This window comes from Streptomyces venezuelae ATCC 10712 (assembly GCF_008639165.1).
Taxonomy (GTDB): domain Bacteria; phylum Actinomycetota; class Actinomycetes; order Streptomycetales; family Streptomycetaceae; genus Streptomyces; species Streptomyces venezuelae.
Genome location: NZ_CP029197.1, coordinates 5,166,548 through 5,279,969, shown reverse-complemented (window position 1 = coordinate 5,279,969; position 113,422 = coordinate 5,166,548). Strand labels below are relative to the sequence as shown.

100 protein-coding genes, 2 tRNA genes and 1 riboswitch (2 of these 103 cut by a window edge) are annotated in these 113,422 nt (G+C 73.0%); of the genes, 45 read left to right on the top strand and 57 right to left on the bottom strand.

The window, feature by feature from the left end; genetic code table 11:
- A protein-coding gene (gene nagB, locus DEJ43_RS24570; protein ID WP_015036087.1) for a glucosamine-6-phosphate deaminase crosses the window boundary here: on the top strand, positions 1-588 show its 3' portion. Its footprint begins 198 nt before the window's first position; 588 of the gene's 786 nt are visible here — the last part of the coding sequence; its start codon lies beyond the left edge, outside the window; the stop codon is at positions 586-588.
- Between the two features lie 66 nt (positions 589-654).
- On the opposite strand, the gene DEJ43_RS24565 is transcribed toward nagB, so the two are convergent.
- The 4 genes from DEJ43_RS24565 to DEJ43_RS24550 all read right to left on the bottom strand — a co-directional run bounded on the left by DEJ43_RS24565 (position 655) and on the right by DEJ43_RS24550 (position 5,499).
- A complete protein-coding gene (locus tag DEJ43_RS24565) occupies positions 655-2,178 on the bottom strand; it encodes a glycoside hydrolase family 3 protein (protein ID WP_015036086.1) in 1,524 nt (507 codons plus the stop codon).
- 9 nt (positions 2,179-2,187) lie between these two features.
- Complete coding sequence (locus tag DEJ43_RS24560) at positions 2,188-3,054, bottom strand: carbohydrate ABC transporter permease (protein WP_015036085.1); 867 nt, start codon at positions 3,052-3,054, stop codon at positions 2,188-2,190.
- Positions 3,051-4,073, bottom strand: a complete 1,023-nt coding sequence (locus DEJ43_RS24555; RefSeq protein ID WP_051025931.1) for a carbohydrate ABC transporter permease — start codon at positions 4,071-4,073, stop codon at positions 3,051-3,053. The genes DEJ43_RS24560 and DEJ43_RS24555 overlap by 4 nt, the downstream gene beginning before the upstream one ends.
- A 130-nt stretch (positions 4,074-4,203) precedes the next feature.
- Positions 4,204-5,499: an extracellular solute-binding protein gene (locus DEJ43_RS24550; protein WP_015036083.1), complete on the bottom strand. Its 1,296-nt coding sequence runs from the start codon at positions 5,497-5,499 to the stop codon at positions 4,204-4,206.
- Positions 5,500-5,784: 285 nt separating this feature from the next.
- Between DEJ43_RS24550 and DEJ43_RS24545 the strand changes: the two genes are divergently transcribed.
- Complete coding sequence (locus tag DEJ43_RS24545; protein ID WP_015036082.1) at positions 5,785-6,549, top strand: GntR family transcriptional regulator; 765 nt, start codon at positions 5,785-5,787, stop codon at positions 6,547-6,549.
- Between the two features lie 82 nt (positions 6,550-6,631).
- On the opposite strand, the gene DEJ43_RS24540 is transcribed toward DEJ43_RS24545, so the two are convergent.
- Together DEJ43_RS24540 and DEJ43_RS37840 are read right to left on the bottom strand one after the other, a co-directional pair.
- Positions 6,632-9,493 carry a M56 family metallopeptidase gene (locus DEJ43_RS24540; RefSeq protein ID WP_158506268.1) on the bottom strand — a complete coding sequence of 954 codons (2,862 nt, stop codon included), beginning with the start codon at positions 9,491-9,493 and terminating at the stop codon, positions 6,632-6,634.
- Between the two features lie 11 nt (positions 9,494-9,504).
- Positions 9,505-10,260 (bottom strand): hypothetical protein, encoded by a 756-nt coding sequence (locus tag DEJ43_RS37840; RefSeq protein WP_015036080.1) that lies wholly within the window; start codon positions 10,258-10,260, stop codon positions 9,505-9,507.
- Positions 10,261-10,650: 390 nt separating this feature from the next.
- On the opposite strand from DEJ43_RS37840, the gene DEJ43_RS24530 reads away from it, so the two are divergent.
- The 18 genes from DEJ43_RS24530 (at position 10,651) to DEJ43_RS24445 (ending at position 30,404) form a co-directional block, all read left to right on the top strand.
- Positions 10,651-10,857 (top strand): hypothetical protein, encoded by a 207-nt coding sequence (locus DEJ43_RS24530; protein ID WP_015036079.1) that lies wholly within the window; start codon positions 10,651-10,653, stop codon positions 10,855-10,857.
- Positions 10,858-10,883: 26 nt separating this feature from the next.
- Positions 10,884-11,162 (top strand): hypothetical protein, encoded by a 279-nt coding sequence (locus DEJ43_RS24525; RefSeq protein WP_015036078.1) that lies wholly within the window; start codon positions 10,884-10,886, stop codon positions 11,160-11,162.
- A gap of 143 nt (positions 11,163-11,305) precedes the next feature.
- On the top strand, positions 11,306-12,373 hold the full coding sequence (locus DEJ43_RS38595; protein ID WP_015036077.1) for a glycosyltransferase family 2 protein: 1,068 nt from the start codon (positions 11,306-11,308) through the stop codon (positions 12,371-12,373).
- Between the two features lie 43 nt (positions 12,374-12,416).
- Positions 12,417-13,379, top strand: coding sequence for a UbiA prenyltransferase family protein (locus DEJ43_RS24515; protein WP_015036076.1), 963 nt, complete (start codon positions 12,417-12,419; stop codon positions 13,377-13,379).
- A complete protein-coding gene (locus DEJ43_RS24510; protein WP_015036075.1) occupies positions 13,376-14,353 on the top strand; it encodes a lysylphosphatidylglycerol synthase domain-containing protein in 978 nt (325 codons plus the stop codon). Before DEJ43_RS24515 ends, DEJ43_RS24510 begins: the two co-directional genes overlap by 4 nt.
- On the top strand, positions 14,350-15,780 hold the full coding sequence (locus DEJ43_RS24505; RefSeq protein ID WP_015036074.1) for an aspartate aminotransferase family protein: 1,431 nt from the start codon (positions 14,350-14,352) through the stop codon (positions 15,778-15,780). The genes DEJ43_RS24510 and DEJ43_RS24505 overlap by 4 nt, the downstream gene beginning before the upstream one ends.
- A complete protein-coding gene (locus tag DEJ43_RS24500) occupies positions 15,774-16,820 on the top strand; it encodes an NAD-dependent epimerase/dehydratase family protein (RefSeq protein WP_015036073.1) in 1,047 nt (348 codons plus the stop codon). Before DEJ43_RS24505 ends, DEJ43_RS24500 begins: the two co-directional genes overlap by 7 nt.
- 12 nt (positions 16,821-16,832) lie before the next feature.
- Positions 16,833-17,876, top strand: a complete 1,044-nt coding sequence (locus DEJ43_RS24495) for a glycosyltransferase family 2 protein (RefSeq protein ID WP_015036072.1) — start codon at positions 16,833-16,835, stop codon at positions 17,874-17,876.
- Positions 17,869-18,987 carry an endonuclease/exonuclease/phosphatase family protein gene (locus DEJ43_RS24490; protein WP_015036071.1) on the top strand — a complete coding sequence of 373 codons (1,119 nt, stop codon included), beginning with the start codon at positions 17,869-17,871 and terminating at the stop codon, positions 18,985-18,987. Before DEJ43_RS24495 ends, DEJ43_RS24490 begins: the two co-directional genes overlap by 8 nt.
- A complete protein-coding gene (locus tag DEJ43_RS24485) occupies positions 18,984-19,982 on the top strand; it encodes an endonuclease/exonuclease/phosphatase family protein (protein WP_015036070.1) in 999 nt (332 codons plus the stop codon). The genes DEJ43_RS24490 and DEJ43_RS24485 overlap by 4 nt, the downstream gene beginning before the upstream one ends.
- Positions 19,982-20,947: an aldo/keto reductase gene (locus DEJ43_RS24480; protein ID WP_015036069.1), complete on the top strand. Its 966-nt coding sequence runs from the start codon at positions 19,982-19,984 to the stop codon at positions 20,945-20,947. The genes DEJ43_RS24485 and DEJ43_RS24480 overlap by 1 nt, the downstream gene beginning before the upstream one ends.
- A complete protein-coding gene (locus DEJ43_RS24475; RefSeq protein ID WP_015036068.1) occupies positions 20,937-23,033 on the top strand; it encodes an MMPL family transporter in 2,097 nt (698 codons plus the stop codon). Before DEJ43_RS24480 ends, DEJ43_RS24475 begins: the two co-directional genes overlap by 11 nt.
- Positions 23,034-23,123: 90 nt before the next feature.
- Positions 23,124-24,107 carry a helix-turn-helix transcriptional regulator gene (locus DEJ43_RS24470; RefSeq protein ID WP_015036067.1) on the top strand — a complete coding sequence of 328 codons (984 nt, stop codon included), beginning with the start codon at positions 23,124-23,126 and terminating at the stop codon, positions 24,105-24,107.
- A gap of 114 nt (positions 24,108-24,221) precedes the next feature.
- Complete coding sequence (locus DEJ43_RS24465; protein ID WP_150161828.1) at positions 24,222-24,485, top strand: DUF3311 domain-containing protein; 264 nt, start codon at positions 24,222-24,224, stop codon at positions 24,483-24,485.
- Positions 24,482-26,104, top strand: a complete 1,623-nt coding sequence (gene mctP, locus DEJ43_RS24460) for a monocarboxylate uptake permease MctP (protein WP_015036065.1) — start codon at positions 24,482-24,484, stop codon at positions 26,102-26,104. The genes DEJ43_RS24465 and mctP overlap by 4 nt, the downstream gene beginning before the upstream one ends.
- A gap of 84 nt (positions 26,105-26,188) precedes the next feature.
- Positions 26,189-26,689 (top strand): GNAT family N-acetyltransferase, encoded by a 501-nt coding sequence (locus DEJ43_RS24455; RefSeq protein WP_041662854.1) that lies wholly within the window; start codon positions 26,189-26,191, stop codon positions 26,687-26,689.
- Positions 26,690-26,743: 54 nt separating this feature from the next.
- Positions 26,744-26,875, top strand: a riboswitch (cobalamin riboswitch).
- 134 nt (positions 26,876-27,009) lie between these two features.
- Positions 27,010-29,388, top strand: coding sequence for a ribonucleoside-diphosphate reductase subunit alpha (locus DEJ43_RS24450; protein WP_015036063.1), 2,379 nt, complete (start codon positions 27,010-27,012; stop codon positions 29,386-29,388).
- On the top strand, positions 29,388-30,404 hold the full coding sequence (locus tag DEJ43_RS24445) for a ribonucleotide-diphosphate reductase subunit beta (RefSeq protein WP_015036062.1): 1,017 nt from the start codon (positions 29,388-29,390) through the stop codon (positions 30,402-30,404). Before DEJ43_RS24450 ends, DEJ43_RS24445 begins: the two co-directional genes overlap by 1 nt.
- A 64-nt stretch (positions 30,405-30,468) precedes the next feature.
- On the opposite strand, the gene def is transcribed toward DEJ43_RS24445, so the two are convergent.
- The 8 genes from def to DEJ43_RS24405 form a co-directional block, all read right to left on the bottom strand.
- On the bottom strand, positions 30,469-31,101 hold the full coding sequence (def, locus tag DEJ43_RS24440) for a peptide deformylase (protein ID WP_015036061.1): 633 nt from the start codon (positions 31,099-31,101) through the stop codon (positions 30,469-30,471).
- A gap of 67 nt (positions 31,102-31,168) precedes the next feature.
- Positions 31,169-32,149 carry a tetratricopeptide repeat protein gene (locus DEJ43_RS24435; protein ID WP_015036060.1) on the bottom strand — a complete coding sequence of 327 codons (981 nt, stop codon included), beginning with the start codon at positions 32,147-32,149 and terminating at the stop codon, positions 31,169-31,171.
- Between the two features lie 79 nt (positions 32,150-32,228).
- Positions 32,229-33,521, bottom strand: a complete 1,293-nt coding sequence (locus DEJ43_RS24430; protein ID WP_015036059.1) for an HD-GYP domain-containing protein — start codon at positions 33,519-33,521, stop codon at positions 32,229-32,231.
- Positions 33,518-34,930 carry an HD-GYP domain-containing protein gene (locus tag DEJ43_RS24425; RefSeq protein ID WP_233448078.1) on the bottom strand — a complete coding sequence of 471 codons (1,413 nt, stop codon included), beginning with the start codon at positions 34,928-34,930 and terminating at the stop codon, positions 33,518-33,520. The genes DEJ43_RS24430 and DEJ43_RS24425 overlap by 4 nt, the downstream gene beginning before the upstream one ends.
- Positions 34,931-35,080: 150 nt before the next feature.
- Positions 35,081-35,398 (bottom strand): mycothiol system anti-sigma-R factor, encoded by a 318-nt coding sequence (gene rsrA, locus DEJ43_RS24420; protein WP_015036057.1) that lies wholly within the window; start codon positions 35,396-35,398, stop codon positions 35,081-35,083.
- Positions 35,395-36,051, bottom strand: coding sequence for a sigma-70 family RNA polymerase sigma factor (locus DEJ43_RS24415; RefSeq protein ID WP_015036056.1), 657 nt, complete (start codon positions 36,049-36,051; stop codon positions 35,395-35,397). Before DEJ43_RS24415 ends, rsrA begins: the two co-directional genes overlap by 4 nt.
- Before the next feature lie 242 nt (positions 36,052-36,293).
- Positions 36,294-36,926 (bottom strand): alpha/beta hydrolase family protein, encoded by a 633-nt coding sequence (locus DEJ43_RS24410; protein ID WP_015036055.1) that lies wholly within the window; start codon positions 36,924-36,926, stop codon positions 36,294-36,296.
- A 46-nt stretch (positions 36,927-36,972) separates the two neighbouring features.
- A complete protein-coding gene (locus DEJ43_RS24405; RefSeq protein WP_015036054.1) occupies positions 36,973-37,788 on the bottom strand; it encodes an SOS response-associated peptidase in 816 nt (271 codons plus the stop codon).
- A 49-nt stretch (positions 37,789-37,837) separates the two neighbouring features.
- On the opposite strand from DEJ43_RS24405, the gene DEJ43_RS24400 reads away from it, so the two are divergent.
- From DEJ43_RS24400 to DEJ43_RS24385, 4 genes are all read left to right on the top strand, one after another.
- A complete protein-coding gene (locus DEJ43_RS24400; protein WP_015036053.1) occupies positions 37,838-38,533 on the top strand; it encodes a M50 family metallopeptidase in 696 nt (231 codons plus the stop codon).
- Between the two features lie 20 nt (positions 38,534-38,553).
- The gene (gene aroA / locus DEJ43_RS24395; protein ID WP_015036052.1) at positions 38,554-39,888 is read left to right on the top strand and encodes a 3-phosphoshikimate 1-carboxyvinyltransferase; all 1,335 of its coding nucleotides are present in this window, start codon (positions 38,554-38,556) and stop codon (positions 39,886-39,888) included.
- A 3-nt stretch (positions 39,889-39,891) separates the two neighbouring features.
- The gene (gene rsgA, locus DEJ43_RS24390) at positions 39,892-40,905 is read left to right on the top strand and encodes a ribosome small subunit-dependent GTPase A (RefSeq protein ID WP_015036051.1); all 1,014 of its coding nucleotides are present in this window, start codon (positions 39,892-39,894) and stop codon (positions 40,903-40,905) included.
- 92 nt (positions 40,906-40,997) lie between these two features.
- Positions 40,998-41,321 carry a DMT family transporter gene (locus tag DEJ43_RS24385; RefSeq protein ID WP_015036050.1) on the top strand — a complete coding sequence of 108 codons (324 nt, stop codon included), beginning with the start codon at positions 40,998-41,000 and terminating at the stop codon, positions 41,319-41,321.
- Here the strand turns inward: DEJ43_RS24385 and DEJ43_RS24380 are convergent.
- Entirely contained in the window at positions 41,213-41,866 is a 654-nt protein-coding gene (locus DEJ43_RS24380) for a TetR/AcrR family transcriptional regulator (protein WP_015036049.1), read from the bottom strand. The two genes, DEJ43_RS24385 and DEJ43_RS24380, sit on opposite strands and share 109 nt — an antisense overlap.
- A gap of 177 nt (positions 41,867-42,043) precedes the next feature.
- On the opposite strand from DEJ43_RS24380, the gene hisN reads away from it, so the two are divergent.
- The gene (gene hisN, locus DEJ43_RS24375) at positions 42,044-42,853 is read left to right on the top strand and encodes a histidinol-phosphatase (protein ID WP_015036048.1); all 810 of its coding nucleotides are present in this window, start codon (positions 42,044-42,046) and stop codon (positions 42,851-42,853) included.
- A gap of 161 nt (positions 42,854-43,014) precedes the next feature.
- Positions 43,015-43,404, top strand: coding sequence for a CBS domain-containing protein (locus DEJ43_RS24370; RefSeq protein WP_015036047.1), 390 nt, complete (start codon positions 43,015-43,017; stop codon positions 43,402-43,404).
- Positions 43,405-43,488: 84 nt separating this feature from the next.
- Here DEJ43_RS24370 and DEJ43_RS24365 read toward each other — a convergent pair whose 3' ends face one another.
- On the bottom strand, positions 43,489-44,940 hold the full coding sequence (locus DEJ43_RS24365) for a catalase (protein ID WP_015036046.1): 1,452 nt from the start codon (positions 44,938-44,940) through the stop codon (positions 43,489-43,491).
- Between the two features lie 126 nt (positions 44,941-45,066).
- Here DEJ43_RS24365 and DEJ43_RS24360 point away from each other — a divergent pair, with 126 nt between their 5' ends.
- Complete coding sequence (locus tag DEJ43_RS24360; protein ID WP_015036045.1) at positions 45,067-45,486, top strand: Fur family transcriptional regulator; 420 nt, start codon at positions 45,067-45,069, stop codon at positions 45,484-45,486.
- 119 nt (positions 45,487-45,605) lie between these two features.
- Here the strand turns inward: DEJ43_RS24360 and DEJ43_RS24355 are convergent.
- From DEJ43_RS24355 to DEJ43_RS24340, 4 genes are all read right to left on the bottom strand, one after another.
- Positions 45,606-45,682: transfer RNA gene (locus DEJ43_RS24355), tRNA-Met, on the bottom strand.
- 85 nt (positions 45,683-45,767) lie between these two features.
- Positions 45,768-47,744: a tetratricopeptide repeat protein gene (locus DEJ43_RS24350; protein ID WP_015036044.1), complete on the bottom strand. Its 1,977-nt coding sequence runs from the start codon at positions 47,742-47,744 to the stop codon at positions 45,768-45,770.
- A 204-nt stretch (positions 47,745-47,948) separates the two neighbouring features.
- Positions 47,949-48,022, bottom strand: a tRNA-Met gene (locus DEJ43_RS24345).
- A 45-nt stretch (positions 48,023-48,067) separates the two neighbouring features.
- On the bottom strand, positions 48,068-50,971 hold the full coding sequence (locus DEJ43_RS24340) for a UPF0182 family membrane protein (RefSeq protein WP_015036043.1): 2,904 nt from the start codon (positions 50,969-50,971) through the stop codon (positions 48,068-48,070).
- 135 nt (positions 50,972-51,106) lie between these two features.
- Between DEJ43_RS24340 and DEJ43_RS24335 the strand changes: the two genes are divergently transcribed.
- Complete coding sequence (locus tag DEJ43_RS24335) at positions 51,107-51,658, top strand: PPA1309 family protein (protein WP_015036042.1); 552 nt, start codon at positions 51,107-51,109, stop codon at positions 51,656-51,658.
- Between the two features lie 108 nt (positions 51,659-51,766).
- On the opposite strand, the gene DEJ43_RS24330 is transcribed toward DEJ43_RS24335, so the two are convergent.
- The 4 genes from DEJ43_RS24330 to DEJ43_RS24315 all read right to left on the bottom strand — a co-directional run bounded on the left by DEJ43_RS24330 (position 51,767) and on the right by DEJ43_RS24315 (position 55,050).
- A complete protein-coding gene (locus DEJ43_RS24330; protein ID WP_015036041.1) occupies positions 51,767-52,855 on the bottom strand; it encodes a YlbL family protein in 1,089 nt (362 codons plus the stop codon).
- 66 nt (positions 52,856-52,921) lie between these two features.
- A complete protein-coding gene (locus DEJ43_RS38590) occupies positions 52,922-53,056 on the bottom strand; it encodes a hypothetical protein (RefSeq protein WP_257788032.1) in 135 nt (44 codons plus the stop codon).
- Positions 53,057-53,366: 310 nt separating this feature from the next.
- Positions 53,367-53,828: a molybdenum cofactor biosynthesis protein MoaE gene (locus DEJ43_RS24320; RefSeq protein ID WP_015036040.1), complete on the bottom strand. Its 462-nt coding sequence runs from the start codon at positions 53,826-53,828 to the stop codon at positions 53,367-53,369.
- A 112-nt stretch (positions 53,829-53,940) separates the two neighbouring features.
- The gene (locus tag DEJ43_RS24315; RefSeq protein ID WP_015036039.1) at positions 53,941-55,050 is read right to left on the bottom strand and encodes an SDR family oxidoreductase; all 1,110 of its coding nucleotides are present in this window, start codon (positions 55,048-55,050) and stop codon (positions 53,941-53,943) included.
- Positions 55,051-55,264: 214 nt separating this feature from the next.
- Between DEJ43_RS24315 and DEJ43_RS24310 the strand changes: the two genes are divergently transcribed.
- Together DEJ43_RS24310 and DEJ43_RS24305 are read left to right on the top strand one after the other, a co-directional pair.
- The gene (locus tag DEJ43_RS24310) at positions 55,265-56,698 is read left to right on the top strand and encodes a zinc-dependent metalloprotease (RefSeq protein ID WP_041662852.1); all 1,434 of its coding nucleotides are present in this window, start codon (positions 55,265-55,267) and stop codon (positions 56,696-56,698) included.
- Entirely contained in the window at positions 56,695-57,216 is a 522-nt protein-coding gene (locus DEJ43_RS24305; RefSeq protein ID WP_015036037.1) for an NUDIX hydrolase, read from the top strand. The genes DEJ43_RS24310 and DEJ43_RS24305 overlap by 4 nt, the downstream gene beginning before the upstream one ends.
- A gap of 60 nt (positions 57,217-57,276) precedes the next feature.
- On the opposite strand, the gene DEJ43_RS24300 is transcribed toward DEJ43_RS24305, so the two are convergent.
- The 4 genes from DEJ43_RS24300 to DEJ43_RS24285 form a co-directional block, all read right to left on the bottom strand.
- On the bottom strand, positions 57,277-58,032 hold the full coding sequence (locus tag DEJ43_RS24300) for an AIM24 family protein (RefSeq protein ID WP_015036036.1): 756 nt from the start codon (positions 58,030-58,032) through the stop codon (positions 57,277-57,279).
- Between the two features lie 19 nt (positions 58,033-58,051).
- Entirely contained in the window at positions 58,052-58,732 is a 681-nt protein-coding gene (locus DEJ43_RS24295; RefSeq protein WP_015036035.1) for an AIM24 family protein, read from the bottom strand.
- Positions 58,733-58,746: 14 nt separating this feature from the next.
- The gene (locus DEJ43_RS24290; protein WP_015036034.1) at positions 58,747-60,417 is read right to left on the bottom strand and encodes a TerD family protein; all 1,671 of its coding nucleotides are present in this window, start codon (positions 60,415-60,417) and stop codon (positions 58,747-58,749) included.
- A 134-nt stretch (positions 60,418-60,551) separates the two neighbouring features.
- Positions 60,552-61,127 (bottom strand): M48 metallopeptidase family protein, encoded by a 576-nt coding sequence (locus DEJ43_RS24285; RefSeq protein WP_015036033.1) that lies wholly within the window; start codon positions 61,125-61,127, stop codon positions 60,552-60,554.
- 242 nt (positions 61,128-61,369) lie between these two features.
- Between DEJ43_RS24285 and DEJ43_RS24280 the strand changes: the two genes are divergently transcribed.
- Together DEJ43_RS24280 and DEJ43_RS24275 are read left to right on the top strand one after the other, a co-directional pair.
- Positions 61,370-62,509: a TOMM precursor leader peptide-binding protein gene (locus DEJ43_RS24280; RefSeq protein WP_015036032.1), complete on the top strand. Its 1,140-nt coding sequence runs from the start codon at positions 61,370-61,372 to the stop codon at positions 62,507-62,509.
- A gap of 41 nt (positions 62,510-62,550) precedes the next feature.
- Positions 62,551-63,900: an ABC1 kinase family protein gene (locus tag DEJ43_RS24275; RefSeq protein ID WP_015036031.1), complete on the top strand. Its 1,350-nt coding sequence runs from the start codon at positions 62,551-62,553 to the stop codon at positions 63,898-63,900.
- 34 nt (positions 63,901-63,934) lie between these two features.
- Here the strand turns inward: DEJ43_RS24275 and DEJ43_RS24270 are convergent, their stop codons facing one another.
- The 5 genes from DEJ43_RS24270 to DEJ43_RS24250 form a co-directional block, all read right to left on the bottom strand.
- On the bottom strand, positions 63,935-64,117 hold the full coding sequence (locus DEJ43_RS24270) for a hypothetical protein (RefSeq protein ID WP_015036030.1): 183 nt from the start codon (positions 64,115-64,117) through the stop codon (positions 63,935-63,937).
- Positions 64,118-64,246: 129 nt separating this feature from the next.
- The gene (locus DEJ43_RS24265; protein ID WP_015036029.1) at positions 64,247-64,573 is read right to left on the bottom strand and encodes a hypothetical protein; all 327 of its coding nucleotides are present in this window, start codon (positions 64,571-64,573) and stop codon (positions 64,247-64,249) included.
- Entirely contained in the window at positions 64,570-64,938 is a 369-nt protein-coding gene (locus tag DEJ43_RS24260; protein WP_015036028.1) for a WhiB family transcriptional regulator, read from the bottom strand. The genes DEJ43_RS24265 and DEJ43_RS24260 overlap by 4 nt, the downstream gene beginning before the upstream one ends.
- Before the next feature lie 172 nt (positions 64,939-65,110).
- A complete protein-coding gene (locus DEJ43_RS24255; protein WP_015036027.1) occupies positions 65,111-65,464 on the bottom strand; it encodes a hypothetical protein in 354 nt (117 codons plus the stop codon).
- A gap of 173 nt (positions 65,465-65,637) precedes the next feature.
- Positions 65,638-67,818 (bottom strand): ATP-dependent DNA helicase UvrD2, encoded by a 2,181-nt coding sequence (locus DEJ43_RS24250; RefSeq protein WP_015036026.1) that lies wholly within the window; start codon positions 67,816-67,818, stop codon positions 65,638-65,640.
- Between the two features lie 148 nt (positions 67,819-67,966).
- On the opposite strand from DEJ43_RS24250, the gene DEJ43_RS24245 reads away from it, so the two are divergent.
- A complete protein-coding gene (locus tag DEJ43_RS24245) occupies positions 67,967-68,209 on the top strand; it encodes a mycoredoxin (RefSeq protein WP_015036025.1) in 243 nt (80 codons plus the stop codon).
- 100 nt (positions 68,210-68,309) lie between these two features.
- On the opposite strand, the gene nudC is transcribed toward DEJ43_RS24245, so the two are convergent.
- The 6 genes from nudC to DEJ43_RS24215 form a co-directional block, all read right to left on the bottom strand.
- A complete protein-coding gene (nudC, locus tag DEJ43_RS24240) occupies positions 68,310-69,257 on the bottom strand; it encodes an NAD(+) diphosphatase (protein ID WP_015036024.1) in 948 nt (315 codons plus the stop codon).
- Between the two features lie 35 nt (positions 69,258-69,292).
- Positions 69,293-70,711, bottom strand: a complete 1,419-nt coding sequence (locus DEJ43_RS24235; RefSeq protein WP_015036023.1) for a dipeptidase — start codon at positions 70,709-70,711, stop codon at positions 69,293-69,295.
- Positions 70,712-70,721: 10 nt separating this feature from the next.
- Positions 70,722-74,177: an ATP-dependent helicase gene (locus DEJ43_RS24230; protein ID WP_071891484.1), complete on the bottom strand. Its 3,456-nt coding sequence runs from the start codon at positions 74,175-74,177 to the stop codon at positions 70,722-70,724.
- Between the two features lie 69 nt (positions 74,178-74,246).
- The gene (locus DEJ43_RS24225; RefSeq protein WP_015036020.1) at positions 74,247-75,080 is read right to left on the bottom strand and encodes a hypothetical protein; all 834 of its coding nucleotides are present in this window, start codon (positions 75,078-75,080) and stop codon (positions 74,247-74,249) included.
- A gap of 76 nt (positions 75,081-75,156) precedes the next feature.
- Positions 75,157-78,540 carry an ATP-dependent helicase gene (locus tag DEJ43_RS24220; protein WP_041662850.1) on the bottom strand — a complete coding sequence of 1,128 codons (3,384 nt, stop codon included), beginning with the start codon at positions 78,538-78,540 and terminating at the stop codon, positions 75,157-75,159.
- A 245-nt stretch (positions 78,541-78,785) separates the two neighbouring features.
- Positions 78,786-79,151 (bottom strand): MGMT family protein, encoded by a 366-nt coding sequence (locus DEJ43_RS24215; protein ID WP_015036018.1) that lies wholly within the window; start codon positions 79,149-79,151, stop codon positions 78,786-78,788.
- Positions 79,152-79,343: 192 nt separating this feature from the next.
- Here DEJ43_RS24215 and DEJ43_RS24210 point away from each other — a divergent pair, with 192 nt between their 5' ends.
- The 3 genes from DEJ43_RS24210 to DEJ43_RS24200 all read left to right on the top strand — a co-directional run bounded on the left by DEJ43_RS24210 (position 79,344) and on the right by DEJ43_RS24200 (position 85,325).
- Positions 79,344-81,995 (top strand): lysylphosphatidylglycerol synthase transmembrane domain-containing protein, encoded by a 2,652-nt coding sequence (locus DEJ43_RS24210; RefSeq protein WP_015036017.1) that lies wholly within the window; start codon positions 79,344-79,346, stop codon positions 81,993-81,995.
- A gap of 140 nt (positions 81,996-82,135) precedes the next feature.
- Positions 82,136-83,710, top strand: coding sequence for an alpha/beta hydrolase (locus tag DEJ43_RS24205; RefSeq protein WP_041662849.1), 1,575 nt, complete (start codon positions 82,136-82,138; stop codon positions 83,708-83,710).
- A gap of 52 nt (positions 83,711-83,762) precedes the next feature.
- On the top strand, positions 83,763-85,325 hold the full coding sequence (locus DEJ43_RS24200) for an alpha/beta hydrolase (RefSeq protein WP_015036015.1): 1,563 nt from the start codon (positions 83,763-83,765) through the stop codon (positions 85,323-85,325).
- Positions 85,326-85,387: 62 nt separating this feature from the next.
- Here the strand turns inward: DEJ43_RS24200 and moeZ are convergent, their stop codons facing one another.
- The 12 genes from moeZ to DEJ43_RS24145 form a co-directional block, all read right to left on the bottom strand.
- A complete protein-coding gene (gene moeZ / locus DEJ43_RS24195) occupies positions 85,388-86,566 on the bottom strand; it encodes an adenylyltransferase/sulfurtransferase MoeZ (RefSeq protein WP_015036014.1) in 1,179 nt (392 codons plus the stop codon).
- Between the two features lie 63 nt (positions 86,567-86,629).
- Positions 86,630-87,367 (bottom strand): spherulation-specific family 4 protein, encoded by a 738-nt coding sequence (locus DEJ43_RS24190; RefSeq protein WP_015036013.1) that lies wholly within the window; start codon positions 87,365-87,367, stop codon positions 86,630-86,632.
- Positions 87,355-88,326 (bottom strand): NAD-dependent epimerase/dehydratase family protein, encoded by a 972-nt coding sequence (locus DEJ43_RS24185; protein ID WP_015036012.1) that lies wholly within the window; start codon positions 88,324-88,326, stop codon positions 87,355-87,357. Before DEJ43_RS24185 ends, DEJ43_RS24190 begins: the two co-directional genes overlap by 13 nt.
- Positions 88,327-88,528: 202 nt before the next feature.
- Positions 88,529-89,857: a hypothetical protein gene (locus DEJ43_RS24180; RefSeq protein WP_015036011.1), complete on the bottom strand. Its 1,329-nt coding sequence runs from the start codon at positions 89,855-89,857 to the stop codon at positions 88,529-88,531.
- Between the two features lie 13 nt (positions 89,858-89,870).
- Entirely contained in the window at positions 89,871-91,565 is a 1,695-nt protein-coding gene (locus tag DEJ43_RS24175) for a glycosyltransferase (protein WP_015036010.1), read from the bottom strand.
- A gap of 190 nt (positions 91,566-91,755) precedes the next feature.
- Entirely contained in the window at positions 91,756-93,423 is a 1,668-nt protein-coding gene (locus tag DEJ43_RS24170; protein ID WP_015036009.1) for a dipeptide ABC transporter ATP-binding protein, read from the bottom strand.
- Positions 93,420-94,409, bottom strand: coding sequence for an ABC transporter permease (locus DEJ43_RS24165; RefSeq protein ID WP_015036008.1), 990 nt, complete (start codon positions 94,407-94,409; stop codon positions 93,420-93,422). Before DEJ43_RS24165 ends, DEJ43_RS24170 begins: the two co-directional genes overlap by 4 nt.
- The gene (locus tag DEJ43_RS24160; protein WP_015036007.1) at positions 94,409-95,383 is read right to left on the bottom strand and encodes an ABC transporter permease; all 975 of its coding nucleotides are present in this window, start codon (positions 95,381-95,383) and stop codon (positions 94,409-94,411) included. The genes DEJ43_RS24165 and DEJ43_RS24160 overlap by 1 nt, the downstream gene beginning before the upstream one ends.
- Positions 95,380-97,110, bottom strand: coding sequence for an ABC transporter substrate-binding protein (locus DEJ43_RS24155; protein WP_015036006.1), 1,731 nt, complete (start codon positions 97,108-97,110; stop codon positions 95,380-95,382). Before DEJ43_RS24155 ends, DEJ43_RS24160 begins: the two co-directional genes overlap by 4 nt.
- A 198-nt stretch (positions 97,111-97,308) precedes the next feature.
- Positions 97,309-97,404, bottom strand: a complete 96-nt coding sequence (locus DEJ43_RS38700; RefSeq protein ID WP_317851059.1) for an Ms4533A family Cys-rich leader peptide — start codon at positions 97,402-97,404, stop codon at positions 97,309-97,311.
- Between the two features lie 100 nt (positions 97,405-97,504).
- On the bottom strand, positions 97,505-98,893 hold the full coding sequence (locus DEJ43_RS24150) for a DUF3152 domain-containing protein (protein WP_015036005.1): 1,389 nt from the start codon (positions 98,891-98,893) through the stop codon (positions 97,505-97,507).
- A gap of 8 nt (positions 98,894-98,901) precedes the next feature.
- Entirely contained in the window at positions 98,902-99,870 is a 969-nt protein-coding gene (locus tag DEJ43_RS24145; RefSeq protein WP_041662848.1) for an alpha/beta fold hydrolase, read from the bottom strand.
- A 140-nt stretch (positions 99,871-100,010) separates the two neighbouring features.
- Here DEJ43_RS24145 and DEJ43_RS24140 point away from each other — a divergent pair, with 140 nt between their 5' ends.
- The 4 genes from DEJ43_RS24140 to DEJ43_RS24125 all read left to right on the top strand — a co-directional run bounded on the left by DEJ43_RS24140 (position 100,011) and on the right by DEJ43_RS24125 (position 101,821).
- Positions 100,011-100,226 (top strand): hypothetical protein, encoded by a 216-nt coding sequence (locus tag DEJ43_RS24140; protein ID WP_041662846.1) that lies wholly within the window; start codon positions 100,011-100,013, stop codon positions 100,224-100,226.
- Positions 100,227-100,371: 145 nt separating this feature from the next.
- Positions 100,372-101,031, top strand: coding sequence for a TetR/AcrR family transcriptional regulator (locus DEJ43_RS24135; protein ID WP_015036002.1), 660 nt, complete (start codon positions 100,372-100,374; stop codon positions 101,029-101,031).
- Positions 101,032-101,157: 126 nt separating this feature from the next.
- Entirely contained in the window at positions 101,158-101,385 is a 228-nt protein-coding gene (locus tag DEJ43_RS24130; protein ID WP_015036001.1) for a DUF3107 domain-containing protein, read from the top strand.
- Positions 101,386-101,551: 166 nt separating this feature from the next.
- Complete coding sequence (locus DEJ43_RS24125; RefSeq protein WP_015036000.1) at positions 101,552-101,821, top strand: hypothetical protein; 270 nt, start codon at positions 101,552-101,554, stop codon at positions 101,819-101,821.
- A gap of 42 nt (positions 101,822-101,863) precedes the next feature.
- Here the strand turns inward: DEJ43_RS24125 and DEJ43_RS24120 are convergent, their stop codons facing one another.
- Positions 101,864-102,586, bottom strand: a complete 723-nt coding sequence (locus DEJ43_RS24120; RefSeq protein WP_015035999.1) for a ferritin-like fold-containing protein — start codon at positions 102,584-102,586, stop codon at positions 101,864-101,866.
- Between the two features lie 484 nt (positions 102,587-103,070).
- Here DEJ43_RS24120 and DEJ43_RS24115 point away from each other — a divergent pair, with 484 nt between their 5' ends.
- On the top strand, positions 103,071-105,695 hold the full coding sequence (locus DEJ43_RS24115) for a DEAD/DEAH box helicase (RefSeq protein WP_015035998.1): 2,625 nt from the start codon (positions 103,071-103,073) through the stop codon (positions 105,693-105,695).
- Positions 105,696-105,783: 88 nt separating this feature from the next.
- Positions 105,784-106,671: an alpha/beta fold hydrolase gene (locus DEJ43_RS24110; RefSeq protein WP_041662845.1), complete on the top strand. Its 888-nt coding sequence runs from the start codon at positions 105,784-105,786 to the stop codon at positions 106,669-106,671.
- Between the two features lie 19 nt (positions 106,672-106,690).
- On the opposite strand, the gene DEJ43_RS24105 is transcribed toward DEJ43_RS24110, so the two are convergent.
- The gene (locus DEJ43_RS24105) at positions 106,691-107,620 is read right to left on the bottom strand and encodes an NYN domain-containing protein (protein ID WP_041662844.1); all 930 of its coding nucleotides are present in this window, start codon (positions 107,618-107,620) and stop codon (positions 106,691-106,693) included.
- 174 nt (positions 107,621-107,794) lie between these two features.
- Between DEJ43_RS24105 and DEJ43_RS24100 the strand changes: the two genes are divergently transcribed.
- Positions 107,795-107,947, top strand: a complete 153-nt coding sequence (locus DEJ43_RS24100) for a hypothetical protein (RefSeq protein WP_086024648.1) — start codon at positions 107,795-107,797, stop codon at positions 107,945-107,947.
- Between the two features lie 101 nt (positions 107,948-108,048).
- Here DEJ43_RS24100 and DEJ43_RS24095 read toward each other — a convergent pair whose 3' ends face one another.
- From DEJ43_RS24095 to DEJ43_RS24085, 3 genes are all read right to left on the bottom strand, one after another.
- Entirely contained in the window at positions 108,049-108,654 is a 606-nt protein-coding gene (locus DEJ43_RS24095) for a MarC family protein (RefSeq protein ID WP_015035994.1), read from the bottom strand.
- A 514-nt stretch (positions 108,655-109,168) separates the two neighbouring features.
- Positions 109,169-110,035: a PHP domain-containing protein gene (locus DEJ43_RS24090; protein WP_041664167.1), complete on the bottom strand. Its 867-nt coding sequence runs from the start codon at positions 110,033-110,035 to the stop codon at positions 109,169-109,171.
- A gap of 190 nt (positions 110,036-110,225) precedes the next feature.
- Complete coding sequence (locus DEJ43_RS24085) at positions 110,226-110,864, bottom strand: DUF6758 family protein (RefSeq protein ID WP_015035992.1); 639 nt, start codon at positions 110,862-110,864, stop codon at positions 110,226-110,228.
- Positions 110,865-111,084: 220 nt separating this feature from the next.
- Between DEJ43_RS24085 and DEJ43_RS24080 the strand changes: the two genes are divergently transcribed.
- Complete coding sequence (locus tag DEJ43_RS24080) at positions 111,085-111,327, top strand: hypothetical protein (protein WP_223831089.1); 243 nt, start codon at positions 111,085-111,087, stop codon at positions 111,325-111,327.
- 89 nt (positions 111,328-111,416) lie between these two features.
- On the opposite strand, the gene DEJ43_RS24075 is transcribed toward DEJ43_RS24080, so the two are convergent.
- On the bottom strand, positions 111,417-112,001 hold the full coding sequence (locus tag DEJ43_RS24075) for a suppressor of fused domain protein (RefSeq protein WP_015035990.1): 585 nt from the start codon (positions 111,999-112,001) through the stop codon (positions 111,417-111,419).
- 429 nt (positions 112,002-112,430) lie between these two features.
- Here DEJ43_RS24075 and DEJ43_RS24065 point away from each other — a divergent pair, with 429 nt between their 5' ends.
- Positions 112,431-113,422: the 5' portion of a magnesium and cobalt transport protein CorA gene (locus tag DEJ43_RS24065; RefSeq protein WP_041662843.1), read on the top strand. Its footprint extends 136 nt past the window's final position; the window shows 992 of its 1,128 coding nt (coding positions 1-992); the start codon lies at positions 112,431-112,433; its stop codon lies beyond the right edge, outside the window.

The window sequence follows — 113,422 nt, the reverse complement described above, 5'->3', positions numbered from 1 at the left end:
GACGAGTACGTGGGCCTGCCCTCGGGTCACCCCGAGTCGTACCGCTCCACCGTGCTGCGCCAGGTCGTCGAGCCGCTCGGGCTCTCCCCGGAGGCCTTCATGGGCCCCGACGGCTCCGCCGAGGACGTCCTGGCGGCCTGCGAGGCCTACGACCGGGCGCTGTCCGAGGCCGGCGGCGTGGACCTCCAGATCCTCGGCATCGGCACCGACGGGCACATCGGCTTCAACGAGCCGTGCTCCTCGCTCGCCTCCCGCACCCGGATCAAGACGCTCACCGAGCAGACCCGCGTGGACAACGCCCGCTTCTTCGACAACGACATCGAGCAGGTGCCGCACCACGTCATCACCCAGGGCATCGGCACCATCCTGGAGGCCCGTCACCTGGTGCTGCTCGCCACCGGCGAGGGCAAGGCCGAGGCCGTGGCGCAGACCGTCGAGGGTCCCGTCGCGGCGCTCGTGCCGGCCTCCGCGCTCCAGCTGCACCCGCACGCCACGGTCGTGGTGGACGAGGCCGCCGCCTCCAAGCTGAAGCTCGCGGACTACTTCCGCCACACCTTCGCCAACAAGCCCGCCTGGCAGGGCATCTAGGACCGGACGCGAGAAAAGGGGCCCGGCACCTGGATCAGGTGCCGGGCCCCTTCCTCGTACGGGCGCTCAGGCGCCGGTGCCGACCACGGCCTCGGCGGCCGCGCGGCCGCAGACCCGGGCCGCGCCGTGCGTGGCGACGTGCAGGGCCCCGCGGGGCTCCGCCTCGTTGAGGCCCATCTCGACCACGACCGTGTCGGGGCGGGCCGCGACCAGGCCGTCCAGCGCCTCGGTCATCCACGGGTGCCGGTGGAGGTCCCGTACGACCGCCACGATCCGCCGCTCCCCCGCGGCGGCCAGGACGGCCTCCGTCGAGGCGTCGGCGAAGGAGCCGGTCTCCGTGCCGGGCAGCAGCCGCTCCAGCTCGGCGGCGATGCCCCAGGGGGTCTCGTCGCCGACCGCGAAGTTCGCGACGGGGGTGAAGGCGGCCACGTAGGGGGCGCCGGTCATCGGCGTGTACGGGCGCTCCCCGCGGGTCACCTTCAGGGCCCTGCGGGCGGCGACGAGTCCGATGTCGGCGCCGGGCGCGGTCCCCTCCTGCACTGCCGCGCCCGGCACCGATCCAGCCCCCCTGACCCGGTGCGCCTGGGTCCAGGACGCCAGGGCGCGCACGCGCGCCGCGGCGTCGGCCAGCCGCTCCTCGGGCAGTTCACCGGTCCGTACCGCGGTCACGAGCGCGTCGCGCAGCCGCAGCACGGTGTCCTCGTCGCACAGCCCGCCGCCGACGCAGATGGCGTCGGCGCCCGCGGCGATGGCGAGGACGGATCCGCGCTCGATGCCGTACGTCGCCGCGACGGCCTGCATCTCCATGCCGTCCGTGACGATGAGCCCCTCGAAGCCCAGTTCCTGGCGGAGCAGACCGGTGAGGATCTGCGGGCTCAGGGTGGCCGGGCGGTGGGGGTCGAGCGCGGAGAGCAGGATATGCGCGCTCATCACCGCTTTGGTACCCGCGGCGACGGCCGCGCGGAAAGGCACCAGCTCACGGGCGTGCAGTGTGGCGAGGTCCACATCGATCCGGGGCAGCGCGTCGTGGGAGTCGACGTTGGTGTCGCCGTGTCCGGGGAAGTGCTTGGTGCAGGCCGCGACCCCGACGCCCTGGAGGCCGTCGACGTACGCCACGGTGTGCCGGGCGACCAGGTCCGGGTCCGCCCCGAAGGAGCGGACGCCGATGACCGGGTTCTCGGCGTTGGAGTTGACGTCGGCGGAGGGCGCCCAGTTGAGGTCGACTCCGCAGGCGGCGAGCCGGCGGCCGAGCTCGCGGGCCACGGCCCGGGTGAGCTCGACGTCGTCGACGCTGCCCAGCGCGTAGTTGCCGGGGAAGGACGAACCCTGCTTGACCTCCAGGCGGGTGACGTCGCCGCCCTCCTCGTCGATGGCGACGAGGACGTCGTCCCGCTCGGCCCTCAGCTGCGCGGTGAGCGCGGTGAGCTGCTCGGGGCTGACGATGTTCCGGCCGAAGAGACCGACCGACGACAGGCCCTCGCCGATGCGGCGGAGCAGCCAGTCGGGCGCGGTGGTGCCGACGAAGCCGGGCTGGAGCACCGTGAGCGCGTCACGGGTCAGGGTGTCCGTGCCGTGTACGAGTGTGGTCATGGGGAGCCCTTATCCCTTCACCGCGCCGGCGGTCATGCCGCCGACGGCCTTGCGCTGGAGGAAGAGGAAGACGACGAGCACGGGGAGAGCGAAGAGCGTGGAGGCGGCCATGGTGGCGCCCCAGTCGCTGCCGAACGCGGTCTGGAACTGGGTCAGCCAGAGCGTCAGGGTCTGCGACTCCTTCTCCTTGTTCAGCATGAGGATCATGGCGAACTCGTTCCAGGCGGTGATGAAGCCGAAGAGCGAGGTCGACATCAGGCCGGGGGCGAGCAGCGGGAAGATCACCTTGCGGAACGCCTGGCCCCGGGTGCAGCCGTCGATCTGCGCGGCCTCCTCCAGCTCGACCGGGACGGCGGCGATGAAGCCGCGCAGGGTCCAGATCGTGAAGGGGAGGACCATCACGAAGTAGATGAGCGTGAGCGTCGGGATGCTGTTCAGCAGGTCGTTCTCACGGGAGATCATGTACATCGCGATGACCATGACCTCCCAGGGGGCCATCTGCGCCATCATCACGACGAGGACGATGCCCTTGCGGCCCTTGAACTTCATCCGGGCGATCGCGAAGCTCGCGGCCAGCGCGACGAGCAGGGCGAGCAGCACGGCGCCGATGGTCACCATGAGGCTGTTGGTGACATAGGTCCAGAACAGGTCGACCCCGGTGGCGGTCGTGTAGTTCTCGAACGTCGGGGTGAAGACGAAGACGGGGTCCTTCGTCATGATCTCGTGCTGCGGCTTCAGCGAGGACGAGAACATCCAGTACACGGGGAAGACGAACACGACCGCGAGCACGAGGGCGGTGAGGTTCTTGGCGACGACGCCGACCGAGAGCGGCTTCCTGGTGCGCAGCTTCTGCGGAGTCTGGGTGGTGGCGCTCACAGCTCCTCCTCCTGCTTCAGGATCAGGCGGAAGTAGAAGGACATGACCGCGATGAGCATCACGATCGTCAGGATGGAGATGGCGGCGGCGACACCGTAGTGGAACTGGCCGACGCCCTCGATGTAGGCGAAGACGGGGAGCGTCTCGGAGCCGCGGTCGGGGCCGCCCTGGTTCATGGCGTACACCTGGGCGAACGCCTTGAAGATCCAGATGATCTCCAGGAACGTGGTGATCATGAAGAAGGACTTCAGGTTCGGGAAGACCACGGCCCAGAAGGTGCGCCAGCCGCTGGCGCCGTCCATCTTCGCGGCCTCGTACAGCTCGGACCCGATGGTGGTCAGGGCGGCGTACATGTTGAGGGCGACGAACGGGATGGAGCCCCAGACGAGCAGGATCATGATGATGACCAGGGTGGAGAACCCGGTCTCGAACCAGTTGTGCTGCTCGTAGCCCTCGAAGCCGAGGGTGCGCATCAGCCAGTTCACGACGCCGAACTGCTCGTCGAAGAGCCAGCGGAAGACCGTGACGGAGGCGACGATCGGCATGGCCCAGGCGAACATCAGGGCCAGCGAGAGGACCAGCCGCATCTTCTTGCCCAGGCGGTTGAGCAGCAGGCCGATGCCCGTGCCGATGGCCATGATGAGGGCGACGTTGACGGCCGTGAAGACGATGCTCCGGACGACGACGGACCAGAAGTCCGGGTCACCGAGGAGCTCGGTGTAGTTGTCGAAACCGATCCAGACGGTCTCGCGGGTGATGAATTCCTTCCGGTTGAGCTGCTGGAAGGAGAGGATCACATTGCGGACCAGCGGGTAGAGCAGCAGCACCGCCATGGAAAGGAGGGCCGGCGCCACGAGCAGGTACGGCAGCCAGCCGCTGGGCAGGGAACGTCTGCCGCGCGAAGGCTGAAGGACTTCCTTCGGGCCCGAAGAAGGTGGCGGAGTCTGAGACTTCCCTGCCGCCCTCCCGGGCGCGTCCTGAGGACCGGCGGTCGCCGTCCCCTGGGAGTCCACGGTCATGGTCTTATTCCTCGCGGTTCTGGGGCTCCCGCGCCCACCGGGGCGCGGCCCGGGGGAGCGGGCCGCTGATCACTCGTGAAGCGCCGGTGGTGCGGCCGGTGCGCTACCGGCCGCACCACCGGGCTACGGATTACTGCTGGTTGATGCGCTCGTTGATGACCTTGTCGGCGGCCTCGCCGGCCGTCTTGGCGTCCTCGCCCTTCAGGACCTTGGTCATGTAGTCCTTGATCGGGTTCGGGGCGGTCTCGACGTTCGCCCAGCCCGGGGTGACCGGGGTGACCTTGCCGGAGGCGGAGGAGGCGGCCATGGCCTCGGCGAAGGAACCGGCGGCCGGCTTGAACTGCGCCGCGTCGGAGTTCGGAAGCAGCGCGCCCTCGGTGGCGGCCGCGTACTTCGTCATGAACTCCTTGCCGGCGGCGAGCGCCAGCCACTCCTTCGCGAGGTCCTTGTTCTTGGAGCGCTCGGCGATGGCGAGGTTCGAGCCGCCGAGGAAGACGGAGCCCGGCTTGTCGGCGGTCTTGCCCGGGATCGGGAAGTAGCCGAAGTCGGCGGTCTTGCCGGCCTTCTTCATGGCGTCGATCGCGCCGCCGGCCTCCCAGCCGAGGCCGATCCAGGACGCCACGCCGCCCTTGGGGACGATGTCGGTCGACTGCTGCGGGGTCGCCTCGTCCTTGTCCTTCGGAGCGGTGGAGTAGGACGCCAGCTCCTTGTAGAAGTTCATGGCGTTGGCGGCCTCGGGGGAGGACAGGTTGCCCTTCCACTTGTCGCCGTCCTTGACCGCGAGGTCGCTGCCCTCGTCCCAGATGAGGCCGGCGAGCACGTACCAGGACTGGCCGGGCAGGTAGATCGCCTGCGACTTCGGGTCGGAGGCCTTGAGCTTCTTCAGGCCCTCGATCCACTCGGCGCGGGTCTTCGGCGGGGTGACGCCGGCCTTCTTGAAGGCGGCCTTGTCGTAGACGACGACGCGGTTGGCCGCGTACCAGGGGGCCGAGTAGAGCTTGCCGTCGAGCTCGTTGGACGCGACCATGCCCTTGTTCCAGGCGTCGTAGCCCAGGGTGGCCTTGTCGCCGCTCAGGTCGGCGAGTCCGCCGGTGACGGCGTAGCCCGCGGTCTGCGTGTTGCCGAGCTCCAGGACGTCCGGCGGGGTGTCCTCGGAGAGGGCGGTGGTGACCTTCTCCTGGATGCCGTTCCAGATCTGCTTCTCGACCTTGACCTTGACGCCCGGGTGCTTGGCCTCGAAGGCCTTGTTCACCTCGGCCATCCAGGCGTCCGGCGCGGAGCCGTCCATCACCCAGACCGTCAGCGTCTTGTCGCCCCCGGCCGACGCCTTGGCGCCGTCCTTACCCTTGTCACTGTCGGAACCGCACGCAGCGATAGAGACCATCATGCCTGCGACGCCGATCGCCGCGATGAGCTTGCGCTTCACGCCACCCTCCTCAGGGATGCCTGCAACCCCTGCCCACCGCGCGAAGACATACGTCAGGTAGTGCTCGTGGGGCTGGGACCTGGTCTTTAATGGTTTAGACCAGTACCCGGAGCTTGGCCTAGACCTTTAGGGGTGTCAAGGGTGTATAAGAAGGGCAGTCGCGTCCGTTATCGGACCGACACCTGAGGGAGGGCGACGACCCGTGACCGGTCCGTGCCACCATGTGAGCCGCGACAGACGGAGGAGCCGGTGACGGCAGCAGCACAGGAGTCGGGAAGGCAGGCCATGGCCACGGACGCGGGCAGCGCGGAGACGGAGAGTGGGGCGCCCACCCGTACCGCGCGCGTGCCCAAGTACTACCGACTGAAGCGGCATTTGCTCGACATGACGGAGACCCTGCCGCCCGGCACACCGGTCCCGCCCGAGCGCACCCTCGCCGCCGAGTTCGACACCTCGCGCACCACCGTGCGCCAGGCCCTCCAGGAGCTCGTCGTCGAGGGACGCCTGGAGCGCATCCAGGGCAAGGGCACCTTCGTGGCCAAGCCCAAGGTCTCCCAGGCCCTGCAACTCACCTCGTACACCGAGGACATGCGCGCCCAGGGCCTCGAGCCCACCTCGCAGCTCCTTGACATCGGGTACGTCACCGCCGACGACACGCTCGCCGGACTGCTCGACATCTCGGCCGGCGGACGGGTCCTGCGCATCGAGCGCCTGCGGCTCGCGAGCGGCGAACCGATGGCGATCGAAACCACCCATCTCTCCGCGAAGCGCTTCCCCGCGCTGCGCCGCTCCCTTGTGAAGTACACCTCCTTGTACACCGCGCTCGCCGAGGTGTACGACGTGCACCTCGCCGAGGCCGAGGAGACCATCGAGACCTCCCTCGCCACCCCGCGCGAGGCAGGACTGCTCGGTACGGACGTGGGCCTGCCGATGCTGATGCTCTCCCGCCACTCCCTGGACGCCCAGGGCGAGCCGGTCGAGTGGGTACGGTCGGTCTACCGCGGCGACCGGTACAAGTTCGTCGCGCGCCTCCAGCGCCCCAACGGCTGAAAACCGACGCCCCCACCGCACGGCCGACCGCACGGCCGCACCCCTCCGGGTGCGGCCGTGCGGCGTCTCCGGGCGCCGCGCCTCACCCGGCCTTCCCGTCGAGGAACAGCGCCGGCCAGTAGCGCGGCCCGTCCGTGCCGATCCGCTCCACCAGGGGGCGCAGCGCGGCGGCGGTCTCCCCGTACCCCTCGTAGAGACCGGCGAGCACGGCGTCGGCCTCGGCAGGCCGCACCTCTCCGCTCCGGTCCATCAGCGCGACACAGGCCCGTGCGGCGCCCTGGCCCCGCCGCAGCGCGTCCCGCCACGGCCTCCCAAGACCCGCGTCGGGAACGGCGAGGTGCCCCAGGGCCGTCGTGGTGGCGCGGTCGAGCGCCGAACAGATCGAGCGCATGCGCGGCACGTCGAGGGCGACGGTGCCACCGGAACCGTCCGGCGCCCGCCCCGCCAGCCGGTCGATCTCCGTACTGAAGTCCTCGTACGCGTCCGTCACCGCGGCGATGTCCGCCTTGCCCGCCACGCCGAACCACATCACGATCTGGAAGACCCGCACCCGCTCGGAACGCGCGTCCGGCGGCCTGCCGAAGGTCAGCGCGCTGCTCGTGCCCCCGCCCGCCGGGAGGGACAGCAGCGCCGCCGGCCCCAGCAGGACCGCGGCCGCGCACCCCAGGGCCAGGGCCGCCGCTCCGGCCCGTCCGCGCGCGGACGGGCGGCCGGCGTCCGCCGCCACCGGCCGCTCCGAAGCACCGCCGGCCCCTCGGCCACGGGACCGCCGCAGCAGCGCCGTGCAGACCGCGCCCGCGAGCGCCGCCGCCATCGCCGCCCCGAACAGGGCGGGCAGGACCGGACCGGCCAGCACCGAAAGCAGCGGCCAGCTGCCGGCGGGCACCCAGTGGCAGCCGTCCGCCATCGTCCGCAAGGGCCCCAGGCATCCGTCCACCGCCCCGAGGAGGAACTGCGCCGCCAGGGCAAGGGCCTGGGCGGAACCCGCCGCCACCAGCGCCCGGGCCAGCCAGAGCCGTTCGCGGCGGACCACCCCCACGACGGCCGTGACGACCGCCGTGACCACGCCTCCCGCCCAGACCGCGACGGTCAGCCACCACACGTACAGCAGGGCGAAACCCTGCCCCCGCAGCCCGTACCCCGGCCGCTGCCCGTACAGTCCCGCCTTCACCAGCAACAGCCCGGCCGTGCACAGGGCGCCGCCCGCGAGCCCGTGGAGCAGCGACCGGCGCAGCCCCGCCCGGGCCCCCGGCGGGCCGACCGCCCACAACAGGGCGGGCACCGCCCACAGCGCCGCGCCCGCGGCGACGAACACGAGCGAGTTGCCGTCCACCCCGAGCCGGGGCAGCACCGCCGCGATCCAGTCCAGCTCCGCCCCGTGCGCCGACCACTCCCCCGGAAACATCTCCGTCAGCAGCCGCCGCACCCCGTGCCGGCCGAACGAGTCACCCGCCGCGTAGAGGTTCCCGCCGCCCAGCCACCAGGTCATGCCCGCCACCGCCACCAGGACGGCCGCGGCCGCGCAGCCCGCCGCGGCGGCGTTCCGCCCGGTCCCGCCCCGCGCCGACCGCCACCCCAGCCGGGCACACTGCACGAGCCACGGCGTGAAGGCCAGGGCGCCGCACACCGGCACCAGCAGCACCCAGGGATGCTCCGGCAGCCAGCCGGTACCACCGGTGATGCCGGCGAGGAGGTCGCCCACCGCGAGCCCGGCACCGAGCGCCGCCCCCGCCCGCAGACCGCCGGAACCGGCCCCGCCGCGGTGCTCCGCGTACGCCACCGACCGCCAGGCCGCGAGGGCCAGCAGCAACGCCGTGGGCGCGGCGGCGAGCCACGTCGCCACCGTGCTGTCCAGGACCGCGCCCAGCTGGTGGCCCGTCGTCATGGCGGCCGCGCCGAGCAGGGCCACCTGAAGCGGTGCCAGCGAGAAGAGCAGCAGGGGGTCGTCGAGCGAGCGCCGCCGTTGCGACCAGGTCGGATGGGCGGCCCACAGCCCGCCGGCGCCTCTCGCGGTACGGCCCCGGGCGTCCCGCGCCCCGGTCCAGACCCGCCGGTCCGCCCCCAGGCCCACCGCGTCGGCGTCCGCGTGCAGTTCGCGGTGACGCAGGGTGTCGGCGCGGGCCAGCGCCACGAGTACGGCGAGACCCACGGCGCCGATCACCGCCCGCACCATGGGAGCCCGCTGCGCCGGCCAGAACACGGCGTCCGCCCCCACGAACAGGCCGAACTCGGCGGCGACCAGCGAACCGCCGTACACGAGCAGGAACGGCAGCGTCACCAGGACGCAGAAGACCCGCCAGAGGGCCGTCACCGCGTAGCCCAGCTCCACGTCCCGGTTGCGGATGTGGGCGAGCTCGTGCAGGACCACCGCCTCGAACATGGCCGGATCTTTTTCCCGGGCCACCAGGAGACCGGCGTACAGACACACCGTGCGGCGGCGCGCGTGGCCGAGGACGACGGCCCCGGCGCTCAGCCGTCCCGGGTCCACGGCGAAGTCGGGGACGCTGCGAAGCCCCGCCCGCCGGACCAGCCGGTCGAGGTCGAGGCGCAGACCGCCCGTCGGGTCCAGCCGCTCCGGCGAGAGGAGCCGGCGGCGGCGGGCGGCCCGCCGGGGCAGCCACAGGTAGAGGGCGAGCGCGCTGACGAGCAGGACGGTCATGGCGAGCGGCACCGGCCACCACCGGGGTGGGGCGGAGGCGCTCAGGCAGGCCTGGAGCGCCGCCTCCGCGTCACGGCCGACGCCGAGTTGTTCGAGGACCGTGCCCTCGGGGTCGAGGCCCGCCGCGAACCAGCAGGCCTGACGGGCGTCGTCCTCCGCCCACGCGCCGAGCATCACGTCCAGCATGTGATGACTGGCGGCGATCATGGCGAGCACCATCAGGGCGAAGCGCAGGGTCGTCCCGACGGGCAGGATCCGCGGGTCGAGCTCCCCGCGCCCGGCCACCTGGGACATGGTCAGGCCCGCCGCCCTTCCTGAGCCTCGCCTGAGGCCGCCTCGCCGGCGGCGCCTGAGGCCGCCTCGCCGGCGCCGCCTGACGCCGGCTCCCCGGCCACGCCCGCCGGACGTTCCGCCGCCCCGGTCACCGCCTCCCCGGCGCCTGCCGCCGCGCCTACCTCCGAGCCCTCAGCCGGACCTTCCGCCGCCCCGCCCGACGAACCATCCGCCGAGCCTTCCACCGGACCCTCCGCGGCCCCGCCCGACGAACCATCCGCCGAGCCCTCCGCCGGACCCCCCGCCCCCTCCCCCGTCGGCCCCTCCATCGCCAAGCGGGCCACCACGGCGTCCGCCAGGGCTTCGGCCGCCGTCGTGTCGAGGCCTCGGCCCAGCGCGCCCTCCTTGATCCGGGCGTGCACCGCGCTCAGCTGGGCCGCGTCCAGGGACGGCACGGCGAGCTCCGCGGCGGGTTCGGGGCGGCGCAGCACACGGCGCAGTCCGCGGCGCAGCGGCCCGCCGAGCCCGGCGGCGCTCCGCTCGACGGCGGCGCCGACCGCGGACCGGCAGGCCTCGTCGACGACCAGCCACACCAGGGGGGTGACCACGGCCGCGGCCTCCGCCAGGCCGAAGCCGAGGTCCTCGGGCCCGTCGGGTCGCCGCAGCGCGGCGAGCGCCTCGTCGGCTTCGAGCGCGGCGAGCCCCTGGAGCAGCGGAAGTTCGTGGGGCGCCTGCCGCGCGACCACATCCGCCACGACGTCCCGCACCGTCCCGCCCATGCCCCGCTCCCCCCGCTGACGCCACCTCCAACGATCGTGATTCCAGGGCGAGTTGGTAAGCCCAGTTCCGGACGGTCGGACCGTCGGGCGACCCCGGAGCCGTACGGGAAGGTCCCGGGCCCACGAGGAGGGGCCGGTAGTCCGCGGCACCTTCCGCCTGGCAGGAACGTGACGCCTCCCCCGAAGTCCCTGGTGGGCGGCGCGCGGCGGCCGCCGGGGGGCGCTGGCCACTCGCGGCCACGCGCTTGGCGCCACCCTGATCCCGGTGACAGGGCCGCCCCGGCCGGGCCAGTCTTGGACCCGTCGGAGCCGCCCGGGACAGTCCGGGAGCGGCGCCGGGAGTCCCGGCCCCGACGTTCCCCGCCCGCACGCCAGGAAGGCAGTTCCGCCATGCTCAGCAGCGCCCGTTACGCCGCTTTCGTCCGCGTTCAGGTCCGCCCGGTCCTCGCCCTGCTCGTCCCCGCCGCGGCCGCGCTGACCCTGGTCCTCTCCGCCCAGCCCGCCCCCGCCGGAGCGTCGGCCGTTGTCGCCGACGGAGGGCCGGCCGCGACCGCGCAGCCCACCACCGACGGCGGCGACGGCTTCTCCTGGGGCTGATCGTCATCTACCTCGTCGGCATCTCGATGAGGGCACCGGACGACGATCCCGCCCCGGACACCGACCCCCCACCGGCCCCGTCCGCCGCACTCCTCGTCGAGGCGCTGCACCGCGTCGCCCGTCCGCAGGACCGTTTCGAGTCCGCACGGGCGCTGGTTCTCGACCGGTCGGTCCGCCTGGCCCTGTACATCGGGGGCCCGGACGAGATCGAGGCCGTCGGTCACGCGCTGCAGCTCTGCCGGCGCCTCCTCGGCCACTCCCCCGAGCTCTCCCACCACCGCATCGCGGACTTCCGGCTCCTCTGAAGCGCCCCACACGCCACCCTGCGCCCCGCACGCCTCCCCGCGCCCCACACGCCTCCCCCGCGCTCGCACGCCTCCCCTCGCGTCTCCCGCACGCTTCCCCGCGCCCCCGCCCGTCCCCTGTCCGCCCCTTCCAAGGAACCCCCATGCCCAGGGCCCGTCCCAGCGTGTCCGTCATCATCCCCAACTACAACTACGAGAAGACCCTGCACGCCTGTCTGACCTCGGTCTTCGCCCAGACCCACGCCCCGCTCGACGTGATCGTCGTCGACGACGCCAGCACCGACGGGTCCCGGGACGTCGCCCGGGAGTTCGACGTCGTCCTGATCGCCAACCCCCACAACAGCGGGGTGTCCGCCGCCCGGAACCTCGGCGCGGCCGCCGCCCGCGGCGAGGTCCTCTTCTTCCTCGACTCCGACACGGCGCTCCACCCCGAGGCCCTCGCGAACGCCGTCGACCTGCTCGCCGACGACCCCGGTCTCGGCTGTGTCCACGGGGTGCTCGACCCCGAACCGCTCTTCGACGACGGGCCGGTGGAGCGCTATCACGCCCTGCACGCGCACTTCTGGCGCCGCCGCGCCGCCGGCGAGGTCAGGACCGCCTTCTTCGCCCTCGGCGCGATCCGCAAGGAGGTCTTCGAGGCCACCGGTCCCTTCGACGAGAACCTCCGGGACTCGGAGGACGTCGAGTACAGCGGCCGGCTGATCAGGACCCACCGGATCGTGATGACGGAGGCGATCCGCGGCCGGCACGACGACGTCGACCGGCTCGGGGCGATGCTCCGGGAGCAGTACCGGCGCTCGCAGCTGCTCATCGCGGCGCTCGGGCAGCTGCGTGAGGGCGGTCTCACCGCCAACCGGCCGCTCGGGGTGCTCGCCGCCGCGCTCACCCTCCCCGCCCTCCTGCTCGGCCTGCTCACCCCGTGGCTGCTCCTCGTCCCCGCGGTGTGCGCGCTGGTCTTCGCCTGCGCCGATCCGGGGCTGAGCCGCTGCGCGCTGCGGGCCCGTGGCCCGGGCTTCCTCCTGTACTTCACCGCCGTCCACTTCGTGCTGCACCAGGCGATCGTGCTCGGCGCGGCGCGCGGCACCGTGCGCTGGCTCACCGACCCGGACTTCGGGCCGAGCGTGCGCCGCCCCGCGACCGCCTCCGCCCCCTCCGCCACCACCGCCGCCTCCACCACCGCCGCCTCCGCCGCCACCACCACCACCGGATGACCGCCGCCCTTCCTCGTACGACCCTCCCCACAGGAGTCCGTTCATGGCCACGCCCACGCTCACCGGCCGCCAGGCGCCCCCCACGCGTCCGCCGGCCTCCCGCCCTCCCAGTCGTCTCACCGACCTCGTCTCCCTCGTCCGGCCCCACCAGTGGACGAAGAACCTGGTGGTCGTGCCCCTCGGGCTGCTCGGCGCACCCCGCCTCGACGGTGCCGCGCTCGGCGGCGCGGCCGCCGGAATCGGTGTCTTCACGCTCGCCTCCGCCCTGATCTACCTGGTCAACGACGTCGGCGACCGGGACAGGGACCGGCGGCACCCGGAGAAGCGGCACCGGCCGATCGCCGCCGGGCGGATCGGTCTCGCGACCGCCGTCTCGTTCGCCGCCGCCCTCGCCGTCCTCCTCGCGGGGACGGTCGGTCTGACGGTGCTCACCGGCACGGCCTCGCTCGTGGACTGGTGGCCGGTCGGCGCGTACGTCACGCTCAACGCCGCGTACAGCAAGGGGCTCAAGCACGTCCCGCTGCTCGACGTCTTCATCGTCGCCCTCGGTTTCGTGCTGCGGCTCGCGCAGGGCTGCCTGGCCTCGGGGAACCCGGTGCCGAGCTGGCTCGCGCTCTGTGTCTTCTCCCTCTGCCTGCTGCTGATCCTCGGCAAGCGCCGCCACGAGATGGCGGTCGGCGGGGTGCTGCACCGCCCGGCGCTGCGCGGCTACACGCTCGGCTTCCTCGACCAGCTGCTCGCCTTCACCGCGGTGCTCACGGCCGTCAGCTACGTCCTGCACGTGCGGGACAGCCCGGTCTTCGGGTCGCACGGCCCGCTGGTCGCCGTGCTCACCGCCCCGTTCGCGCTGTTCGGGCTCGCCCGCTACCTCCAGCTCCTGGTGGTAGACGCGGGGGGCGGAAATCCCTCGCGGGCCCTGTTCAGCGACCGGATGACGGTCTCCAACGCCCTGCTCTGGTCGGCGCTGCTCGCCGGCGCGTGGCCGCTCAGCCACCTCGGGTCATGACCGCGACGACCGTCGCGCCGCCCGCCGCGGCCGAGACGCCGCCGGTCCGGCGCGGGCCGCTGCGCCGCGCCCTGCCCGTGCTGTTCCCGGTCGCCGTCGTCGCCGGCATCGGTTTCGCCCTGCACGGGCGGGCCGGTGAGCTCGCCGCCCTCGTCCTGCGCCCGGGCGCCGTCCCGTACCTCCTCGCGGCCCTCGCCGCCAACGCCCTGGCCGTGCTCTGCTCGATGGCGACCTGGCGGACCCTGCTCGCCGACCTCGGTCCCGGCGTGCCCGGCCGGACCGCGACCCGGATCTACTTCACCTCCTACCTCGGCAAGTACGTGCCGGGTGCCGTCTGGGGCGTCCTCGCCCAGCTGCGGATGGGCGGTGCGGCGGGGGTGTCCGCGCCGGTGGTGCTCGCCGTCTTCCTGCTCAATCTGATCGTGGCCGTCCTCACCGGTCTCGCCGTCGGCCCCATCGCCGCGCCCTGGACGATCGGCGCCGAGGCCTGGTGGCTGGTGCTTCCGGGCGCGGTCACCCTCGTCCTGGCGGTACGGCCCGGGCTGCTGCACCGGCTTGCCGCGGCCGCCGCCCGGCTGGCCCGGCGGCCGGCGCCCGCCGCCCGGGCGAGCGACCGGGGCGTGCGGCGGGCCCTCGCGGCCGCCACCGCCTCCTGGGCGGCCGGCGGACTGCACCTGTGGGCGCTGGCCGTGATGCTCGGCGCCCCGCCGCTGACCGCGCTGCCGGTCTGCGTGGGCGGCTTCGCCCTTGCCACCGCCGCCGCCAGCCTCGTGGTGGTGCTGCCGGACGGCTGGGGTGCCCGCGAGGCCCTGCTGCTCCTGGCGCTGACCGCCGTACTGCCCTGGCAGGAGGCGACCGCCGTCGCCGTGGCGAGCCGGGTGGTCTGCACGCTCAGCGAGGTCCTCACCGGAGGCGCCGCCCTCCTCCTCACCCTGCCCCGTCGCTCCCCCACCGACCCGAAGGAACGGACATGACCGCCCTCTACTCCGTCGACGACTGCGAGTCGCTGACGACCAAGCAGGTCCACGGCCTGTACAAGGACCACGTCAACAAGAGCCAGGTCTCCCTGATGACCTCCTTCGGCTTCGGCCAGGAGCTCGTCGAGAGCGCCGAGGGCGTCTGGATCACCCAGCGCGACGGCCGCCGCGTGCTCGACTTCACCGGTGGTGTCGGGGTCCTCAACCACGGCCACAACCACCCCCGGATCCTCGCCGCGCGGCAGCGCTTCCAGGAGCGCAAGAGCATGGAGGTCCACAAGACGTACTTCTCGCCGTACGTCGCGGCCCTCGGCCACAACCTCGCGGAGCTGCTGCCCGGCGACCTGAACATGTCGTTCTTCCCGAACTCCGGCGCGGAGGCGGTCGAGGGCGCGGTCAAGCTGGCGTACAAGTACCACGGCGGCCGGCGCTCCCGGGTGCTGCGGTCCGACATCTCGTTCCACGGCAAGCTGCTCGGCTCGGGCAGTCTGACCGGCCAGAACCAGTCCGGGTTCCAGTTCCCGGGCATCCCTGGCGTGGAGATCTTCCGGTACGGGGACCTGGACTCGGTCCGCACGCTGGTCGCCGGGCTCCGCACCGGCAAGGGCGAGTCGGACGTGTACGCGATCCTGATCGAGCCGCTGTCGGCGTCCACGATGAACGAGTGCTCGGAGGAGTTCCTGCGCGGGCTGCGGGAGTTGTGCACCGCCGAGGACATCGTGCTGCTCTTCGACGAGATCTACACCGGCTGGGGCAAGACGGGCACCCTCTTCCACTTCATGCGGTACGAGGGTCTGGTCCCCGACATCCTCACCACCTCGAAGTCCTTCGGCGGCGGCAAGTCCTCCATCTCCGCCTTCGTGGCCCGCGAGCCGGTCTTCCGCACGGCGTACGACAACCTCACGGACGCCCTGCTCCAGTCGACGTCCACCACCTACTACGGCTTCGGCGAGGAGGCGGTCACCGCGATCGAGGCGGTCAACGTGGCCGTCGAGGACGACTATCCGGCCCGGGCCCGGGACATCGAGCGGATCCTCGCGCCGGGTCTCGCGCGGATCGCCAAGGAGTACCCGGACGTGGTCGCCGAGGTCCGCGGCCACGGCGCCCTGCACGGGGTGTTCCTGCACAAGGGCCCGAAGGTCCTGGAGCTGGTCACGAAGCTGGTGCCGGGCGCGATGACGAAGGACCCGCGCTTCCGCACCAAGCTCATCACCTCGTCGGTGGTCAACGCCCTCTACCGGGACCACGGCGTCTACACGTACTACACGCTCAACGGCGAGAACCCGCTGATGGTCGCCCCCTCGCTGGTCGCCGAGCCGCACGAGGTCGAGTTCTTCCTGGACTGCCTCGACAAGACCCTCGCGCAGGGTCTGCCCCGTCTGCTCACCCGTTTCGTCAAGGAGAAGGTGTCGTCGCTGTGGTAGAGCGCATCGTGGTGACCGGCGGTGCCGGCATGCTCGGATCGACCCTGATCGACCGGCTCCTCGGGGACGGCCGCCAGGTGCACTGCGTGGACCTGCGGGCGCCGCGCACGGAGCACGCGAACCTGACGCACACCGTCTCGGACGTCCGGGACGCGGTGACGATGAAGCGGGTGACGGCGGACGCGGACGTGGTGGTGCACTGCGCGGCCGCGCTGCCCAGCTACCCGGCCGACATGATCCGCTCGGTGATCGTCGGCGGGACGGAGGCGGTCCTGACGGCCGCCGAGGCGAACGCCGTGCCCCGGGTCGTGCACATCTCCTCGACCGCCGTGTACGGGCTGCCGAAGGTGGTGCCCACGCCGGAGGAGCATCCGCGCGAGCCCGTCGACACGTACAGCGCGGCGAAGGCGGAGGCCGAGGAGGTCGCCGAGCGGTTCCGCGGCCGGGGGACGTGCGTGCCGATCCTGCGGCCCAAGACCTTCCTCGGGCCGGGCCGGATGGGCCTGTTCGCGATGCTCTTCGAGTGGGCCGAGGAGGGCCGGAACTTCCCCGTCCTGGGCCGGGGCGACGTCCGCATCCAGATGTTCGACGTGGCCGACCTCGTCGACGCGGTGGTGACCGCGATGGACGCCCCCGCCGGGACCGCCGACGACACCTTCAACCTGGGGGCGACCGAGTTCGGCACGATTCGGGAGGACTTCCAGGCCGTCCTGGACGCCGCCGGACACGGCAAGCGGGTCCGCTCGCTGCCCGCGAAGCCGGCGCTCGCCGCGCTCAGCCTGCTCCAGCGCTCCAGGCTCTCCCCGGTCTACGGGCGGCTGCTGCACAAGCTCCTCGACGACAGCTTCGTCTCCACCGACAAGGCGAGGGACGTCCTCGGCTTCCGGCCGAAGCACTCCAACCAGGACGCGATCCTGCGGACCTTCGCCTGGTGGCGGGGGCAGCAGCGGACCGCCCGCCCCGCGAAGAAGGGCGAGGGCGTCACCAGTGTCGAACCGTGGCGGCAGGGGGCCCTCTCCCTCGCCAAGGTCCTCTTCTAGGAGAACCCGATCATGTCCCTTCCCCTGGTCTCCGTCATCGTCCCCAACTACAACTACGGCCGTTCGATCGGCCTCTGCGTCGAGGCCGCCCTCGCCCAGACGTACCCGAACGTCGAGGTGATCATCGTCGACGACTGCTCCACCGACGACTCGGCGGCGGTCGCCGCCGCGGCCGGCGCGCGGGTGGTCTCCACCGGCGTCAACAGCGGGGTCGCGGTCGCCCGCAACCTCGGCGCGGAACTGTCCTCCGGCGAGATCCTGGTCTTCCTCGACTCCGACGTGGCCATGCACCCGGACGCCGTCGCCAGATCCGTCGAACTGCTCGGCTCCGGGCAGGGGTACGGGGCGATCTGCGGCACCTACGAGCCCGAGCCGCTGATCCGGGACAGCCTGATCGAGGAGTACCGCTCGCTCCAGCAGTACTACCTGCTGCTCAAGTCCGAGGGGGTCATCGACACCGTCCACACCGCGATCCTGGCGATCCCCCGGCGGGTCTTCGACGAGGTGGGCCCGTTCAACCCGATCCTGCGGCACACCGAGGACCAGGACTACGGGCGGCGCATCTCCGAGCGGTACACGGTGCTCAGCTCCCTGGAGGTGCGTGGCCGGCACGACCACGACGACACCGTGCGGATCGTCCTGCGCAAGGTCTTCGCCCGCGCCCGGCTCGCCGTCCCGCTCATCCTCGGCCGGCGGCACCTCCAAGGCGGTTTCGTCACCGGCCCCCGGGCGGGCGCCAGCCTCGCCGCGCCGCTGACGGTCGCCGCGCTGGCCGCGCCGGTGCTGTGGGGGGCGGCGTGGGCACTGCTGCCGCTCGCCCTGTTCGTCCTCGGCGTCTGGGGCGACCTGGACATGTACCGGGAGGTGCGGCGGCACCGGGGGCGGGTCTTCCTCGGGTACTTCGTGGCCGTCAACTTCCTGGTGAACCTGACGGTGTTCGCGGCGATCGGGGTCGCGGGCGTGCAGTGGCTGTGCTCGAAGCGGTTCCGGCACCTGTACGACCCGCGGCCCCGCCCCGAGGCCGCGCGGGTGACCGTGGGTGCCTCCCGTGACTGACACCCTCGCCCCCGTCGACGCCCCGGCCGTACGGGTCTCCCCCGGCCGGCGCCGCGGGGACCGGATCGTGCCGGCCGCCGCCCTCGGCTGGCTCGTGCTGCTGCTGGCCGAGTGGGCGGCGGACGGCCGGATCTGGCTCGGGCACCTGGTGGGCATCGTCCCGCCGGCCGCGTTCGTGCTGGTCCCGCTGCTGCTCGCGGCCCTCGCCCCGCTCGCCCGGGGGGCCGCCCGGTGGCGGAGCCTCGCGGCCGCCGCGCTCGCCCTGGCCGTGGGCTACGGGCAGTCGGGCCTCGACCCGGCGGCGCTGTGGCGGGCGGAGCCGCGGCCGGGTCCTGAGTCGGTGCGGGTCTTCGCCTGGAACACCAACTCGTGGAACCAGCTGCTCGGCACCCAGGACCACTTCTACGCCTTCCTGAAGGCGAAGGACGCGGACGTCTACCTGCTGCACGAGTACCAGCACGTGACCGCCGACCGGAAGGGCCGGCTGCCGATCGACGACCTGGCCCGGCTGCGCCGGGAGTTCCCCGGCCACCAGGTCGTCGTCCGGGGCGAGCTGGTGACGCTCTCCCGCTTCCCGGTCCTGCGGCAGCCCGCCGTGGGGCCGGCCGGGCGGCTGCCGCCGGGCGCGGACTGGCAGGCGGAGTACCGGGAGAGCAAGGTGCTGCGGACGGACGTGCTGGTCAGGGGCAGGACGGTGTCGTTCTACAACGTGCACATGCCGGTGTGGAACAGCATGCCTGACGGGTTGCTTTCGGCCGACTTCTACCGCCACATGCGGGAGCGGTCCGGCCCGCGCCGGGCCCAGTACGCCGGCCTGGAGGCCGACCTGGCGGCCAACCGCAACCCGGTCGTGGTGGCCGGCGACTTCAACGCGACGGCCGCGATGTCCGACCTCGACCCGCTGCGGGAGCGCCTCGCCGACGCGGCGGAGGTGAGCACCGACCCGTACCCGACGAGCTGGGAGGAGGGCGGCTGGAAGCCCTTCTGGCGGACCGACTGGGCGTTCACCGGGAACGGCGCGAAGGCCGAGCGGTACGAGTTCAACCCGCCGGAGAAGCTGTCGGACCACGCGGTGCAGGACCTGTGGGTGTCACTGCCGGGGAACGGATGACGGCGATGGTCCTGTACTGCGCCCTCGCCTGGGCGGTGTTCCTGGCCCTGCACCTCGCGCTCAACGGCCGCTGGTGGCCGTGGCTCGCGGTCTCGCTGCTGCCGCCGGTCGCGCTCGCGCTGGTCCCGCTGGCGCTGCTGGCCGCCGCGGCGGTCACCGGCGGTGGCCTCGCGGCGGTACTCGCCGCGGGCTGCCTCCTGGTGGCCTGGCCACAGAACGGGGTCAACCTCCGCGGGCTCGGACGGCGCGCGGAGGCACCGGGGGGACTGCGGCTGGTGTCCTGGAACACCCAGCACTGGAACCAGGGCGGCGACCCCGACCGCTTCTACGCCTTCCTGCGCTCGCTCGCGGCCGACGTCCTCGTCCTCCAGGAGTACCTGAACGGCTTCGAGGGCGGCGAGGTCTGGGACATCGACGACGAGGAGCGGATCCGGGCCGCGTTCCCCGGCCACCACCTGGCCGTGGCCAACAACGCGGTGACGCTGTCCCGGTTCCCGCCCGCCGGCCCGCCCGTCCCGGTCGGCGCCTGCTCGCTCCGGGTGGACCTGCGGATCGGGGACGGCGTCCTGTCCACGTACAACGTGCACATCCCGGTGCAGCTCACGGTGATGAACCCGCTGCGGCCGGCGTTCCTCCGGGACATGCGGCGCCGGGCGGCGGCCCGCGACCGGGAGTACGCGGCGCTCGTCGCCGACCTGCGGGACAACCCGCACCCGGTCCTGGTGACCGGCGACTTCAACACCAGCGCGGCCATCGGGGACATCCGCCGGATGCCCGGGACCCTGCGCGACGCGATCGGCGCCTGCCGCTCGCTCTGCCCGGCCAGCTGGAACGCCCGGTCGAGGCTGCGGCTGTGGCGGATCGACTGGGCGTTCACCGGCGGTGGCGCCCGGGTCGGCTCGTACCGCTTCCGGGACGCCGAAGGCCTCTCGGACCACCTGGTCCAGGAACTGACCGTGACCGTCCCCCGTACCGATGTGAGGGAGAAGAACTGATGGAGTACACCCGTCTGGGCGGGCCCGAGGGCCCCCGTGTGAGCACCCTGTGCCTGGGCACCCTGCCGTTCGGCACCCGGATCGACGAGGCCACCGCCTTCGCCGTCCTCGACCGCTTCCACGAGGCCGGCGGCACGTTCATCGACACCGCCAACACGTACGCCTTCTGGGAGCCCGGCGCGACCGGCGCCGAGAGCGAGCTGGTCATCGGCCGCTGGCTGCGCAGCCGGGGCGTACGGGACGAGATGGTGCTCGCCACCAAGGTCGGCGCGCTGCCCGACCCGCCGGGTTCCGCCTGGCCGGAGTGCGCGGAGGGGCTCTCCGCCCCGGTGCTGCGGCGCCAGGTCGAGGAGAGCCTGCGGAACCTGGGCACGGACCGGATCGACCTGTACTACGCGCACATCGACGACCGGAGGACGCCGGTCGCCGAGACCATGGGCGCCTTCGGGGAGCTGGAGGACTCCGGGAAGATCGTCCGGGCCGGCTGCTCCAACTTCGCCGCCTGGCGGATCGAGGAGTCGCGGGGCGCGGCGGTCGCCGCCGGGGTGCCGGACTACGCGGCGGTGCAGCAGCGGTACACGTATCTGCGGCCGCGCCCCGGCGCGGAGTTCGGGGTGAACCCGCACGCCTCCGAGGAGCTGCTCGACTACCTGGGGACGCGTCCGGAGCTGACGTTCACGGCGTACACGACCCAGCTGACGGGGGCGTACACCGACCCGGGCAAGGAGGTGCCGGAGCAGTACCGGCACGAGGGCTCGGAGCGGAGGCTCAAAGCCCTCGCGGAGGTCGCCGCGCAGCTCGGGGTGACCGCGAACCAGGTCGTCCTCGCCTGGGCGCTGGGGGGAGAGCTGCCCGTGCTTCCGGTGATCGGGGCGAGCTCGGTGGCGCAGCTCGACGAGACGCTGGGCGCGGTGGGGCTGCGGCTCGACGCGGAGCTGAGGAAGCGGCTCGACGATGTCGACTGAACGGGCCGTGCGGGCCGCCGAGTTCGCCCTGCGTCATCGCCGGGCCTTCGGTTTCGGGTGGCTGCTCGTCCTGCTGCTCGGCGGCGCGGTGGCGGTGGCGGGGCTCGGCCGCCTCGACCAGTCGTTCACCGCGTCGGGCGGGCCGGGCCACCGTGCGAACCAGGCGATCCAGGAGCGGTACGGGAACGGGGCCGCCGTCGCCCCCCTGGTCGCCGTGGTGACCTGGCCGGCGGCGACGGACGTACGGGACACGGCGACCGCGCGGCGGTTCGCGGCGGCGGTCGGGCGGGCGGCGGGCCCGGGCGCGCGGACGGTCTCGTACGCGGACACCGGCGATCCGGGGTTCCTCGGGGCGGACGGCCGCACCGCGTACGCGCTGGTCTACCCGGGCGCCGGGAAGCCCGACCTCGCGGGGCTCACGGCCGTCGAGGAGGCGGCGGGCACCCTGCGCGCGGGGCTGCGGTCGGCGCTGCCGGAGGCCAGGACCGAAGTGACCGGGGTCCTTCCGCTCCAGCACGACAGCGCGGAGGCGGGGCCCGGCCCGGTGGCCCTGGCGGCGAAGGCGGCCTGCGCGCTCGGGCTGCTGCTCCTGCCGGCCCTCGCCTTCCGCTCACCGCTCGGGACCGTGGCGCCGCTGCTGCTCGCCGGGGCGACCTCGGTGGGGGCGCTGGTCCTGGTGGAGGCGGTGGCGGGGTTCACCGAGATCAGCTTCGTCGTGGTGTACCTGGTGCCGGTCACGGCGCTGGTGCTCGCGGTGCACCGCTGGGCGCAGCCGCCGGAGACCGCCGCGCGGTCGGCGGTGACGGCCGGGGCGGCGGGGGCGGCGGCGTGCGCGGCCCTTGCGCTCTTCCCGGCCGCGTTCCTGCGGTCGGTGGGGATCGCGGGCCTCGCGGTGTGGGCACTGAGCACGGCGACGACACTGACCCTCGCACCGCTGCTCCGCTCGGCCCGGCCGACGAAGACGGCGGCACGGGCCGGGAGCCCGCGCGCCGCGAAGGCGGGCCGGGTCCGGCGGCCGCGCGCGGCGACGGGCCCTCTCGCCGCGACGGCGGGGCGGGTCCCGGGCCCTCTCGCCGTGACGGCGGGGCGGGGCCGGTGGCCGCGTGTGCTCCCGGCGGTACTCGGCCTGCTCCCGCTGGTGCTGCTGGCGGGTGCGGCTCCCCTGCTCCGGGTGGGTAATCCCGAGGCGCACACCCTGGTGGCGAGCGGCCCCGCGCGGGAGGGCCTCGACCGGCTGACGGCGGCTGGGCTGCCGTCGGGGGTCCTGAACCCGCTGGAGGTCCTGGTCCCCGAGGGCGCGGACGCGGCGGCGGTGGCCGCGCGGGTGGCCCGGGTGCCGGGGGTACTGCTCGCGGCCGCCCCGCAGGCGGCGGGATGGCGGCGCGGGGGCGCGGCGCTGGTGGTCGTCGTCCCGGAGGCGGAACCGATGACGCCCGGGGGCGCGGCGACGCTGACGTCGGTACGAGCGGCACTCGCGGCCGCCTTCCCGGACGCGGGGCACCCTGAGGCCGCCCCGGGCCCCGCCGCCGCCCCCGGCTCGCGCGACGGCGTCACGGGCGCCGGCGCCGTCGCCCCCCTCGTCGGCGGCTCCGGGGTCGTGGACCGGGATCTCGTGGACGGGGTCTACGGGCTGCTCCCGTACGCCGTCCCGGCCGCCGCCCTGGTGGCCTTCGGCCTGCTGGCCGCACGGGCGGGGGCGGGCGTCGCCGCTCGTGCGGTGTGCGGCGGGGTCCTCGCCGCGGTCGGTTCGGCGGGGGCGCTCGCCGTCCTGTGGCAGTGGGGGCCGCCGGGTACCGGGGCGGTGACGGGCTGGGTGCCGCTGGTGGTGGGCACCTTCGCGTTCTGTGTGTCGATCGACCGCTCGGTCGCCCTGGCGGCGGGCGGGCCGGGGTGGGCGGGTCCGGTGGCGGCGGGCGCCGGGGCGTTCGCGGTGCTGGCCCTCGGGATCGGGCCGCAGGTCGAACTGGCGCTGCTCGTCTCGGGGTTCGCGATGGCGGTGCTGCTCGACGCGCTGACCGGCGGGCGCCCCGGCCGGCCGGTGCCGGAGGTCCGTCCGGTACCCCGGAGTTCACTCCAATTGGTCTAGACCTAGACACCGCCTCCCCTCTACCATCGACGACCGCGATCACGATGGCGATCGATCGCGCGACGGAACGTGACGAGGGGGAGATGACGGATGCTGGAGGCGCTCGGCATAAAGGAGTCGACGGAGGCCGTCTACCGCCTGCTCCTGGAGCGACCCGAGTTCGACGTGACGGAGATGGCCTCCCACCTGGGCCGCCCCGAGGCCGAGGTCCGCGAGGCGCTCGCCTGTCTCGCGGACCTCAAGCTCGTCCTGATGGACGACTCCTCGGGCGAGGTCGAGCCCTTCAACCCGGACGTGGGCTTCTCCTTCCTGCTGTCCCGCGCCGAGGCCGAACTGAGCAAGCGCAAACGCCAGGTCGAACAGGCGGGCCGGGCCGTGGCCGGCATCCTCGCCTCGTACGCGGACCACTCCGAACCGGGCGTCCGGCACGACCTCGTGGACCGGATCACCGGCCTGGACCACGTCCGCGAGCGCCTTGAGGACCTGGCGGCGAACGCCCGCGCGGAGTGCCTCTCGCTCCTCCCGGGCGGGGCCCAGCTCCCGGACACCATGGACGCGAGCCAGCCCCTCGACCAGCTCGCCCTGGAACGCGGGGTGAAGATCCGCTCGATCTACCAGGAGAGCTTCCGCAACGACCCGCCGACCGTCGAGTACGTGCGCTGGTACTGCGACCTCGGCGGCGAGGCGCGGACCGTGCCCGTGGTCCCGATGCTGATGGTGATCGTCGACCGGGAGGCCGCGCTCGTCCCGGTCGACCCCGAGGACGGCCGCGCGGGCGCCCTCGAGGTCCGCAGCCCCGGCCTGGTGCACGCGCTCGTGGTCCTCTTCGACCGGCTGTGGGACGCGGGCACCCCCTTCGGCGAGACCCCGCGCCGCGACGCGCACGACCTCTCGCCGCAGGAGCGGGAGTTGCTGATGCTGCTCGGCATCGGGTGCACGGACGACATCGCCGCCCGGCGGCTGGGGATCTCGCTGCGGACCGTGCGCCGGATGAGCTCCGAACTGATGAACCGGCTCGGTGCGCGCAGCCGCTTCGAGGCGGGGGTGCGGGCCGCCAAGGAGGGCTGGCTCTGAGGGACTTCGACAGGGAATCCCATCCGTTATACGGACAGGGGTTCCATGGAGCGGAAGCGTCCCCTAGATTTCCCCAGCATTACCGAGGTGATCAGCGAGGGGACGGGAATCGCCATGTCAGACGCGCCAGAAGCGACACAAGGGAAACAACCCACCATCACACCCCTGCGGGTGGTGATCGCGCTCTGTCTGTTCGCGCCGTTCGTGGCGATGCTCTGGGTGAGCTCCTACGCCAAGGCCGAGCCGCTCCTCGCGGGCATCCCGTTCTTCTACTGGTACCAGATGCTCTGGGTGCTGATCTCGACCGCGCTCACCATGATCGCGTACAAGCTGTGGCAGCTGGACCAGCGTGCCCGCAAGGGAGGTGACGCGCGATGAAGGACGGCGTGAACGGTGTGGCGCTCGGCGTCTTCATCTTCTTCTTCGTGGCCGTCACGGTCATGGGCTTCCTCGCCGCGCGCTGGCGCAAGGCCGAGAACGAGCACAGCCTGGACGAATGGGGCCTGGGCGGCCGGTCGTTCGGCACCTGGGTGACCTGGTTCCTGCTGGGCGGCGACCTGTACACCGCGTACACCTTCGTCGCCGTCCCCGCGGCCATCTACGCGGCGGGCGCGGCCGGCTTCTTCGCCGTGCCGTACACCATCCTCGTGTACCCGCTGATCTTCACCTTCCTGCCGCGCCTCTGGTCGGTCTCGCACAAGCACGGATACGTCACCACCTCGGACTTCGTGCGCGGCCGCTTCGGTTCCAAGGGCCTCTCGCTGGCGGTGGCGGTCACCGGCATCCTCGCGACCATGCCGTACATCGCGCTCCAGCTCGTCGGCATCCAGGCCGTCCTGGACGTGATGGGGGTCGGCGGCGGCGAGAACACCCACTGGTTCATCAAGGACCTGCCGCTGCTGCTCGCCTTCGGTGTCCTCGCGGCGTACACGTACTCCTCGGGTCTGCGCGCCCCGGCGCTCATCGCCTTCGTCAAGGACACCCTGATCTACATCGTCATCGCGGTGGCGATCATCTACATCCCGATCAAGCTGGGCGGCTTCGACGAGATCTTCGCCAAGGCCGGCGAGGCGTACGCGCAGACCAACCCGGCGACTGGCAAGCCGCGCGGCTCGCTCGTCCCCGGCGAGGCCGGCCAGTGGACGTACGCGACGCTGGCGCTCGGCTCGGCGCTCGCGCTGTTCATGTACCCGCACTCGATCACCGCGACGCTCTCCTCCAAGAGCCGTGAGGTCATCCGCCGCAACACCACGATCCTGCCGCTGTACTCGCTGATGCTGGGCCTGCTCGCGCTGCTCGGCTTCATGGCGATCGCCGCCGGCATCAAGGTGAAGAACGGCCAGCTCGCCATCCCGCAGCTCTTCGAGACCATGTTCCCGGACTGGTTCGCGGGTGTCGCGTTCGCCGCGATCGGCATCGGCGCGCTCGTGCCGGCCGCCATCATGTCGATCGCCGCGGCCAACCTCTTCACCCGCAACATCTACAAGGACTTCATCAAACCGGACGCCACCCCGGCCCAGGAGACCAAGGTCTCCAAGCTGGTCTCGCTGCTCGTGAAGGTCGGCGCGCTCGTCTTCGTCCTCACCATGGACAAGACGGTCGCGATCAACTTCCAGCTGCTCGGCGGCATCTGGATCCTGCAGACCTTCCCGGCCCTGGTCGGCGGTCTCTTCACCCGCTGGTTCCACCGCTGGGCGCTCATCGCCGGCTGGGCCGTCGGCATGATCTACGGCACGGTCGCCGCGTACGGCGTGGCCAGCCCGACCCAGAAGCACTTCGGCGGCTCGTCCGCCGAGATCCCGGGCATCGGCGAGATCGGCTACATCGGCCTCACCGCCTTCGTCCTCAACGTCCTCGTCACGGTCGTCCTCACCTTCGTCCTCAAGGCCGTCAAGGCCCCCGAGGGCATCGACGAGACCTCCCCGGCGGACTACACGGCCGACTCGGGCGACGCGGGCGTCGCGCCCCTGCCGAAGGTCGGCGTGGACAGCCACTGACCCGCACCGGTCCCACGGGGCCCGGGACCTCCGCCGAGGAGGACCCGGGCCTCTCCGGTGTCCGGACGGGGGCACACTTTTCCCATGGACTTCACGATCAGGGCGGTACGGCCCGAGGAGTACGAGGCGCTCGGGGAACTCACCGGGCAGACGTATCTGAACGACGGGCTGCTGCTGCACGGCGAGAACGACTTCTACCTGGACGTGTTGAAGGACACGGCGCGGCGGGCGCGGGAGAGCGAGGTGCTCGTCGCCGCCGACCCGGAGGACGGGATCATCGGCGGCGTGACCTTCGCCCTCGGCGGGACCCCCTGGGCGGACATCGCCGTCCCGGGCGAGGCCGAGTTCCGGATGCTCGTGGTGACGCCGTCGGCCCGCGGCAGGGGCGTCGGAGAGGCCCTCGTCCGCACCTGCGCGGACCGCGCGCGGGGCCTGCCCGAGTGTGCGCGCCTGGTGCTCTCGACCGACGTCACGATGGTCAGGGCGCACCGGATCTACGAGCGGATGGGCTTCGTGCGCACCCCGGAGCGGGACTGGGAGCCGGTACCGGGCCATCGGCTCCGTACCTACGCCCTGGAGTTCTGAGCCGGGGCGCGACACAACATGTGGGGGGTGCCGCGAGCGGCGCCCCCCACATGTATGCTCATCCTCGCTGTCGCCGCAGGGGAATCCGGCGCGAATCCGGAACTGTCCCGCAACGGTGTGCTTCGTACGGATACGACCTGGTCGTACGAGGTGAGTCCGAGGACCTGCCGGCAGCGCGCCCGGTCCGTCCGTTCCGGGTGCCACTGACGTCCGGGCCTCGCGGAGTGGGCCGGCGGAAGCGTCGCGTCCGGCGTTACCGGACGCCCGCCTGCCCGCCTTCCCCCGCCGCGGCCCCGAGCCGAGCGAGGGAGAGCCCCCCTGTGACCATCGCGCCCGCCGATCCGGCGTCCGCCGAGGCTTCCACGGTCGAGAACGACGGCCCCGGGACCGTGCTGCTGCGGACCCTGACGGACCTCACCGCCGATCTCCCCGACACCGACCCCGGCAAGGTCGCCGCCGCCGCGCTCCGCGGCCGCAGCGCCGCCGCGGACGAGGCGGAACTGCGCGAGCTGGCCACCGAGGCGGCGGCCGGCCTGATCGCCGAGGACCCCGCGTACTCCCGGCTCGCCGCCCGGCTCCTGACCGTCACCATCGCCGACGAGGCGGCCGGCCAGGGCGCGTTCTCCTTCTCGGCCTCCGTCGCCGTCGGGCACCGCGAGGGCCTGATCGCCGACCGCACCGCCGAGTTCGTCGCGCTGCACGCCGACCGGCTCGACGCGACGATCGACCCGGCAGGCGACGACCGCTTCGGCTACTTCGGTCTGCGCACCCTCTACTCGCGCTACCTGCTGCGCCACCCGATCACCCGCAAGGTGATCGAGACCCCGCAGCACTTCATGCTCCGGGTGGCGTGCGGCCTCGCCGAGGACGACTCGGTCCGCGCGCTCGACGAGGTCTCCGCGCTGTACGGCCTGATGAGCCGGCTGGACTACCTGCCGTCCTCCCCCACGCTGTTCAACTCCGGCACCCGCCACCCGCAGATGTCCTCCTGCTACCTCCTGGACTCCCCGCAGGACGAGCTGGACTCCATCTACGACCGCTACCACCAGGTGGCGCGGCTCTCGAAGCACGCGGGCGGCATCGGCCTTTCGTACTCCCGCATCCGCGCCCGCGGTTCACTGATCCGCGGCACCAACGGGCACTCCAACGGCATCGTGCCGTTCCTGAAGACCCTCGACGCCTCCGTCGCCGCCGTGAACCAGGGCGGCCGCCGCAAGGGCGCCGCCGCCGTCTACCTGGAGACCTGGCACGCCGACATCGAGGAGTTCCTGGAGCTCCGCGACAACACCGGTGAGGACGCCCGGCGTACGCACAACCTGAACCTGGCGCACTGGATCCCGGACGAGTTCATGCGCCGGGTCAACGCCGACGCCGACTGGTCGCTGTTCTCCCCGGCGGACGTGCCCGAGCTCGTCGACCTGTGGGGCGAGGAGTTCGACGCCGCGTACCGCAAGGCCGAGGCGGCGGGCCTGGCCCGCAAGACGATGCCGGCCCGCGACCTGTACGGCCGGATGATGCGGACCCTGGCCCAGACCGGCAACGGCTGGATGACCTTCAAGGACGCCTCGAACCGTACGGCCAACCAGACCGCCGAGCCCGGCCACACCGTCCACTCCTCGAACCTCTGCACGGAGATCCTGGAGGTCACGGACGACGGCGAGACGGCCGTGTGCAACCTGGGCTCGGTCAACCTCGGCGCGTTCGTCGTGGGTTCGGACATCGACTGGGAGCGCCTCGACGCGACCGTCCGTACGGCCGTCACCTTCCTCGACCGGGTCGTCGACATCAACTTCTACCCGACCGAGCAGGCGGGCCGCTCCAACGCCCGCTGGCGGCCGGTGGGCCTGGGCGCGATGGGCCTCCAGGACGTCTTCTTCCAGCTGAAGCTGCCGTTCGACTCCGCCGAGGCGCGCGCGCTGTCCACCCGGATCGCCGAGCGGATCATGCTCGCCGCGTACGAGGCCTCCGCCGACCTCGCCGAGCGGAACGGGCCGCTGCCGGCCTGGGAGAAGACCCGCACCGCCCGTGGTGTGCTGCACCCCGACCACTACGACGTGGAGCTCAACTGGCCGGAGCGCTGGGCCGCGCTGCGCGAGCGGATCGCCGCCGTCGGCATGCGCAACAGCCTGCTCCTCGCCATCGCGCCGACCGCGACGATCGCCTCGATCGCCGGTGTCTACGAGTGCATCGAGCCGCAGGTCTCCAACCTGTTCAAGCGCGAGACGCTCTCCGGTGAGTTCCTCCAGGTCAACTCGTACCTGGTCGACGAGCTGAAGAAGCTCGGCGTGTGGGACGCGCAGACCCGTGAGGCGCTGCGCGAGTCCAACGGCTCGGTGGCCGGCTTCACCTGGGTCCCGGCCGAGGTCCGCGAGCTGTACCGGACGGCGTGGGAGATCCCGCAGCGCGGTCTGATCGACATGGCCGCCGCCCGGACGCCGTTCCTGGACCAGTCGCAGTCGCTGAACCTGTTCCTGGAGACGCCGACGATCGGCAAGCTGTCGTCGATGTACGCGTACGCCTGGAAGCAGGGCCTGAAGACGACGTACTACCTGCGCTCCCGTCCGGCGACCCGGATCGCCCGCGCCGCCCAGGCCGCGGCCCCCGCCGCCGCCACCATCCCCGTCCAGCAGGCGACCCCCGACGCGGACGCCCTCGCCTGCTCCCTGGAAAACCCCGAGTCCTGCGAGGCCTGCCAGTAATGAGCACGAACGACGAGAAGAACCTCCTGGACCCGGGCTTCGAGCTCACGCTCCGCCCGATGCGCTACCCGGACTTCTACGAGCGCTACCGGGACGCGATCAAGAACACCTGGACCGTGGAGGAGGTCGACCTCCACTCCGACGTCGCCGACCTCGCCAAGCTGACGCCGGGCGAGCAGCACATGATCGGCCGGCTGGTCGCGTTCTTCGCGACCGGCGACTCGATCGTGGCGAACAACCTGGTCCTGACGCTGTACAAGCACATCAACTCCCCGGAGGCGCGCCTGTACCTGTCGCGCCAGCTGTTCGAGGAGGCCGTGCACGTCCAGTTCTATCTGACGCTGCTCGACACCTACCTGCCCGACCCGGAGGACCGCGCGGCGGCCTTCGCCGCGGTGGAGAACATCCCGTCGATCCGCGAGAAGGCGCAGTTCTGCTTCCGGTGGATGGACTCGGTGGAGAAGATCGACCGCCTGGAGACGCAGGCCGACCGCCGCCGCTTCCTGCTGAACCTGATCTGCTTCGCCGCGTGCATCGAGGGCCTGTTCTTCTACGGCGCCTTCGCGTACGTGTACTGGTTCCGGTCCCGCGGTCTGCTGCACGGCCTGGCGACCGGCACCAACTGGGTGTTCCGCGACGAGACGATGCACATGAACTTCGCCTTCGAGGTCGTGGACACCGTCCGCAAGGAGGAGCCGGAGCTCTTCGACGACGCGCTGCGGCAGCAGGTCACCGACATGCTGAAGGAGGCCGTCGAGGCGGAGCTGCAGTTCGGCCGTGACCTGTGCGGCGACGGCCTGCCGGGCATGAACACCGAGTCGATGCGCGAGTACCTCCAGTGCGTCGCCGACCAGCGCCTCCAGCGCCTCGGCTTCGCCCCGGTGTACGGCTCCGAGAACCCGTTCTCGTTCATGGAGCTCCAGGGCGTCCAGGAGCTCACCAACTTCTTCGAGCGCCGCCCGTCCGCCTACCAGGTGGCCGTCGAGGGCTCGGTGGACCTGGACGAGGACTTCTAGGCTCCGCCGGTACGCCGAAGGGCCCCGCTCCGGGGGGAGCGGGGCCCTTCGGCGTACCCGTGGATCAGGCGTTCGGCACCGTCTCGTAGCGCGGGGTGCCCTCTTCCATCTGGCGCAGGGCGTCCTTGCGGTCCCGCTTGGAGAGGCGGTCGATGTACAGGTAGCCGTACAGGTGGTCCGTCTCGTGCTGGAGGCAGCGGGCGAAGTAGCCGGTGCCGCGCACCTTGATCGGGTTGCCCTGGGCGTCCTGGCCGTGGACCTCCGCGTAGTCGGGGCGGGCCAGCTCGGCGTAGGCGGTCGGCACGGACAGGCAGCCCTCGTTGGACTCGTCGAGGACGCGCAGCTCGGCCGGGAGCTCCTGGAGGACGGGGTTGACCACGACACCGGTGTGCCGGACGCCCTCGTCGTCGGGGCAGTCGTAGACGAAGACCTTCAGGTCCACACCGATCTGGTTCGCGGCCAGGCCCACGCCCTCGGCGGCCTTCTGGCTGGCGAACATGTCGTCGATGAGCGCCGCGAGCGAGTCGTCGAACTCGGTGACGTCCTTGCACTCCTTGTGGAGCACCGGGTTGCCGACCACCGTGATCGGGCGGGCGGTGCCGCGCTCACGGTGGGCGAGCTCGCGCGCCTCGCAGTCCTCCGTGTCCACGACGAAGCCGTCGTTGATCGTCTGCTCGTCCGTCTCCTGCTGCGCCATGTCCGGCCGCGCCCTTCTGAAAACCCGATTCCGTCGGAGGACAGCCTACGGGCCCCGCCGCGAAGCCTCAGCAGACCTCTTCGAGATCTCGCCACTCGCGGCTGTCCGGGCTGTCCGCCACCCAGCCGTCGAGGAGACCCCGCACCAGGCCCGCCGGGGCCGCGATGCCGCACTCCCGCTCCGGCACCCACAGCTCGCCGGGCGAGCGGTGGCCGAGCGGCCCGGGGTGCCCCGGCTCGCTGTGATCGTGCGGGTCGGAGTGCTCTCCCTCGCCCTCGGCGCTCGGCATGGTCGACTCGGAGCAGGCACGGCAGAGCAGCCGCACGGAGGACGACCAGTCCTCGGCGGCGAAGCCCGCCTCGGCGGCGAGCTGCTCCAGCGCGTCCCGGTCGGCCTCGGTGGCCGCCTCCAGGAGGACCACCCAGGTGGGGACGGGGGACGGCGCCCACAGTTCGATCTCGTCGAAGACCGGGTAGGAGGGGCCGGCGGTGGTGGTGCGCTCGCCGTTCGGCACGCCGTCGTGCAGGACGACCTCGCCCCAGCGGCGGCCGGAGGACGGCAGCGGGATGGAGAGGATCTCGATCCGGGCCGGGTCGAGCCGGCGGCCCCACACGACCTCGGCCTCGCCCTCGGGCGAGAGCCGGACGGCGGCGCTGCCCAGCTCCATGCCGGCCGGTTCGCCGGTGCCCGCGGCGGCGCCCGGCACCTTCAGTCCGTAGGCCTGCCAGGCACGGCGGGCCAGCGGCCAGTCCTGGAGCGCGGTGGCGGCGATCCCCACGTTCCACCAGTCGGGGGCGCCGGACTCCTTGTCGAGCAGCGCGACGGCGCGGAGCCCGGCGGCCCGCGCCTGCTCCCAGTCGTGCCGGAACTTGTGCAGCAGCGCCAGGTTGAACCAGGACTCCGAGAGCCAGGGCTCCAGATCCGCCGCACGCGTCAGCAGTGCCCCCGCGTCCTCGTACCGTCCGTCCCCGATCAGCGTGAACGCGCGGTCGGTGGCCTGCCGCCACGAGGCGGAGGGCCGATGCCGTACCTTCCCGAAGATCTTCACGATTCCCGCCTGCCGGTCGCTTCACCCTCTTGTTCGCATCCAACCATGCCCGGTCGGACGCGCGCTCATTACCCATGGGTTACCCAGCGGGGGCGGAGGTCACCCCAGCGGCTCCGCCCCGTGCCAGGACCCTGGCCAGGCATTCGACGACATCCGGGTGATAGTCGCGGGCGGTGCCGAGCCGCAGCCGCTCCAGGGCGTCCAGGGCGGCGCCCGGGCCCTCGCCCCCCGCGAGGTCGTCGTAGGCGTTCACCGCGCGGACGATCCGGGCGGTGAGCGGCTGCCCGCGGTACGGGTCGGCCTGCCGCTCCACGACGACCGCGACGGCCTCGGGGACCCCGGTCCTGCGGACCACCTCGCCGCCCAGGAGGGCGATCCGGCGCTGCTCCTCGGCGGGCAGCAGGGCGGTGGCGCCGCCCGCGACGGGGTCGACGAGGGAGAGCTGGCCGATGTCGTGCATGAGCGCCGCGTGCTCCAGGACGGTCAGCTCCTTCCCGGAGAGGCCCAGCTCCCGTCCGACGGCGGCGCTGAGGGCGGCGACCCGGTGGGCGTGCCCGGGCGGGGTGCAGCCGGCGATCTCGGTGGCGCGGGCCAGCGAGGCGATGGTCTGGCGGTTGACCGTGCGCACCGCCGCGTACCGCCGGAAGGAGACCTGGGTGAGGAGCAGCGGCACGGCGAGGACGGGCAACGCCCAGAGCCCGGCGGCGGCGACGCCGAGGGCCATGACGGTGCCGGTGGCGCAGACGGCGGAGCCGATGCCGAGGAGGGCGCGCAGTTCGTCGCGGAGGAGGGGGCCGTACGGGAATCCCGTGCGGGCGCGGAGCACGAGGGCGGCGAGCACCGCGTCGCACAGGGCGGTCAGGACGAGCAGCAGGAGGAGGAAGAGGGCGTACGCCGGGCCCTCGCCGAGGTGCTCGACGACGGCGCCCGCGTTGTAGAGGGGCTGGAAGCAGAGCGCGGCGAAGCCGACGGTGAGGACCCGGCGGGCGAGGTGGTCGAGGCCGGGCCCCTGGCCGCGGGCGATGTGGGGGACGATCCCGCAGAGGCCCGCGGCGACGACGACGGCGACGATCTGGAGGACGCCGTGGGTGGTGGCGGTGCCCGCGCTCGCCCCGAGCAGGGCGTAGGCGAGGGCCCCGGCGGCGGCCAGCGGTGCGGGCTCCCTTCCCCCCGGCGCTTCGCCGACGGCGGGTGCCTCCGTGCCGGGGGCGGCGCCCCAGCGGGCGAGTTCGCCGACGGCGACGAGGGCGCCGAAGGCGAGGGCGTTGCCGGGTTCGTCGACGCCGGACCAGAGGGTGGAGGCGAAGCCGGCGAGGCCGAGCAGCAGGGCGGCCCCGTGCACGGCGCCGACGGTGAGGGCGCCGGGTCTCATGCGCGTTCCCTGGGCCGGGGCGGCAGCGGCGCGCCGGTGGTCTGCGGGGCGGTCGTGGCGTCCCGTGGCGGAGGTACGTTTCCGCTCGGCGGGGTGGCCGGCGTGGTCTCGTCGGCGGTGACGGCGGGCTGCCAGCCGTGCCGGTCGAGGGCGCGGACGAGGGCGGCGACCATCCGGGGGTCGAAGTGGCTGCCGGCGCACCGCTCCAGTTCGGCCACGGCGGTGGGGACCGGGCGGGCCCGGCTGTAGGAGCGGGTGGAGGTCATGGCGTCGAAGGCGTCGGCGACGGCCACCATCCGGGCGAACTCGGGGATCTCCTCGCCGTGCAGCCCGTAGGGGTAGCCGCTGCCGTCCATGCGTTCGTGGTGGTGCAGGATCGCGGCCCGCGCCTCGCCGAGGAAGCCGATGCCCCGGACGATCTCGTGCCCGTACTCGGGGTGGAGTTCGATGACGCGGCGCTCCTCGGGGGTGAGCGGCCCGTCCTTGCGGAGCACCCGGGTGGGGACGCCGAGCTTGCCGACATCGTGGAGGATGCCGGCGAACCGGACGACGTCGAGCCGGTCCTCGGCCATGCCGAGCTCACGGGCGATCAGGACGGAGGCGTGACCGACCCGTTCGCTGTGGCCGCGGGTGTAGCGGTCCTTGAGGTCGACGGCCTGGACCAGGGCGCGGATGGTGGCCTGGTGGGCGGCGCGCTCGCGGTGGTACTGGGCGAAGACCCAGCAGGAGATGTAGATCGGCAGGAGCACGAAGAGCGCGGAGACCGGCCCGTACGTGCTGCGCCAGAGCACGGCCATCATCAGCCCGGCGAGGCCGTGCACGGCGTGCGGGGCGAGGGCCCGGCCGAGCAGGCCGCGCCAGGCGGCCCGCGCGGGCAGTCCGCCGACGGTGGCCCGGATGCCGCCGTCGAGGGCGGTGAGGACCAGGCAGAAGGTGAGCGCGGCGGCGCCCGCGGGCAGCAGCGCGTACGGGAAGTCGGGGGCGTCGGGGCCGTGGCCGAGGGCGGTCGCGCAGCTCAGGGCGCCGGCGGCGGTGGCGGCCGCCCAGACGGCGAGGGCGGTGGCGGCGGCCCGCCAGGCGCGGCGTGGCGCGGCCGGGGGTTCGTCGACGCGGGCGAGGAGGCTGCCGGGGAGGGCGGTGAGCGCGGCGGCGGCGGGCGGCAGGAGGAGGGCGGCGGCGAGGAGGACGGGAAAGAAGGAGCCGCTGCCGATGGGGACGGAGCCGCCGGCGGCCCGGCCCAGGAGGCGGCAGCGGGCGGGCAGCTCGCAGAGCGCGTACAGGGCGGCGAGGAGCGCGACGGTGCCCCAGGGGGTGCCGGCGGCGGGGCGCAGCGCGGGCAGGGCGGCGGCCCCGGCGGCGAGCAGGGCGCAGCCGATGTACCCGCGGGCCGCGCCCGGAATGACCTTCACGCCCATCACGCGTGTCACGCTAGCGAGTTGGGCGGCCCGCGACGGCTCGCCGGAGCGGATTCGCACCATCGGGTGATACAAGCTGATATACGCGGGAGGCCGTCGCGGGCGTGCCGCGACGGCCTCCGTCTCACCCCGCGTCGGGGGGTGTCACTCCTGGGGCGCCGGTGTCGTCGGGACGATCGGCGCGATCTCCTGCTCGGGCACCAGGTGCCCCGAGCGGATCAGGTCGATCCGTCCCATGACCTTGGAGCGCAGGTCGGTGGGGACGTCGTCGCTGCCGCAGCAGCGCTTGACGAGCTTCTTCACCGCCTGCTCCAGGCCGTACTTCTCCAGGCACGGGGAGCACTCCTCGAAGTGCACCTCGAACTTGGTGCAGTCCGTGTCGGGCATCTCGTTGTCGAGGAACTCGTACAGATGATCCAGGACTTCCGAGCAATCCGTCTCGTGCGGCTCTCCGCAGCTCATGAGCCCGAGCCTTTCAGATCGTTCGACGACTCTCCGGCGCCCGCGGGAACCAGCCCGCGGTCGCGGGCGTAGTCCTCGAGCATGCCGCGCAGCTGGCGGCGACCCCGGTGCAGTCGGGACATCACCGTACCGATGGGTGTCCCCATGATGTCCGCGATCTCCTTGTACGCAAACCCCTCGACATCCGCGAGATAGACCGCGATGCGGAACTCCTCGGGAATCGCCTGGAGGGCTTCCTTCACGTCGGAGTCCGGGAGGTGGTCGAGCGCCTGGGACTCGGCGGACCGCAGCCCCGTCGACATGTGCGACTCGGCGCGGGCGAGCTGCCAGTCCTCGATCTCCTCGGCAGCGCTGCGCTGGGGTTCGCGCTGCTTCTTCCGGTACGAGTTGATGAAGGTGTTCGTCAGGATGCGGTAGAGCCACGCCTTGAGGTTGGTGCCCTCGCGGAACTGGTGGAACGACCCGTACGCCTTGGCGTAGGTCTCCTGCACCAGGTCCTCCGCGTCCGCGGGGTTGCGCGTCATGCGCAGCGCGGCCGAGTACATCTGGTCGAGGTAGCCGAGGGCGTCCCGCTCGAAGCGCAGATTGCGCTCCTCGGTCGTCTCCTCGGGGCCGTCGTCGGTCCCTGTGTCGGTCCCAGTGACCGGACCCACCTCCTCCAGCGCGGCGGCGAGCCCGAGGGCGGACCCGCTCGTTTCGGAGGATAGACGAGGAACCGCTCCGCCCGCCGCCCGAATACGGGCACCCTGGGGAGCGGGCAGCACTGTCCAGTCGAGGTCAGCGGCCTGCGCGCGCTCCCGGCAGATGGTCGAACCCATGCGACGGACTCCCTCTTCCTTGCTCTCACACCGACGCACGGAACAACCGTCGCCCCCCGCTCAACATTCCCGGTGGGTCAGCGGAGCGAGACGATCCATTCGGCGACCGCGTCCACCAGCAGTTCCCGCGCGTCGTCCGGGCCGAGCGGGGCCCGCTTCGGGAGGGCGAAGCCGTGGTCCCCGTACGGGATCTCGACGAGGCGGTAGGGGCCTTCCGGGAACTCCCCGGGCCGTCCGAAGGGGTCGTTGCCGCCCTGGACGACGAGGGTGGGCAGGCCCGTGCCGAGCAGCTCCTCGGCGCGGGACCGCTCCGGCCTGCCCGGCGGGTGGAGGGGGAAGCTCAGCGCGAGGACGGCGGCGGCGCCGAGCTCCCGGCCGGTGCGGCAGGCGACCCGGGCGCCGGCGCTGCGGCCGCCCGCGATCACCGGGAGCCCGGGCCGGGCGAGGACCGGCCAGAGCCCGCGCCAGCCGGTGTCCAGGGTCTTCGGGGCGGGCGCGACCTTCTTGCCGGCGACCCGCCAGGGCTGCTCGACCAGGGCGACGGTCACGCCCCGGTCCGGCAGCGCCGCGGCGAGGGCCTGGAGGTCGCGGGCCTCGACGCCGCCGCCGGCGCCGTGGCCGAGGGCGAGGACGGCCCCGGGCTCCGTCCCCGCGTACCAGGTGACGCGGGCCTCTCCGGCGTCGGTGGGGACGGTCTCGGACTGTGTCATGTCGGTCACGCCCCCATCCTGCCGTCCCGCACCCCGCGCGCCGGTGTCAGAACAGCGTGCCGACCTCCGGGCCCGCCAGCTCCGTCAGGAGTTCGGGGCCGTTGTTGCGGACGTTGCTGACGGCGGTCGCCACCGGGTACGCGCGCATGAGCCCCTCCGGCGGCGCGGCGAGCAGCCCCCGCAGCTCCTCGGGGGCGGTGGTCGCCGGGTCGAGCCAGGCGTCCCAGCGGTCCTCGGTGAGCATCAGCGGCATCCGGGGGTGGATGTCGGCGAGCGAGTGCGGGCCCTCGGCCGGGGCCACGCCCAGCGGTCCGGTCTCCGCCTCGGTGGTGATCACCGAGCAGGTCACCCACCACGCCAGCGGGTCGCCGTCGGGCAGGGTCCGGTCGCGCCAGAACTCGTAGAGCCCGGCCATCGCGAACACGGAGCCGTCCGCCGGGGTCACGAAGTACGGCTGCTTGCGGGGCCGCTTCTTCTTCCCCTCGACCTCGAGCTCCCGCTCCCCCGCCCCGGTGACCCACTCGTAGTAGCCGTCGGCGGGGAGGATGCACCGGCGGGCCGCGAAGGCCCGCTTGAAGGAGGGCTTCTCCTCCAGGGTCTCCGCGCGCGCGTTGATCATCCGCGCGGCGCCCTCCGGCGACTTCGCCCAGGACGGTACGAGGCCCCACTTCAGCGCGCGCAGCTGGCGAACCGGACGTCGGGATTCTGCGTCTTTCAGAGGACGCTCGAGGACGGCCCAGACCTCTTTGGTCGGGGCCACGTTCCAGTCGGGGGCCAGAGTCTCCTCCGGCTCCCACTTCTCCACTCCGAAGAGGCCGACGAGGTCCTCGGGCCGCCGGCTCGCTGCATACCTTCCGCACATACGTGCCACACTGCCACGATCCCCGAGCCCCCGAGGAGCGGCCCGAACGATGGACCTCTCGCTGGACCTCTTCAGCCCGCAGGCCGCCCCGGCCGAGTGGCTGGTGATCGCCACCGGCGTCGCCGCCCTGGCCGTCACCGTGCCCCGCCGTATATGGCTGCTGGCCCGGAACGCGATCACCATCGCCCACGAGGGCGGCCACGGTCTGCTCGCCCTCGCCACCGGCCGGCGGCTCGAAGGGATCCGGCTGCACTCGGACACCAGCGGACTGACCGTGAGCCGGGGCCGGCCGACCGGCGTCGGCGTCGTCCTCACCCTGGCCGCCGGCTACCCGGCGGCCCCGCTGCTCGGTCTCGGCGGCGCCGCCCTGCTCGGCACCCACCGGGTCACCCTGCTGCTGTGGCTGGCGACCGCGCTGCTGCTCGCCATGCTGGTGATGGTCCGCAACGCGTACGGCGTCCTCACCGTCCTCCTCACCGGCGCCGCTTTCCTTCTCGTCTCCTGGCTGACCACCCCCGAGGTCCAGTCGGTCTTCGCGTACGCGGTGGTGTGGTTCCTGCTGCTCGGCGGTGTCCGCCCGGCCTTCGAGCTCCAGTCGAAGCGGCGCCACGGCGGCGCCCCCGACTCGGACGCGGACCAGCTCGCGCGGCTCACCCACGTACCCGCCGGGGTGTGGCTGTTCTTCTTCCACGCGGTCGCGATCTGCTCCCTGATCGGCGGCGGGCGCTGGCTCCTGGGCTACTGACTCCCCCGTACAGTGAGTCCATGACCGCAGCTGCTTCCGCGACGCACACCGACCCGCCCACCGACCTCTGGCCCGCCCCGTACGCCCGCGGCGCCGTCGACGCGACCGTCACCGTGCCCGGATCGAAGTCGGTCACCAACCGCGCCCTCGTCCTGGCCGCCCTGGCGTCCGAGCCCGGCTGGCTGCGCCGCCCGCTGCGGTCCCGCGACACCCTCCTGATGGCCGAGGCGCTCCGTACCCTCGGCGTGAAGATCGAGGAGGGCGTGGGCCCGGACGGTTCCGGCGAGGCCTGGCGGGTCATCCCCTCCCCGCTGCGCGGCCCCGCGACCGTCGACGTCGGCAACGCCGGCACGGTCATGCGCTTCCTGCCCCCGGTCGCGGCGCTCGCCGACGGACCGGTCCGCTTCGACGGCGACCCCCGCTCCCACGAGCGCCCGCTGCACGGTGTGATCGACGCGCTGCGCGCGCTCGGCGCCCGCGTCGACGACGAGGGCCGCGGCGCCCTCCCCATGACGGTGCACGGCGCCGGTGGCCTGGACGGCGGCACGGTCGAGATCGACGCCTCCTCGTCCTCCCAGTTCGTCAGCGCCCTGCTGCTCTCCGCGCCCCGCTTCAACCAGGGCGTGGAGGTGCGGCACGTGGGGTCGCGGCTGCCCTCGCTGCCGCACATCCGGATGACGGTCGACATGCTCCGCGCGGTCGGCGCCCAAGTGGACGAGCCGGAGCACGGCGGCGCCCCGAACGTGTGGCGGGTGGCGCCCTCGGCGCTGCGCGGCCGGGACCTGGTCGTCGAGCCCGACCTGTCGAACGCGCAGCCGTTCCTGGCGGCGGCCCTGATCACCGGCGGCCGCGTGACGGTGCCGGACTGGCCCGCGCGGACCACCCAGCCCGGTGACGCGCTGCGGGAGATCTTCACCGAGATGGGTGGTTCCTGCGAGCTGACCGAGGCCGGTCTGACCTTCACCGGCACGGGCCGGATCCACGGCATCGACGTGGACCTCGGCGAGGTCGGCGAGCTGACGCCGGGCATCGCCGCGGTCGCGGCCCTCGCCGACTCCCCGTCGACGCTGCGCGGGGTCGCCCATCTCCGGCTGCACGAGACGGACCGGCTGGCGGCGCTCACCAAGGAGATCAACGAGCTGGGCGGCGACGTGACCGAGACCGAGGACGGTCTCCACATCCGCCCTCGCCCGCTGCACGGCGGCGTCTTCCACACGTACCACGACCACCGCATGGCGACGGCGGGCGCGATCATCGGCCTGGCGGTCGAGGGCGTGGAGATCGAGGACGTGGCCACGACCGCGAAGACCTTGCCCGACTTCCCCAGGATGTGGACCGAAATGCTCGGGGCCTGAACCATGCGGCGTTACGGCAAGCACACCGACGAGGACGACATCCGCCAGCGGCCCAACCGCAAGGGCACCCGTCCCCGCACCACGATCCGCCCGAAGCACGAGGACGCCGTCGAGGGCATGGTCCTCACCGTCGACCGCGGCCGGCTGACCGTCCTCGTCGACGACCGGGCGGTGACCGCGATGAAGGCCCGCGAGCTGGGCCGCAAGGCCGCCGTGGTCGGCGACCGCGTCTCGCTCGTCGGCGACCTGTCCGGCGAGAAGGACACCCTGGCCCGGATCGTGCGGATCGGCGAGCGCAGCTCGGTGCTCCGCCGCACGGCCGACGACGACGACCCGTACGAGCGGGTGGTCGTCGCCAACGCCGACCAGCTGGCGATCGTCACCGCGCTCGCCGACCCCGAGCCGCGCCCCCGGCTGATCGACCGCTGCCTGGTCGCCGCGTACGACGGCGGCCTCACCCCGCTGCTCGTCCTCACCAAGTCGGACCTGGCGCCGCCGGACGAACTCCTGGAGATGTACGGCGCGCTGGGCGTGCCGTACGTGGTGACCACCCGCGACGAGTTCGTCGACGGCGTCGCGGCCGAGCGGGTCCACGAGCACCTCAAGGGCCGCACCACCGCGTTCGTCGGGCACTCCGGCGTCGGCAAGACGACCCTGGTCAACGCCCTGGTGCCGCCGGAGCGGCGGCGCACGACCGGGGTGGTCAACGCGGTCACGGGCCGCGGCCGGCACACCACGACCTCGGCGCTCGCCCTGCCGCTCAACGACAAGGAGGGCGGCTGGGTCATCGACACCCCGGGCGTGCGCTCCTTCGGACTGCACCACGTCGACCCGTCCCGGGTCATCCTCGCCTTCCCCGACCTCGTGCCGGGTACGGAGAACTGCCCGCGCGCCTGCAGCCACGACGAGCCGGACTGCGCGCTGGACGCCTGGGTGGCGGAGGGGCACGCCGATCCGGCGCGGCTGGTGTCGCTGCGGCGACTGCTCGCGACCCGGGAGCGACGCGAGGGCGACTGAGCCGTCCGCGTTTACGGACGACCACGGCAGGTAAGTGCATAATCGCACCAAGTGCGACGAAGCAGTCACCGACGGCGTGGGAGGCACTGACGATGGCGTGGCTGCTGGTGGTGGTCGCGGGCTTTCTGGAGACGGGCTTCGCGGTCTGCCTGAAGCTCTCGCACGGATTCACCCGGCTGTGGCCGACGGTCGCCTTCGCGGCCTTCGCACTCGGCAGCTTCGGCCTCCTTACGCTGGCCCTGCGGAAGCTGGACGTGGGTCCGGCGTACGCGGTGTGGACCGGGATCGGGGCGGCCGGGACGGCGATCTACGGAATGATCTTCCTCGGCGACGTGGTCTCCACGCTCAAGATCGTCTCGATCAGTCTGGTCATCGTCGGCGTGATCGGACTCCAGCTGTCCGGCTCCTCGCACTGACCCGCCTCCCCCGGGCCCGTGGGCAACGGGACCGCGGGCGCCACGACATGACTGAGCGCCAGCCGGACGGCCAGCTCACAGCCTGCCGCCCACCGTTCCCCCGCGCAGGCCGCGGTCGCCGCGACCAGCTCGCCCGGCGCGGGCGGCCCCTCGTCGGCGCGCCGCTGGGCGGGCACCGCCGCCGGGCGGGCGCCGGGTCTTGCCGGGCGGGGTGCGGGCAGCCGCTCGTTCCAGGCGCCTGTGAGCAGGGCCCGCAGCACGGGCCGGGTGGCGGCCCTGGTGACGATCCACTCGGCGACGACGACCAGGTTCCGCTCGGGCGGCGCCGGAGCGGCGAGCAGCCGCCGGACGCCCTGCAGATAGGCGTCGGCCTCCCGTCGTACCAGGGCGCGGGCGAGCCCCTCCTTGCTGCCGAACTCGTTGTAGAGGGTCTGCCGGGAGACCCGGGCGGTGGTGGCGAGGTCGGCCATCCGCACGGCGGACCACGGCCGGTGCGCGAGCGCGCCGAGCGCGGCGTCGAGCAGGGCCTCGCGGGCAGTCGGCATCGGCGCCTCCCGGAACGACCGAATCGTTTCCGTGCTCAGCGTCGGCAGCCGCCCGCGCACTGTCAAGGGCGCTGCCGGGCTCCGGGCCCGGCGGCGGCTCCGGCGGCCGCCGCCGCTCCGGCGCCCGCCCGTGGACGGTTCCCCGCCCGGTGATCTCGCGGGGATAGAGTGCCGACCATGGCCGACTACCACGACGATCTGCGTCTCGCCCATGTCCTCGCGGATGCCGCCGACGCCGCCACCATGGACCGTTTCCAGGCGCTCGACCTCAAGGTCGAGACGAAGCCGGACATGACGCCGGTGAGCGAGGCCGACAAGGCCGCCGAAGAACTGATCCGGGGCCAGCTCCAGCGGGCCAGGCCGCGCGACGCGATCCTCGGCGAGGAGTACGGCGTGGAGGGCTCGGGCCCGCGCCGCTGGGTGATCGACCCCATCGACGGCACGAAGAACTATGTGCGCGGGGTTCCCGTCTGGGCGACCCTGATCGCGCTGATGGAGGCCGGGGACACCGGCTTCCAGCCGGTGGTGGGCGTCGTGTCGGCCCCGGCGCTCGGCCGCCGCTGGTGGGCGGCGAAGGGCCTCGGGGCGTACACCGGGCGGAGCCTGGCGTCGGCGAGCCGGATCGGGGTCTCGAAGGTCGCCTCCCTGGAGGACGCCTCCTTCGCGTACTCCTCGCTGAGCGGCTGGGAGGAGCAGGGCCGCCTCGAAGGGTTCCTCGACCTCACGCGCGCGTGCTGGCGGACCCGGGCGTACGGCGACTTCTGGCCGTACATGATGGTCGCGGAGGGCTCCGTCGACATCTGCGCCGAGCCGGAGCTGTCGCTGTGGGACATGGCCGCGGTGGCGGTCGTGGTCCAGGAGGCCGGCGGCACGTACACCGGGCTCGACGGCCGCCACGGCCCGCACAGCGGGAACGCGGCGGCCTCGAACGGACTGCTGCACGGGGAGCTGCTCAGCTACCTCAACCAGGAGAACGCGGAGGGCTGAGCGGCCCGCGAACGCGGCCGGCGCGCGCTCCCCCGGGCACCTCGCGCGCCCCCTTGTCGGGTTCCTCCCCCGGTGTCACTCTGAGAGTCCCCCCGCTTGTGAACTTGTGAATCCGTTCTCGTTGAACGCGGGAACGATTCGCCAAGGAGGTGGCTCCGTCCATGCTCGTCCGTGACGCCATGAGCACCGTGGTCCTCACCATCGGCCCCGCCCACACCCTCCGGCAGGCCGCCCGGCTGATGGCCGCCCGCCGCGTCGGCGCGGCCGTCGTCCTCGACACCGACGCCGGCGCCCTCGGCATCCTCACCGAGCGCGACATCCTCAACTCGCTCGCCCTCGACCAGGACCCCGACCGGGAGACCGCGGGCTCCCACACCACCCGGGACGTCGTCTTCGCCGCGCCCGCCTGGACGCTGGCCGAGGCGGCCGAGGCGATGACCCACGGCGGCTTCCGCCACCTCGTCGTCCTCGACGACCACGGCCCCGTCGGCATGGTCTCGGTGCGCGACATCATCCGCTGCTGGATCCCCGTGCACAGCGTTGTGAGCTGAGCGGGGGGCACGGCCCCTGGGAACGCGGGAGCGGGCCGGAATCCGTACGGAATCCGACCCGCTCCCTCTCTACGGCAAGCGCCCTCAGCCGCGCAGGGCCTGGACCGCGGCCTCCAGCCGCTTGCCGAAGTCCTCGTCCGCCCGGCGGAAGTTGCCGATCGCGCGCTCGGCGATGTCGTCGCGCGAGACCTTGGCGATGAAGCCGGACAGATTGTCGATCAGGCGGCCCTTCTCGTCCTCCGACATCAGCCGGTAGAGGTCGCCCGCCTGCGTGAAGTCGTCGTCCTCGGCGTGCGACGGGGCCGCGTGGTCGCCGGTGACGCCGGTGACCGGGGTGGGCTGCCACAGCGGGCGGTCCGTCTGGACCGGTCCGCCGAAGGAGTTGGGCTCGTAGTTCTTCGCGCCCTTGTGGCGGCCGTCGTAGAGGAAGCCGTCACGGGAGTGCGTCCGCGCCTCGGTGGCGTGCGGGCGGTTCACCGGCAGGTGGTCGGCGTTGATGCCGACGCGGTAGCGGTGCGCGTCGCCGTACGCGAAGAGACGGCCCTGGAGCATCTTGTCCGGGGACGGCCCGATGCCGGGCACGAAGTGCGCCGGGGAGAAGATGCTCTGCTCGACCTCGGCGAAGATGTTCTCCGGGTTGCGGTTGAGCTCCAGGGTGCCGATCTCGACCGGCGGGTAGTCCTCGTGCGGCCAGACCTTGGTGAGGTCGAAGGGGTTGAAGCGGTAGCCCGCCGCGTCGGCCGCGGGCATGATCTGGACCTGCACGGTCCAGGTCGGGAAGTCGCCGCGCTCGATGGCCTCGCGCAGGTCGCGCTGGTGCGAGTCCGGGTCCTCGCCGGCCAGCCGGTTGGCCTCGTCCTGCGTGAGGTTCTTGATCCCCTGGTCGGTCTTGAAGTGGTACTTGACCCAGAAGACCTCGCCGGCCTCGTTGTTCCACTGGTACGTGTGCGAGCCGTAGCCGTTCATGTGGCGGTACGAGGCCGGGATGCCGCGGTCGCCGAACAGCCAGGTCACCTGGTGGGTCGACTCCGGCGACAGGCCCCAGAAGTCCCAGACGTTGTCCGCCTCCTGCGAGCCCGTGTACGGGTCGCGCTTCTGGGTGTGGATGAAGTCGGGGAACTTGATGGCGTCCTTGATGAAGAACACCGGGGTGTTGTTGCCGACGAGGTCGTAGTTGCCCTCCTCGGTGTAGAACTTCAGCGCCCAGCCGCGCGGATCGCGCACCGCGTCGGCCGCGCCGAGGCTGCCCGCGACGGTGGAGAAGCGCAGGAAGGTCTCGGTCCGCTTGCCGACCTCGGAGAGGAAGGCGGCCCGCGTCCACCGCGAGACGTCACGGGTGAGCGTGAAGGTGCCGTAGGCGCCCGCACCGCGCGCGTGGACCACGCGCTCCGGGATGCGCTCACGGTTGAAGTGGGCGAGCTTCTCGAGCAGCAGCTGGTCCTGGACGAGGACCGGACCGCCTACGCCCGCCGTCTCGCTGTTCTGGTTGTCGGCGACCGGCGCGCCGGCCTCCGTGGTGAGCGGTCCCTGCGTCACGTGCGCCTCCTGCGTCCTGTCCTGCGTGCCGTACTCGATCCTACGATAGACAATGTCTAAGTCAAGTGAACATCCAAAGTCACACCGGTTCGGGAAGCGGCGCCCCCGACTGTTAGGCTGGCCCTCATGAGTGACCTGTTGGAACGACTGCGCGGACGCGGCTGGCGGATGACCGCGCAGCGGCGTGTGGTGGCGGAGGTCCTGGACGGGGACCACGTACACCTGACCGCCGACGAGGTCCACGCGCGCGCCGTGACGCGCCTGCCCGAGATCTCGCGCGCGACCGTCTACAACACGCTCGGCGAGATGGTCACCCTCGGCGAGGTCATCGAGGTCGCGACCGACGGCCGCGCCAAGCGCTACGACCCCAACGCCCACCGGCCGCACCAGCACCTGGTCTGCGGCCGCTGCGGCGCGATCCGCGATGTGCATCCGGGCGGCGACCCGCTGGCCGACCTGCCGGACACCGAGCGCTTCGGCTTCACCATCTCGAACGTCGAGGTCACCTACCGAGGCATCTGCCCCAGCTGCGCCGGCAGCGCCTGAGACGCCCACACAGAAGCCCCCGCCGCGGCGGGGGCTTTACTGTTGCGCCCGGGGTGCGTCCGGTTGCGTCCGGAAACGCGATCAGGGCCCGGATCTATAGGATCCGGGCCCTGATGACGTGGTAGCGGGGACAGGATTTGAACCTGCGACCTCTGGGTTATGAGCCCAGCGAGCTACCGAGCTGCTCCACCCCGCGTCGGTAAACCCGACTCTACGGGACGGGGCGTCGCCGGCGCAAATCCGTTAAGACGCACGCCTCACGCCGTCGGCCGGCGCACGCCTCACGCCGTCAGCTCCTGGTGCAGCGCCTCGCTCAGCCGCGCCGCCCGCTCGGCGACCTCCGCCGGGCCCAGCTCCACCGCGCGGGCGCACCAGCGGCGCCCCTCGGTGAGCTCCCCGCGCCGGGCCGCGAGCAGCGCGAGCCGCAGCGCGGCGCGGCCGTGCCCGGCCCGGGCGGCCCGGGTCCACCAGAGGGCTGCCTCGCGCTCGCTGCCCTCGCGGGCGAGGAGCAGCCCCAGGTTGAAGGCGCCGTTGCGGCTGCCCGCCTCCGCCGCCTCGCGGTACCAGCGGTCGGCCTCCGCCAGGTCGCCGCGCGCGGCGGCGAGCATGCCGACCCGCACCTGGGCACGGCGGTGGCCCTGCTGGGCGGCCCGCTCGTACCACTCCTCGCACTCGGTCTTCTCCTCCCGGGGCGCGCCGAGGACGGCGGGTCCGGGGTCGGGCCGGCGCGCGTCGAGCACCGAGGCGAGCCGGAAGGCGGCCTCGGCGCTGCCGCCGCCGGCCGCGCAGCGCAGGTGCCGCTCGGCGGTCCGCTCGTCGCCGTCGCGAAGGGCGGCGATGCCGACCTGCAGGGCGGCCTCGGTGTGCCCGGCGGCGGCCGCCCGCTCGTACCAGACGAGGGCCGTACGGTCGTCGTCCCGGCCCGCGTGCAGGATGCCCAGGTTGAAGGCAGCGTCGACGCTGCCCGCCTCGGCGGCCTTGGAGAACCAGGGCTCGGCGCCGTTGGCGTCGCCGGCCTGGAGGAGCAGGACGGCGAGCGCGTTGGCGGCCTCGCGGTGGCCCGCGTAGGCGGCCCGGCGGTACCACTGCTCGGCCTGCGGGATGCGGTCCTGGGCGGCGCAGAGCAGCCCGAGGTTGTAGGCGCCGTTCACGTCGCCCGCGTCCATGGCGGCCCGGTACCAGCGCTCGGCGGTCTGCTGCTCGCCGCGGGCGGCGTGGAGCGCGCCGAGGGCGTTGGCGGCGTTGCCGTCGCCGTCCTGGGCGGCGCGCAGCCACCACACGGCGGCGCTCTCCTCGTCGCCCGCGTCGCGGAGCAGGAAGCCGAGCGCGCAGGCGGCCTTGGCCTCGCCCTCCTTGGCGGAGCTGAGGTACCAGCGGCCGGCCTCCTTGAGTTCGCCGCGGTGCTCCAGGATCGCGCCGAGGTGCAGCGCGGCCCGCCGGTGGCCGCGCGCGGCGGCCTGCCGGAACCACTGCTCGGCCTCGGCCGATGCGCCGCCGGGCTCGCCGACGGCCCGCGCGGGCACGGCTGTTCCGGCTCCGGAGGCGGCCGCCCCGGCCGGTGCGGGCGCGGTCGCGCCGGTGGGCACGCGCAGCCGGGCGCCGGTCTCGTGCGGGCCTCGGGCCGTCTCGGTGGCGCGCCGCTCCAGGGCGAGGGCGAGCCGGTACGCGGCCTCGCGGTGGCCCTGTTCGGCGGCGGCGCGCAGCCAGCGCTCGGCGCCGACGTCGCTGCGGTGCTCCAGGAGGTCGGCGAGGGCGTACGCGCCGAGGGCGTGGCCCTGCTCGGCGGCCTGGCGCAGCCAGTACTCGGCGGCGGGTTCGTCGCCGCGCTCGCGGTGGTGGCGGCCGAGCGCGTGGGCGGCGGGTGCGGAGCCGGCGACAGCGGCGACGCGCCACCAGCCGGCGGCCTCTTCGGCGTATCCGCGCTGGTGCAACAGGACCCCGAGGTTGTTCGCGGCGGCCCGGTCGCCTTCGGCGGTGGCGCCGCGCAGGTAGGGCTCGGCGCCGTCGAGGTCGCCGCGGCGCAGCAGCAGCGCGCCGAGGGCGCTCATCGCGGCGAGGTCGCCGCGCTCGGCGGCACGCCGGTGGCGGGCCTCGGTCTCGGTCTCGTTCTCGGCGTCGGGATCGGTCTCGGCGGTGGTGTCGACGGCCGCATCGACGGCCCCTACTGCCTCGATGATCTCGTCTGCGGCGTTCCTGGCATGCCGCTGCACAAACCGCCCTGTCTCCAACAGAGTTGCCCTGTCCCCCATAAATACCATCGTCGCACCACCCGCAACCCGAGCACACCTGGTATACCGCAGCCAGTGAGGTCACTCAGCGTTTTGTCGACATGCCCACAGAGAGACAAGTCAAACACGACTCACGCCAACTCGCCCCCTCCCTACCGCTCTTCGGGCACCGCACGCACGCCGACACACGACGAGGGCCCGGATCCTTATGGATCCGGGCCCTCGTCCTCTGAGTAGCGGGGACAGGATTTGAACCTGCGACCTCTGGGTTATGAGCCCAGCGAGCTACCGAGCTGCTCCACCCCGCGTCGGTGAACCAACAGTACCACGGACGCGGGATGGAAAACCTCAGGTCAGCCGCCTGATCCGGTCGTCTTGAGCTTCGCGCCGGCTTCCGCCGCCTTCTGCAGCGCCGCCTGGAGGTCCTCCTGGGCCTTGCCGTAGGCCGCCCAGTCGCCCTTCTGCAGCGCCGCCTCGCCCTCGTCGTACGCCTTCTGGGCGTCGGCGATGGCCTGCTTGAGCGCGGCGTCGTTGGTGGCCGGCGGCGGGTTGGTGGTGCCCGGCGGGGTCGTCGGCGTGGTGGGCGGCGGTGTGGTCGGCGCCTCCACCCCGAAGACCGCGTTGAGCGCCTTGGTGAGGTTGTCCTCGAACACGGTGGTGTCCTTGGTCGTGTCACCGTTCGGCTGGTCCGCGTCCACGTACGACACCGCGACCTTCTTCAGGAGCGGGTAGAGCGCGTTCCGTCCCTGGGCGTACACCGGCTCCACGTACAGGAAGCCGCCGTCGAGCGGGACCGTCAGCAGGTTGCCGTACTGGATGTCGGAGTCGGCGCCCTTCATGTCCCGGACGAAGGTGGCCACCGACGGCAGGCCGTTGAGCTTGCTCTGCACCTGCGCCGGGCCCGGTACGTCCTCGGTGACCCGCAGCAGTCTCAGCCGGCCGTACTCCTTGCTGGTGGCATCGGCGTCGACCGCCATGAAGCCGCCCAGGTTGGGCCGTCCGTTCGGCGTGAACGTGGTCGTCAGCGAGAAGCGCTGCGAGGCGTCCCCGGGCATCTTCATGCTGAGGTAGTACGGCGGGACCGCGTTGCCGTCCTTGTTGGTCGGGTCGTCCGGCACCTGCCAGGCGTCCGAGCCGCTGTAGAACTGCGCCGGGTCGGTGACGTGGTAGCGGGTCAGCAGCTCGCGCTGGACCTTGAACATGTCCTGCGGGTACCGCAGGTGCTGCATCAGGTCGCCGCTGATCTCGGACTTGGCCTTGACCGTGTCCGGGAACGCCTTCATCCAGGTCTTCAGGACCGGGTCCTGGGTGTCCCACTCGTAGAGGTTCACCGTGCCGTCGTAGGCGTCGACGGTGGCCTTCACGGAGTTGCGGATGTAATTGACCTGGTTCTGCTGGGCGACGACGGCGCGCTGCTGGTTGCCGACGGTCAGCGAGTCGGCCGTGGTGTCGCCGAGCGTGGTGCGCGAGGCGTACGGGTAGCCGTTGGTCGTCGTGTAGGCGTCGACGATCCACTGGATCCGGCCGCCGACGACCGCCGGGTAGGCGTCCCCGTCGATGGTCAGCCAGGGCGCGACGGCCTCGACGCGCTCCTTGGGCGTGCGGTTGTAGAGGATCCGCGAGCCCTCGCCGATGGCCCCCGAGTAGAGGATCTGCGGCTCGCTGAACGCGACCGCGTAGGCGGCGCGGTTGAACGTGTTGGAGAGGTTGACCCCGCTCTTGCCCTCGTAGCTGGTGGTCTTCTCGCCGTTCTCCTCGTAGTCCAGCTCCTTCTGCGGGCCGCCCACGATCGAGTACTGGTCGGTCTTCTCGCCGTAGTAGATCCGCTGCTGGTACGAGCCCAGCATGCCCGTGGTCGGCAGCCCGGCCTCGGTGAAGACCGGCGAGCCGTTGGCGTCCGTCTGGGTACCCGAGGCCATGATCGCGCCGTAGCCGTGGGTGTACGTGAAGTGGTCGTTGATCCAGTTCCGCTTCGGGATGCCCTTGATGTTGAGCTCACGGAGACCGACGACGGTGTCCTTGCCCGCGTACCGGTCGACATCGAGCGTCGTCGGGAACTGGTAGTACTTCCGCTTCTGCTCCAGCTGCTGGAACGTCGGCGAGACGATGTTCGGGTCGAGGACGCGGTAGCTGGCCGCCGAGTCGGCGTTCGTCCGCAGCTGGTCCTTGGCCTTCACCGTCGACTTGCCCGAGTAGTTCTCGGGCTTCGTGCCGTCGATCGCGTACGCCTTGCGGGTGGCGTCGATGTTCTTCTGGATGTACTCCGCTTCCTTGGCCTGCTCGTTCGGCTGGACCTGGAACTTCTGCACGATGGCCGGGTACAGGCCGCCGATCAGGATCGCGGAGAGCACCATCAGACCGAAGCCGATCACCGGCAGCTGCCAGGTGCGGCGCCAGAGCGTCGCGAAGAACAGCACGGCGCAGATCGCGGCGATGCAGAACAGGATGGTCTTCGCCGGCAGGTACGCGTTGGCGTCGACGTACCGCAGGCCCGTCCAGTTGCCGGTGGCCTTGAAGTCGCTGGACTTCACCGCCAGGCCGTACCGGTCGAGCCAGTACGCCACGGCCTTCAGCGCCACGAAGACGCCGAGCAGCACCGAGAGGTGGCCGGTGGCCGCCGCGGTGGCCCGCGCGCCCGGGCTGGTGATCCGCAGCCCGCCGTACAGGTAGTGGGTGAGCGCGGCCGCGATCAGCGACAGGACGACGGCGGCGAAGCCGAAGGCCAGCAGGAAGCGGTACCAGGGCAGGTCGAAGGCGTAGAACGCCACGTCCAGACCGAACTGCGGGTCCTTCTGGCCGAACTTCACGCCGTTGACCCACATCAGCCAGGTGCGCCACTGGCCCGAGGCCGAGGCGCCGGCGATCAGCGCCACCAGGGCCGTGACCGCGAGCAGCACCCACTTCCTGAAGGGCGCGAGCCCCATCCGGTACCGGTCGAGGCTCTGCTGCTCCAGCGACATCGCGCTGAGCGGCGGCCGCAGCCGGTACGCCAGCCAGATGTTCAGGCCGACGGCGACCCCCATCAGCAGGCCGAAGACGGCGAAGAGCCCGATCTTGGTCCACAGCGTGGTGGTGAACACGGACGAGTACTTGACCGAGCGGTACCAGAGCCAGTCCGTCCAGAACCCGGCGAACATGACGAACGCCATGGCCAGAACGGCCAGCACCCCGAGAGTCATGAGCAAGGTACGGGCCCGCCGGGACGGCCGGCCGACTCTCATCCTTGGCCCGGACGGGCTACCGCCGCGGTCCGGCATCTGGAAAGCCAACGTGCGCCCCTCGATGTTGATGCGTCTGAAAGCAGGCCCCGCGATCGTAGAGCCCACTGATGCAACTTACTGAGGCTTTACCTAGTTCCCGTGTTCCGGGGAAGAGGAGGCAGGATATTGGTCATGTCCAACGTTTCCCCCTCCGGCCCGGCGATGGCCGCGAGCCCCCTCACCCGCGCGGTGCTCGAGATCGACGAGTACGCGGCGGGCCTCGGCTGGGACCAGCCGGCCCGCCTCTTCGCCCTGGTCGACACCGCACGGCTGCGCGCCAAGGAACCCGCGCTCGCCTCCCAGCTGGGCCTGGGTGACGACGCCACCGCCTACACCCCGATCGAGCAGGAGAAGCTGCCGCGCGGGAAGCCCCTCGACGAATTCCTCGGCACGATCGCCTGGCCGCCCGGCGTGGCAGGCTGCGCCCTCACCGTGGAGCGGCTCATGCTGCCCCCTTCGGCCGAGGCGCAGGTCCCGCAGGGCCTGAACGAGAAGCAGCTCGCCAAGTGGGTGGCCGCCCACCCGGACCGCCAGGAGGTCCGGATGACCGTGGCGGTGCTGCGCGGCGGCGCCCGCGAGGCGGCGATCCGGCTGCGCGAGAAGGACACCGCGACCGAGGTCCTGACCGGCCCCGACCTGGTGCCGGGCCTCGCGGAGGCGCTGAAGGCGACCTTCGAGAGCTGAGCCGTACGCGGAGGGGCGCCCGGTCCTGTCGACCGGGCGCCCCTTCGCGTACCCCCGCGTGCGTCGCACCTCCGTGCGGACGCGTTCTCCGTGCCTCCGCGCGCGTGCTCAGCTCTTCGAGCAGCTCGGCAGGGACGTGGTGTCGCCCGCGCGGAGCTTCTCCAGCGACTTCGTGGCGTCGTCGATGGTGTTCACCTTGACGAGGGTGAGCCCGTCCGGGGTGTCCCGCGCGGCGTTCTCGCAGTTGTCGGCCGGGGTGAGGAAGTACTGGGCGCCGGCCTTGCGGGCGCCGACCAGCTTCATCTCGATGCCGCCGATCGGGCCGACCTTGCCCTCGTCGTCGATGGTGCCGGTGCCGGCGATGAACCGGCCGCCGGTGAGGCTCTCCGGGGTGAGCTTGTCGACGATGCCGAGGGCGAACATCAGTCCGGCGCTGGGCCCGCCGACGTCGGCCAGGTTGATGTCGATGGTGAACGGGAAGACGTGGTCGGTGCCGGCCTGGATGCCGACGACGGCGCGGTCGCCCTCCTCGGACGTGGTGGTCGTGATGACCACCTTCCGGGTGACGGTGGGCTCCTTGCGCGCCTTCTCGGCCGCGGCCGCCTCCTTGGCGGGGACGATCGTGAACTCGACGTCCTGGCCGGGCTTGCGCTTGACGACCTGCTTGGCGACGTCGGCCTGGTCGGTGATCGCCACCCCGTTGACGGCCTTGATCACGTCACCGGCGTGCAGCTTGCCCTCGGAGGGCGAGCCCTTGACCACCGAACCGACGACGACCCGGGAGACGACCGGGATGTTCAGCTCCTTGAGGGCGGCCACCTTGGCGCTCTCCTGGGACTGGCTGAACTCCTCCGCGTTCTCCTGGCTCGACTCCTCCTCGGTCTTGCCGTCCGGGTAGAGCGTGTCGTGCGGCACCACCACGTTGTCGTGGGCCAGCCAGCCGTACACGGCTTCGACGGCGTTCATCTTGTAGTCCGCGCTGGTGACGCGGACCGTCGTCATGTTGAGGTGCCCGTCGGTCGGGTAGGTCTTCCGTCCCGAGATGTGCAGGACGGGCTCTCCCCTGGCCTCGCCGAGGGTGTTGACCGTGGGCCCCGGGCTCATCTCCGCGTACGGCACCGGGATCAGGACGCCTGCGATGAGCAGACAGATCAGGACCAGGGTGGAGGCGAGCATCGTCGCGGTGCGGCGTGGCATGGAACGACAGTACGGGACTCGTCTGTGGGTGCACCCCTGGGGCGGGTCCGTACGAGGGGGCGGGCCTCAGCTCGACGGCGAGGTGGCGGCACCGCCCGTCGAGGCGGCCGGTTCGAGCTCGGCCCGAGCGGAATCGGGGGTCGGGGTGTGGGCGCGTTCCATCGCGTCCCGGAAGCGTGCGTAGCCGGCGAGTTCGGCCACGTCACCTATGGTCTTGTTCCTCGAAGCCCAGCTTCCCCATATCGCCGCGCCGACGACTGCGAAAAGCGGAATCAGCAACCAGGCCAGCGCTGCCATCCCGACCTCCCATCCCCAGTGAGTTGATCAGCAGACTGTGTCATCTGTGAGACCAACGCTCGCGCCTGGGGGGCGGTTACGCAAATCGGGCGTTCGGCTACACCCCGTCGGCGCGCCGCCTTGCGCGCGACCCGGGTCGCCAGGGGGCCTCAGCAAGCACCCACCCTCCCCCAGCCTTCGGCCGGGGGGACCCCCACGCTAAGGGTGGCGGGCTTCAGCAGGCGCCCACCCACTCTTCGGTGCCGTCCGAGAAGGTCTGGTGCTTCCAGATGGGGACCTCGTGCTTGAGGTCGTCGATGAGCTTGCGGCTGGCCTCGAAGGCCTCCCCGCGGTGCGGGCAGGAGACGGCCACGATCACCGCGATGTCGCCGACGACCAGGTCGCCCACCCGGTGGACGGCGGCCAGCGCGCGGACCGGGTAGTTCGCGACGACCTTCTCCGCGACGCGGCGCAGCTCCGCCTCCGCCGTGGGGTGGCAGGAGTAGCCCAGCGCGTCGACGTCCGCGCCGCCGTCGTGGTTGCGCACGGTGCCCACGAAGAGCGTCGTGCCGCCGGAGGCGTCGTCCCCGACCGCCCGGAAGACCTCGTCGAGGGAGAGCGGCGACTCCCGGATCGCGAGGAGCTTGATCGGGTCGGCGGCGGCCTGCTCGCCAGGGTGGTCGTGGGTCTTTGCCATGAGCCCATCGTGCCGCACGCGCGCGAGATACCGGAATAGCGGTTTCGACCGGCGGTCGGCGCCGCCCGTAGGAGGGTCCTACAGGGGCCGCCGACCGGCCGGCCGGGCCGGGTCAGATCCCGCGCCGCTTCCGCATCTGCCGGACCAGCGCGGCCGTGCCGAGGAGGGCCACCGTCGCACCGGCCGCGCCCGCCGCCGTGGCGTCCTTGCGGCCGAGCCGGCGGCCGGCGACGGTGTGGCGGCCCTCGACCTCCTCCAGGAGCGCGGCGAGCACCTCCTCGTTCGTCCACTTCGGCCGCCAGCCGGCGTCGTGCAGCCGTCCGACGCTGACCACCCACGGGTGCATCGTGTACGCGAGGTCGCCCGCCGGGGACGGTGTCAGGCCGATGCGGTGGAGGCGGGCCGCCGCGCCGAGGGCGACGGCGGAGGGCAGCTCCATGCGCCGGATGCCGGAGAGCTCCTCGACCTCCTCCTGCTCGAGCCAGCCCTCGCAGCCCACCGCGAACTCCCCGTCGACCTTCTCGAGGGCCGCGTACTCCAGGGCGCTGACCAGGTCCTCCACGTGGCAGAACTGCCAGGTGGGCCGGGACCCGGCGACGACGAGCAGCCGCGGCGACTCGAAGTAGCGGGTCAGCGCCGTGTCCGTACCGCCGACGAGGACGGCCGGGCGGACGACGGTGACGTTGAGGCCGGGGTGTGCGCGGGGGGCCCGGCGGCCGAGGCGCTCGATCTCCAGCATGTCGCCCACACCGGTCGCCTCGGCCGTGGCCCGCAGCTCGGCGTCCTCGGAGAGCGGGATGTCGTTGTCGGGCAGGGCTCCGTAGACCATCGCCGAGGTGCACAGCACGACCCGGTGGACCCCGGCGGCGGCCGCCGCGGTCAGCACGGTCTGGGTGCCGCGCACGTTGTAGGCCGTCCGGGCGGCGGGGTCGGTCTCCAGGTCGAGGTCGACGGCGAGGTGCACGACGACGTCGGCGCCCCGGAGCTTCTCGGCGATGGCCGGGTCGCGCACGTCGAGGATGTGCCACTGCGCCTCGGCGACCTCGCCCCGGCGCTCGTCGATCGCGACGACCTTCTTGATCTCGTCGGACGCGGCGAGGCGCCTGGTCAGCAGGTCACCGACGCCGGAAGCGGCACCGGTGACCGCGACGACGGGTCCGCGCACGGCGGACCGGGTTGAGTGGTTTCGCGCTCCGCGAACCTGAGGATCTGGGGAACTCACCGGGCGTCTCCAGCGGTTGTCTTCAGTACGGACGCGCATGACGCGTACGGACCAGGTGGCGTCCATCCTGCCGCAGGGCACGGCCCGGCGGAGCACCGAGCCCATTTCCGGCCCGGATGTCTACGCTGGTGGTGTGCGGGGCCTGCCTGGGCAGGCCCTGGTCGGGCAGTCGCCGTCGGCAGGAGGCCGGCGGCCCTACGAGCCGAGGAAACCTGTGAGTGACACCCCATTCGGATTCGGCCTTCCGCCGGAGGAGCCGGAGAACGGCGACGAGGGCAAGAAGAAGGACCCCGCCGGAGGTGGCCAGGGGTCCGGTGGCCAGGGCGGTGGCAATCCGTTCGGCGCGAACCCGTTCGGCTTCGGCGGGCTGCCCGGCATGGGCGGTCCCGGTGGCGCGGACAACCCCTTCGCGGCGATGTTCGGCTCGCTGAACCCCAACGATCTGGGTGCGGCCTTCCAGCAGCTCGGGCAGATGCTGAGCTACGAGGGCGGTCCCGTGAACTGGGACATGGCCAAGCAGATCGCCCGCCAGGTGGTCGCCCAGGGCACCGCCGACGGCACCAAGGACGCCAGCGTGGGCCCGGCGGAGAAGGCGGCGGTCGAGGAGGCCGTGCGCCTCGCCGACCTGTGGCTGGACGGCGTGACCTCGCTGCCCTCGGGCGCGAGCACGGCCGTGGCGTGGAGCCGCGCCGAGTGGGTCGAGGCCACGCTGCCGGCGTGGCAGCAGCTCGTGGACCCGGTCGCCGAGCGGGTCGGCACGGCGATGGGCGACGTCCTGCCCGAGGAGATGCAGGCCATGGCGGGCCCGCTGATCGGCATGATGCGCTCCATGGGCGGCGCCATGTTCGGCCAGCAGATCGGTCAGGCCGTGGGCGCGCTCGCCGGTGAGGTCGTCGGCTCGACCGACGTGGGCCTGCCGCTCGGCCCGGCCGGACGGGCCGCGCTGCTCCCGCTGAACGTCGAGGCCTTCGGCAAGGACCTGGGCGTGCCGTCCGACGAGGTGCGGCTCTACCTGGCCCTGCGCGAGGCGGCCCACCAGCGTCTCTTCGCGCACGTGCCGTGGCTGCGGGCGCATCTGTTCGGCGCGGTCGAGGGGTACGCGCGGGGGATCAAGGTCGACACCTCGAAGCTGGAGGAGGCGGTGGGCCAGCTGGACCCGACGCATCCGGAGCAGCTTCAGGAGGCGCTCCAGCAGGGCATGTTCCAGCCGGAGGACACCCCCGAGCAGAAGGCGGCCCTGGCCCGTCTGGAGACGGCGCTCGCGCTGGTCGAGGGCTGGGTGGACGCGGTGGTCCACGAGGCCGCGAAGTCGCGGCTGACCTCGGCGGACGCGCTGCGCGAGACGCTGCGCAGGCGCCGGGCCTCGGGCGGCCCCGCCGAGCAGACCTTCGCGACGCTGATCGGTCTGGAACTGCGGCCGCGGCGGCTGCGGGACGCGGCGCGCCTGTGGGCCTCGCTGACCGACGCGCGCGGTGTGGACGGCCGGGACGGTCTGTGGGAGCACCCGGACATGCTGCCGACGGCGACCGATCTGGACGACCCGGACGGCTTCGTGCACCGCGAGCACCTGGACTTCTCCGAGATCGACAAGATGCTCGGCGAGGCGGCGAAGGGCGATGCCCCCGAGGACGGGGACGGCAAGGCGTGACTCTGTACGACGACGCGGTCCTGGTGCTCAAGGAGTACGGGGACCAGCCGGAGCTGCGCGACCTGTATCTGGCGCACCTGGACGCGCATCCGGACGGCATGTACAAGCCCTGTCAGGCGGGGCACCTGACCTCCAGCGCGCTGGTGGTCGACCCGGTGAGCGGGCGGGTGCTGCTGACCCTGCACAAGAAGCTGGGCATGTGGCTGCAGATGGGCGGTCACTGCGAGGCGGGTGACGAGACCGTGGAGGCGGCCGCGCTGCGGGAGGCCGCCGAGGAGTCGGGGATCTCCGGGCTGACCCTGCTGCCGGGCGGTCCGGTGCGGCTCGACCGGCATCCGATCCCGGCGCCGTGCCACTGGCACCTGGACGTGCAGTACGCGGCACTGGCTCCGGCGGGCGCGGTGGAGCAGATCAGCGAGGAGTCCCTTGACCTGCGCTGGTTCGCGTACGAGGAGGTGGCGGGCGTGGCGGACACGTCGGTGGTCCGTCTCCTGGAGAGCACGCTGGCGCGCCTGTAGCGGGACATGGAAAGGGGGGCGGTCGCCATCCGGCGACCGCCCCCCTTTCCGTGCGTGTGCCTAGTTCCAGGCGTTGTTCTGGTTCTGGGCGTGGGAGCCGTGCTGGCCCGCGCCGAACTGGGCGGCGATGCCCTGGCCGATGGCCGCGTTCTGCGGGGGCATGACCTCGCTGGGCTGGACGAGCGCGAAGCCCTGGCCGAGGAAGCTGAGCTCCCAGCCCTCGCCGGTGTTGCCGCGGCGGGTGCGGACGCTGGAGTTGTGCGTCTGCGCCTGCATCTGGACGCGCAGCCCGGTGGACCAGGCGACGATCGCGTCCGCGTCGACGCTGACGTACTTGTCGGGCGTGACGTGCATCATCAGCGGCTGCCCCGAGGTCATCAGGGCGACCTTGCCGCGGCCGGAGATGTTGAGCTGGTACTTGCCGGTGCCGGAGACGCCGTACTGGCTGTCGACGGCGATGACCTCGGTGTGGAGGGTCGAGTCGAGCGCCAGGACGTACGCGCTGTCGACGGTCAGGCCCTCCTGGTCGACGTCCACGACGTGGACGTACTGGGCGAGGTTGGCGAAGTAGACCGTGCCCTGGCCGGAGCAGCGCATCAGGTCCAGGCCCTCGCCGGTGCGGGCCTGGGCCCGCCGCTGGTTGGGGGTCTTGTACTCGCCGTCGAAGTCGACGAGTCCCTGGTACGCGACCATGGCGCCCTTGCGGGCCAGGACGTCGTCCTGCCCGGTGAGGCTGACCCGCAGGAGCTGCGGGTTCTGGATGACGTACCGCTCCTGGCTCTGCTGTTCGGCGTGGTTGAAAAGCGGGCTCTGCATGGTGTGTTCTCGCTCCCCCTCAGCCCCGGACCCGCAGGCGGTCGGTGCTGTCCTCGCTCGGCTGTACGACGACGATGCCCTGGCCCGAGAAGGCCATCTGGAATGCCTCGCCGCTGCCCCGCCCGATGAGGGAGGACGCCTTGAAGCTGCGCTTGCCCTTGACCTTGAGCGACGGCGACCAGGCGACGAGCGCGTCGGGGTCGACGTAGGTCTCGTCGTCGCCGCGGCCGCAGTCGACGACGATCGGCGTGCCGCGCGAGGTCAGCGCGACCCAGCCGGTGCCGGCGATCTCCACGTTGAACAGGCCCTGCCCGGCGAACTTGGCGAGTCCCTTGACCCGCTCGACGCCCCACTGGAGGTGGGCGTCGAAGGCGAGGAGGTTGGTGCCGTTGACCGAGATCGAGTCGTTCTGGAGGTTGATCACGACGACGTCGGCGCCGTAGTCGGCGAGGTAGAGCAGTCCGTCGCCGGAGCACTTCATGATCGGCGCGCCTTCGCCGGTGACCCACTGCTGGGCGACCTGGCGGACGGCGGGCGGGTTGGGCTCGTAGGTGATGTAGCCCTCGTAGGAGACCATCGAGCCGGACCGGGCGTAGAGGTCCTGGCCGGAGGCCATGGCCACCCGGAGCATGGTGCGGCCGTGGTTCTCCATCCGGGCCGCGACGGGGGTCGGGGCGTAGCCCGCGAGTTGCTGGTTCATGACTTCGGGCTCCCTCAGACCTCGTAGGGCTGGACGACGATGAAGTTGCCGGGGGCTCCCCGGAACTGGAGGTTGACGGTCTCCCCGCTGTGGCCGGGGTAGGCGTTGCGGCGGAGCCGCACCTGGCTGGAGAGGATGACCTGGGACGCGGAGGACCAGGCGACGACGGCGTTGCAGTCGGCGAAGGTGGTCGGCGTGACGGGCAGCACGACGGGCACGCCGTGGGTCTTCACGACGACGGTGCCGGAGCCCTGGAACTGCATGGTGAACAGGGCGCCGCCGGGGATGCCGTGGCCTTCGATGCGCCGGACCTCGTACTGCAGGGACTCGTCGAACGCGAGGACGTTCTCCGCGGAGACGCAGATGCCGTCGCCCTGGAGCTCGATCGGGTGCAGATGGGCGCCCGCCTCGGCGAGGAAGAGCTGGCCGCGGCCGGTGCAGCGCATCAGCTGCATCTCCTGGCCGGTGGCGTTGCCGACGATCCGGCCGGCGAATCCGGCTCCCTTGTAGGAGAAGTCGACCTTGCCCTGGTACATGACCATGGAGCCCTGCCGGGCGAGCACGGGCGTGGCGCCCATGGCGAGGTCGACCCGCATCAGCTGCTGGTTCTGCGGGGTCCAACGGGCGCCGGTGGGCGTCTCCTTGTACGGCGCGAGCGCGGCGGCGAGGCCGGCGCCGGTCGCCGGGACGCCCTGCGGGACGCCGGGCTGCTGGCCGTACGCCGGCTGCTGTCCGTACGGGGCGGGGGCGGCCTGCCCGTACGGCGCGGCCTGCGGCGGCTGGCCGGGGTACTGGCCGGGTGCCTGGGGCGGGGCCTGGCCGGGGTACTGGCCCGGCGGCTGGCCGGGGACCTGGCCGTACGAGGGCTGCTGCGGCGGCTGTCCGTAGGGCCCGGGGGCCGGGGCGGGCGGCGGGACCGGGGCGGGCGCCATCGGCGCGACCATCGTGGGCGCGGTGTGCACCGGCTGGGCGGGCGCGGGCGGCACCGGCGCGGGCGGGGCCTGCGGCGCGCCGAACGCGGGAGCGGGCGCGGGCGCCGGGGGTGCGCCGAACGCGGGCGCGGGGGCCGGGGCCGCGGGGGCGCCGAAGGCCGGGGGCGCCGCCGCCTGCGGCGGCGGGGCGAAGCCGGGGGCGGCCTGCTGCTGGGCGGGCTCGTCCTCGGCGACCTCGCCGCCGAAGTTCCGCAGGAGCGCGTCGAGACCGCCGTCGAAGCCCTGGCCGACGGCGGCGAAGCGCCACACGTCCTTCAGGTAGAAGTCGCCGAGCATCACCGCGCGCTCGGTGGTGAACTCCGCGCCGGTGAAGGCGTACCGGGCGACCTCCTCGCCGCCCGCCACGATCCGCAGGTGGCCGGGGCCGATCTGGGACATCTGGCCGGCGCCGTCGATGGTCGCGGTGAACGACAGCTTGTGGATGTTCGCCGGGATGCGGTCGAGGGTGACGCGGAACGACTCGGTGTCACCGGACTGCGCCCCGAGCAGCTGCACGGACTCCTCGGGCGTCTTCGGCTGGTTGAAGAAGACGAAGTAGCGGTCGTCGGAGAGTCTCTCGTCCGCGTCGAGTCCGAAACAGCTGATGTCGAAGGTCAGTCCGGGCGCCGCGATCTGGACACCGACGTACAGATCGGTCCCCGCGGTGAGATCACTGATCTTGGCCTTGTGGCCGCGTTGGAATTCCCTGGCCATGCGTAACGACCGTCCCCCATCCCGAATGGCGATTGCTCGCGCCAGGCTAACCGCTGAGTGCGACATTGAGACAGCTCAGGTCGTTTTCGGTACGGAATCGGGAAACGGGTGCGGCCGGGACTCCTGGTGGTGCGTCACTCCTCGCGGGCGGCGGGGAGGTGCGGCAGCCGGTCGGCGGCGACGACGCCCTCCAGATAGCCGCGCGCCCGCTCGGTGCGGGGGTACGCCTCGAGGAGCCGCCAGAACCGCGGGCCGTGCCCGGGTACGAGCAGGTGCGCCAGCTCGTGCAGGAGGACGTAGTCGACGACGTACTCGGGCATGCCCTGGAGCCGGTGGGAGAGGCGGATGCTGCCCTCGGAGGGGGTGCAGGAGCCCCAGCGGGTGTTCTGGTTGGTGACCCAGCGCACGGAGCTGGGGCGGGCCCGGCCGTCGAAGTACTGCTCGGACAGCCGCAGGGCCCGCTCGGTCAGCTCGCGGTCGCCGAGGACGCTCCGGCTCTCCTGGGCGGCGAGCTTGTCCAGCATCACACCGACCCAGCGGCGCTCCTCGGCCTCGGACATCCGGGCGGGGATGAGGACCACGGTCCGGTCGCCCTCGCGGTAGGCCGAGACGGTCCTGCTCCGTCGTGGGCTTCTGCGGACCTCGACCGCACTCGTCCCCGCACCGCGGTGCGGCTTGTCGGTCACGCTGCGCTGTGGGTCGCCGGGCACGGCCCCGACGTTACCCGCTGGCCGCGCGGTAAGTCCCGCCTGCGGGGTGGTTTCGGCAACGATCCGAGCACACCCCACACCATTCGAATGACTAATCCCCTCACCTGTGGACAACTTTCCACACCCCGGCGGGACCGCGGGGCATTCTCCTCTCGGGGCGGCGAAAGGGCCGTTGTCGATCACATGTCGATCGCACACATGTCGATCACACGTCGTTGTCGATCATGAATGGGGCGGGGGAAATGCATCCGATGGTGAAACCGGCACTGCGGCGTGCCTGGCGAAATCTCCGCTGCCTCCAGTTCGGGGTCACCCCCGCGCACGCCGTGGTCCTCGACGCGGTCGACCGGCGGACCGGATCGCTGCTCGGGCTGCTCGACGGCACCCGTGGCACGGAGCTCCTCCGTGCCGAGGCGAGGACGCTCGGCCTGCCGGACGGGCACCTGGACGCGCTCCTCGGCCGGCTGGAGTCCGCCGGGCTGCTCACCGACGCCGCCACCGGGCGGCCGGGGAAGGCGGGGCCCGCGGCGGGGGCCGTGGACCGGGCACTCGATCCACTCCGCGCCGACCTGGCCTCGCTCTCCCTGGTGCACGCAGGACCGGAGCGGGCTGCCCGCACCCTGGCGGCCCGGCGGTTCCTGCGCGTCCAGGTCAGAGGCGCCGGCCGGGTGGGGGCGACGGTCGCGGCGCTGCTCGCGGCGGCGGGGGTGGGAGCGGTCGAGGTCGTCGACGCGGGCCGGGTGGAGCCCTGGGAACCGGCCCCCGGCGGGCTTCCGGCGGAGTCCGTCGGCGAGCTCCGCGGCACGGCCGCCCGACGCCTGGTCGGCCGGTGGCGGAGGGCGCGCGCCCCGCGCCGGCCGGGTGGCGCCGCCACGGGGACCGGTCTGTCACTCGTCGTGGTGACACCACGGGACGGCCTCGGCGCGTACGTCCCCGATCCGCTCCCGGCGGCCCGGTGGGTCGCCACCGGCACCCCCCATCTGTACGCCGGGGTCCTGGAGGCCACCGGGACGGTCGGGCCGCTCGTCCTGCCGGGCGGCACGGCCTGCGCCCGGTGCCTCCAGGAGGAGCGGACCGACCGGGACGAGGCCTGGCCCCGGCTGCTCGCCCAGTGGCGCTCCGGCGCCCCGCATCCCCTGCCCGCCTGTGACCTGGGTCTCGCCACGGCGGTCGCCGGGCTCGCCGCCGCCCATGCGCTTGCCTTCCTCGACGGGGACCTGCCGGCGAGCACGGGCACGCGGTGGGAGGCGTCACTGCCGCTGTTGGAGTGGCGGGCGGAGCGGCTGAGACCCCATCCGTCCTGTCCCTGCGGGGCGGCACGCACGGGAGAGGGGGAGCGTGCCTCGGCAGCCGGAGGCGCGCAGGACACAATGGCGGGGTAACGGCCCTGCGCGGCACGGCAGTCTGGGTTTTGGAGGGGCGTATGTCTGATCTTCCCCGGAAGGCGGTCACCCGGACCGCCAAGTTGGCCGCGTTGCCGCTCGGCTTCGCGGGCCGGGCCACCTGGGGCCTGGGCAAGCGGATCGGCGGGAGATCGGCGGAGCTCGTCGCCCGCGAGCTCCAGCAGCGCACGGCGGAGCAGCTGTTCAAGGTGCTCGGCGAGCTCAAGGGCGGGGCCATGAAGTTCGGGCAGGCGCTGTCCGTCTTCGAGTCGGCCCTGCCCGAGGAGGTGGCCGGGCCCTACCGGGCGGCGCTGACGAAACTCCAGGACGCGGCGCCCCCGATGCCGACGCGGACGGTGCACGCGGTGCTGGAGGAGCGGCTGGGCGCCCAGTGGCGCGAGCTGTTCCTGGAGTTCGAGGACAAGCCGGCGGCGGCGGCCTCGATCGGCCAGGTGCACCGGGCCGTCTGGCACGACGGGCGCGAGGTCGCGGTGAAGGTGCAGTACCCGGGTGCGGGCGAGGCGCTGCTCTCCGACCTCGCGCAGCTGAGCCGCTTCGCCCGGCTGCTCGGTCCGCTGATCCCGGGGATGGACATCAAGCCGCTGATCTCCGAGATGCGCGACCGGGTCTCCGAGGAGCTGGACTACGCCCTGGAGGCGGCGGCCCAGCAGAAGCACGCGGAGGAGTTCGCGGACGATCCCGACGTGCTGGTGCCGGCCGTGGTGCACCGGGCGGACCAGGTGCTGGTGACGGAGTGGATGGACGGCATCCCGCTCGCGGAGGTGATCGCGGACGGCACCCCGGCCCAGCGGGACCGGGCGGGGCAGCTGCTCGCCCGCTTCCTCTTCTCGGGCCCCGCGCGCACCGGTCTGCTGCACGCCGATCCGCACCCGGGCAACTTCCGGCTGCTCCCTGGGCCCGAGGAGGACGGGGGCCCGGAGAGCTGGCGGCTCGGGGTGCTCGACTTCGGGACCGTGGACCGGCTGCCGGGCGGGCTGCCGGAGACGATCGGGACCTGTCTGCGGATGACGCTCGCCGGTGAGGCCGAGACCGTCTACGCGCTGCTGCGGGCGGAGGGCTTCGTCAAGGAGTCCGTCGCGCTCGACCCGGACGCGGTCCTGGAGTACCTGCTGCCGATCATCGAACCGGCGGAGGCGGAGTCCTTCCTCTTCACCCGGGGCTGGATGCGGACCCAGGCGGCCCGGATCGCCGACCCCCGCTCCCCCGCCCACCAGCTGGGCAAGCAGCTGAACCTGCCGCCCGCGTATCTGCTGATACACCGTGTGACGTTGAGCACCATCGGGGTGCTGTGCCAGCTGAACGCGACGGTCCGGCTGCGGGCCGAGCTGGAGGAGTGGCTGCCGGGCTTCGTGGCACCCGCCGCCGACTAGCCGGGGGGTCGCCGCCGCGGGGTCACCGCGCCGGTCACCACCAGGAGGAGTCGAGGCGGCCTTCGATGGAGCGGATGTTGGCGCGGGCGCACTCCTCGCAGAAGTAGCTGCGCCGGCCGTTCTCCACCGAACAGGTCCAGGTCAGCGGCAGTGTCTCGGCCGTCTTGCCGCAGCGCGCGCAGACGAGGGGCCCCTCGGGGTCACGGGCGTCGTTCACCCTCGTGACGATAACCCGACGAAGGGCCGCGGCGGGGACAACGCACCGCGGGGGCCGGTCCGTTCGGACCGGCCCCCGCGAGGGCGCCCCTGGGGGCGGGATCTGTCAGTGCGAGATCTGCGAGATCTGTCAGTGCATGACGGCCATGGCCAGCGCGCGGCGGGCGCGCAGCGAGACGCGCTCGGCGCGCCGCTGCATCCGTCGGGCGGCGATCAGGCGCACGGCCTGACGTTCCGCGTCGACCTCGCGCTGTCGCTCGTGCATATGGGCACGGGCCAGGGCTTCGGGGATGAGTTGCATTTCACGGGTCCTGTTCTGACGTCGCGCGGTGGGCGCGGCGGAGGGGGAGAAGACTGGGGTCGCGGAGCCGGCCGGCTCGCTGGCGGAAGAGGTCATCGGGGCCTGCTTCTGGGGATCGTGCGTGAGGGGGCGGTCGATGGTTCCGGTGGCGCTCATGCCGCGACCGGGTTCTTGCGCGGACGGCCACGGGGCCGCTTGCGGGCGACGACCACACCCTGGACGAAGAGCTCTCCGCCCCAGACGCCCCACGGCTCGCGCCGCTCCTTGGCGCCGGCCAGGCAGGCGGCCACGAGCGGGCAGGTCTGGCAGAGGGACTTCGCGTACTCGACGTCGGCCGGGGACTCCGCGAAGAAGACCTCGGGGTCGTAGGCGCGACAGGGGACGGGGACGCCGAGGTTCTCGATGGCGTCGTCGAGCGCGGTGAGCGCGGTGAGGGGGGTCAAAGCGGGGTCCTCCGTGAGGCCGGGCAGGGGGATCGATTCGGAAGGCGGTACGGACGGGGCGTGCGCTTCGAGTTGCACGGTGGTCTTTCCTCGTCTGGTCGTTCCGGCCTGTTGGCCGGGGTTTCGGCTGGTACCGGGTGTGTCTGTCCCGAGGCGTCTTCGTGTCGTCGCCCCCGTTCGGGGACAAACAAAAGGGCCGCGGATCCCGGGTGGGGTTCCGCGGCCCTGAAGGCGCCGGTCTGATCATGGATCAGACTGGATCACTCCAGGGTTCGAGCCCACGGAAGGCCCACATCATGTGGTCGTGCGTCGTCGTCTGCTGCTGGGTGCCGGCACCGGTCGCCGCAAAGTCATAGGCCTTGGCCTTGACTGCCGCTCCTGCTTCCAGTGCCTTGGTCGGTCGCTCGTTCCGGAGCTCCACGGCAGGTCGCATACCGAGGCCGGCAAGGCCGGCGGCGGACAGACCGGTGCCAATGAAGGCGGAGACGGAAACGCCGAGCGAGCAGGTGGAGGCGACGGAGCGATCGGTCATTTTGACGGTGCTGACGAAGCGGGCAGCGCTGACGGAGCCGGCGTTGCTGGTCTGGATGATGTTGCTGATCACGGGGAATCGCCTCCTCTCGGCGTCTCGGAGGGCTCGGGTGCGAGCCGGACCCTCATGTTTATTTGGACAAGTACAGCACAGAGACAGGGCTTCTCAGAAGCCGCTGTTTCCGTGGTTAAGAACCTATGGGGCTTGACGGGGCAGGCGCAAACTATTTTTCCGACGAGTTTTCCTCAGTCCTCATGGAGGTCCGTCCCACCCGTCCCACCTGCGCAGATGGCCAGGACGTCGGCCCCGAAGCGGTCCAGCTTGCGCGCGCCGACGCCGGAGATCGCGGAGAGCTCGCCGCCGGTGGCGGGGACCCGCTCGGCGATGGCCATGAGCGTCTTGTCGGTGAACACGCAATACGCGGGCTGGCCGAGCTCCCTGGCCTGTTCCGACCGCCAGTCCCGCAGCCGCTCGTACAGCGCCTCGTCCATGTCCGAGGGGCAGTCCTCGCAGCGCAGCAGTTTCATGGCGCCCGCCTCGGTCAGGGTGACCCCGCAGACCCGGCAGAGGACGGGTCCGCGCGGGCCCCGCCGGCGGGCCGCCGGGCCGCCCCGCTCGAAGGAGCCGGAGGCTCCCGGGGTGACGGTGCCGAGGGCGCCGGAGCCGGGCCGCAGGCCCTTGAGGAAGCGGCTGGGGCGCCGGGAGGCCCGGCCGCCCGGGGAGCGGGAGAGCGCCCAGGAGAGCGTGAGGTGCAGCCGCGCGCGGGTGACCCCCACGTACAGCAGGCGGCGCTCCTCCTCGACCTGCTCGTCGGTCTTGGCGTAGGTGATGGGGAGCATGCCCTCGGTGAGGCCGACCAGGAAGACGGCGTCCCATTCGAGGCCCTTGGCGGCGTGCAGCGAGGCGAGGGTGACGCCCTGGACGGTCGGGGCGTGCTGGGCGGCGGCCCGCTCGTCGAGTTCGGCGACCAGGTCCGAGAGGGTCGCGCCGGGCTTGGCGCGGGCGAAGTCCTCGGCGAGCCGGACGAGAGCGGCGAGGGACTCCCAGCGGTCGCGGACGGCGCCGGACCCGGCGGGCGGCCGCGAGGTCCAGCCCTTGGTGGAGAGGACGGCCCTGACCTGCGAGGGAAGGTCCTCGGCCGCATCGAGGAGAGAGTCGTTGCCCCCGGCGCGGGCGGCGCCGCGCAGCGCGATGCCCGCCTCCCGTACCTCCGTGCGCTCGAAGAAGCGCTCGGCGCCGCGGAGCTGGTACGGCACCCCGGCGTCGGCGAGGGCCTGCTCGTAGACCTCGGACTGGGCGTTGATCCGGTAGAGGACGGCGATCTCGCCGGCCGGGACGCCGGCGGCGATGAGGTCGCGGATGCGGCGGGCGGTGCCCTCGGCCTCGGTCGGCTCGTCCGCGTACTCCGTGTAGGTGGGCTCGGGACCCGGGTCGCGCTGGGAGATCAGCTCCAGGCGGTGGTCGGCGGCCCGGCCGCGGGCCTGGCTGAGCAGACCGTTGGCCAGGTGCACGACCTGCGGGGTCGAGCGGTAGTCGCGGACGAGCTTGACCACGGTGGCGCCCGGGTGCCGGGTGCGGAAGTTCAGCAGGTGGTCCGGGGTGGCGCCGGTGAAGGAGTAGATGGTCTGGCTGGCGTCGCCGACCACGCAGAGGTTGTCGCGGTCGCCGAGCCACAGGTCGAGCAGCCGCTGCTGGAGCGGGGAGACGTCCTGGTACTCGTCCACGACGAAGTGCTGGTACTGGCTGCGGATCTGGTCGGCGATGTCGTGCCGGTCCTGGAGGATGCCGACGGTGAGCAGCAGCACGTCCTCGAAGTCGATCACCGAGCGGTCGCGCTTCAGCTGCTCGTACATCGCATAGATCTGGCTGATTTCCGCCGGGTCGCGCGGGGCGTCCCTGAGGGACTTGGCGACGACCGCGGGGTAGTCGGCGGGGACGGTCTGGGTGACCTTGGCCCACTCGATCTCCCCTGTCACGTCCCTGAGCTCGTTGCGGTCGAGCCGGACCCTGCAGCGGGCGGCGGCGTCGGCGACGAGCTGGATCTTCCGCTCCAGCAGCCGGGGCAGATCACCACCGACGGCTTTCGGCCAGAAGAACTGGAGCTGACGGAGGGCCGCGGAGTGGAAGGTGCGCGCCTGCACACCGCCCGCGCCGAGCTGCCGCAGCCGCCCCCGCATCTCGCCTGCGGCGCGGTTGGTGAACGTGACGGCCAGCACGCTGGCGGGCTGGAGTCTGCCCGACCGCACCCCGTACGCGATCCGGTGCGTGATCGCCCGCGTCTTGCCCGTGCCGGCTCCCGCCAGCACGCACACCGGACCGGACAGGGCCAGGGCGACCTCGCGCTGCTCCGGGTCGAGCCCGTCGAGCACCGCGTCGGCCGTCTCCGGTACCTGCGGGAAGAGAGTGGAGTGCGTTGCTGCTGTCACCCCCCAATGCTGCCAGGTCCGCCGCGATGGACGCGGCGGCTTGTCCACAGGTGCGCGTCGCCGGTCATACGAATTCCGGGAATGGGCGGGCGGGGGCGTACGTTCTCCTTCTCGGCACCCGTCAGCGAACGAAGAGGAGCGCCTCGCCATGCAGGGCACTGTGACGATGTACAGCACCACGTGGTGCGGCTACTGCCGTCGGCTGAAGAGCCAGATGGACCGTGAGGGCATCGCGTACACCGAGATCAACATCGAGCAGGACCCCGACTCGGCGGCGTTCGTGGAGAAGGCGAACGGCGGCAACCAGACCGTGCCGACCGTTCTCTTCCCGGACGGCTCCACGCTGACGAACCCGAGCCTCGCGCAGGTGAAGCAGGCGCTCGGCGCCTGACCGCCCGGCGCCTGACCGCCCGGCGCGCCCCGCAGACCGAGAACCCCCGACCGGTGACATGACCGGTCGGGGGTTCCTCGTGTCGGGCGTGGGGCGTGGCTCAGATCACGTCGCCCGGCTTCGGCAGCGGCTTGCCGTACCAGCGCTCGATCAGCCGGGAGGCGATCGAGATGCCGTACGGCGGGATGACCTCGCCCGACTCGAAGGCGGCGGCCAGGTCGTCGCGGGAGAACCAGCGGGCCTCGTGGATCTCCTCGCCGTCCACGGTGATCTCCGAGGAGGTCGCGCGGGCGAAGAAGCCCAGCATCAGGCTGGACGGGAACGGCCAGGGCTGGCTGGCGATGTACTCGACCTCGCCGACCGTGACCCCGGCCTCCTCGAACACCTCGCGGACCACCGACGCCTCGATGGACTCGCCGGGCTCGACGAAGCCCGCCAGGGTCGAGAAGCGGCCCTCGGGCCAGTGGACCTGCCGGCCGAGCAGCGCGCGGTCCTGCTCGTCCGTGACCAGCATGATCACCGCGGGGTCGGTCCGCGGGTAGTGCTCGGCGCCGCACGCCTGGCAGCGGCGGATGTGCCCGGCGGCGGCGATGACCGTGCGCTCCCCGCAGCGCGAGCAGTAGCGGTGGAGGCGCTGCCAGTTCTCCAGGGCCACCGCGTGCACCATCAGGGCCGCGTCGCGGTCCGAGAGCAGCAGTCCGGCCTCGCGGAGCCCCGCCGGGCGGGCGGACTGGTCCATGCGGCCCGGCAGCGAGTCCTTCTGGAGCGCGAAGTAGGAGACCCCGTCGGCGTCCGTGCCCAGGAAGTAGCGGTGGGTCTCGGTGACCGGGGCCTCGAACGCCGGGGTCATGACGAGTTCGGTGCTGCCGTCCGGCAGGTCGTCGATCAGCACCTGGCCCCCGGAGACCACGAAGACCCGGGTGGTGGGGTGGCTCCAGGCCGCCGCCAGCCACGCCTCGTCGAGGCGGTGGTGAGCGGCGCGGTCGATGCCGCTCGGAGCGGTGAGCGAGATCGGGCGGTCCGCTGACGCGTTCTTCAAGGTGCTCACAGGTGCTTCCAACTCCCCCGGATCGGTGTGTGGGTTCAGCGCTCGGTGGCGAGGAGGGCGGTGGGCAGGTCGCCCCACAGGTGCGCGGTCGTCTCGACGCCCTTCATGAGGAGATCGAGTTCGATCTTCTCGTTGGGGGCGTGCCAGCCGTCGGACGGGACGGAGATGCCGAGGAACAGCACGGGTGCCTCCAGGACGTCCTGGAGGTCGGCGGCCGGTCCTGAGCCGCCCTCGCGGGTGTAGCGGACCTTGGCGCCGTCGAAGGCCCGGCTCATGGCCCCGGCGACCGCCTTGAGGGCCGGGTGGCCGAGGGGGGTGAGGCAGGGGCGGGTCGGGGCGCCGAAGACGATCTCGTACCGGATGCCGGCCGGGACGAGACCGGCGAGCCAGTCCCGCACCGCGAGCTCGATCTTGGCGGGGTCCTGGCCGGCGACGAGCCGGAACGACAGCTTGAGCTGGGCGGAGGCGGGGACGATCGTCTTGCCGCCGGGGCCCTGGTAGCCGCCGCCGATGCCGTTGACCTCGGCGGTGGGGCGGGCCCAGACCCGCTCCAGGGTGGAGAAGCCGGCCTCGCCGAGGGTGCCGTGCGACTTCGCGGTGCGCAGCCACGCCTCCTCGTCGAAGGGCAGCTCGGCGACGAGGGCCCGCTCGGCGTCGGTGAGCTCGGTCACCCCGTCGTAGAAGCCGGGGATGGCCACGTGCTCGTGCTCGTCGTGCAGGGCGGCGACGATCCGGCCCGCGACGGTGGCCGGGTTCGGCACGGCGCCGCCGAAGGAACCGGAGTGGATGTCCTGGTCGGGGCCGTACAGCTCGATCTCGCAGTCGGCGACCCCGCGCATGCCGGTGCACACGGTCGGCGTCGTCTCGGACCACATGCCGGTGTCGGAGACGATCACGGCGTCGGCGGCGAGCCGCTCGGCGTGCGCCTCGACGAGGGCGCGGAAGTGCGGCGACCCCGACTCCTCCTCGCCTTCCACGATCAGCTTGAGGTTGACGGCGGGCGCGGTGCGGCCGGTGACGGCGAGGTGCGCGCGGACGCCGAGGGTGTGGAAGAACACCTGGCCCTTGTCGTCGGCCGCCCCGCGCGCGTACATCCGCCCGTCGACGACGGTCGGCTCGAACGGGTCCGTGTGCCAGCCGTCCTCACGTGCGGCGGGCTGCACGTCGTGGTGGCCGTAGACGAGGACCGTGGGGGCGTCCGGGTCGTCCGAGGGCCACTCGGCGAAGACGGCGGGCGCGCCGTCCGTCTCCCACACCTCGACCGTGGTGAAGCCGGTCTCCGTGAGCTTGGCGGCGAGCCACTCGGCGCTGCGCCGGACGTCCCCCGCGCGGTCCGGCTGCGCCGAGACGGACGGGATGCGCAGCCACTCGGCGAGGTCGCCGAGGAAGGCGGCACGGTGCTGCTCGATGTACGTGCGTACGGCGTGGACGGCGCTGTCCGGGGTCTCGCTCATGCCCCCGAGCCTATCCGGCGCCCGGGGGTGTCCCTCCCAGCAGGAGGGCCTCCAGCTCGGCGCGGCCGGGCAGCCGGGTGGGGCGGGCGACCTCGCCGGTCCGTACGTAGACGAAGGCGGCGGCCACGTCCTCGGGTGCCAGGCCGTGCTGCTCGGCCCAGGCCAGCCGGTAGATCGCCAGCTGGAGCGGGTCCGCCGTGCGCACCCGGCTGGTCTTCCAGTCGACGATCTCGTACGCGCCCGAGTCCGGGTCCCGGTAGACGGCGTCGATCCGGCCCCGGACGACCCGGCCGCCGAGCGAGAGGTGCACGGGGACCTCGACGCGGTACGGGGTGCGGTGGGCGTACGGGGTACGGGCGAAGGCCTCCTTCAGCTCGTCGAGGTCCCGCTCGTCGAGGATCTCGGGCTCCCCCGCGAAGTCCTCCCCGCCGGGCAGCTCCTCCGGGCCCAGGAACGGCAGCGGCAGCTCCTCGAAGCGGGACTCCACCCACGCGTGGAACCGGGTGCCGCGCCGGGCCGCCGGCTGCGGCGCCTTCGGCATGGGCCGGGCCAGCTCCTGCGCGAAGCCGTCGGGGTCGGCGGCGAGGCGGAGCACCTGGGAGGCGGAGAGGTACGCGGGGAGGACCACGTCACGGGTGGTGGCGCGGGTGCGGCGGAGTTCCGCGGTGAGGGCGGTGAGGTCCCGGTCCCAGGAGGCGATGGTCCTGGCGTCCTCGGGGGTGAGGGGGTGGGCCTCCTCGCGGGGGGTGGGGGGGTGGGTCTCCTCGCGGGGGGCCGGGACGGCGTCCGCGTGGGTGTCCTCGGGAAGTTCGTTCTCGTCCCACGGGGGTTCCTCGTCCCAGGCGGGTTCCTCGTCCTCCGGCCAGGCGTCCTCCGGGTGCGGGTCCGCGGGGTGCCGGTCCGCGGGGTGCCGGTCCGCGGGGGCGGGCGCCGCGCCGACCGGGGTGCGTCCGCCCTGCGGGGCGGTGGCCCACAGCCGGGCCAGGACGTCGTCCGCCGCCCGCCGGCGGCGCTTGAACGACTCCCCGTCCAGGGGCAGGGGCCAGGCCTGCTCCCCTCCCGTCTCCGTCAGCGTCGGGTTCTGCGCGTCCTTCTCCGGTTCCTCGGCCCACGCCTCGATCTCGCCGTGGCCCTCCGCGCAGTGGTCGTACAGCGACCGCAGGAAGTCCGAGGGGCCTCGGGGCTTCTTCTGGGACGGGCCCCACCAGTGGGCCGAGCCGAGGAGCAGGGAGCGGGGGCGGGTGAAGGTGACGTAGCCGAGGCGGAGTTCCTCGGTGTGCTGGTGGTCCCGCATCTCGCTCTTGAAGGCGGTGAGGGCCTTGGCGTTCCAGGTGTCGATGTCCGGGAGCGTCGCCGCGTCGCCGCGCAGGGCGTGCGGCAGCACCTGCGGCTGCGAGGTCCAGGACTCGCGCGCGCGGGCGCTGGGGAACTGGCCGGCGACCAGGCCGGGGACGGCGACGACGTCCCACTCCAGGCCCTTGGACTTGTGGGCGGTGAGGACCTTCACCGTGTTCTCGCCGCCGGGCAGGGCGCTGTCCAGGCCCTTCTCGAACTGGACGGCCGTCCGCAGGAAGCCGAGGAAGGCGAGGAGGCTCGCCTCGCCGTCCAGGGAGGCGAAGCCGGCGGCGATGTCGAGGAAGTGGCCGAGGGTCTCGCGGCGGCGGGCGGCGAGGGCGTGCGGGGAGGCGGACAGTTCGACTTCGAGGCCGGTCGCGGAGAGCACCCGGTGCAGGACGTCCATGAGGGGGTCGGCGAGCGAGCCGCGCAGGGCCCGCAGCTCGGCGGCGAGGCGCGCGAAGCGGACCCGGGCGTCGGCGGAGAAGGCGAGGCCGTCGTCGGCGGCGGCGCCGGAGTCGAGGAAGGTGTCGAGCGCGTCGGCGAGGGAGACCACCTCGGCCGGGTCGACGCCCTCGACGGCGGCGGCGAGCCGCTGCTCGGGGTCGGGGTCGTCGCCGCCCCGGTGCACCAGGAGGCGGGCCCGGCGGCCGAGGAGGGCAAGGTCGCGGGGGCCGATGCGCCAGCGGGGGCCGGTGAGGAGGCGGACCAGGGCGGCGTTGGCCCCCGGGTCCTGGAGGACCTCGCAGACGGCGACGAGGTCGGCGATCTCGGGCAGGTGGATCAGGCCGGAGAGGCCGACGACCTCGACGGGCACGTCGCGGGCGACGAGGGCCACGTGGATGGCGGGGAAGTCGGTGGCCGTACGGCACAGGACGGCGATCTCGCCGGGCTCCCGGCCGGTGCGGACGAGGTGGGCGAGGGAGTCGGCGAGCCAGTCGATCTCCTCCGCGTGGGTGGGCAGGAGGGCGATGCGGACGCTGCCGTCCCGCTCCGCGCCCGGCGCGGGACGCAGGGCCTCCACGCCCGCGTGCAGGGCACGCAGGGGGGCGGCGAGGCCGTTGGCGAGGTCGAGGAGGCGGCCGCCGCTGCGCCGGTTCTCGGAGAGCGAGTACCGGTCGGCGGGGCTGCCGTCGGCGTGCGGGAAGTGCTCGGGGAAGTCGTCCAGGTTGGCGACGGAGGCGCCGCGCCAGCCGTAGATGGCCTGGCAGGGGTCGCCGACGGCGGTCACGGCGTGGCCGGTGGCCCGGTCTCCGGTGCCCTGGCCGAAGAGGCCGGAGAGCAGCAGCCGCTGGGCGACGGAGGTGTCCTGGTACTCGTCGAGGAGGACGACCCGGAACTCGTCGCGGAGGATCTCGCCGACCTCGGGCCGGGTGGTGGCCAGCTCGGCGGAGCGGGCGATCTGGTCGCCGAAGTCGAGCAGGTCGCGGGAGCGCTTGGCGGCGCGGTAGCGGACGACGAGGTCGAGGAGTTCGCGGCGGGCGGTGGCGGCCTCGGGGATCTTGCGGAGCTCGGCGTTGCTGAGCTTGGCCTCGGCGAGGGCGGTGAGCAGCGCGGAGTCGTACGCAAGGAGCTTCTCCGGCGGTACGAGGTGTTCGGCGAGCTCCGCGTCGAGGGCGAGGAGGTCGGTGATCAGGGTCGTGAAGGAGCGGGTGAGCGCCGGGTAGGGGCCGGGGGCCTCGCGCAGGACGCGGGCGGCGAGCTGGTAGCGGGTGGCGTCGGCGAGGAGCCTGGAGGTGGGTTCGAGGCCGATGCGCAGGCCGTGGTCGGTGAGGAGCCGGCCGGCGAAGGCGTGGTAGGTGGAGATGCGGGGTTCGCCCGGCGGCTCGTCCGGGTCGATGACGTCGGGGTCCGTCACCCCCGCCCGGACGAGGGCGGTGCGGACGCGCTCGGCGAGCTCTCCGGCGGCCTTGTTGGTGAAGGTGAGACCGAGGACCTGCTCGGGGGCGACCTGGCCGGTGCCGACCAGCCAGACGACCCGGGCGGCCATCACCGTCGTCTTGCCGGAGCCGGCTCCGGCCACGACGACCTGCGGGGCGAGCGGCGCGGTGATGCAGGCCGTCTGCTCCGGTGTGAAGGGGATGCCGAGGAGCTCCTTGAGCTGCTCGGGGTCGGTGATGCGTGCGGTCACCTCAAAGAGGCTAACGCGGCGGACCGACACTCCCGCCCGGTCCGGGGCGGCTCACGCGGGAGACCCTCCTCACGCGGGCGTGCCCTGGTCCAGCTTCGACAGGTCCACGGTCTCGTCGGCGGGCGGGACCACGACCCGTACCGGCTTGTCGTAGTCGGAGAGCACGAGCGAGCCGGGTTCGTCGCCGCCCGCCTTGACCATCTTCAGGATGTACGGCTTGCCCTCCTGGGAGACGGACACGGTGGTGGTCTCGCCGCCGTCCTTCTTCTTCACCAGGGTCGCGACGGGGGTGCCGTCGACCTCGGCGTCGGGGCCCCTGGTCAGTCCGCGGCGCTCCTCCTCGTCCTTGCCGAGGTCGTCGAGGAGCCCCTTGAGGTCGCAGACGCCGCTGAGGTCGGCGCTGCCGGCCTGCCCCTCGCCGATCTTCAGCCAGCGGCCCTTGAGCAGCTCGATCGTGGCGTCGATCTGTGCCTCGGGCATGCCCTGGGAGGACATGGAGGCGCGCCAGAAGGTCTCGTCGCCCTTCATGTAGGTGACGTCGCCGGTCCTGCGGAGTTCGGCCGTGCCGCCCTTGATCTTCATCACGCCGGTGCACTCGTCGCGGTCGTTGACCGCGAAGTCGATGTCGAGGGGCTGTCCCTCGGTGACGACCCGGCCGGTCATCCGGAGCGAGGTCGCGGACTGGGTGGCGGTGACCGCCCTGTCGCCGATCTCGTCGGCGCTGAGGCCGGAGAACGGATCGGGCGACGGTGCCGTCACCGACCGTGCGGCGGCGTCGGCACCAGCCTTCGCCGACGGGGCGGCGGCCGGCGTCGCCGCCCAGGCCGCGACCGGTGCCGGACCCGCGGCGACGGCGACGGCGCAGACGACGGCCGCGGCGCGGAGCTTTCGGTGGGACGCCATGCGAGCCTCCTCGCGGTTTCCCCGAGCCCTGTCCACCAGGGTCTCGCCCCGCGCGCGTGGCCGCGACTCCGCCGGGTCAGTCGACGACCTGGCGGCCCTCCGGCCGGGCGCTGCACGAGGCGCGGAAGGAGCAGGTCGCGCAGTGCTGGCCGGTGGTCGGGGTGAAGCGTTCGTCGAGGACCCGGCCGGCGGCGGTGGCGAGCAGCTCGCCGACCCACTCGCCGGCCAGGGGCTCCTGCGCCTGGACCTTCGGGAGCGCGTCGCCGCCCTCCTTCTGCGGGGCGGCCTGGCGCAGCTGGACGAGCTCGGCGCCGCCGGGTTCCGGGCGCCGGCCGTCGAAGACCTCGTCGAGGGCGCCCTCGCGGACGGCGAGCTGGTAGACGGCGAGCTGCGGGTGGTGGGCGACCTCGTCCTTGGTGGGGGCGGACTTGCCGGTCTTGAAGTCGACGACGTAGGCGCGGCCGTGCTCGTCGGTCTCGACCCGGTCCATGGAGCCGCGGATGCGGACCTCGTACTCCCCCGCCTCCAGGGTCACGTCGAAGCCGTGTTCCGACGCGGCGGGGGTCCGGCCGCCGCGGTCCATGACGTGCCAGCTCAGGAAGCGTTCCAGGGCCACGCGCGCGTGCTGCTTCTCCTGGGCGGACTTCCAGGGGGCGTCGAAGGCGAGGGCGTCCCAGACGGAGTCCAGGCGGGCCATGAGGACGTCGAGGTCGGCGGGGGTACGGCCGGAGGCGACCTCGTCGGCGAGGACGTGGACGACGTTGCCGAAGCCCTGGGCGGCGGTGGCGGGGGCGGCGGCCTTGACCTCGCGGCCCAGGAACCACTGGAGGGAACAGGTGCTGACCAGGTTGTCCAGGGAGCTGGGCGAGAGCGCGACGGGCCGGTCCCGGTCGCGCAGCGGCTCGGGGCCGCGGGTCGGTTCGAACAGGCCCCACCAGCGGTCCGGGTGCGCGGCCGGGACCAGCGGCTGGCCGTCCTCGTCGGTGAGCGCGGCCAGTTCCGCGAGGCGCTGGGCGGCCGCGTCGCGGAGCGCGGGCGAGGCGTCGGGGTCGACGGTGGTGGCGCGCAGCTCGGCGACGAGGGCCGGGACGGCGAGCGGGCGGCGGGGGCGGCCGGGCACGTCCTTCGGTTCGGCGCCGAGCTCGGAGAGGAAGCGGGAGGGCTGGTCGCCGTCCTCGGCGGCGGCCTTCACGGCGGTGACGACGAGCCGGTTCCGGGCGCGCGTGGCCGCCACGTAGAAGAGGCGGCGCTCCTCGGCGAGGAGGGCGCCGGGGGTGAGGGGCTCGGCGAGGCCGTCGCGGCCGATGCGGTCGGCCTCCAGGAGGGAGCCGCGGCGGCGCAGGTCGGGCCAGAGGCCCTCCTGGACGCCGGCGACGACGACCAGGCTCCACTCCAGGCCCTTGGAGCGGTGGGCGGTCATCAGCCGGACGGCGTCGGGGCGGGTGTGGCGGCGGGTGAGGGTGTCGGCGGCGATGTCCTGCGCGTCGAGCTCTTCGAGGAAGTTGAGGACGCCACGGCCGCCGACGCGCTCCTCGGCGCGGGCGGCGGTCTCGAACAGGGCGCAGACCGCGTCGAGGTCCCGGTCGGCGTTGCGGCCGGCGGGCCCGCCGCGGAGTGCGGCCCGCTCCAGGCGGCCGGGCCACGGCGTGCCGTTCCAGAGCACCCAGAGGGCCTCCTCGGCGGTGCCGCCGTCGGCGAGGAGGGTGCGGGTCTCCTGGAGGAGCTTCCCCAGGCGGTGGGCGCCGCGGGTGTAGGAGGGGTCGTGGGCGGCGAGGCGCTCGGGTTCGGCGAGGGCGCGGGTGAGGAGGACGTCGGAGGGGGCGGGGACCTTCGTGCCCGCTGCCCGCTCCTCGTCCCTGAGCGCTCTGCCGAGGCGGCGGAGGTCCGCGGGGTCGACGCCGGCGAGGGGGGAGGCGAGGAGTTCGAGCGCGGTCTCGGTGGTGAGCCATTCCGTGGCGGCCCCGGGTTCCACGGGCTCGGGGCCGGGTGCGGCGCCGTGGCCGGTCGTGCCCGCCCCTTCCGCCCGTGCGGGACGGCCGGTCGTGCTCGCCCCTTCCGCCCGTGCGGAACGTCCGCCGGCGACCTGGGCCACCGCCCGCAGCGCCAGCAGCAGGGGCGCCACCGCCGGTTCGTGTCGGAGCGGGGTGTCCGCCGCGTCGGTCTCCACCGGGACTCCCGCCGATGTCAGGGCGCGGCGGAGGGAGGGGAGGGTGGCGGCGGCCCGGGTGAGGACGGCCATGTCCTGCCAGGGGACGCCGTCCTCCAGGTGGGCGCGGCGGAGGAGGTCGGCGATGTTCTCGGCCTCCGCCGACGCGGTGGGGTAGGTGTACGCCTCCGTCCGGCCGCCGTCCCGGGTGGCGGTGAGGTCCCGGTGGGCGCGGACCCGGTCGGCGGGGAGGCGCGGCATCGGCATCCGCTGGGCGAGCAGCCGGGTCGCGCCGAGGAGGGTGGCGCCGGAGCGGCGGGCGGTGCGCAGGACGCGGACGTCGGCGCCGCCGAAGGCGGTGGGGAAGTCGAGGATGCCGTTCACGTCGGCGCCCCGGAAGGCGTAGATGGACTGGTCGGGGTCGCCGAAGGCGACGACCGTGCCGCGTCCGCCGCCGGCGAGCGCGTGCAGCAGCCGGACCTGGGCCGGGTCGGTGTCCTGGTACTCGTCGACGTAGATCGCGTCGTACGAGGGCAGGCTGATGTCCTCGGCGAGCAGGACGGCCCGGTGGACGAGCTCGGTGTAGTCGAGGACGCCCTGGAGGTCGAGGACGTCGAGGTACTCGGCGAGGAAGGCGGCCGCCGCCTTCCAGTCGGGGCGGCCGACCCGCTCGGCGAAGCGGGCGAGCGCGTCGGGGGCGAGGCCGAGTTCGCGGGAGCGGGCGAGGACCGCCCGGACCTCGTCGGCGAAGCCGCGGGTGGTGAGGCAGGCGCGGAGTTCGTCGGGCCAGCGGATGCCGCCGAGTCCGGCCTTCTCCAGGTCGATGTGGCCGGCGAGGAGTTCGCGCACGGCGAGGTCCTGCTCGGGTCCGGAGAGCAGCCGGAGGGGTTCGGCGAAGAGTTCGGCGTCCTGGTGGGCGCGGATCAGGGCGTAGCAGTACGAGTGGAAGGTGGTGGCCTGCGGGGGGCGGCGGCCGCCGAGCCGGGCGGCCATGCGGTCGCGGAGTTCGACGGCGGCCTTGCGGCTGAAGGTGAGGACGAGGAGGCGTTCGGGGTCGGTCCCCTGCGCCACGCGGGCGGCGACGGCCTCGACGAGGGTGGTCGTCTTGCCGGTGCCGGGTCCGGCGAGGACGAGAAGCGGTCCGCGGGTGTGGTCAACCACTTCCCTTTGGGCTGCGTCCAGCTGAGGGGGATCCATCGGGGCCGGCGTGGTACGCACCAGTCGGTACGCGCCCGGGGTCCGCTGCCGTCCCGGACCCGGGTACGGCTGTCCCTGGTGCGGCGGCGTACGCCGGGTGGTCGAGGAGGTACTCACGTGGGTCGCCGGTCCTGGTGGGAGTGGTGGTGCGGGTGAGGCGGGCGTCCGGCGCGGCGGTCCGCCGGGCTCACCGGCCCGCCGTCGCCCCGGGAGACGCGAACGTCGACGTTACGCGAAACGGGCCGCCGCCGAGCCGTACTCCGCGTGCCGTTCCGTACCGCGGACGTCCCGCCCGGCGCCGCTCGCGCCCCGGCGGGCGCTGCTCACGCGCTGTCCGGCCGGGGTGTCCCCGGCCGGCGGCCTCAGGTGTGAGTTCCGTCCCAGCGGGCCCGTCGCATGTCGATCCTCGGGACGTGTCCCTCGGCGGCCCGGCCGGCCTCGCGCAGCGGGGTGCCCTCCTCGCGGTAGTGGCCGAGGGCCCTCAGTTCGTGCCCGGGCAGCAGCGTGCCGTCGGCGCGGACCACCCGCCACCAGGGCGCCGTCCCGCCGTACAGGGCCATGACCCGGCCGACCTGGCGGGGCCCTCCCTCGCCCAGCCATTCGGCGACGTCCCCGTAGGTCATCACCCGGCCGGGCGGGATGCCGTCGGCGACGTCGAGCACCCGTTCCGCGTACTCGGGCAGTTCTCCGGTCTCCCCCACGGGCACCTCCATGCTCATCCGCCCCATCCTGCCTCACCCCACCGACATGGCCCTGATGCCTCCGCGCGGCGGCTCTTCGTGCCACCATCGTGCGGGCGGTGACTGGTGATACGAGATCAAGAGCGACAAATACAAGAACAACGGCACGAACGAGAACAAGCGCGCGAGCGACCTCACGGGCACGAACGAGAACGACACGACACGCATGCAGAGACGGACATGGTGATGGCCCCGGACACCCAGCCCCCCGAGGAGGGCAAGGCCGACGTGCCCGAACGGGTCTCCGGCGACGAGCCGCTGCTCGCCGCCCGGGTCCACCGGCCCTCCGACCTGATGCGGCTGCTGGCCGGTGTGCTCGCCATCGCGCTCGTCATCGCGGTCGCCGCGTTCGCCCACGCGACGACCTCCGGTCTCGAACAGGACATCAACAAGGGTGCCGTCGGCGCCCCCGCCGTCTTCGTCAAGATCGCCGGTCTGGTCTCCTCCATCGCCGTCCTCCTCGTCCCCGTCGCCTTCGCCATCGAACGCCTGATCAAACGCGACGGGCTGCGGATCGCCGACGGCGTCCTCGCCGCCGTCCTCGCGCACGGCGTCACCCTCGCCACCGACCTGTGGGTCGCCCAGGCCGCGCCAGGCACGATCCAGGACGCGCTGACCCAGCCGGCGTCCGGCGGCGGACTGACCGACCCGGTGCACAACTACCTCGCGCCGGTCATCGCGTACATGACCGCCGTCGGCATGGCCCGCAGGCCGCGCTGGCGGGTGTCGCTCTGGGTGGTCCTGCTGCTCGACGCGTTCACCATGCTGGTGGCGGGCTACACCACCGCCCTCTCGATCATCCTCACCGTCCTGATCGGCTGGACCGTGGCGTACGGCACGCTGTACGCGGTCGGCTCGCCCAACGTCCGCCCCACCGGGCAGACCCTCCTCGCCGGCCTGCGCCGGGTCGGCTTCCGGCCCGTCACCGCCCTGCGCGCCGAAGGCGTCCCCGACGCGGCGGACAGCGGCGACCGCGGCCGGCGCTACATCGTGACCCTGGAGGACGGGCCGCCGCTCGACGTCACCGTCGTCGACCGGGAGCAGCAGGCCCACGGCTTCTTCTACCGCGCCTGGCGGCGGATCACCCTGCGGACCATCACCACCCGCCGGTCGATCGTCTCGCTGCGGCAGGCCCTGGAACAGGAGGCGCTCCTCGCGTACGCGGCGATCGCCGCCGGGGCGAACGCGCCGAAGCTGATCGCCACCTCCGAGCTCGGCCCGGACGCCGTGATGCTCGTGTACGAGCACATCGGCGGCCGCAGCCTCGACTCGCTGGACGACGACGACATCACCGACGAGCTGGTCCGCAGCGCCTGGCGGCAGGTCCGGGCGCTCCAGTCGCGCCGGATCGCGCACCGCCGGCTCACCGGGGACGCGATCCTGGTGGATCGTTCCGGCAGGGTGATCCTCACCGATCTGCGCGGCGGCGAGATCGCCGCCGGCGACCTGATCCTGCGGATGGACATCGCCCAGCTCCTCACCACCCTCGGGCTGCGGGTCGGTGCCGAGCGGGCGGTGGCCTCGGCCGTCGAGGTGCTCGGCCCGGACGCCGTCGCCGACTGCCTGCCGCTGCTCCAGCCGATCGCGCTGAGCCGCTCCACGCGCGCGACGCTGCGGAGACTGGCCCGGGAGCGCTCGGCGCGCGAGCGGGAGGCCGTGCTCGCGGCCTCGGAGGCGGCCAAGCACGAGCGGGAACTGGCGAAGGCCCAGGCGGCGGAGGCCGCCGCGGACCCGACGGCGGTACGGGCGGAGACCAAGGCCGAGAAGAAGGCGGACAAGAAGGCCGAGAAGCGGGCCCTCGACTCGGCGCTCGACGAGGCCCGCGAGGAGGACCTGCTGGCCCAGATCCGGCAGCAGGTGCTCCTGATCCGCCCGCAGGCGCCGGCGGAACCCGTCCGGCTGGAGCGGATCAAGCCGCGGACCCTGGTCAGTCTGATCGCGGGCGCGGTCGCCGCGTACTTCCTGCTGTCCCAGATCTCCCGTACGCCGCTGTCGACGATCAGCGAGGCCGACTGGCGCTGGGTGGCGGCCGCGGTGCTGTTCTCCGCGATCAGCTACGTGGCGGCGGCGATGAGCCTGCTGGGCTTCGTGCCGGAGCGGGTCGGGTTCTGGCGGACGGTGGTGGCGCAGGTCGCCGGCTCGTTCGTGAAGATCGTCGCCCCGGCGGCGGTCGGCGGCGTCGCCCTGAACACCCGCTTCCTCCAGCGGTCCGGGGTCCGGCCCGGACTCGCGGTGGCCAGCGTCGGCGCCTCGCAGCTCTTCGGGCTCGGGGCGCACATCCTGCTGCTGCTCGCCTTCGGTTATCTGACGGGGACCGAGCGGTCGCAGTCGTTCACCCCGTCGAGGACGGTCATCGCCGGCCTCCTCACGGTCGCGGTGCTCGTGCTCGTGGTGACGGCGATCCCGTTCATGCGGAAGTTCGTGTCGACGCGGCTGCGCTCCCTCTTCGCCGGTGTGGTGCCGCGCATGCTGGACGTGCTCCAGCGGCCGATGAAGCTGGTGACCGGCATCGGCGGGATGCTGCTGCTCACCGCCACCTTCGTGTTCTGCCTGGACGCCTCGATCCGCGCCTTCGACCACAACGACGTGTCGATCAGCTACGCGAGCGTGGCGGTCGTCTTCCTCGCGGGCAACGCGCTCGGCTCGGCCGCGCCGACCCCGGGCGGCGTGGGCGCGGTCGAGACCGCGCTCACCTTCGGCCTGGTGGCGGTCGGCCTGCCCATCGAGGTGGCCACCCCGGCCGTCCTGCTCTACCGCCTGCTGACCCTGTGGGTGCCGGTCCTGCCGGGCTGGCTCTGCTTCAACTGGCTGACGAAGCGCGAAGCGCTGTAGCGGGCGCCGGGGCCGCCGCGGCGCGAAACGCCGTGGCCGCTCCCGGACCACCGCGCGCGCCGCTCCGGGGCCGCCGCGCCCGCCACCCGCATGGACCTCCGTCCCGCGCGGTGGCGGGGGCGGCGGCCCACCATGGGCCTATGCCGATCTCCGCCGCCCAGCGCGCCGCTCTGCTCACCGCCACCACCGTGCTGCTCGCCGCCGGATGCTCGGACGGGGGAGACGACACGGGGGACGCCTCGCGGCCGAGCGGTACGGCCGGGCTCTCCGCGCTGACGGCGCAGAAGCTGTCCTGGGCGCCCTGCCCGGCGCCGTCCGCCGCCGAGGGCGGCGGGGCCGCGCCCCCTCCGCTGCCCGGCGACACCCCGTGGGAGTGCTCCTTCCTGCAGACGCCGCTCGACTGGGCGGTGCCGGAGGGCGAGACCATCGAACTCGCGCTCATCCGGGCCCGCGCCCGCGACAAGGACCGGCGGATCGGTTCGCTGGTGTTCAACTTCGGCGGTCCCGGCGGCTCCGGCATCACCGGGCTGCCCGGTTTCGCCAAGGACTACGAGACCCTGCGCGGCCGCTACGACCTGGTCTCCTTCGATCCGCGCGGGGTGGGCCGCAGCGACCCGGTGGAGTGCCTCACCGACAAGGAACTGGACGCCTACTACGCCCTCGACTTCACGCCCGACGACGAGGCCGAGGAGCGGACGCTGTCCGACGCGCAGAAGAGGTACGCGGCCGGCTGCGAGAAGGACGCCGGCCCGGCGCTGCCGCACGTCGGCACCGAGAACGCCGCCCGGGACATGGACCTGATGCGCCAGGTCCTCGGCGACGAGAAGCTCCACTACTTCGGCATCTCGTACGGCACCGAGCTCGGCGGCGTGTACGCCCACCTGTTCCCGAAGAACGTCGGCCGGGCCCTCTTCGACGCCGTCGTCGACCCGGAGGCGGGCGTCGAGGACGGCGCGCTCGGCCAGGCCAAGGGCTTCCAGCTCGCCCTGGACAACTTCGCCCAGGACTGCGTGGACCGCGGCGACGAGTGCACCCTGCCCGGCACGACCGTCGCGGAGATCGAGTCGTTCATCACGGACCTCCTCGCCGCCCTCGACAAGCAGCCGATCCCGGGCATCGGCGAGCGCAAGCTCACCCAGACGCAGGCCACCAACGGCATCGCGCAGGCCCTGTACTCCAAGGAGTACTGGACGTTTCTCGAGCAGGGCCTCGACGACGCCGACGGCGGCGACGGGGCGCTCCTGCTCAACCTCTCCGACTCGATGAACGGACGCGGCCAGAACGGCTCCTACAGCAACATCCAGGCCGCCAACGCCGCCATCAACTGCGTGGACTTCAAGGAGCGCTACACCCTCGGCCAGGCGAAGGAGCGCCTCGGCCAGTTCCGCGAGGCCTCCCCCGTCTTCGGCGACTTCATGGGCTGGGCCCTCTCCTCCTGCTCGCAGTGGCCGGTCCCCGGGTCCTGGGAGCACCCGGACGTCTCCGCGCCCGGCGCGGCCCCGATCCTGGTCGTCGGCAACACCGGCGACCCCGCCACCCCGTACGAGGGCGCCCGGTCGATGGTGAAGGCGCTCGGTGACGGCGTCGGCGTGGAGCTGACGTACGAGGGCGAGGGGCACGGCGCCTACAACAGCGGCAACGCGTGTGTGAAGAAGGCGGTCGACGCGTACTTCCTGGACGGCAAGGTCCCGGCCTCCGGCACCGTCTGCAAGTAGCCCGGGGGCTCCCCCTAGGATGGGCCGCCTTGCGCGCTCCTGGGGGGAACACATGTCCATACGTACACGGGTGACGGTCCTGGCCGTCACCGGCCTGCTCGTCACGGGCTGCACGAGCTCCGGCGGAGCGACCCCGGACGCCGCCCGCACCAAGGCCCCGGCCCCGCCGCCGACGACGGCCGGTGCCGCCTCGACGGCCCCCGCCGTGATTCCCCCGCTGCCCGCCTCCCTCACCGGCCAGCGCCCCGACTGGAAGCGCTGCGGGGCCCCCGGCGACGGCGGCGAGCGGCCCGGTACGGAGTGGCGCTGCGCCACCGTGAAGGTGCCGCTCGACCACGCGAAGCCCGGGGGCGCGACGATCCCGGTCGCGCTGATCCGCAAGGAGGCCGGCCGCAAGAGCGCGCGCATCGGCTCGCTGCTCTTCAACTTCGGCGGCCCCGGCGCCTCCGGCGTCGACATCCTGCCCCGGGCGGCGCAGGACTACCGGAAGCTCGGCGAGCGCTACGACCTGGTGGGCTTCGACCCGCGCGGGGTGAGCCGCAGTGCGGGCGTGGTCTGCCGGACGGACGCCGAACAGGCCGCCGCCGAGGCCACGGTCGACCTCACCCCGGACTCCGCCGACGAGGAGAGCGCCTACCTCGAGGACAACGCCGACTTCGCCGCCGGCTGCGCCCGCCGCTCCGCCACCGTCCTGCCGCACACCACGACCACCGCCACCGCCCGCGACCTGGACCTGATCCGGCAGGTCCTCGGCGACGCGAAGCTGAACTACTTCGGCATCTCGTACGGGACGCAGCTCGGCGGCACGTACGCCCACCTCTTCCCGAAGAACGTGGGCCGCCTGGTCCTCGACGCGGTCGTCGACCCGACCGCCGACACCGTCGGGCACGCCCGCCACCAGACGATCGGGTTCCAGCGCGCCCTGGACAACTACCTGAAGAGCACCGGGCAGGACCCGAAGGCCGGGACGGAGCGCGTCGCGCGTCTGCTGCGGAAGCTCGACCGGGCGCCGCTGAAGGTCGGCGAGCGGCGGCTCACCGAGAGCCTGGCGCTCACGGGCATCGCGGTCACGCTGTACGGGCAGGCCAACTGGCCCCTGCTCACGGACGCCCTGGCGGAGGCGGAGCGCGGTCGCGGCGGCGCCCTGCTCGAACTCGCCGACTACTACAACGACCGGGACGCGAGCGGCCACTACGCCACCCAGACCCACTCCCAGCGGGCGATCAGCTGCGCCGACTCCAGCGACCGGGGGACGCCCGCGCAGGCGAAGGCGCTGGTCCCCGAGTTCCGCAGGCTCTCCCCCGTGTTCGGCGCGTTCCTCGCCTGGGACACCGCGGGCTGGTGCGCGCGGTGGCCGGTGAAGGGCGAGCGGGCGACGCCGGAGGCGAGCGCCCCGGGGGCCGCGCCGGTCCTGGTCGTCGGCACGACGGGCGACCCGGCGACCCCGTACGAGGGCGCGGAGAAGATGGCGAAGGAGCTGGGCCCCGGGGTCGGCGTGCTGGTCACGAACAAGGGCGAGGGCCACGGCGCCTACGGCACCTCGGCCTGTGTGACGCGGACGGTCGACGCGTACTTCCTGAAGGGCACGGTCCCGGCGTACGGCACGACCTGCTGAGTGCGCACGCGGAAGGGCCCGGACCTCCCCTGGGGGAGATCCGGGCCCTTCCGTTCAGCCGATCAGTAGACCGGCTTCTCGGGCTCGATCTGGTGGACCCAGCCGATCACGCCGCCGCCGACGTGCACCGCGTCCGCGAAGCCCGCGGACTTGAGCACGGCGAGGACTTCCGCACTGCGGACACCCGTCTTGCAGTGCAGGACGATCCGCTTGTCCTGCGGGAGGTCCTGGAGGGCGGTGCCCATCAGGAACTCGTTCTTCGGGATCAGACGGGCGCCCGGGATCGAGACGATCTCGTACTCGTTCGGCTCGCGGACGTCGATGATGTCGATGTTCTCGCCCTCGTCGATCCACTCCTTGAGCTGCTTGGGAGTGATCGTGGAGCCGAGCGCCGCCTCCTGGGCCTCCTCGGACACGACGCCGCAGAAGGCCTCGTAGTCGATGAGCTCGGTGACGGTCGGGTTCTCGCCGCAGACCGCGCAGTTGGGGTCCTTGCGGACCTTGACCTGGCGGTACTGCATCTCCAGGGCGTCGTAGATCATCAGGCGGCCGACCAGCGGGTCGCCCACGCCCGCGAGGACCTTGATGGCCTCGGTGACCTGGATGGAGCCGATGGACGCGCACAGCACGCCCAGGACGCCGCCCTCGGCGCAGGACGGGACCATGCCCGGCGGCGGGGGCTCCGGGTAGAGGCAGCGGTAGCAGGGGCCGTACTCGGACCAGAAGACGGACGCCTGGCCGTCGAAGCGGTAGATCGAGCCCCAGACGTACGGCTTGTTCAGCAGCACACAGGCGTCGTTCACCAGGTAGCGGGTGGCGAAGTTGTCGGTGCCGTCGACGATCAGGTCGTACTGGCTGAAGATGTCCATCACGTTGTCGGCCTCGAGCCGCTCCTCGTGAAGGATCACGTTCACGTACGGGTTGATGCCGAGGACGCTGTCACGCGCCGACGCGGCCTTGGAGCGGCCGATGTCGGCCTGGCTGTGGATGATCTGGCGCTGGAGGTTCGACTCGTCGACCTCGTCGAACTCCACGATGCCGAGCGTGCCCACGCCGGCGGCGGCCAGGTACATCAGCGCGGGCGAGCCGAGGCCACCGGCGCCGACACACAGCACCTTGGCGTTCTTCAGCCGCTTCTGCCCGTCCATCCCGACGTCCGGGATGATCAGGTGGCGGGAGTACCTGCGGACCTCGTCTACGGTGAGCTCGGCAGCCGGCTCGACCAGGGGTGGCAGCGACACGGGGACTCCGGTTGTCGGTATGTCAGTACGGTTGTTCTCCCCGTAACACTGCCACGCTCCTTCTCATTCCGAGACACCCGGTCCGATCCGCGAGACGATTTCGTCCCAGTAGCCGGGCAGCGAGTGGAATGGCGCGGTTTGTCCCGGACCCCCCGGACGGTCGGTGAAGAAGATCGTCCCGGCGCCCTGCCAGCGCGCGATCCGCAGGGCCTCCTCCAGGTGGGTGCGCGGAACGCCGTGCACGAGGTGGACGAACTTCGCCTCCGGGTACTCGGCCGTCCACTCCGCCACCTGCGACCAGCGGTAGTCCGCCCAGCCACCCGAGAAGGTCACCAGCTGGTCGGCGGTCTCCGCGTACCCCGGATGGGGATGCGTGCCGTGGCCGAGGACGAGGTGGGCCTCGCCGCCGAGGACCGCCTCCAGGGTCGCCGTCACCCGCCGCACCCCGGCAAGGTCCGCCCGGTCCGCGGGGCAGCGGTCCAGATAGAAGCCGTCGACCTTGTACCAGTCGGTGAACCGGTGGGCGTCCGAGACCAGCTCCCCGAAGGACCGGGAGCCGTACGCCGCGTCCAGGTGCCCGAGGACCCTCACCCCGGCGTTACGGAGCTTCCCCGCCGCCTCCAGACAGTGCGGGTCGGGGCGGCTGCCCGGCCCCTCCGCCACATTGAGCACCGCCCAGTGCAGCGGGGCCCCGGGCCGGGTCAGCTCGCCCCACTCCACCGGGGCGAGCAGCGGATGGGCGTAGCCGGGCACGCCCACCCCGAGCGCCTGGACCGCCCCCGTCGCCGTCAGATGCGACACGCCGCCTCCATCCAGATGTCGGCGAGGGACTCCTCCAGATTGATCCGGGGCCGCCAGCCGAGCCGGTCGCGGGCGGTCCGGACGTCGGCCTGCTGCCACGGGCCGCAGCCGTCGGGGTACGGGTAGGGCGCGGCCGCGAGCTGGTCGGCGATGGTCCCCTCGGTGCGGGGGGCGCCGATCATCGGGCGCTGCGACAGGCCGTGCGGGGCGTCCAGCTCGTGCAGGTTGCCGGAGTAGCCCGCGACCCTCGCCAGGACGGCGGCGGCGTCCCGGAGCCGCACCGCACGGCCGGTGCCGATGTTGACGACGCCCTGGGCGGCGGAGAGCGAGGCCGCGTGGACGGCCCGCGCCACGTCGCGCACGTCGACGAAGTCCCGCTGCACGCCGAGGCCGCTGAGCTTCAGCTCACCGTCCCCCGCCTGCATGGCCCGCCGCATGGCCTCGGCGAGCCGGCCGAGCGGCGAACCGGCCGGGGTGCCGGGGCCCACGGGTGAGAACACCCGGAGCACGACGGCGTCGAGCCCCGAGCCGAGGACGAGTTCGGTCGCCGCGAGCTTCGACACCCCGTACGGGCCGCCGGGGCGGGGCACGGCGTCCTCGGCGGTGGACGAGCCGGGCTGGCTCGGCCCGTACTCCGAGGCGCAGCCGACCTGGACGAGCCGGGCGCCGCAGCCGCTGCGCCGCAGCGCTTCGCAGACGGTGGCGACGGCGACGGTGTTGTGGCGGGTCAGGTCGCGGGCGCCGCCGCGGGTGGCGCCCGCGCAGTTCACGACGACGCCCGGGTGGACGGCGTCGAGGAAGCGGGTCAGCGCGCCCGGACTGCCGGAGGCGAGGTCGAAGCGCACGTCGGCGTCGTCGCCCCGGCCGAGCGCGGTGAGGTGGACCGCCGGGTCGGCGAGCAGCCGGTCAGCGACGAAGCGTCCGATGAAGCCGTTGGCTCCGAGCAGTAGCACCCTCATCGTGCGGCCCCTTCGTGCCGACCGGCCGTTCCTTGGGGTTGCGGGGTCATGGTCTTCGGTCTCCTAGCGAGGTGATGAGAGAGGTGACGGGACGCGCCCGCGGCGTCGGCTCCGCGGGAGCGGGCGGGGTTCCTGACGGCAGGCTCGGCGGGGTGGGGGTCACGCTGGTCGCCGGGCCTCCGACGGGGTTCGTGGCGGGTTCTCACGGGGTGGCATGGGCCGAGGCCCGGGCGAGGGAGCCGGTCGCGTGGGCCAGCAGGCCCAGCGCGGCGGCGCCGCAGACGAGGGTGGGCACGGCCCCGGGGCCCCAGGCGCCGACGAGGGCGCGCACGGGGGCGGCGAGGACGTCGAGACCGGGGAGGGGGACGCGGGCGGCGAGGACGCTCGCGAGGGCGAGTGCCTCGCCGGCACTGGCGGCGGCGAGGGCGGCGGTGGCCGTCCCGGGGTGGCCGTGGACGGTGAGGAGCCGGGCGAGCAGCAGGAGCGCGCCGAGCGCCAGGGCCCCGGCGCTGAAGCCGGTGAGGACGAGCAGTCCGGTGAGGGCGAGGAGCTGGAGGGTCACGGTGCCGAGGAGCAGCGGCCGGGTCCCGGCGGCGAAGTCGGCGAGTCCGCGGCTGTCGGCGATCCGGCGGCGCGCGCGGTCGGCGAAGAGCCGGGCGCACCAGGCGGTGGGGGCGACGGCGAGGGCGAGGCCGAGGAGGGGGCCGGGGGTCAGGTCCCAGGGGCCGTCGGGTCCGCCGCCGAGCACCTGGGTGAGGAGCCCGTCCCCGCAGACCGCGTACGCCAGGAGCCAGAGGGTCCAGAGCCGGGCGGCGGGCACGGTCGCGCCGTCGGGGGCGCGGAAGGGGCCGCGCCGGACGGCGAGGACGAGTGCGGCGGCGAGCAGCAGGGCGCCGGTCGCGCCGATGGCGAGCCGCACGGGGCCGTGGGTGACGGCGAGTCCGATGCCGGTGAGCGCGGCGGCGGCGCCGGGGGTGAGGACGGCGAGCACCCAGGCGTCGGTGTCCCGGCGGGGGGCGGCGGGGGGCGCGGCGGTCCCGGTGCCGCGGGGCACGCGCGCGTACAGCTCTTCGGCGAGGGCGAACACGTCCCGGTGCCGGAAGCGGGCGGCGGTCCGGTCGGTGAACCCCTGGGCTTCGAGCCCGGCGGCGATCTCCAGCGGGTCGACGGCCCGCTCGCAGAGCTCCCGGTGCCGGTGCATGAGCACCTTGACGGGATCGGCATGACCGCGCCGGGCCCGGGGGGCGGCGGAGGGGGCGTCGGGGCGCGAACCGGCGGGCGCGTGCGGTCCGGTGGGCGTACGAGGCCCGGTGGCCGGGGCCGGCCCGGTGGTCGTGGACGTACCGGCGGCCGCGGGCCGCTCCCCGTCCGCGGTCGGCCGGACCGGCGGGGTGTCGGCGGGACGGGGGAGCGTCTCGGCGGCCTCCCCCGGGGCCGGGGCTATCCCGGGGGTGAGGGCGGGGGCGCCGAGGAGCGCCTCGGAGCGGGCGTCCCAGGCTCCGGGGCTCGTCGGGGCGGCGGAGCCGCGCATGGGGGTGTCTCCTTCAGGCATCGGGGGCTCCCGTCCCGGCGCTCACGGCCTTGTGCGCCCAGCTGCCGGGCACGTGCGACTCGGCGGGGTGGGCGAAGGGCACGCCGTCCCCCGGGCGGTGGCGCACCGGTGCGTGGGAGAGGAGTTCCAGGTAGATGCCGCGGAACGCGGCGAGGTTCTGTTCGACGGTGAAGAGTTCGAGCGCGCGGGCCCGGGCGGCCGCGCCCAGCCGGTAGCGGCGCTCGGGGTCGCGGAGCAGGGCGAGGCAGGCGTCGGCGAGCGCCCGGGGGTTGCGCGGGGGGACGACGAGGCCGGTGCCGCCGATGATCTCGACGACCGCGCCGACGTCGGTCGAGACGGTGGCCCGCGCGCAGAACATCGCTTCGACGAGGCTCGCGGGGAAGCCCTCGACGATGCTGGAGAGGACGACGACCGCGCCGGAGGCGTAGGCGTCCTCCAGGGTGGGGGCCTCGGGCCCGCCGAGCTCCTCGAAGCAGACGGGGTTCTCGCCGACGGCGTGGGCCCCGGCGGCCTCGTCGGGGAACAGCTGGGCGGCGAGCCCCTTGCAGTGCGCGAGGTACGCGCCGGCGCCCGGGTCCGCGGTGGGCACGGCGACGATCCTCAGCCGGGTGTCGGGCTGCCGGGCCCGGATCTCGGCGAAGGCGTGCAGCAGGGCGATGAGGTCCTTGGCGGGTTCGACCCGGCCGACCCAGATCAGGGTGGCGGGGTCGCCGCTCTCCTCGTCCTCGCCGACCTCGGCGAAGCGGTCGGCCGCCATGCCGGGGTGGACGGTGCGGATGCGGGCCCGGTCGGCGCCGCACTTCTCCTGCCAGCGGCGGGCGTGGGCGTTGCCGGGGGTGAGGAGCGCGGCCTGCCGGTAGGTCTCGGCGGCGAGCCGGCCGTGGAGGGCGGCGAGGAGGGTGCGCAGGGGGGTGGAGCGGTCGGCGGCGGTCGAGAGGTAGTGGGAGCGGAGCTGGACGCCGTACTCGGTGACGAGCAGCGGGGTGCCGAAGAAGCGTTTGGCCAGCAGGCCGGGGAGCGCGGTGGTTCCGCCGGCGGCGGCGTGGCAGAGGTCGGCGGCGCCGAGTGCATCCTCCTCGTACCAGTCGAGGGAGAGGGGGCGCAGGGTGCGCTCCAGGTGGTCGGCGAAGGCGAGGTGGTCGGGGAGCCCGGCGTCGGCGGCGCCCCGGCGCGCGCCGGGCGCCCGGCAGGCGGCTTCGAGGGTGCGGACGGCGTCGTCGGAGCGGAGCGCGCCGGGCAGTCCGCCGCGCTCGCGGGCGAGTTCGGCGAGGGCGTAGAGCCCTTCGGCGAAGGCGTCCGTGGGGTCCGGGGCCGGGCTCGCGGTGTCGGGTCCGGCGCTCGTGGGGGCGTCCTCGGCGCACAGTCCGACGGCCAGCCGGTGGAAGGCTTCGGTGAAGCGGCGGCGGTCGCGTCGGCCGTAGGCGCGGCGGGCGGTGCGGTGGTCGCCGAAGGCGGTGCGTTCGAGGAGGGTCCGTGCCGGGCCGGTGTCGGGGCCACTGAGGCCGTCCCGGCCGGCGGTGCGGGCGACGCGGGCGTTCGGCGGGAGCGGTCGCGGGGTGCCGGTCCCGGCGAGGGTGTACAGGTCGAACTGGTGCTGGCCGAGGCCGTGGACGAGCCGCTCGCACCAGAGTCCGGTCTCACCGGTCGCGTACGGGTAGCCACCCTCCGTGAGCAGTCCGATCCGCATGAGTGCACCCCCGATCTCCCTTGACGACGGCCACCGTTGGTCCGGCGACTCGCAGCGGGAAGAACGTAAGCGGAGATACCGGTGGCGCGATGGACGGTTGTCCGTCGCACCACCGGAAGGGGTGAATGCACGTAACTTTCCCACCCCGGTCGCGTTCTGTCGCGGTACGGGGCGGGACGGTCACACAGGGTCAGGCGACGGCCAGTTCCTGGCGTCCTTCCCGGCGCTCCGCCGCCCGGACCGCCCGCCGCTCGGCCGCCAGGGCCGGGTCGAGCGAGGGGACGGCGGCGAGCAGCTGCCGGGTGTACGGGTCGCGGGGCGCGCCGTACACCTCGGCGACGGTGCCCTGCTCGACGATCCGGCCCGCGCGCATGACGGCGACCCGGTCGCTGACCTGCCGGACGACGGCGAGGTCGTGGGCGATGAAGACGAGCCCGAGGCCGAGTTCCGCCTGGAGTTCGGCGAGCAGGGCGGTCACCTGGGCCTGGGTGGTGACGTCGAGCGCCGAGACGGGTTCGTCGCAGACGACGATCCGGGGGTCGGCGGCGAGCGCGCGGGCGATGCCGACGCGCTGGCGCTGCCCGCCGCTGAACTCGTGCGGGTAGGCCTCGTGACGGTCGGGGTCGAGTCCGACGCGGTCGAGCAGCTCCCGCACCCGGCTCCGTATCCGGGTCTCGTCGCGTTCGCCCGCCACGCGCAGCGGGTCGGCGATCGACGCGCCGATCGAGCGGCGCGGGTTGAGGGAGGCGACCGGGTCCTGGAAGACCATCTGGAGTTCGCGCCGGTACGGGCGCAGCTCGCGGTCGGTCAGGGTGCCGATCTCCCTTCCCTGGTAGCGGAGTTGGCCGCCGGTCGGGTCGAGGAGCCGGACCAGCATCCGGCCGAGGGTGGTCTTGCCGCTGCCGGACTCCCCGACCAGGCCGAGGGTCTCCCCTGCGTGGACGGTGAGCGAGGCGCCCTCGACGGCGGTCAGCGAGTTCCTGCCGCGCCCGAACTCCCGCCGCAGGTCACGGACTTCGAGCAGCGGCTCGCCCTTCGGCCGGCTGCTCGGCGCGGCCTCCCGCACGGGACCGTCGAGCCGGGGCACCGCCGCGAGCAGCCGCCGGGTGTACGGCTCCGCCGGCGCGCCCAGCACCTCGCCCACGGGGCCGCGTTCGACCTCTCGGCCGCCCTGCATGACCAGCACCTCGTCGACGCTCTCGGCGGCGACGCCCACGTCGTGGGTGACGAGCAGCAGGGCCGTGCCCGACTCGCGCCGCAACTCGTGGAGCAGATCCAGGATCTGGGCCTGCACGGTGACGTCGAGGGCGGTGGTCGGTTCGTCGGCGACGAGCAGCCGGGGCTCACAGGCGAGGGCCATGGCGAGCAGGGCCCGCTGCCGCATGCCGCCGCTGAACTCGTGCGGGCGGGAACGGGTCCGGCGGGCCGCGTCCGGGATGCCGACCCGGTCCAGGACCTCGACCGCGCGGGCGCGGGCGGCGCGCCGCGACCCTCCGGCGTGGACCCGGTACACCTCGGCGATCTGGTCACCGACGGCGTAGTAGGGGTCGAGGGCGGACAGCGGGTCCTGGAAGACCATGGCGGCGACGCCGCCGCGCAGCCGCCGCAGTTCGCCCGGCCCCGCGGTGGCGACGTCGATGCCACCGACCCGGACGGTGCCGCCGACCTTCGCGCCCGTCCCCCGGTGGAGGCCGAGGAGGGCGGCGGCGACGGTGGACTTGCCGCTGCCGGACTCGCCGACGAGGGCGAGGGCCCGGCCCTCGCCGAGGGTGAAGGAGAGGCCGTCCACGGCCCGTACGGGATCGCCGGACCGGGCGAACTCGACGGTGAGGTCGGTCACTTCGACGATCGGGGTCACGTCAGGACCACCCTTCGGTCGGCGGCCGCGTACAGCAGGTCCGCGAGGACGTTGGCGAGGACGACGAACGTGCCCGTCACCATGACCACGCCCACCACCACGGGCAGGTCGATCGCCTTCACCCCGTCGATGAGGGTCTTGCCGAGCCCGGGGATCCCGAAGAGGGACTCGGTGAGGACGGCCCCGCCGAACATCGAGCCGAGGTCGACGGCGCTGATCGCGATGACCGGCGGGACGGCGCCGCGCAGCGCGTGGCGGGTGACGACGGACCGCTCCCCCACGCCGTAGGCGCGGAAGGTGCGGATGTGGTCCTCGGCGAGGGTCTCCAGGGTGGCGCTCCGGGTGAGCCGGGCGTACTTGGCGGATTCGAAGAGTCCGAGGGTGAGCCAGGGAAGGAGCAGGTTCCAGCCCCACTGCTCGGGGTTCTCGCCGAACGGCACGTAGCTGGGGAAGGGCAGCCACTGGAGGTAGGCGCAGACGGCCATGAGGAGCAGCAGTCCGAGGATGAAGACGGGGGTGCCGCTCCCGGCGAGGGTGAGCAGGGTGAGGATCCGCTCGGTGGGGCCGCCCCGGCGGAGCGCGGAGAGGAGTCCGGTGCCGACGCCGACGACCAGCCAGACGACCAGCGCGCCGACGACGAGGGACGCGGTGGCGGGGAGCCGTTCCAGGACGAGCTGGGTGACCTGCTGGTCGCTCTGGTACGAGAGCCCGAGGCAGGGCGCGTCGCAGTGCACGAGGGAGACGCCGGTGGAGTAGTCGCGGCCGACGAAGACGCCCTGGAGGAAGTGCAGGTACTGGACGAACATGGTGTCGTTCAGACCGAGTTGCTCACGCACCTGGGCGATCTGCTGCGGGTTGCAGCGCTCGCCGCAGGCGAGCCGCGCGGGGTCGCCGGGCGCCAGGTAGAAGAGCGAGTACACGAGGACCGAGAGGGCCAGCAGGACGAGCACGGCACCCGCGAGCCGCTTGAGGACGAAGCGGGTCATCAGGAGGCCTCCTTGCGGGTGCCCACGCGCAGGCGGCTCGCCTCGCGCGGGTCGAGGGCCGTGCGGACCGCGTCGCCGAGGACGGTGAAGGCGAGCACGGTGACGAAGAGCAGTCCGGCGGGCAGCAGGACGTACGCGGGATCGGCCCGGAACCAGGTCTGCGCGGTCGACAGCATCTGCCCCCAGGACGGGGTGGGCGGGGTGACGCCGACCCCGAGGAAGGACAGGGACGCCTCGACGACGATGTTGGTGGGGACGAGGATCGCCGCGTACGTGATGACGGGGGCGGCGAGGGACGGCAGGAGCTCGCGGCGGGCGGTCCGCCACGGCCCGGAGCCCGCGAGCCGGGAGGCCGCGACGAAGTCGAGGCTCTTCAGGGTGAGGGTCTGGGCGCGCACGATCCGGGAGGTGCCGGCCCAGCCGAGGAAGCCGATGACGAGGATCAGCAGCAGGGGCCGGGGGAAGGCGCGGGGGACGACGGCCGTCAGCGCGACGGCGAGGACGAGCATCGGCAGGGCGACGAGGACGTCGGTGATACGGCCGAGGACGCCGTCGATCCAGCGCCCGCCGAGTCCTGCGGCGAGTCCGACGAGGACGCCGATGAGGATCTGGACGGCGGTGGCGCCGACGGCGACGAGCAGGGAGATCCGGGCGCCGTAGAGGAGGCGGACGAACAGGTCGCGGCCGGTGCCGGGTTCGACGCCGAGCCAGTGGTCGGCGCTCGCGCCGCCGAAGGCGCCGTACGGGACGCCGCCGCGGGCCGAGTCGACGAGGTCGTCGTGGTACGTGTGGGCGTCCTGGCCCTCCAGGGCGGCGAACAGCGGCGCGCCGACGGCGAGGAGGACGAGCAGGAGGAGGACGGCAGCGGAGACGAGGGCGGCGGGGCGGGTGCGGAGCCGTCGCCACACCTGCCGGGCGGCGCCCGCGGCGGGGAGGCCCGCCACGGGCGCCGTCGTGTCGGTCAGAGCGGTCACTTGACGGAGACCTGCGAGATGTCGAGGACGCCGGTCCAGTCGCTGATGACGACGTTCTTGACGTTCTTGCCGACGAGCCGCTTGTAGACGGGGTGGAAGAGCGGCACGTCGAGCGCCTGCTCGCCGATCTTCTTGTCGAGGGCTCCCCAGCGGGCGGCGGCGGCCTTGAGGTCGGTCAGCTTGTTGATCTCGTCGATCTCCTTGTTGACCGCCGGGTCGTTCAGCTGCGCGTGGTTGTAGTTCGAGCCGTTGGTGACGATCTGCCGTCCGTCGAAGATCGGCGCGAGGAACGGGCCGCCGGCCGGCCAGTCGGCACCCCAGCGGGAGAGGAAGAAGCCGGGGGCGTCCTTGACGCTCCAGCGCTTCTCGTTGAAGGAGTTGGGCTGCTGGCCGTCGAGCTTGACGGTGATGCCGGCCTTGCCGAGCGCCTCCTGGACGGCGGTGGCGATCTCGGGGCTGGTGGCGCGGTTCTGGGCGGTGGAGTGGAGCAGGGTGATCGTGAGCCCGTTCGGGTGGCCGGCCTCCTTCAGGAGCTGCTTGGCCTTCTCCGGGTCGCCCGTCTTCCCGGCCGGGAAGTGGTCGTACGGCGTGAAGCCGAAGGCCTTCTGCTCGGGCAGGAAGGTGGTGGCGGGCTCGGCGAGCGCGGAACCGCCGGCGGCGTTGACGACGCTGGTGCGGTTGATCGCGTAGGAGATCGCCTGGCGGACCTTCGGGTTGTCGAAGGGCTTCACCTTGGGGTTGAAGGCGAGGTAGTTGGTGAAGCCGAAGTGGCCGGTGCCGACGCGGGCGGCGAGCGCCTTGTCGGAGCCGATCTGGGCGAGCTCGGCCGGGCCGAGGTTGGTGTCGGTGGTGATCGCGGAGGCGTCGGCCCCGGTGGAGGTGGCGAGGCGCTGGTTGATCACGGCCTCGTCGAGACCGGACCGGACGTCGATCTTGTCCGGGTAGGCCTTGCGCTCCTCGTCGGTCTTGGGGTCCCAGTGCTCGTTGCGCTCCAGGGTGAGGCGCTCGCCGTCGTTCTCGTTCGTGACGACCTTGTACGGGCCGGAGGAGACGGGGTGCTCCTCGTACTTCGCGCCGGTGTCCTTGGCCTTCGGGACCGGGGCGAACTGGGTCTGGGTGGCGACGAAGGGGAACTCGCCCTCGGGCTTCTTCAGCTTGAAGACGATGGTCCGGTCGTCGGGGGTGACGATGGACGCGAGTCCCTTCTTGTCCTTGTAGGGGCCCTGGTACGTGTCGCCGCCGACGAGCCAGTCACGCAGGTAGGGGGCGCCGCCGGAGAGTTCGGCGGCGAAGGAGCGCTCGATGCCGTACTTGATGTCGGCGCTGGTGATGGGCGTGCCGTCCTCGAACTTCAGCCCTTCCTTCAGGGTGTACGTCCACTCCGTGGCGTCCTTGTTGGGGCGGCCGGTGTCGGTGGCGAGGTCGGGGACGACCTGGGTGCCGGCGGTGCCCGCCTCGCGGTTGCGGGTGGTGAGCGTACGGAAGACGAGGGAGGGGACGTTGCCGCCGCCGGAGGTGTAGAGGCGGGCGGGGTCGAAGTCGGTCTGGGCCTCGGTGTTGAGGACGGTCAGCGTGCCGCCCTTCTGCGGGGCGCCCGCGGCCTTGCCCGAGGTGCCGCCCTTGGCGCCGGTGTCCTCGGGGCCCGCGCAGGCGGCGACGCCCAGGGTCAGGACGAGACTGACGGCGGTCACGGCCACGCGGCGCGGAACGACGGACGATTGACGCATCGGAGAAAACCTCTCGGAGAACTGCGGGTACGGGAAAAGGAATTCCACGCAGGCAGCGGCGAGTGGCGGCATCCGAAAGGAATGTCAGAGCACCGGAGAAAGAAAGGAAACGCCGCGCCTGCGGGGCGGGAACACCCGGGCGCGGAAGGCGTCGGCTATGCGGGAGAAGCGAAAGGCCGACGGGCGCTCGGATGCCCGTCAGCTACAGAGAACGTCGGCGACGGAATGTCCGGCCACGCCGATGAGCGCCAGCTCGAAGGCGGCGCGATCGGAGACGACGTGACGGTGCGACATGCCGAGAAATATGAACGAACGCCCGAACGATGTCAACGCGGCCCGCCCGTTCCTGAGACACCCGTCTCAGAATGTGAGCGAACGGTCATCGGGTCCGACGTCAACTGCCCGGATGCACCCAGGGGTTGGGACGGCACTTGATCCCGTCGATGTCCAGCGACTTCGTCTGCTGCTGCATCACCGGGGCGAGCGCACCCGGAGTGCGGCAGTTCACATGCCCGTGCCCGAGCCGGTGCCCGACCTCGTGATTGATGAGCATCTGGCGATACGCGAGCATCGCCTTGGGACCGAAGGTCTCCGAGCCCTGTGCCCAGCGGAAGGCGTTGATCATCACGCGGTTCGTGCTGGCCGAGTCGCAGGACACGTTGTCGATCGTGGTGTCGAGACCGGACTTCCGGCACCAGTCGCCGGTGGTGCCCGGGCTGGCGAGCGTGATGACGAACTGCGGGTCCCCGGTGGAAATGCGCTCGAAGGTCATCTCCCCCTTCCCCGCCCAACTCCGCGCGTCGTTCAGCGTCTTGAACACGGCCGTGGTGAACAGCTCCTGGTCGAGGCCTAGGCCGTCCTCCACGTCGATCCGGTAGCGGATCGTCTTCCCCTTGCCCGGCGCCTTCTGGAAGCCCGGCACGGCCTTGAAGGTCCCGGGCCCCTTCATCTTCGGGTCGATCGGGAACTGGTAGCCGATCAGCTCGTCGTACGTCGGCGGCGGCGGGAAGCCGCTGGGGGTCGCCGCCGGGCTCGGCGGGACGGGCCGCTCGTCGGAGCGGGAGGCGGAGGTGTCGTCCGAGGCACGCCCGTCCGGCTGCCCGGCGGCGCGGGCCGCGGACGGGGACTCCTCCTGCTCGGTGACCTGCCCGGTGACGACGACCGCGAGGACGGTGGCGACGGCGGCCGCCGCGACCCCGGTGAGGGTGCGGCCGAGACCGCCCCGGCCGGCCATCGGCTCCTCGTCCCCGGGGCCGCTCTCGCGGCGCTGACCGGGGATGAACGGCGCCTGCGCGGCGTCCGGCCCGGCCTCAGCGGCGCGGGGCGCGCCGTGCCGGGGTACGTACGGCCCGGGCCGGGCCGCGGTGCTCTCGTCGTGCTGCGGATGCCCGCCCCGCACGGGGGTCCGGTACACGGGCGTCCCGTGCGCCGGGGTGCCGGGGGTGGCGTGGGAACCGGTGTCATGCGCCCCACCGGCGTACCCGTACGCCGGAGTGCCGTGCGCGGGCGTCCCCTGCGTCGGGGTCCCGTACGCCGGGTTCCCGTACGCCGGGCTGCCGTGGGCCGGTGTGCCGGTCGGGTCGCCGGGCTGCCGTGGGCCCGTGCCGTCCGCGGTCCTGCGGCGGCGCCCGGTGCCCGGCGCGCGGCCGGCCGGTGCCCCGGGTGTCCCCGGTGATCCTGGTGTCCCCGCCCCCGGCGCCGGCGCCTGCGCCTGCGGAACCGCTGTCTGTTGCCCGGTGTCGCCCACCGAGGGCGCGGAGCCCTTGCGGCTATGTCGTCCCACGCCCCGGATCAGCTCCCGCCGTGATCGACGATCAGGTCCCGGGCGGCCTGGGCGACCGTCTCGGGGTACTCCATCATCGCCACGTGCCCCGCGTCGGGGAGGGTCAGCAGGCGCGAACCCCGGAACGTGGCGGCCGCCCGCCGGGCCATACGGTACGACACCAGCCGGTCGCGACCGCCGTAGACGAGCAGAGTGGGGGCGAGGACCCGTTCGGCCTGCCGCCACAGTCCGTGCTGGCCGCCGAGCGTGTACGCGTCGACGATGCCGCGCGAGGAACGGGCCATGGCGTCCCAGAAGTAGGGGAGCTCGAGGCGCCGCTCCATCTCTTCCACGGCGTGCCGAAGCCCCTCGTCGGTGACCCGGCCGGGGTCCCCGTAACAGAGGGCGAGGACGCCGCGGACCCGCTGCTCGGCCGTCCAGTCCTTGGTGAGCCTCGCGAAGGCCGAGGCGACGCCGGGCACCGCGAGCAGCACCGTGGGCCAGGTGGTCCGCTGGGCGCGCAGCTCGGGCAGTGCCGGCGAGATCAGGGTGAGGGTGCGGACCAGGTCGGGCCGGGCCGCGGCGACGCGGGTGGCGACGGCGCCGCCCAGCGAGTTGCCGAAGAGGTGCACCGGGCCGCGTCCCGCGGAGTCGAGGAGCCGGATGACGGCCCGGGCGTGCGCGATGATCGAGTAGTTGCCGTCGTCGGGCGGCGGCGAGTCGCCGAAGCCGGGCAGGTCGACCGCCTCGCCGTCGACGAGGTCCGCGAGCAGCGGCATCAGGGCGGACCAGTTCTGCGAGGACCCGCCGAGGCCGTGGACGTACAGCGCGGGCGGCAGTCCCGGCGTGTCGCCCGGCCGGGCCCGCACGGTGAGGCTGAGGCCGGGCAGGGACACGGAGCGGAGCTCCTCGCCGTCGGCGACCCGCACGGCGCGGGTGGCGCGCGAGGCGGCCGGTGCGGCGGCGCTCCGGGTTTCCGGCAGCTCGGTCGACGACATGGCCGCAATATTACGAGACGATCACGCGCGCGGACGTGTGGGTGCCGTCACAAGTGCGTGTGCGGCATGGCGCGGGTGCTCCTAGGCTCGGAGAGAGGGCCATCGGAGAGGACCGCGACCCGCGTGCCGGAAGGAACCGCATGACTGTCGATCCGACCGATCCGGACACATTCACCGAGGAAGAGGACGTCGTGCTGGACCAGGAAATCCCCGAGGCCGACGCTGCCGAGCAGCACACCGAACTGCAGCAACGCGAGGACGAGCCGGTCACCCACGTCGAACGCGACTCGGCGAACGAGGCCGACTCCTCCGAACAGGCGCGTGTGGTCACCCAGGACGAGGACGACTACCGCTGATTTGTTCGGTTCAATCGTGAATCGACTGTCGACCCGGGCGTCCGGTCCGTGAAATTCTGCGTTCGCACCGCGCACAGCCGGGTTACCCAAAAGTACGATGGCGGCGCGTGCGACAGCGCGCATGGATCGATTTTTGGGAGGCCGCGTGAGCGCCATCGAGCAGACAGAGGCAGCACGCCCTCGGGGCACGCGCCTGCCGCGACGTGCCCGACGGAACCAGCTGCTCGGCGCGGCCCAGGAGGTCTTCGTCGCCCAGGGGTACCACTCCGCCGCGATGGACGACATCGCCGAGCGGGCGGGCGTCAGCAAGCCGGTGCTCTACCAGCACTTCCCCGGGAAGCTCGAGCTGTACCTGGCCCTGCTCGACCAGCACTGCGAGTCGCTCCTCCTCGCCGTGCGGACGGCCCTGGCCTCCACCACGGACAACAAGCTGCGCGTCGCGGCCACCATGGACGCCTATTTCGCGTACGTCGAGGACGAGGGCGGCGCCTTCCGGCTGGTCTTCGAGTCCGATCTGACGAACGAGCCGGCCGTGCGCGAGCGCGTCGACCGGGTGAGCCTGCAGTGCGCCGAGGCCATCTCGGACGTCATCGCCGAGGACACCGGCCTGTCCAAGGACGAGTCGATGCTGCTCGCCGTGGGGCTCGGCGGCGTGTCCCAGGTCGTCGCCCGCTACTGGCTGTCCAGCGAGTCGGCCATTCCGCGCGACAAGGCCGTCGGGCTGCTGACCTCGCTCGCCTGGCGCGGTATCGCCGGTTTCCCGCTGCACGCGGTGGACGGACAGCTGAGCGCCGAGGGTCACTGAGCATTCCCGTGGGCTGTTCGCTCCTGGCGTGCGGCCGCTGAGCTTTGCGCGTCCCCTCACCGGGCTAATGTGTGCAGCGTACGGCGCGGTATTCGCGCACAGCTGACCGTTCGGAGGGACATAGCCGTGGAGGTCAAGATCGGCGTGCAGCACGCACCCCGGGAGATCGTTCTGGAGAGCGGGCAGTCCGCCGAGGAGGTGGAGCGCGCCGTGGCCGACGCGCTGGCCGGCAAGGCGCAGCTGCTCAGCCTCTCGGACGAGAAGGGCCGCAAGGTTCTGATCCCGGCCGAGAAGATCGCGTACGTGGAGCTCGGCGAGCCCGCCGTTCGCCGCGTGGGTTTCGGCGCGCTCTGAGCCCAGGATCTGTGGGAAGGGCCCGGTGGACCGGCACGGTCCACCGGGCCTTTCGTATGTCCGTATGGCCACGTCAGGGCGTACGGGAGGATTGCGTTCCGGAGCGCTGGGGTAGGAGGGGTTCGACCGCACCACCCGCCCCGCACCCCCCGCGAGGTGATCCGCCGTGTTCCTGGAAGTCCTCGGTTCGGCCCTGCTCGGTTTCGCCCTGGCGTGGGCAGCCGCACACCGGCTCCCCGACCGCCTCCCCCTTCGGGTGATCGTCCTCGCCACCGGCACGCTCGGCGGGGTGTTCGGCGCGCTCGTCACCCACGGGGCCCTCGGCCCCGGTCACTTCCTCGCCACCCTGATCGGTGCGGTGGCGGTGGCGGCGGTGCTGCTCTCGCTGCTGATCCGGCCCTCCTCGCGGCGGCTGCGACGATCAGCGACGGTGTGAGCGACACCGCCCCCCGTTCCGTACGACGGAGTCGGTACGACCTCAGGCGGCCAGGCCCAGCGCGGCCATCCGCTTGGTGTGCGCCTCGGTGATCCGGGAGAACATCCGGCCCACCTCCGCGAGGTCGAAGCCGTCCGCGACGCCGCCGACCAGCATGGTCGAGAGCGCGTCGCGCTCGGCGACCACGCGCTGGGCCTGCGAGAGCGCCTCACCCATCAGACGACGCGCCCAGAGCGCGAGCCGGCCGCCGACCCGCGGGTCGGCGTCGATCGCCGCGCGGACCTTCTCCACGGCGAAGTTGCCGTGGCCGGTGTCGTCGAGCACGGAGAGGACGAGTCCGCGCGTGTCGGAGTCGAGGCGGGCCGCGACCTCCCGGTAGAAGTCGCTGGCGATCGAGTCGCCGACGTACGCCTTGACCAGGCCCTCCAGCCAGTCCGACGGCGCGGTCTGGCGGTGGAAGTCGTCGAGCGCCTTCGCGAAGGGCTCCATGGCCGCGGTCGGCTCGGCGTCCACGGCGGTGAGCCGGTCGCGCAGCTGCTCGAAGTGGTGGAACTCGGCCGAGGCCATCTTCGCCAGCTCCGCCTTGTCCGCGAGGGTCGGCGCCAGCTTGGCGTCCTCGGCGAGCCGCTCGAAGGCCGCGAGCTCTCCGTAGGCGAGGGCGCCGAGGAGGTCGATCACGGCGGCGCGGTACTGCGGCTCGGCGGAAGCCGTCGCCCAGTCCTTGGCGGCGATCCCGGTGGGTGTGGCGTTGTCAGGCGTCTCCATGGAGCGCACAATAGCCCGCCCGCGCGGCGGGGGAAGGCGCTGGTCAGTCAGTGTGACCGTGCCCTCATCACCATTTCTCCCAACACACATGCGCGATTCCGGGGTACAGTGGTAAGGCGCCTGCTGAGTATGCGGACATGCTTTCGCACGTTCGGACGTGTTCGGTGGGCCGACTCATGAATGAGGATGCCCGGTCGGTGGCCCGATCGGCTCCGGCCCGACAGCCCTTCCGGCGGACCCGCGGAAGGGTCACCCTCAGCGGTACGACGCTCGAGCGACGGCAGTGGTCCCGCGCCACCCGGCAGCGATCTTCCCGATCGCCCGGAAGTTCCCGGCACGGTACGACCCCCTTCGTTCGCCTCGCACCGCGTCTCACAGAAGAGGCAGCACCCTGACTACGACTTTCCGAGAACTCGGAATCCTTCCCGAGACGGCCGAGGCCCTGGAGGCCGTCGGCATCGTCAACCCCTTCCCCATCCAGGAGATGACCCTTCCGGTCGCCCTCTCCGGCACCGACGTCATCGGCCAGGCCAAGACCGGCACGGGCAAGACCCTCGGTTTCGGCCTCCCCATCCTGGAGCGCGTCACCGTCCCCACGGACGTCGAGGCCGGCCGGGCGAAGCCCGAGCAGCTGACCGACGCCCCGCAGGCGCTCGTCGTCGTCCCCACCCGCGAGCTGTGCCAGCAGGTCACCAACGACCTGCTCACCGCCGGCAAGGTGCGGAACGTGCGGGTGCTCGCCATCTACGGCGGCCGTGCGTACGAGCCCCAGGTCGAGGCCCTGAAGAAGGGCGTCGACGTCATCGTCGGCACCCCCGGCCGCCTGCTCGACCTGGCCGGCCAGCGCAAGCTCGACCTGTCCCACGTCAAGGTCCTCGTCCTCGACGAGGCCGACGAGATGCTCGACCTGGGCTTCCTGCCCGACGTCGAGAAGATCATCAACATGCTTCCGGCGAAGCGTCAGACGATGCTGTTCTCGGCCACCATGCCGGGCGCGGTCATCGGCCTGGCCCGCCGCTACATGTCGCAGCCGACGCACATCCGCGCCACCTCGCCCGACGGCGAGGGCGCCACCGTCGCCAACATCAAGCAGCACGTCTACCGCGCGCACAACATGGACAAGCCGGAGATGGTCTCCCGCATCCTGCAGGCCAACGGCCGCGGGCTCGCGATGATCTTCTGCCGCACCAAGCGCACCGCCGCCGACATCGCCGAGCAGCTGGAGCGCCGCGGCTTCGCGTCCGGCGCGGTCCACGGCGACCTCGGCCAGGGCGCCCGCGAGCAGGCGCTGCGCGCCTTCCGCAACGGCAAGGTCGACGTGCTCGTCTGCACCGACGTCGCCGCCCGCGGCATCGACGTCGAGGGCGTCACCCACGTCATCAACTACCAGTCGCCCGAGGACGAGAAGACCTTCCTGCACCGCGTGGGCCGCACCGGCCGCGCGGGCAACAAGGGCACGGCCGTCACCCTGGTCGACTGGGACGACATCCCGCGCTGGCAGCTCATCAACAAGGCGCTCGAACTGGACTTCCACGAGCCGGTCGAGACGTACTCCTCGTCCCCGCACCTCTTCGAGGACCTGGACATCCCGGCGGGCACCAAGGGCATCCTGCCCCGCGCCGAGCGGACCCGTGCGGGTCTGGGCGCGGAGGAGCTGGAGGACCTGGGCGAGCCCGGCGGACGCCGTGCGCGCGGCCCGAAGGGCCACGACCGGACCGAGCGGACCGAGGAGCGCCCGGAGCGGACGCGGACCCCGCGTCAGCGCCGTCGCACCCGCGGCGGCAGCGACACCGACGCCCCCGCGTCGGCGGCCCCGGCCGTCGAGGCCGCGCCGGTGACGGACGAGGCCACGGCCGAGTCCGGTCCGCGCACCCCGCGCCGCCGCCGTCGCACCCGCGTCGGTGCCCCGGGCTCCGCGCCGGTGACCCAGGCGGTCAAGGCCGCCCCGGTCGCCGAGGCCGCACCGGTGGCTCCGGCCGCCCGTGTCGCGGTCGAGGAGGCTCCGGCCGCCCGTGTCGTGGCCGAGGCCCCCGCCGCCCGTGTCGCGGTCGAGACCGCTCCGGCGCCCGTCGCCGCCGCGGCCGTCACCGAGGCCCCGATCGCCGAGCAGCCGAAGGCCCCGCGCCGTCGCAGCCGTACGGCCGCCCGTCCGGAGGCCGTGAAGGCCACGCCCGCCGCCCCGGCCCCGGTGGCGCAGGAGCTCGCTCCCGCGCCGCGCCGTCGCCGCCCCCGGGTGACCCGGCCGGTCGAGGACACCGTGTCGTTCCAGACGGTCGAGACCGCCGCGGCCGCCCTGCGGGCCGCCGCTCCGGTCGCCGAGGCCGCTCCGGCGCCGGTCGCCGAGGCCCCGGTCGAGCCGAAGAAGACCACCCGTCGCCGTACGGCCAGGAAGGCCGCCGCGGAGCCGGTCGCCGAGACCGCCGAGGTCACCGTCGCCGCCCCGGTCGCCGAGGTCCCCGCCGCCGCTGCGGTGGCCGTCGAGGCCGTCGCGCCCGTCGCCGAGGCTCCGGCCGCGGTCACGGCGGAGGTCCCCGCGCCGCGTCGCCGCCGGGTCGTGCGCAAGGCGGCCGGTTCGCCGGTCACCGCCGCGCCGGTCGTCGAGGCGATCGTCGAGCCGGCGCCCGCGCCGGTCGTCGAGGAGGAGCCGAAGAAGCCCGCGCGTCGCCGGGTGGTCCGGAAGGCTGCCGGTTCGCCGGCCTCCGCGACCTCCGCCGAGCCGGTCATCATCACGGTCCCGGTCACCAAGGCCGCCCCGGTCGCCGAGGCCGCTCCGGCCCCGGTCGCCGAGGCCCCCGTCGCCGAGGCCCCGGTCGAGGAGCCCAAGAAGGCCCCCCGTCGCCGTACGGCCAAGAAGGCCGTCGCGGAGCCGGTGGCCGAGACCGCCGAGGCTCCCGCCGCCGAGGAGGCCCCCAAGGCCCCCCGTCGCCGCGCGGCCAAGAAGACGGTGACCGCCGAGGCGCCCGACGCATCGGAGCCCAAGGCGCCGACCCGTCGCCGTACGACGAAGAAGGCCGCCGCGGCGGCGGTCGCCGAGGCCGCCGAGGCCGAGGCCCCGAAGGCCCCGCGCCGCCGCACCACCAAGAAGGCGGCGGCCCAGCCCGAGGGCTGATCCCGTCCGTCCTCGTGACCGCGGCCCGGCCCCTCCCCAGGGGCCGGGCCGCGGTCGTGTGCCGTCCCCGGACGGTTACAGTCCAGACATGAGCAAGCCCCGGTCCCTCGTCCTCCCGCCCGGCACCCGCGCCCGCCGCCTCGTCACGGCGCGGGGCGACTTCGCCGTCCTGGACACCGAGCCCCGGGGCCCGCGGCGCGGAACGGTGCTGCTGCTGCCCGGGTACACCGGCAGCAAGGAGGACTTCCTGGCCGTGCTGGGGCCGCTCGGCGAGGCCGGATACCGGGCCGTGGCCGTCGACGGACGCGGTCAGTACGAGTCCCCCGGCCCCCGGGGCCGGGCCGCCTACCGCCGCAAGGCGCTCGCGCTCGACGCGGTGGCCCAGGCCGCGGCCCTCGGCGACGGTCCCGTCCATCTGCTCGGCCACTCGTTCGGCGGCCTGGTGGCGCGCGCCGCGGCCTCGCTCGCCCCGGCCGCCTTCACGTCGCTCACCCTGCTCTCCTCGGGCCCCGGCCGGGTCGCCCGGCCGCAGCGGATCCGCGTGCGGGTGCTGCGCGTCGCGCTCGCGTTCCTGCCGAAGGACCGGGTGTGGCAGGCGATGTGCTGGCTGGACAGCCGGGGCGAGGAGCCGGACACGGATGACGCCCCGGAGCTCGCGGGCTTCCTGCGGCGGCGCTGGACGCGCACCCGGATCGCCCAACTGGCCGGGGCGGGGCGGCTGTTGCTCAGCCGTCAGGACGGTACGGCGGAGCTGGCCGCGCTGCGGATGCCGCTGCACATCGCGTACGGGGCGGACGAGATGGTCTGGCCGACGGCGGCCCTCGCGGCGGCGGCCGCCCGCACCGGCGCGCACCACACGGTGGTGGCGGGGGCCGGCCACTCCCCCAACGTGTCGCACCCGCGCGAGCTGACGGACCGGCTCACCGGCTTCTGGGAGCGGACGACCGCGCCCGCCGACGTCCCGACGAGGCCCTGAGGGCGACCGGCCGGTCCCCTCAGAACTGCGCCTTGACGTGCTGCCAGAAGCCGTCCCGCAGGGCGCGCCGGAGCGCGGCGTGGCCGCGCAGGGAGCGGCTGAGGAGCCGTTCCGCCTCGACGAGCAGGTCCTGGTCGACGGGGCCCGGCAGATAGGGCGCACCCGGCAGGAGCTCGGCGAGCCGGTCGCGGCCGCGTTCACCGAGCCAGGTCGCGGCGATCTGGGCGCCGACGAACCGCACCTCCTCGCGGGAGGGCGGCGGCTCGCCCTCGTTCTCGTACGTGGTGACGGGGCGGCGGGTGACGTACGGGCGGCAGAAGTCGAGCTCGAAGGTGCGCTGGCTGTCGACCTCCCAGAGGAGCGCCTCGGCCTGGTTGCGCCCCTCGGCGGCCTCGATGCCCCAGAGGTGGACGCGGGCGCCGTAGCCCTGGGCGGCCTCGACGGCGGAGACCAGGTCCTCGTCGCCGCCGACGAGGGCGGCGTCGCTGATGGCGCGGTGACGGGCGAGGGACTCCAGGTCGGTGCGGATCAGGGAGTCGACGCCCTTCTGCTGGTTGTTGGCGTTGAGGTTGCCGAGCCTGACCTTGACGTCGGGCAGCTCGGCGATGGCCTGCTGCTCGGGGGTGTGGATGCGGCGTCTGGCCCCGTCGTACCAGTAGACGCGGAGCAGCCTGCTGTCCGCGAAGATCGTCCGGGCCTTGTCGATGAAGGCCTCGATGAGCCCCTCGGCGTCGAGGTCGAAGGACCGGCGGTCCTCGGTGCCCGCCACCAGCAACCCGGCCGCAGCATGGACGTAACCCGCGTCGACGAAGATGGCATGGGTGGAGGGCGTCCTGGCGACCTCGGCCAGCATCCGCTGGAGGAGCTCGTTGGTGCGCTCCAGGCGCCCGTCCAGGGCGCGCAGGCGGGCGTCGGTCTCGGTCACCTGGGGTGTGTCTGCGTCGTTCATACGGGGCTCATTGTCCGCCGCCCCGGGGCCCGCCGCCACACCCTCTACCCGCCAGTAGTTAGTCATCCGAAAATTTTCCTTAGCGTAAGGAATGTTTGCAGGATGCATGTCGTTGGACCCGTATGTAACGCAGTTCTCCAGCTGGAGGATCAACTCAGACGAAGGGAGAAGCCTGTGCGCTTCGAAATCCTGCGACTCGACGACATCGACGGCACGCCCGTCGACCGGACCGTCGTGGACGCCGCCTCCGTCAACCGGATCGTGCAGCAGGCCGCCTCGATCGGCCAGCGCATCTGGATCCGCCCCGCCGAGACCTCGGCCTCGTAACAGGTCAGGTCCACACCACGCACCGCGCCCCCGCACGGACTTCGCAGCAGCGGAATCCGTACGGGGGCGCAGTGGTGTCCGGGGGCGCCGCCCCCGGCCCGTCAGGCGTTCTGGATGACCTGGGTGACACCGTTGATGATCTGCTGCACCGCGATGGCGGAGAGCATCATGCCGGCGAGCCGGGTCACCAGGACCACGCCGCCGTCCTTGATGACCCGGATGATCAGCAGCGAGTACCGCATGGTCAGCCAGAGCACGACGTGCATGGCGACGATGGCGGCCCAGACGGAGACCTGGGCGGAGGCGCCGTCGGCGTTCTGCACGGCGAGGATGACCGAGACGATCGCACCGGGCCCGGCGAGCAGCGGCATGCCGAGCGGGACCAGGGCGACGTTGACGTCCTTGGTCTGCTTGGGCTCGTCGGTCTTGCCGGTGAGCAGGTCGAGCGCGATGAGCAGCAGCAGGAGACCGCCCGCGATCATCAGCGCGGGGACGGAGACGTGCAGGTAGTCCAGGATCTGCTGGCCGAGCAGACCGAAGACGGTGATGACGCCGAAGGCCACGGCGACGGCCTGCCAGGCCATCCGGCGCTGCACCTTGGCCGCGCGGCCGGAGGTGAGGGCGAGGAAGATCGGGGTGATCCCGGGGGGATCCATGATCACGAAGAGGGTCAGGAACAGCGAGCCGAAGACGGCGACGTCGAACACAGGGGTGCCTTGCGGGAGAGGTCGAACGGTGGGGTGTGGCCCGGCACGAACGGAACGTGGGATTCCGAAGCGAGGGCAGGAGGAGCGCCGCCCCGCGCACGACGCACGGCCGTACGGAGGGGGGACCAGGAAGAGGAAGCCACGGCGGTTGGTGCGGGGCGCGACGGCCGGAAGACCCGAACCGACGGGGCCGGGCGGACCGGCCGAACCGGTGCGACCGGCGGACCGACCAGACCGACCCGGCCGGGCGGACCGACCAGGCTGACCGAACCGGCGCGGCCGGCGGACCGGCCGAACCGAGCGGCGGGACTGGCCGACCGAGTCGGCCGACCGGCCGTATCGGCCGCATCGGTCCGGAGGCTGCTCCGGCGGACGGACCCCGACGGACGGGCTCCGGCGGACGGACCCCGGCCAACGAGCTCCGGCGGACGGACTCCGGCGTCCGGACCCCGACCAACGGGCTCAGACGGACGGCTCCGGGGAGTCCGTCCGGCGGCGCGGGCCCCGGTGGTGGCTAGGTGGCGGCCGGTCCGCCGGCGCCGGGGACCGGGAAGGCCCCCGCGGCACGACGGGTGATCTCGCCGTAGATCTCGGGGTCGGTCGTGTAGTCGCCGAGGCGGCAGGTCTTGCGGCTGCCGTGGTAGTCGCTGGAGCCCGTGGTCAGCAGACCGAGCTCCTTCGCGAGCCCGCGCAGCCGCGCGCGCGTCGCCTCGTCGTGGTCCATGTGGTCGACCTCGATGCCGTCGAGTCCGGCCTCGGCGAGCCGGGCTATCGAGGCCTCGGGCAGCACCTGGCCGCGCTTGACGGCGAGCGGGTGGGCGAAGACGGTGACCCCGCCGGCCGCCTTGACCAGGCGGATGGCGTCGACCGGGTCGAGCTCGTGCTTCTCGACGTACGCCCGGCCACCGTCGGCCAGCCACTCGGGCGTGAACGCCCCGGACACGTCCGGTACGACTCCGAGCTCGACGAGCGCCTCGGCGACGTGCGGGCGGCCCACGGAGCCGTCCCCGGCGATCCGGGCGACCTGCTCCCAGGTGACGGGCACGCCGAGCTCCTGGAGCTTGCCGACCATCGCCCGGGCGCGCGGCACCCGGTCGTCGCGGACGAGTTCGCGCTCGGCGAGGAGCGCGGGCTCCTCGGGGTCGAAGAGGTACGCGAGCATGTGCAGTCCAATGCCGTCGACCCGGCAGGAGAGTTCGGCCCCGGTGACGAGGGTCAGTCCCTCGGGCAGCGCCTCGATCGCCTCGGCGTGGCCGCGGGTGGTGTCGTGGTCCGTCAGGGCGACGACGTCGAGTCCGGCGGCGGCCGCGTTGCGGACGAGCTCGGCCGGGGAGTCCGTGCCGTCGGAGGCCGTGGAGTGGGTGTGCAGATCGATGCGCACGACGCGGTACTCCAGGAACTCGGCACGGACGAGGGGACGCTCCAGCATAACGGGCGAATCGAACACGCACGTACGAAAGAACCCGGCGCCGGCCGGCCGAACCGGGCCCCCGTATCCACCCGCGGCAGACGGACCGGGCGCGGTCCGACCCAACCGGGTCGACGGAGGCCCGCGGTCCGGTCCCGCCGCCTCAGCCCAGCAGTCTCGGGGTCAGTGCCCCGCACGGCAGTAGTTCGACCTCGGCGCCCGCGTCCCGCAGGTCCGTCAGGACCAGTTCGTCGTACATGAGGAGTCCGGACTGCTCGGGCCAGACGATCGCCCACAGCCAGAGACCACGGGCCTCCCCCGCGAAGACCGCGCGGTCCTCCGGGGTGCCGTTGACGTGCCAGAGCGGGGTGGGCCGTCCGGCGGCGAGCACCTTCGTCGCCGCGGGCCTCTCCATGGCCATGCCCGGGCCGGGGTCGGGGCCGTCGATGCCCGCGTACCGCGCACCGAGCCCGACGCCGAGCTCCTCGGCGACCAGGAGCAGTTCGCCGATGCCGCCGAGCGGTCCGGGGCCCGAGCAGGCGACGGCGGTCGCACGTCCGCCGCTGCGGTCGTCACCCGCGTACGAGACGCCGGTGAAGAGCCAGCCGACGGGCAGCGGCCACGGCATCCACACCGGCACGTGGGACCGGTGCACCACGACGCCGAGGCCCTCGACGCTGGGCGGGATCACGGGCTGGAGCGGGTGTACCGCGCCGTGCACGTCGCACTGCCAGGAGTCGGCGAAGAGCCCGGGCGCCCTGACCCGGCCACCACACCTCGGACAACTGGGTTCGCCCCTCATAGGGCTCAACGGTCCTACCCCCGGGCCCCCGCGTCAAGGACGATCACCGACGATCACCCGTCCGGCCCGTGCCGTTCACCCCACGCCGCCCCACGCCGCCCCACGCGGCCCGTGGGCCGCTCCTCGGCGCCGTCGCGCGTCACGCGGGGGGCGGCGGTTTGCGGTGGCGGAGCCGGGCAACACGCATTCCATGAGAGGCATCGGCTCCGTCATAAGAACCGTGGCCCACGTCCTCGTGGGCATCCTGGTCGTGTGGATCGCCCTGGACCTGCTCGACGCCAACCGGGCGAACACCGTCGTCGACGTGTTCCACAGCGCCGCCGACTGGCTCGCGGGCTGGTCGATCGGACTGTTCGACGTCGCGAGCCACACCGGTCAGGTACTGCTCGACTACGGCATCCCCGCCGTCGTCTACGTGGTGATCGCCAACGTCATCGCCGGCCGGACCGCCGCGCGGGCCTGACCGCCACCCGGACCGCTGCCCCGGACCGCCGCTGCCCCGGACCTGATCCGGGCCCCGGACAGCGGGGCGGCGGCCCCCAACCGCACCCGTCAATCGAGCCGCACGGACCCGCGCCGTGGATCGCGCAGGTCCGTGCCCTGCGTCAGCCAGCGCTCCTCCAGGGCCTGGGCCTCGTGCACCCGCTTCCACGCGGCCTCGTTCGAGGTCATCGGAAGCAGCGGCAGGAAACGCACCGGGTCCATGGGCTCGTCGAGCTCCAGGTCCTCGACCAGACCCCCCGGCTCGGCGACGAGCACCGAGCTGAACGAGGCGCCCGGCCAGAGCGGGTCCCCGACGTCGAGCGAGGCGCCGGGGGCCACGATCACGCCCTCGACCTGAGGGGTGGCGGCGAGGACGGCGAGCGGGCGCAGCACCTTGTCGGTGTCGGCGAGCCCGGCCCGTACCGTGAGGACGAGTTCCGCGCGCGGACCCTTCACGGGGTCGGCGAGCGCGGCGGTCGGGTCGGCCATCGGCTGTGCGGACATGCCGAGGGTCGCGTACCGCACGAGATCGCCGTCAATGAAGCGGAGCACCTCGATCCGGTCCGTGCCGAGAAACGTCACCGCGGCCCGCGCGTCCGGTTCTCCGAGCGCGGTACGCAACCGGGCCTCGACCAGAGCAAGAACTTCTCCCATGACTTGAGCATAAAGCGCGTATGGAACGGGCAAAGGAAGGGATTGACCGTCAGTCGGCTGATAGTCTTGGCCGCTGGTCGGGAGTCCCGAACTCCCGACTACTCGTCACACGTCATCCCTCACGAGGGACCGGCCGGAGGAGGTGGGGCTGCGATGGACCGAAGTCGATCGGGCAGTACCAGCCGCTCTTCCGCCCCGCACCCGAGCCCGGTGCGTTCGTAACCCCGGTGATTCCCGGCCCGTCTTCACACGGGCGCGCGCCTCCCCGGCATCTCGCACGACGGAAGAGCATCTCGCCTTTGCCTGTCTGTAGCGAACGCCGTCACCGCGATCCCTCGGTGCCGCCCGCTTTGTGGACGACGTAGCTCCACGTCCCCATTCCGGGCTGTGCCACGCTCGCCGACGGCCTCTCCGTGAAGGAGCATGCCCATGTCGATGATCCGTGACCTGCGCGCCGCCGTCCGTCCGAGCCTGCGGCACCCCCTGCGCAAGACCCCCACCACGTACACCTCGTACGACCCCACCCGCGACCACACGGCCTCCAGCGCCGTGGTCGACTGCGCCGTCTACCGCGACGGCCGCCGCGTCGACGACCGCGACTGCCTCACCCCGCGCGGCGCGATGAGCCAGGTACGGGAGAGCGGCGGCTTCGCCTGGATCGGGCTGCACGAGCCGACCGAGGCCGAATTCGCCGGAATCGCCGCCGAGTTCGGGCTCCACCCGCTCGCCGTCGAGGACGCCGTCCACGCCCACCAGCGGCCCAAGCTGGAGCGGTACGACGACACCCTCTTCACCGTCTTCAAGACGATCCACTACGTCGAGCACGCCGAACTCACCGCGACCAGCGAGGTCGTCGAGACCGGCGAGGTGATGTGCTTCACCGGCCCCGACTTCGTCATCACCGTCCGCCACGGCGGCCAGGGCTCCCTGCGCAACCTCCGGCACCGCCTCCAGGGCGAGCCCGAACTGCTCGCCAAAGGGCCCTCGGCCGTGCTGCACGCCCTCTCCGACCACGTCGTCGACGGCTACATCGCGGTCGCCGACGCCGTCGAACTCGACATCGACCAGCTGGAGATCGACGTCTTCTCGCCGGCCGCGAAGGGCTCCACGCGCGGCACCGACACCGGCCGCATCTACCAGCTGAAGCGTGAGGTACTGGAGTTCAAGCGGGCCGTGACGCCGCTGCTGCGCCCGATGCAGCTGCTCTCCGAGCGGCCGATGCGGCTGGTCGACCCCGACATCCAGAAGTACTTCCGGGACGTCGCCGACCACCTCGCCCGCGTGCAGGAGCAGGTCGTCGGCTTCGACGAGCTCCTCAACTCGATCCTCCAGGCCAACCTCGCGCAGGCGACCGTCGCGCAGAACGAGGACATGCGCAAGATCACCTCGTGGGCGGCGATCGTCGCCGTCCCCACGGCGGT

Bases quoted from the DNA above. Each gene is read 5' to 3' on its own strand.
- DEJ43_RS24290 (WP_015036034.1), bottom strand. From the start codon at position 60,417: ATGGCCAGGGAATTCCAACGCGGCCACAAGGCCAAGATCAGTGATCTC.
- DEJ43_RS24330 (WP_015036041.1), bottom strand. From the start codon at position 52,855: ATGCCACGCCGCACCGCGACGATGCTCGCCTCCACCCTGGTCCTGATC.
- DEJ43_RS24445 (WP_015036062.1), top strand. From the start codon at position 29,388: ATGAGCACGAACGACGAGAAGAACCTCCTGGACCCGGGCTTCGAGCTC.
- DEJ43_RS24510 (WP_015036075.1), top strand. From the start codon at position 13,376: ATGACCGCGACGACCGTCGCGCCGCCCGCCGCGGCCGAGACGCCGCCG.
- DEJ43_RS24145 (WP_041662848.1), bottom strand. From the start codon at position 99,870: ATGTCGTCGACCGAGCTGCCGGAAACCCGGAGCGCCGCCGCACCGGCC.
- rsgA (WP_015036051.1), top strand. From the start codon at position 39,892: ATGCGGCGTTACGGCAAGCACACCGACGAGGACGACATCCGCCAGCGG.
- DEJ43_RS24430 (WP_015036059.1), bottom strand. From the start codon at position 33,521: ATGAGACCCGGCGCCCTCACCGTCGGCGCCGTGCACGGGGCCGCCCTG.
- DEJ43_RS24405 (WP_015036054.1), bottom strand. From the start codon at position 37,788: ATGTGCGGAAGGTATGCAGCGAGCCGGCGGCCCGAGGACCTCGTCGGC.
- DEJ43_RS24360 (WP_015036045.1), top strand. From the start codon at position 45,067: ATGAGTGACCTGTTGGAACGACTGCGCGGACGCGGCTGGCGGATGACC.
- DEJ43_RS24350 (WP_015036044.1), bottom strand. From the start codon at position 47,744: ATGGTATTTATGGGGGACAGGGCAACTCTGTTGGAGACAGGGCGGTTT.
- DEJ43_RS24295 (WP_015036035.1), bottom strand. From the start codon at position 58,732: ATGAACCAGCAACTCGCGGGCTACGCCCCGACCCCCGTCGCGGCCCGG.
- DEJ43_RS24165 (WP_015036008.1), bottom strand. From the start codon at position 94,409: ATGACCCGCTTCGTCCTCAAGCGGCTCGCGGGTGCCGTGCTCGTCCTG.
- DEJ43_RS24265 (WP_015036029.1), bottom strand. From the start codon at position 64,573: ATGAGCGCCACCGGAACCATCGACCGCCCCCTCACGCACGATCCCCAG.
- DEJ43_RS24225 (WP_015036020.1), bottom strand. From the start codon at position 75,080: ATGGCGTCCCACCGAAAGCTCCGCGCCGCGGCCGTCGTCTGCGCCGTC.
- mctP (WP_015036065.1), top strand. From the start codon at position 24,482: ATGAAGGACGGCGTGAACGGTGTGGCGCTCGGCGTCTTCATCTTCTTC.
- DEJ43_RS24215 (WP_015036018.1), bottom strand. From the start codon at position 79,151: ATGGGGCGGATGAGCATGGAGGTGCCCGTGGGGGAGACCGGAGAACTG.
- DEJ43_RS24495 (WP_015036072.1), top strand. From the start codon at position 16,833: ATGTCCCTTCCCCTGGTCTCCGTCATCGTCCCCAACTACAACTACGGC.
- DEJ43_RS24275 (WP_015036031.1), top strand. From the start codon at position 62,551: ATGTCTGATCTTCCCCGGAAGGCGGTCACCCGGACCGCCAAGTTGGCC.
- DEJ43_RS24470 (WP_015036067.1), top strand. From the start codon at position 23,124: ATGCTGGAGGCGCTCGGCATAAAGGAGTCGACGGAGGCCGTCTACCGC.
- DEJ43_RS24075 (WP_015035990.1), bottom strand. From the start codon at position 112,001: ATGGGAGAAGTTCTTGCTCTGGTCGAGGCCCGGTTGCGTACCGCGCTC.
- DEJ43_RS24300 (WP_015036036.1), bottom strand. From the start codon at position 58,032: ATGCAGAGCCCGCTTTTCAACCACGCCGAACAGCAGAGCCAGGAGCGG.
- DEJ43_RS24235 (WP_015036023.1), bottom strand. From the start codon at position 70,711: ATGAGCGAGACCCCGGACAGCGCCGTCCACGCCGTACGCACGTACATC.
- DEJ43_RS24530 (WP_015036079.1), top strand. From the start codon at position 10,651: ATGCTCAGCAGCGCCCGTTACGCCGCTTTCGTCCGCGTTCAGGTCCGC.
- DEJ43_RS24370 (WP_015036047.1), top strand. From the start codon at position 43,015: ATGCTCGTCCGTGACGCCATGAGCACCGTGGTCCTCACCATCGGCCCC.
- DEJ43_RS24465 (WP_150161828.1), top strand. From the start codon at position 24,222: ATGTCAGACGCGCCAGAAGCGACACAAGGGAAACAACCCACCATCACA.
- DEJ43_RS24475 (WP_015036068.1), top strand. From the start codon at position 20,937: ATGTCGACTGAACGGGCCGTGCGGGCCGCCGAGTTCGCCCTGCGTCAT.
- DEJ43_RS24505 (WP_015036074.1), top strand. From the start codon at position 14,350: ATGACCGCCCTCTACTCCGTCGACGACTGCGAGTCGCTGACGACCAAG.
- DEJ43_RS24410 (WP_015036055.1), bottom strand. From the start codon at position 36,926: ATGACACAGTCCGAGACCGTCCCCACCGACGCCGGAGAGGCCCGCGTC.
- DEJ43_RS24485 (WP_015036070.1), top strand. From the start codon at position 18,984: ATGACGGCGATGGTCCTGTACTGCGCCCTCGCCTGGGCGGTGTTCCTG.
- DEJ43_RS24245 (WP_015036025.1), top strand. From the start codon at position 67,967: ATGCAGGGCACTGTGACGATGTACAGCACCACGTGGTGCGGCTACTGC.
- DEJ43_RS24380 (WP_015036049.1), bottom strand. From the start codon at position 41,866: ATGCCGACTGCCCGCGAGGCCCTGCTCGACGCCGCGCTCGGCGCGCTC.
- DEJ43_RS24110 (WP_041662845.1), top strand. From the start codon at position 105,784: ATGAGCAAGCCCCGGTCCCTCGTCCTCCCGCCCGGCACCCGCGCCCGC.
- DEJ43_RS24565 (WP_015036086.1), bottom strand. From the start codon at position 2,178: ATGACCACACTCGTACACGGCACGGACACCCTGACCCGTGACGCGCTC.
- DEJ43_RS24385 (WP_015036050.1), top strand. From the start codon at position 40,998: ATGGCGTGGCTGCTGGTGGTGGTCGCGGGCTTTCTGGAGACGGGCTTC.
- DEJ43_RS24340 (WP_015036043.1), bottom strand. From the start codon at position 50,971: ATGCCGGACCGCGGCGGTAGCCCGTCCGGGCCAAGGATGAGAGTCGGC.
- DEJ43_RS24155 (WP_015036006.1), bottom strand. From the start codon at position 97,110: ATGCGTCAATCGTCCGTCGTTCCGCGCCGCGTGGCCGTGACCGCCGTC.
- DEJ43_RS24455 (WP_041662854.1), top strand. From the start codon at position 26,189: ATGGACTTCACGATCAGGGCGGTACGGCCCGAGGAGTACGAGGCGCTC.
- DEJ43_RS24525 (WP_015036078.1), top strand. From the start codon at position 10,884: ATGAGGGCACCGGACGACGATCCCGCCCCGGACACCGACCCCCCACCG.
- DEJ43_RS24200 (WP_015036015.1), top strand. From the start codon at position 83,763: ATGTCCATACGTACACGGGTGACGGTCCTGGCCGTCACCGGCCTGCTC.
- DEJ43_RS24400 (WP_015036053.1), top strand. From the start codon at position 37,838: ATGGACCTCTCGCTGGACCTCTTCAGCCCGCAGGCCGCCCCGGCCGAG.
- DEJ43_RS24210 (WP_015036017.1), top strand. From the start codon at position 79,344: ATGGTGATGGCCCCGGACACCCAGCCCCCCGAGGAGGGCAAGGCCGAC.
- DEJ43_RS24555 (WP_051025931.1), bottom strand. From the start codon at position 4,073: ATGACCGTGGACTCCCAGGGGACGGCGACCGCCGGTCCTCAGGACGCG.
- def (WP_015036061.1), bottom strand. From the start codon at position 31,101: ATGGCGCAGCAGGAGACGGACGAGCAGACGATCAACGACGGCTTCGTC.
- DEJ43_RS24545 (WP_015036082.1), top strand. From the start codon at position 5,785: ATGGCCACGGACGCGGGCAGCGCGGAGACGGAGAGTGGGGCGCCCACC.
- DEJ43_RS24320 (WP_015036040.1), bottom strand. From the start codon at position 53,828: ATGGCAAAGACCCACGACCACCCTGGCGAGCAGGCCGCCGCCGACCCG.
- DEJ43_RS24175 (WP_015036010.1), bottom strand. From the start codon at position 91,565: ATGCGGATCGGACTGCTCACGGAGGGTGGCTACCCGTACGCGACCGGT.
- DEJ43_RS24335 (WP_015036042.1), top strand. From the start codon at position 51,107: ATGTCCAACGTTTCCCCCTCCGGCCCGGCGATGGCCGCGAGCCCCCTC.
- DEJ43_RS38595 (WP_015036077.1), top strand. From the start codon at position 11,306: ATGCCCAGGGCCCGTCCCAGCGTGTCCGTCATCATCCCCAACTACAAC.
- hisN (WP_015036048.1), top strand. From the start codon at position 42,044: ATGGCCGACTACCACGACGATCTGCGTCTCGCCCATGTCCTCGCGGAT.
- DEJ43_RS24120 (WP_015035999.1), bottom strand. From the start codon at position 102,586: ATGGAGACGCCTGACAACGCCACACCCACCGGGATCGCCGCCAAGGAC.
- DEJ43_RS38700 (WP_317851059.1), bottom strand. From the start codon at position 97,404: ATGTCGCACCGTCACGTCGTCTCCGATCGCGCCGCCTTCGAGCTGGCG.
- DEJ43_RS24515 (WP_015036076.1), top strand. From the start codon at position 12,417: ATGGCCACGCCCACGCTCACCGGCCGCCAGGCGCCCCCCACGCGTCCG.
- DEJ43_RS24085 (WP_015035992.1), bottom strand. From the start codon at position 110,864: ATGAGGGGCGAACCCAGTTGTCCGAGGTGTGGTGGCCGGGTCAGGGCG.
- DEJ43_RS24140 (WP_041662846.1), top strand. From the start codon at position 100,011: ATGACTGTCGATCCGACCGATCCGGACACATTCACCGAGGAAGAGGAC.
- DEJ43_RS24115 (WP_015035998.1), top strand. From the start codon at position 103,071: ATGACCCTTCCGGTCGCCCTCTCCGGCACCGACGTCATCGGCCAGGCC.
- aroA (WP_015036052.1), top strand. From the start codon at position 38,554: ATGACCGCAGCTGCTTCCGCGACGCACACCGACCCGCCCACCGACCTC.
- DEJ43_RS24185 (WP_015036012.1), bottom strand. From the start codon at position 88,326: ATGAGGGTGCTACTGCTCGGAGCCAACGGCTTCATCGGACGCTTCGTC.
- rsrA (WP_015036057.1), bottom strand. From the start codon at position 35,398: ATGAGCTGCGGAGAGCCGCACGAGACGGATTGCTCGGAAGTCCTGGAT.
- DEJ43_RS24105 (WP_041662844.1), bottom strand. From the start codon at position 107,620: ATGAACGACGCAGACACACCCCAGGTGACCGAGACCGACGCCCGCCTG.
- DEJ43_RS24205 (WP_041662849.1), top strand. From the start codon at position 82,136: ATGCCGATCTCCGCCGCCCAGCGCGCCGCTCTGCTCACCGCCACCACC.
- DEJ43_RS24180 (WP_015036011.1), bottom strand. From the start codon at position 89,857: ATGCGCGGCTCCGCCGCCCCGACGAGCCCCGGAGCCTGGGACGCCCGC.
- DEJ43_RS37840 (WP_015036080.1), bottom strand. From the start codon at position 10,260: ATGGGCGGGACGGTGCGGGACGTCGTGGCGGATGTGGTCGCGCGGCAG.
- DEJ43_RS24280 (WP_015036032.1), top strand. From the start codon at position 61,370: ATGCATCCGATGGTGAAACCGGCACTGCGGCGTGCCTGGCGAAATCTC.
- DEJ43_RS24480 (WP_015036069.1), top strand. From the start codon at position 19,982: ATGGAGTACACCCGTCTGGGCGGGCCCGAGGGCCCCCGTGTGAGCACC.